This window comes from Glutamicibacter sp. HZAU (assembly GCF_004100365.1).
Classification (GTDB): domain Bacteria; phylum Actinomycetota; class Actinomycetes; order Actinomycetales; family Micrococcaceae; genus Glutamicibacter; species Glutamicibacter nicotianae.
This window is the reverse complement of record NZ_SCKZ01000007.1, coordinates 1-87,896: the sequence shown is the minus strand read 5'-3', so window position 1 is coordinate 87,896 and position 87,896 is coordinate 1. Positions and strand designations below refer to the sequence as shown.

Genomic DNA, 87,896 nt, shown 5'->3' with positions numbered 1-87,896 from the left:
CTGCTGCCCTTGGCGGGCAGCAGAACCCAGGTCCTTTGCGTTATGCGCACTTACAGGTTGGTGAAGGCCTTCTCCAGATCTTCGATCAGATCTGCCGGATCCTCGATGCCGACCGACAGGCGCAGCAGGTTCACTGGCACTGCCAGCTCGGTACCCTTCACCGAAGCGTGGGTCATCTCCGACGGATAGTTCATCAGCGACTCGATGCCGCCCAGGGATTCAGCCAGGGTGAACAGCTTGGTGCTCTCGGCAATCTTGCGGGCCGCCGATTCGCCGCCCTTGAACTGGACGGAGACCATGCCGCCGAAGCCGGACATCTGCTTCTTGGCAATCTCGTGGCCCGGGTGGTCTTCGAAGCCCGGGTAGAGCACGCGCTCGACCTCGCTGCGTTCACGCAACCACCCGGCAACCTGCGCGGCGTTCTCCGAGTGGGTGCGCATGCGCACGCCCAGGGTCTTCAGGCCGCGGGTGGTCAAGAACGCATCCATGGGACCGGAAACGGCGCCCACGGCGAACTGGATGAAGCCGATCTTCTCGGCCAGCTCGGCGTCCTTGACGATCACCGCGCCGCCCACCACGTCGGAGTGGCCACCGATGTACTTGGTGGTCGAGTGCACCACGATGTCGGCCCCCAGGGTCAGCGGCTGCTGCAGGAACGGGCTGGCGAAAGTGTTGTCCACGACCAGCAGTGCGCCGGCGGCGTGGGCAATCTGAGCGACCTTGGCGATGTCGGTGATCTTCATCATCGGGTTGGACGGGGTTTCCACCCACACCAGCTTCGCCTTGTTCTTCTCGATGGCAGCGGCCAGGGCCGCCTCGTCCCCCATGTCCACCGGGGTGTTGCCGATGCCCCATGCACCCAGGACGCGGTCAATCAGGCGGAAGGTTCCGCCGTAGGCGTCGTTGCCCAGCACAATGTGGTCGCCCGGGCGCAGGATGGCGCGGATCAGCGAATCCTCGGCGGCCAGGCCCGAGCTGAAGGAGAAAGCGTGGTTGCCGAATTCGGCGCCGGCCAGCTGCGCCTGCAGCGAGTCGCGGGTCGGGTTGGTGCCGCGGCCGTACTCGTAGCCGTTGCGCAGGCCGCCAATGCCGTCCTGCGCGTAGGTGGAGGAGAAGTGCAGCGGCGGAACTACCGCGCCGGTAACCGGTTCGAATTCCTGGCCCGCGTGGACAAAGCGGGTGTTTGCGCCCTGATGGTTTTCAGTCATCGATATCAATCCTTTGTGGTGAAGTCTCTAGCGGGTGGTGTAGGCCAGAAGGTCGGCTGCGGTGGCCGCGGCAATCACTTCGCCGCCCTTGGTCAGCAGCACGGCCGGGTGGCTCTTGAGCAAGTCTTGCGCATGCTCCGGGGTGTCTGCGGTGCCAATGAATGGCATTGCCAGGTCGCCCAGATCTGCCAGCGTGCTGGTTGGTTCTGCACCGGCCAGCAGCGCGTCGGTGATGTCGCTGGCACCGATTACGCCGCGGATCTCGCCGATTCGCGCAGGCAATGGTGCAGTGGCTACGACCAGCGCGTCATCGCCCTGCTCGCGCAGCGCCTTGGCCGCCTCGGCCAGGGTCGTGTCCAAGGGCACTGTCGCGGTGCCTTGCTTGGCCAGCGCCTCGCCGATGAAGTCCAGCGCGGAGTATTCATCGGTGGTGAAACCCTGGTCCAGCATCCACTGGTCGTTGAAGATCTTGGCCAGGTAGCCGCGGCCGCCATCCGGTGCGATCACGACCACCACGTCGTCTTCGCCCAGATCCTTGGCGGCGCGCAACGCGGCGACGACAGCCATGCCTGAGGAACCACCCAGCAGCAGGCCCTCTTCCTTTGCCAGACGGCGGGTCATCTCAAATGCTTCGGCGTCGGTGACCGGCTCCACGGCATCCGGCACGGAGGGGTCGTAGTTTCCCGGCCACATGTCTTCGCCGACGCCTTCGACAAAGTAGGGGCGTCCGGTACCGCCGGAGTAGACCGAGCCATCCGGGTCGGCGGCGATGATCTTCACCGGGCCGGAGGCGCGGTCAGCGGAGATCTGCTTGAGGTAGCGTCCGGTGCCGGTGATGGTGCCGCCGGTTCCTGCGCTGATGACCGCATGGGTCAGCTTGCCGTCGGTGTCATTCCAGATTTCCGGGCCGGTGGTCTCGAAGTGGCTGTCGGGAGCTCCCGGGTTGGAGAACTGGTCGGGCTTGTATGCGCCATCGATTTCGGTGACCAGGCGGTCGGATACGCCGTAGTAGGACTCGGGGGAATCCGGAGCCACCGCGGTTGGGGTAACTACTACCTTGGCACCGTAGGCGCGCAGCACGTCGCGCTTTTCCTCGCCCACCTTATCGGGGGTGACGAAAATGGTGTTGTAGCCCTTGAGCTGGCCTACCATCGCCAGGCCGACGCCGGTGTTGCCGCTGGTCGGTTCCACGATGGTTCCACCTGGCTTGAGCTGGCCGGATTCCTCGGCGCGCTCGACCATTTTCAATGCGATGCGGTCCTTGATAGAACCGCCCGGATTCAGGTACTCGAGCTTCACCAGTACGGTAGCTTTGATCCCGTCGGTGACTCGGTTGAGCTTCACCAAAGGGGTATTGCCGATCAGGTCTAGAACTGTGGACGCATACTTCATGTCAAGAACTTTACCGGCGGATGTCATACATGTCGTTCCGAGGCGTAGCGAAACGTCACGCAGTGGACGGATGCTTTTCCCTGGTGATAACGATGCTGGCCCCGGAATCCCGAGCACGAGGTTATAGGATGCGTTTCATGGAGAAGCCGTTGACCGCCAGCTACGATCCGCAGCGCCCCCTGGCCCTGCCCAAGACCTTGGGCATCTTGCGCCGCGGCCTGGGCGATCCGACGATCCGCCTGTCGCAGACCGAGGCGTGGCTGGCCTTTCCAACGCCGCTCGGGGATGCAACTTTGCATATCCATAAGCCCTCCCCCAGCTCGCCAGCCGCATTGCAGGCCTGGGGTCCTGGCGCCCAGTGGGCCATGGAATCGGCACCGAACTTGCTGGGTGCGAAAGATGACTGGACCGATTTCGACGCGGGAGTCAAAAAAGGCAAGTTCCCGGAGGTCGTCGCGCGTGCCCGCTTCGAGCATCCTGATTTCGTTCTGCCCAGCACTGGCAGGATCTTCGAGCACATGGCCGGTGCGGTCCTGGAACAGCGGGTCACCGGGATCGAAGCGAATTACGCGTGGCGCTGGCTGATCCGCAATCTGGGCCATCGGGCCCCTGGCCCGGCGCCCGAGGGCCTGATGATTTTCCCCGGTCCGCAGAAACTGGCAACGATGAAGCGGTGGGACTGGCAAGCAGCGCGTGTCGAGGGGCAGCGGGCCACCACGATGGCGCGTGTGGTGCGGGTTGCCAGCAGCTTGCAGTGGTGGGCAGATAAGCCGATCAACCAGCCAAAGCCCAAGGCAATGGCACCGGGAACCCTGGACGCGGCGATGGCGTCGGTGCCGGGCATCGGCCCGTGGAGCATTGCCGAGACACTGCAGCGTTCCCATGGGTCTGCCGACCATATTTCGGTGGGAGATTTCCATCTGGCAGATTTTGTTGGACAGGTGCTTGCCGGTTCAAGAATCAGCGATGCGCAGATGCTTGAGCTGCTGGCTCCCTATGCCCCGCATCGGCAACGCGTGGTCCGTCTGCTGCAGCTCTCCGGGCAGCGGAAACAAAGCTTCGGGCCCCGATACGCACCGCTGGATCACCGGCGGCGGTAAGGGAGCCCGAAGATTCTGGGAATTCCTAGGAGTCTGCCTGCGCGGCTTCCTCTGCGATCTGCTTATGCACTTCGCTCATGTCAATGCCCTTGACTGCAGTAACAAGGTCTTCGAGCTGAGTCTGGTTCAACGCACCAGCCTGCGAGAACACGAGGACGTTCTCGCGGAACGCCATGATGGTCGGAATCGAGGTGACGTTCGCAGCGCGGGCCAAGCCCTGTTCCGCTTCGGTATCCACCTTGGCAAACACTACATCGGGGAACTTCTCGGAAGTCTGCTCGTACACCGGCGCAAAATTGCGGCATGGACCGCACCAGGCAGCCCAGAAGTCCACCAGGACGATGTCGTTCTCATCAATCAGCTGCGCGAATTCGTCTTCGCTCACATTTTTCGTTGCCATGGTTATACGGTAGCCGATCCTTATTTGAAATACGTAGAAAGGTGATCTTGGTTGGACACGGGAATAAAACGAACCTGATGGCCGTGCAAGCTCGCCGGATGCAAAAAACTCCCGGATCCTGGGATCCGGGAGTTATTTTGTGGCAGATACTGGATTCGAACCAGTGAAGGCGTTGCCAGCTGATTTACAGTCAGCCCCCTTTGGCCACTCGGGTAATCTGCCGAGTACGTTCGCTCCAAGAACATTTGCTCTTGTCGGAACGAGAAATAACTCTACAGGAGTTTTCCGGAGTTGTGAAATCGAGAGGGGCATTTTTGCTGTAAGCCTGATCACACCCCGAATCTAGTGGTTAAAACCGGTAGGCTATGAAGCGAATCAGACCCGTTTCAACTAGGAGTATTCACATGGCTAGTGATTCCACATTCGACGTCGTCAGCAAGGTTGACAGCCAGGAAGTCGCCAACGCGATGAACCAGGCCCAGAAGGAAATCTCCCAGCGGTACGACTTCAAGGGCGTAGGCGCTGAAATTGACTTCAGCGGCGAGAAGATCCTGATGAAGGCCAACTCGGAAGAGCGCGTCAACGCTGTACTGGATGTTTTCCAGTCCAAACTGGTCAAGCGCGGCATTTCGCTGAAGTCGTTGGATGCCGGTGACCCTTTCGCTTCGGGCAAGGAATACCGCATCGAAGCGAGCATCAAGGAGGGCATCGCCCAGGATGTCGCCAAAAAGATCAACAAGTTGATCCGCGATGAGGCACCTAAGGGCGTCAAGTCCACGATCCAGGGCGATGAGCTGCGCGTTTCGTCCAAGTCCCGCGATGATCTTCAGGCCACCATGGCTCTGCTGCGCGACTTCGAAGAAGCAGACCTGCAGTTCGTGAACTTCCGGTAGGGCTCATCTCAGCCTGCTAGGCGTACTTCGCAAGAGCCGGGGGCTGGCACCCATCCGTGGTGGATGGGTGACGGCCCCCGGCTTTTTGCTGGATTACCGAAAACTCTCGTCCGACTGCTCAACGTGTCCGTTTGCCATCGCCTTTGCGTTTTTGCGCCTTGGCCTCGTCACGGGCCTTCTTCTTGTAGTACCTGTCGCGGGTCCTCTCCCTGGCACCACGCTTGGTCTCCTCCACATCGTCGGCAAAATGCTCCTTCGTCATCGCCGTGAATTCATCGATCGTGGCCTGCTCTTCCTCAGGAGTCGGCCCAGGAATCCAACTTTTCATCCAGAGCAGCTCTGCCAAATTGCAGATTGCCACTGCAGCCGTCACCACTGCACTGGCACTTATGGAACGGTGGAGAGCGTAAGAAGCAACAAAACTGATCACTATTGACGCCGTGAACGGCAGGAAAACGTAGGCAAACCCGCCTGGATTGGGCCTGCGATCGCGGAGCACGATGGGCCGCTCAATGACTGCGTCCGCAATCTCGGATAGGACAAACGCAAGAACTAGTGCGACCGCGATCCTGTCAAACGCCATGTCGACATCGATGAACAACGTAATGATCCACGCGAGCAGGAGGGCAACCGCTCCCTTCACCACACCTGTCGTCAACCGGCCAGCAATCGCATCACCCAGCGAAGGAAAACGGATTTCGCCGTCCGTCATTTTTCTTTCACCTCGTGGTCTGTTGATGAGGAGCATGCCGCGATCACGGTTCTGGGTTATCGCCTTTCAGGCTTCCCCCAGGGCTTCAACTTCCCGCAGACGCGAGTCTCCGATCGCCCATGGAGCGCTGCTATAACAGGTCGATCCGCAGGAGCGGTCACCTGCTCCAGCGCATTCGGCTTAGTACCCGCGGCCGCCGGCCATTGCTTCAAGCCGCGCGATGCGATCTTCCATCGGAGGGTGGGTGGAGAACATGCGCTTCAGGCGCGAACCGAAGGGGTTGGCGATCATGAGGTGCGAGCTGTTGACCAGCTTCTGGTCATTCGACGCCAGCGGAGCGTGGGAGATCCCCGATTCCAATTTGCGAAGCGCGCTGGCCAGCGCCAGGGGATCATTGGTCAGCTTGGCACCATCTTCGTCGGCGTCGTATTCGCGGGTGCGGCTCACAGCCATCTGGATGATGGACGCAGCCAATGGTGCCAGCAGCGACAAGGCAATCAAAGCGATCGGGTTCACCCCGCGGTTGTCGTTGCTGTTGCCGCCTCCGAAGAACATCAGGAACTGCGCCACCGAAGTGATCACGCCGGCAATGGCCGCGGCCACCGATGAGGTGAGGATGTCCCTGTTGTAGACGTGCATCAGTTCATGGCCCAGCACACCACGCAATTCTCGTTCGTTAAGCAGCTGCAAGATGCCTTCGGTGCAGCACACCGCCGAGTTCTGCGGGTTGCGGCCGGTAGCGAAGGCATTCGGCGAAGTGGTTGGGGAAACATACAGGCGCGGCATCGGCTGCTGCGCGTTCATCGAAAGCTCGCGCACGATGCGGTACATTTCCGGTTGTTCCGCTTCGCTGACCGGGTAGGCATGCATTGAGCGCAGGGCCAGCTTGTCGCTATTCCAATAGCTGTAGGCGGTACTTGCGAGGCCGATCAAGGCGAAGATCCATATGAACATCGAACGGCCGGTACCCGCGGAAATCAGCGAGCCGATGGCCAGCAGCAGGGCGAACATTCCACCCATCAAAAAGGCGGTTTTGAGTCCGTTGTTATGTCCATGCACGGCGATGCACTCCCTCAATGAAGCAAACCAAGTTGGTGTTCTCTAGTCTAGTCAACGACTGGAATTCCAAATATGTTCCGGTGAGAAGACCACATCGGCGCCCCGGGTGCAGGCACCCGCAGGGCAGGGGAATATACCGGGAGGCTGGACGTTGTAGTTTTAAGATGCGGTGCCACAGCTTATTTCCGGCTAGCCCGTTCCTCCGACCTATTGCGATTCTGAAAGTGTGCGCCCTGCATGTCCTTAAGTACTGCCAAACCGATCCGCTCGGAACATAGTTATGGGCTGATCCAAGGCACCTCCGCATACCTGATTTGGGGCATGCTCCCGGCCTACTTCCTACTGCTGCCTGCCATCTCGGCCCTCGAATTCGTTGGCGTCCGGGTAATCTTCTCGCTGGTTTTCTGCCTGCTTCTGCTAGCATTCACCCGCCAGTTCAAGCAGTTCCTGGCCATGTTCAGGGACGCCAAGGCCATGGGGCAGCTGGGACTGGCCAGTGTTCTGATCGCGGCCAACTGGACGCTCTACGCGCTGGCTGTCTTGACCGGGCATGTGCTGGAAGCATCGTTGGGCTACTTCATCAACCCGATCGTGGCGATCCTCCTGGGCGTCGTGGTCCTGAAGGAAAAATTGCGTCGCCTGCAGTGGATCGCCGTCGGCGTCGCCACTGTTGCCGTGGTTGTCCTGACCGTCGGACTGGGACGGGTTCCGTGGATTTCCCTCGGGCTGGCATTCTCCTTTGGCTTCTATGGTCTGGTGAAGAACAAGGTGGGCCAAAGCGGCACCGCCTTGGGATCCTTGACCATTGAAACCGTCTGGCTGACCCCGCTGGCCTTCGGCTATCTGATCTGGCTGGCTGCTGCCGATCAGTCGGCACTGTTCTCGGCTGACGTTCCGGGTCTCCTGCTCCTGGCCGGAAGCGGCATCATCACCGCTGTTCCACTATTGCTCTTCGGGGGTGCGGCTCGCCGCTTGCCATTGAGCACGCTGGGCTCACTCCAATTCCTCGCCCCGCTCTTGCAGTTCATCCTGGGGCTGCTGGTTTTCGGCGAGCACATGCCATTTGAACGCTGGGTTGGCTTCGCACTGGTCTGGGTTGCAGTCATCTTCGTACTCGTGGACATGATGCGAATTCCTCGCACTGGTTCCATGCCCGAACCGAAGAAGCTGGGCTGAGCACCGGTTGGCATGAGAACTGAGTAAGCGAAAGCCTCGAATCTCCGAAGGGAGATTCGAGGCTTTCGCCGTACTCGGCCTAGATCGCAGCTGCTTAGGCGATAGCCTTGCGGATGGCGTCTTCCAGGACGTTGAACGCATCTTCGAGCAGCTCGTCGCCAATGACCAGTGGCGGCAGCAGGCGCACCACGTTGCCGTAGGTGCCGCAGGTCAGGATCAGCACACCCTGGGCCAGGCATTCGTCGGCGATCGCCTTGGTCAGTGCGGCATCCGGCTCCTTGCCCCCGGCCTTGACGAATTCCATCGCGACCATGCCGCCACGGCCACGGATGTCGCCCAGTTCCTTAATCTCCTTCTGCAGCGCTCCGAAGCGGGTGAAGAACTTCTCTTCGATCTGCCGGGCGCGGCCCGCCAGGTCCTGCTCTTCCATGAACTTGATGGATTCCAGGGCTGCGGCCACTGCTACCGGGTTGCCGCCGTAGGTGCCGCCCAGTCCGCCGCCGTGCACCGAGTCCAGCAGTTCGGCGCGGCCGATGATGCCCGACAGCGGCATGCCACCGGCAATGCCCTTGGCCAGGGTGACGATATCAGGCTCGATGCCCTCGATATCCGACGCGAACCATGCGCCGGAGCGGGCAAAGCCTGCCTGGACTTCGTCGGCAATGAAGACGATGCCGTTTTCCTTGGCCCACTCGGCAATGCGCGGCAGGAAGCCTGTGGCTGGAACAATGAAGCCGCCCTCGCCCTGGATCGGTTCGATGATGATCGCCGCGATCTGGTCGCCACCGATCTGCTTCTCCATGGCCAGGATGGCGCGCTCGGCAGCTTCCTTGCCGGAGATGTTCGGGTTTTCCTCGCGGAACGGGTAGCTCATTGGCATGCGGTAGATCTCCGGTGCCAGCGGTCCGAAGCCGCGCTTGTATGGAGCTGCCTTGGCGGTCAGACCCATAGTGAGGTTAGTACGGCCATGGTAGGCGTGGTCGAAGGCGACCACTGCCTGGCGGCCGGTGGCAATGCGGGCGACCTTGATGGCGTTCTCTACCGCTTCGGCACCGGAGTTGAAGAAGACCGCACGCTTCTCGAAGTTGCCCGGGGTGATGGCAGCGAGCTTCTCGGCCAGCTCGATGTAGTTCTCGTACGGGGCGACCATGAAGCAGGTGTGCGTGAAGCGGGCTGCCTGCTCGGCGACGGCCTTGGCTACCGCTTGATTCGAAGCGCCAACGGTGGTCACCGCGATGCCGGATCCCAGGTCGATCAGCTGGTTGCCGTCGACATCGACAATGATGCCGCCATCCACCTCTGCGGCGTATACCGGCAGGCTGGAAGCCACGCCTGCGGCAACTGCCTTGGCTCGACGGGCGGTCAGCTCCTGCGACTTCGGGCCGGGGAACGGACCGTTGATCTTGCGCTTCTGATCAATGCGGTAGGTAACGTCCATGTGCTTGTCCTTCCAGAACTTGTTGGTGAGCTCGCTTGCCCAGTTTTCTCTATAACTAGAGAGTATTCTCCTGGCCACCACCGGACTACGCTGAATGGCACAACGCATTCCGTGTCGCCTAGTGCATTTGCACAAGAAAGAGGCCTCTGCGTTCCAAGCCGTAGCTTGAAGCGCAGAGGCCTCTAATCCTGATGCTGCGTGCAGGTTCTAGTTTCCTGCCGAGCCAGCTGGCTCAATCACATCGTCGTCCTGCTTTTCAGGATGACGACTCAGGTTGATCAGCGAGACGGCCAGGCCGCCCCAGATGGTGAGCATGGAGATAATCATGAAGACAATCGCGATGGCACTCATGGCTAGTACTCCTTTCCAGCGACTTCAGGAACTTCCTCGGCCTCGACATTCGCACGATGCTGGTCGAACTCGGGGTCATCGATCTTCGAGTTCTTGCTCCATGGAATCAGCGAGAGCACGATCGCGCCAACGATCAGCGCACCGGCCATGCCCCAGCCGAAGATGCCGTTGAACCAGACAGGGTAACCGCTGTAGGACTCGGCCATCTTGCTTTGCAATTCGTTGATCAGCATGTAGCCCAAGGCTGCTGGTCCGATGCCGCCAACGAGGACCTTCCAACCGGTTCCCAGCTTGATGGAACTATGGCGGTTCAGGTGCTTGGCCAGCTTCGGCAGCATGCCCAGGCCGGCACCGAAGACGATCACGAGTACCAAGGCGCAGGCCAGGATGCCGAACTGGTTGACGAAGGCATCCATGGTGTCCAGCAGGTACAGGCCAGTGGTGGTCGGGAACAGCACCAGCGAAATCACTGCAACCGGAATGCCCACGACCAGGGTCGCTGGGACGCGCTTCCAGCCCAGCTTGTCCTGGAATGCCGCCACGATCACCTCAAGAATGGAGATCAGCGAGGTCAGGCCTGCGAAGACCAGCGAGCCGAAGAACAGCACACCGATCAGCGAGCCCAGCGGCGCTTCGGACACGATGGTCGGGAAGGCAATGAAAGCCAAGCCGATGCCGGAGGTGGCAACCTCGTCCACGGAGCTGCCGGCGTTGTAGGCCATGAAGCCCAGAGCGGCGAAGACGCCGATGCCTGCCAGCAGTTCGAAGCTGGAGTTGGCGAAGGCGACAGCGTAGCCCGAACCGGTCAGATCGCTCTTGCGCTTCATGTAGGACGAGTAGGTCACCATGATGCCGAAGGCAACGGACAGCGAGAAGAAGATGTGCCCGAAGGCTGCAGCCCACACCGCTGGGTTGGACAGTGCCGCGAAGTCGGGGGTGAAGAATGCATTCAGGCCGTCGATGGCGCCTGGCAGGAAGACCGACTGGACGACCAGGATCAGGAACATCACGATGAGCAGCGGCATGAAGACCGCGTTGGCTCGGGAAATGCCCTTGTTCACGCCGGCGACCATGATCACGATGGTGACCAGCCAGACGAAGAACATCGGGATGAAGATGTTGCCCACGAAGTCGAACCCGACATTGACGTTGTCCGAGACCTTGAGGAAGTCGTTCATGAAGAAGCCGGAGGCGCCGTCTGCGTTCGTTTCCCATGCCTTGGTGATGGAGAACCAGCAGTACATGGCGGCCCAGGCAATGATGGCCGCGTAGTAGATGGCGATGATGAAGCAGATCAGTACCTGCCACCAACCCAGGACCTCAGCCTTGCGGTTAGCCCGGCGGTAAGCCAGCGGGGCGGAGCCGCGGTAGCGGTGGCCGATCGAGTAGTCGAGGAACAGCAGCGGGATGCCGGCGCAGAGAATTGCGACCAGATACGGGATCAAGAATGCGCCGCCGCCATTTTCGTAGGCGACATAGGGGAAACGCCAGATGTTTCCCAGACCAACGGCCGAACCAATCGCTGAGAGGATGAACAACTTTCGGGAGCTGAAAGTCTCACGCTTCTCTGTTGCGAGTGGAGCGCCCTGCGATGAAGATGGAGTGCTCATGTGTCTAAGCTACTGCAAAACTTTCACATTGTGGTCATTTCTAGAGCTTGCGTGTCCACATTTTGAGCATTTTGCTAAATCGGGAACTTTTCGCTCTCCCACTAGAATGACTATATGGCAATTAGTTTACGCGGTCTTCTGGAACATGACGAGCTCGATCTTCGGCCGCTAACTGAACACAGTCACCGCGATGGCATGGTCATCACCTGGGGTGCGGTGACCGAACTACTCGACCCTTCGCAGTTCTTGACCGGACGAGAAATTGTCTTGACCACTGGCGTTCGCCAGAAGACCAAAGCCGCGCAACGGCAGTTCGTCCATGTCCTTGCGGCCAATGATGCCGTAGCTTTGGGTTTTGGCACAGGACTGGAGCACGATTCGGTACCGCAGGCGACCGTTGACGCCGCCCGCGAAGTAGGACTTCCCGTCTTCGAGGTTCCCTATCAGATACCTTTTGCGGCGATCACCCGGCTGATTGCCGAAGCACTGAACTCCGATCATCTCAAGCGCGTTGAAAGCCTGCTGAAGTCCCACCAGAAGCTAGCCCAGACACTGCTCTCCTCGGATCTCGACAGCATGCTCGAGGAACTCGAACGCATGCTCGGCACCCAAGTGGCACTGACCCTGCACGGAGAAGTGATCAGCGGCGACTATGATCCGGCGCGTTCCTGGCATGAACGCCCGGTGGCCACCGGGCTGCGCGACAAGTGCACCTTGCATATTGCCGAGCCCTACGTCCACCAGCAAGTAGTCGACTACGCGCAGTCGCTGATCGGCCTGGAACTGGCGAACAAGTCCCGGCTGCGCGCTTCGCAGCGCCACGCCAACGGCCAAGTGCTCGAAGACCTCGCCGGCGGCGCCCTGGTCGGCGCCGATGCGGCTGGACGCCTGGGCGCTCTGGGCTTGAACACCCAGCGCGAGCACTCGGTCATCCTGGTCCAGGCTCCAAGCCAGATCGAGCGCTTGCAAACCCTGCCGCTGCCTTCCGATCTCTCCTCGCAGGTTTCGGCGATCATCGATGGCCGATTGGCAATCATCGTTGCGCACGGTAAGGTGCAGCTGTCCGTCAAGCACCTCGATGAGTATCTGCTCGCGGCCGGCATTCCGGCGCGCGTGGGCTACGGGGGACGCTACCCGAATACCACCGGCATCCGCTGGAGCTACTTCGAGGCCCTGGAGTCATTGCGCCACGGCGAACGGGTCAACGAGCCTACCAAGCTGTCACTCACCTCGCTCCTGCTCGCCGCCCACGATGTTCCCCTGCAGGATTTGGCCATCGAAGTGCTGGGGCCGCTGCAGGAGTTCGATGCCTCCCACGATTCCGACCTGTTGCTGACGTTGAGCGAGTATCTCAACCGCGATGGCTCGGTGGGCGCGGTGGCAGAGTCCATGGGCCTGCACCGCAACACGGTGCGCTACCGGATGCAGCAGATTTCAGACCTTTCCGGCTACGACCCGAATGTGACTAGCGACCGAGTCCAGCTCTGGATCGCGTTGAGCGCCCTTGAGCTGGGCTAATCTCGATAGGATAAAGACATGGCAGACATGTTTCTAGAGAAGTTCTGTTCCCTGGTTCCCAAGTACTTGGAAGACCAGTGGAACGAGGCCGATGGCCTGAGCGCCGAAGAATTGCGCGAAGGGCTGGCGCAGTCCGAGGTGCCGATTCCCTTCGTCCTTGAAGAGTTCTATCGTGCGCTGGGCAATAATGAAGATTTCATGGAGGCCTACCACTACTTCTTCGATCCGGAAGAACTGGAAATCGAAGACGGCTACCTCTTGTTCCTGGAAGACGAGGAAGAGAAGTTCGTCTGGGGCTTCAAGGCGTCCCAGCTCGATGTTCCTGATCCAATCGTCTACCGCCGCAACAATGCCAAGGGCAAATGGACCAGCGAGGAAGGCACCTTCAGCGAATTCACCCTGGACATGTTCGCCTGGGTCTTCGAAGAGCTGGCCGCTGAATTGGAGGACTAGTGCTCCACCGTTCCCATGAACCAGCCAATTACGCGTGCCCTTTCTGCGAGCTGGTTAACGACCTGCCCTTCAGCCAGGACAACTTGTGCGCGCCCACAGATCTGATCTATCAGACCGAACTGGTGGCAGCGATCATGGCTTGTGATGGGTTCGGGAACTACGGCGGTCATGTGATGATCATTCCTACCGCGCATCTGGAGGCGCTCTATGACCTCGATGAGGCCGCTGGTGCCGCGGTCATGCGCGAAACCAAGCGCGTCGCCTTGGCGATGAAGCTGGCCTGGGATCCGGAAGGCACGAGTACCCGGCAGCATAATGAGCCGGCGGGCAATCAGCACGTGTGGCATTATCACCAGCATGTTTTCCCGCGCTACGCCGATGACGAGCTTTATCGGCAGCTGCGCCACCGGGTTTCAATCCAGGAGCGGGCGAGCAAAGCGGAACAGCTGCGCCAGGCGCTCTTCTCCCCCGAGCATCCGCAGCCGCTGACTCGCGAGGATATCGTCAGATAAGCAGGAGCATGCACGTGGGCAGAAGCAGGCCCCGAGCACAAGGAAACCCCGGAAGGCTTTCGCAGTCTTCCGGGGTTTGCTTGTTCAATCCCGTCTAGGCTTCGCGGGTAACCACCGCATCGGCGAAGGAGATCAGCGCCTGCTTCACGGTGCCTTCTGGCAGCGGAGCCAGGACGGCAATCGCATCATCGGCCCACTTGCGCGCGGCCTTCCAGGCCTCGTGGATTGCCGGATGGGCGGTCACGGCTTCTACAGCGGCCGCCAGGGCTTCATCGCTGGTCAGGTCCGCATCGACCAGTTCGATAGCCTGCTGTGCTTGGGTGTCGCCGTCCGCAGCCGCCTGGCGAAGCAGCAGAATCGGCAGGGTCGGCACGCCTTCGCGCAAATCAGTGCCCGGAGTCTTGCCCGAATCTGCTTCCTTGGACGCCAGGTCAATCACGTCATCGGCGACCTGGAAGGCAATGCCAACCTTTTCGCCGTACTCGCGCAGCACCTCGATGTAGTCAGGGGCACCACCGAAACGCGCGCCGAAAGCGCCGGAAGTCGACAGCAGCGATGCGGTCTTGTCGCTAATCACCTGGATGTGGTGCTCGATGGCATCGTCGCCCTCGCGGGGGCCGATGGATTCATGCAGCTGTCCCAGGCACAGGCGTTCGAAAGTGCGCGACTGCCACATGACTGCTTCTGGACCCAGTTCGGAACCGAACACCGAAGCACGGGCGAAGATCAGGTCGCCGGCGAGAATGGCAACGGAGTTTCCCCACACTTCATGTGCGGTCGGTGCACCGCGGCGCATGGGAGCGGAGTCCATGACGTCATCGTGGTACAGGGTGGCCAGGTGGGTGAGTTCCACGACAGCCGCCGCCTTGATGACCTCATCGTTGACGCCCTCGCCGAGCAGGGAGGTCAGCAGCACCAGCAGCGGGCGTACGCGCTTGCCCCCGGCCTCGACAAGGTGGCGGCTGGATGCGTCGATCAAGGGGTCGGAGTTGGCCAGCGCATCGCGCAGCAGCTTCTCCACCTTTGCCATGCCCATGGAAATAGCCGGACCGAAGTCCGGATCCTCGGCCAGCAAAGCGAAGCCCGAGGGAAGATTGATGGCCGCAGCTAATGCAGCGGTTTCAGGATTCAGCTCAATCGAGTCGGAGACGTCATGTCCGGCTGCGGTCCAGTTGCTCTTCGAATCAGTCACTGTTCTACGGCTTACTTATCTTTCATCGGGTTGGCCATCGCGGTGTGCGAAGGCAATCTTGCCTGCAAGATGCACGCAAACATCTCTTCACTCTAGCCGATGCTTTCAACTGCACATTGCTGGCATGGCCGGAGCCGGGCCTACCGGTCTGGTACCAGCGACCTGAGAGGTCGATTTAGAGTTTACCGGGTTCCCCCTGCACTTCTCACCCGACCCGGCCGATCTCACAGGGGTGACCACGGACACCCGCAAGCCTTTTTCCCCGGCATTGCGCGGTAGGCTTAGCCTTATCATGTCTGCAGATTCGCCCGTTCTTAGCGCCAGCGCTCATCAGCCGTCGGCTCCTGTTCTCACCAGCATCACCTTCGAATACCTCGATGCCCCCGAAACACTGCTGGCCGACTCATTGCGTCACCGAAGCCTGGTATGGACCCGCAACGGCCACGGCTTGGTCGGCTTCGGCACTGCCGCCCGCCTGCACACGCACGGTGAAGAGCGCTTTGCGCGTGCACGCGCATGGTTCGCACAGGTCATCGAGCAGGCTCGAATCATCGACCCGATCTCCCGCCCGGGCAGCGGCCTGGTGTCTTTTGGCTCTTTCGCGTTTTCCTTCACCAGCGTTTTCGAATCGCGCATGGTCATCCCCCAGCTGGTTATCGGCCGCGATGAGGAGAAGTCATGGATCACCGTTACCGGCAGCGCCGAGGAAATTGACGGACTGACCTACCAGCAGGCCCTGGCACGCGCCGAATCAGCGATGGCAGATGCATCCTTGCCGGCAGCCGAACCCGGCAGCATCGAGCTGACCAGCGGACAGCTGACCGCCGGTTCCTATCTTGAAGCCGTGGACCATGCGCTCGGCTATTTCGAGGAACGCGGAATCTCCAAACTGGTGCTGGCCCGTGACGTGTTGGCGCATAGTTCCACCCCGATCAACTTGGCCCGCGTTGTCGATGCGCTGACCGAGCAGTATGGCAATTGCTGGACCTATTCTGTTGACGGCCTGGTGGGCGCTACCCCGGAGATGCTGGTGCGCGTGACCGGAGGCTTGGCCGAGGCCCGCGTCCTGGCCGGAACCCTGGACCGCGCTGCCGCTGGTGCCGAAGATCCCGACTTCGCGCACCGCAACCTCTTTGAGGATCCGAAGCAGCGCAATGAGCACCAGCTGGCCATCGATTCGCTCACCGCGTCCTTGAATCCCATTTCGCACGGCATGAATGCCCCGGAGGAACCATTTATTCTCCAGCTTCCCAATGTGTGGCATTTGGCCAGCGACGTCCGTGCCCAGTTGCGCGCAGATGCCGCCGGCACCCTGCCTACCGCACTGGATGTTGCCGAGATCTTCCATCCGACCGCAGCCGTATGCGGCACCCCGACCAAGAAGGCCGGCGTGCTCTTGCGCGAACTGGAAGGAATGGACCGCGGCCCGTACGCAGGTCCGGTCGGCTGGGTTGACAGCCGTGGAGATGGCGAATTCGGCATCGCCTTGCGCGGCGGAATCCTGGAAGACGAAAAGCTGATGCGCCTGTACGCCGGCTGCGGCATTGTCCCCGGCTCGGTGCCGGAAGATGAATTAGCCGAGTCGTGGGCCAAGATGCGTCCCATGCGCCAAGCCTTGGGCGCCGAGTAGGCCCAGTCCGCACAAGGGAAGACGGCCGGGTAGCACCCGGTTGAGCATAAACAATCCTTACTCTCGGCGCGTCATGTGTGAGGTGAATCTCAGCCTAGTGCTGGCGTGGTTATGATTATGGCTACGCAATGATCCACTCGCATTACCCGAAAGTAGGTTCTGATCCTATGCGTAGTCTCAAGAAGAAGTTCGCCTCCGCAGTTGCTGTCACTTCCGTTGCACTGCTGGCGCTCACCGCCTGCGGTTCCGGCTCCGGTTCTGAAGGTGAAGCCGAAGCTGGTTCATTCCCGCTGAACGAAGGCAAGCTCACCATTTGCTCAGATATTCCTTACGAGCCATTCGAGTTCGTCAAGGATGGCAAGAACGTCGGATTCGACATGGACATCGCAGCTGAGATTGCCAAGGATGCAGAACTGGATCTGAACGTCATCGACGCCAGCTTCGACTCCATCGAATCCGGCCTGTTCAACACCCAGTGCGATATAGCGATCTCCTCCGTCTCGATCACCGAAGAGCGTTCGGCCAAGATGGATTTCTCCACCCCGTACATGGATGACGACCTGGTGCTGATTTCGGCAGACGGTTCAGGCATCAAGGATCTTGAATCCGCCAAGGACAAGAAGGTCGGCGTCCAGCAGGCGACCACCGGTGAGAAGTACGCCAAGGAACAGGGCCTGACCAACATCGTAGGCTTCGAGGATGCCGGCTTGCAGACCCAGGCACTGCTGGCTGGCCAGGTCGACGCGCTGCTGGGCAACCAGTCGGTACTCGGCTACTCCATCAAGGACAAAGAAGGCTTCAGCGTTGTTGCCGACTTCAAGACCGGCGAGCAGCTGGGCGTTGCAGTTCCAAAGGACCAGCCAAAGACCTTGGAATTGGTCAACGGCACCCTCAAGCGCTTGACCGATGCAGGAACCATGGAAGAACTGACCGTGAAGTGGTTCGGCGAGAAGTAATTCTCGGGCATCATCTGATTTCAAGGCAAGCGGGGGCATCGGGCTGCGCCCACAGGTTGGCAGCCCTGCCTCCGCTTCCTGCATGAGAGGTAATCAAGCATGGCAATGACCACCCGTCAGCGCGCCCGCATGAGCAAGACCATCCAGATCGCCATCTTCATCATCGCGATCATCGCATTGGTCTTGGCAGTCGACTGGGACAAGGCAGTCTACGCCTTCTTCTCCTTCGACAAGCTGGGGCCAATGTTCCCAGGCATGATCCTGGTCGGCCTGAAGAACACCATCTTCTACACCATCATTTCCTTCGCCTTCGGCTTGGTCCTTGGCCTGCTTCTGGCACTGATGAAAATGGCGTCATTTGCGCCCTACCGCTGGTTCGCCACCGCATTCATTGAATTCTTCCGCGGCATCCCGGCAATCCTGGTGCTCTTGGCCTTCGGCTTCGGCTTGCCGCAGGCCTTTGGAACACAGTGGCCGCAGCCGGTCAACGTCATGTGCGCCCTGGGCTTGGTCTCGGCAGCATACATTGCAGAAACCCTGCGTGCAGGCTTGCAGGCAGTGCCCAAGGGGCAGACCGAAGCCGCTCGTTCACTGGGCATGCCAGCATGGCGCGCCATGGTCACCATCGTGATCCCGCAGGCCTTCAAGATCGTCTTGCCGCCGATGACCAACGAAATCATCCTGCTGACCAAGGACACCTCCTTGGCCTTCATCCTCGGTGCTTCGATGGCCCAGTACGAAATGACCAAGTTCGGCCGCGACGGCATCTCGCAAATCGATGCCGGCATCACCCCGCTGGTTGTCGCCGGCCTGTTCTACTTGGTGATCACCATCCCGCTGAGCTTGGTGGCCCGCAAGTTCGAATCCCGCGCCGCAAAGACCAAGCGATAGAGAGGACCTGGAAATGTCGAGCGACACCAATAAGCTTTCAGTCCATGCTTCGGGCGTGGAAATCACCGGACTGCGCAAGGCCTACGGCAGCAACGAAGTGCTCAAGGGCATTGACCTGAATGTTGCTCCGGGCGAGGTGGTCTGCCTGATCGGTCCTTCCGGCTCGGGAAAGTCCACCCTGCTGCGCTGCGTGAACCTGCTGGAGCAGCCAAATGGCGGCACCATCATGGTCGGCGGCTTCAACGCCACCGATCCCGATGTGAACCTGGACAAGATGCGCCAGCAAGTGGGCATGGTCTTCCAGCAGTTCAACCTGTTCCCGCACCTGACGGTGCTGGAAAACTGCACCGTTTCGCCTATCAAGGTGCTCAAGCGCAAGAAGGCCGAGGCGGAGAAAATCGCCTTGGGCCACCTGGAACGCGTAGGGCTGGGCGACTTCGGCGACCGCTACCCCGATCAGCTTTCCGGCGGCCAGCAGCAGCGCGTAGCCATCGCACGCGCGCTGTCCATGGAACCGACCCTGATGCTTTTCGATGAGCCAACCAGTGCGTTGGACCCGGAAACCGTAGGCGAGGTGCTGTCCATCATGAAGAACCTGGCCCAGGCGGGCATGACCATGCTCGTGGTCACCCACGAGATGGCATTCGCCAAGGAAGTTGCAGACCGGGTGTTCTTCATGGACGGCGGGGTCGTGGTGGAAGAAGGCAAGGCAGCGGATGTCATCGGCAATCCGCAGCAGCCGCGTACGCAGGACTTCCTGCGCCGCGTGCTCGATCCGACGCACGTCGACATCTAAGCACCACAGCGCATCAGGAATCCCCTGCGTTGCCAGTGAAATGGACTGGCAGCGCAGGGGATTCCTTTTTGCCTCGCAGCGGCCTTCAGGGGGTTGGCCAGGACAGCTGCCCGATCGCCTGGTTCAGCTCAAGCGTCTCGGCGCGCAGGTTGCTGCGCGAGGCCGGCACTTCAATCAGCCGCAGGTTCGCCGTGCGCCGTGCGGCCAGAACGGCGCCAAGCTCTTCCTTGGTTTCTGCTTTGGCGTACTGCCAGCCATAGGCTTCGGCGAGCGCAAGCAGGCTCAGCCGCTGCGGGGTGGCAAAGAGCCGTTCCACCGCATTGGCGTAGCGGCCCGAAGCGTCTACTTCACCGTGCTCCAAGGTGGAGAAGATTGCTCCTCCCCCATCGTTGTAGACCACGATGTCCACCACGGGCTGCTCTTCACCCGGAGTCCAGGACAGCGAGCTGGCATCATGCGCGAAGGTGATGTCCCCCATCACCGCCAGTGTCGGACGCTTGCTGCCCTGGGCCAGGCCCAGGGCGGTGGCGATGGTTCCATCGATTCCGGCCAGGCCGCGATTGGCATGCACTCTCATGGTCCGTACTGGTGCCGGGCGGGCCGCCAAGTCGAAATCGCGGACGATGTTCGAAGAGCCGAGCAGGAGCACTTCCGGCGAGTGTTCCCAAATAGCCTCGGCGACAGCTGGCCCATTGACAGACGATGCACGGCTAAGGCCCTGGCGCACTGCCAGCGCCTGCGCATCGAGCTGCTGCCACGCTTCCAGCCAGCCCGGTGCACCAGAGCCGGCGAATTGGCGCAGCTCGCTCCAGGAACTGACCGGGGTCTCGCGTCGCCGGCCCTGCTCATACCAGGCCACCGGCACCGGCTGCCAGATCGCTGATTCGATCGCCGGGTCGGCCAGCAGCTTGCCCACCGGGCGACTCAGGGTAGGGCGGCCGAAGAGCACCACGCGTTCAATGCGCTCAAGGCCCACGGTGATCAGCGGGCGGTAGTGGCCTATGGCATTGGCCGAGAAACGTGCGTTGGACGATGGCTCGGCGAACAACGGCAGCCCCAGTTCCTGGGCGAATTGCTGCGCCTCCTCGCCAGCTCCATGCCCGGCGACGACCACGCTCCGGCGAGGCTTGAGCTGCTGGACGGGCAGGGCCGACATATCCGGCTGGCGCGGTCCCGGCCATCGCCCGGGTTCAATCGCAGTCCAGCGTTGTTCCTCGATGCGCTCCTCCGGTGCTGGAATCAGCGGATCCCGGAACTGCAAATTCAACTGGACCGGGCCGGCCGGAACCTGCTGGTCGCCAGCCAAGGATGCTAAGACCTGCCGGACCTGGTCCTGCGGGTCTGCTCCGGCAGGAACATTGGCCGCCAGGCGCACGTGCTCGCCAAAGAGGTTTTTCTGGCGGGTGCTCTGGCTTGCCCCGGTGCCGTGCAATTCATCGGGGCGATCAGCAGAAAGAACCAGCAGCGGTGTCGCCGTGTGGTTGGCTTCCATCACCGCCGGCAGCATCTGCCCGACGGCAGAGCCGCTGGTGGCGGCCAGTGCTACCGGCCGCCCGGTGCCTTGGGCCAGGCCCAATGCCATGAACGCGGCAGAACGTTCATCGATGCGCACGTGGATATCCAGGATCCCGGCAGCGGCGGCCTCGGCCGCGGCGTAGGCCAATGGGGCGCTGCGTGAACCGGGAGAGATCACCAGATCCCTGATTCCCGCGCGGATCACTGCGGAGAGTACGTGGCGAGCGGTGGTGATGGCACGTTGCTCGTCAGGTTGCTGCATTCCCACCCGGCATGACTCCTTAGATTCCATAGCTGAAGGCAATTATCCAAGTCTATGCCTTGGGCTGCCGGAGTACCGATTTGGAATGCGCCAGGGCGCCGGCAAGATCCGCTGATGGATCCTGCCGGCGCCCTGGGGGCTCGGGCTGGCTGCGCCTACTTGTTGCGGCCCTTGCCCTTGCCCGGCTTCGCGTCTTCCGTGAAGACCTGGACTACCGATGGGCGTGGACCGTAGAACTGGCCCTTGCCTGCATCAGCGGCGTTCTTCACGAAATCCGGGAACAGCGAGGTAGGGCTGGCGAAGCTGCCGCCTTCGCCCGGGTGCTGCACGGCAACGAAGACCGAGTTGTCCTTGTCATGGATCAGCGGGCCGCAGGTCTCTGCGCCGGTTGGCACGGCCAGGAACTGCTCGACGCGGCCGCGGTCCTTGCCGGTCAGGGTGACCTTGTGCAGTGCATCGGAGTAGCCGATGGTGCCGGGGGCGCCGTCGGTGGAGATCCACAGGTTGCCCTTGGAGTCGAAGGCCAGGTTGTCCGGGCAGGAGATTGGCGAGACCTTGTCGGCTGGGTAGCCGGAGAAGTAGGTCGATCCGTTCACATTGGGGTCACCGGCCACCAGCAGGATGTTCCAGGTGAACTTCGCCGCGGTGGCGTCGTTTCCGGCCTCGGTGATTTCCAGTACGTGGCCGTCGCGGTTGCGGACGCGCGGGCTGACTTCGGTGGCGCCCTCCTTGCCTTCCTTGCCGCGGTCGGTGTTGTTGGTCAGCGCCACGTAGACCTTGCCGGAGACCGGGCTCGGCTCGACATCTTCCGGACGGTCCAGCTTGGTGGCCCCGACCTTGTCGGCTGCCTGGCGGGTGTAGACCAGCACCTCGTCGATGCTCATGCCATCGACTTTGGATTCGCCGTTCTTCACCAGCGGCAGCCAGGTGCCCATGCCGTCGAAGGCGCCATCGGACGGGACAGCGCCGCTGCCGTCGATTTCGCTTGCTGGCGAGTTGCCTTCGAACTTCGCAACGTACAGGTCGCCTTCGGAAAGCAAGCCCATGTTGTGCTTGCGATCGTGCTTGGAATAGGTGTTCTTCGAGACGAACTTGTACAGGTATTCGAAGCGCGAGTCGTCGCCGGAGTACGCAACGACCTTGCCGTTCTTGGCAATGCGCACGTTGGCGCCTTCGTGCTTGAAGCGGCCCAGGTTGGTGTGCTTGACCGGGGTGGAGGTTGGGTCCTGCGGATCGATTTCGACGACCCAGCCGAAGCGGTTGGCCTCGTTCTCGTAGCCGTCGTTGTGCAGGCCGAAGCGCGGGTCGATGTCTTCCCAGCCGCGGTCGGTCGCGCCGGTGCCGATGCCGTAGCGGGCTTCCTGAGCGGTGCCCTTGCCGCGGAAGTACTGGTCGAAGTTCTCTTCGCCGGAGAGCACGGTGCCCCACGGGGTGGTGCCGCCGGCGCAGTTGTTCAGGGTGCCAAGGACCTTGGTTCCGGTTGGGTCAGCAGCGGTCTTGAGCAGATCGCTGCCTGCCGCTGGGCCGTCGACCAGGAATTCGGTGCTGGCGGTGATGCGGCGGTTGCGCTCGCCACCCTGCACGTAGCTCCACTTCTTGTCGTTCTTCTTGCGCTTGACCTCGACGACCGAGAAGCCATGGGCGTTCATCGCGATCTTGCGGGCTTCGTCCTTGTTCGCTTCGAACCAGGCAGCGTCGAACATCATGTCTTCATTGGTGTATTCGTGGTTGGCCACCAGTACGCCGGTACGGCCCGAGTACTTGTCGACGATGATGTCCAGGTAGTCGCAGTTGTAGCCGAACTGCTCTGCCTGCTTGCGGGCCGACTGCTTGGAGGCGTCGAATGCCGGGGTGTTCTTGAAGAGCGGATCGCCCCAGCGGATGATGGCGTTCCAGTCATAGCCGTCAGGAACTGAAACGGTATCTACCGAACGCGACACCGGCTCAATGGCGTCGAACGAAAGGTGCCCGCCCTTGCCTGGCTTCATTGGCACCAGTGGCGCCGCGGTCGCGTCAGCAGCGCCGAAGAGCTGCGGGCCGATGACCAGTGCCGAGGCGCCGACGGCGCCCAGGCCCAGCATGCTGCGGCGGGACATCGACTTGTCGGCGATGTCCTTGAAGTAGCCATTGGACGAAGTGTTGCAATCCGGCTTGGTGCAGGCGTCAGCGCACTTGAAGTGGCAAGTAGCTGCAGAACGGCCGCCGCGGGTGTGGCCCAGCATTGGCAAAAGGGTACGGGTTGGATTCATGATCCGCTCACTTCCTCAGTATGTGGCTCATCGTCAGGGGAATGACTCGAACTGAGGTTTTCACTTGGAAGTGTTCTAAATGCAACGCAAAGGTGAACGGCAGGGAAACAGATTCCTGAGTAGTGCTATGCCCTAGCCAGTTCCGCATAGCAGGATTCCAGCCGCTGCCGCCACCAGCCTACGCGCGCCTCTTCTGGACGCAGGCGCTCCAGTTTCTGGTGATCTGGCTCAATGCGGCGCACCGGCAAATATCCGGCGGTAGCCAGCAACGGCTCGGCACAAACGTCTTTGGCGAATAAAGTGCCGGTAGACAGGCCGCAGGCATAGGGCAATGCTGGCAGTGCGCTGGCCAATGCCGCCGCTTGGGCCAGGCCTACCGAGGTATCCAGTGCGCTGGAGACGACGACATCCAGATCCGCGTGCTTGGCAATGTCCAGCACAGCGCTGATGCCGCCCAGCGGCTGGGCCTTGATGACCATCAGATCCGCCGCGCCCAACCGCGAGACTTCCAGGGGGTCGGTGTGCTTGCGTACCGCTTCATCTGCGGCGATCTTCAACGGGTTTCCGGCGTTGCGCAGTTGCTCGCGAACTTCCGCCAGCCCGGTAATGCCAGGCACCGGTTGCTCTGCGTATTGCAGGTCGTACTCGCTCAGTGCTTTCAGTGCGGGAACCGCCTGGGTGATATCCCACCCCATATTGGCGTCCACGCGCAGCGCTGCCTGCGGGTAAAGCCGCCGGGTTTCAGCCACGCGGGCCAGGTCTTCGTCGAGGCCTTGGCCCTGTTCTGCCACCTTGATCTTGATGGTGTGCGGCGCGTCGTAGCGTTCAAGAACCGCCCCTACATCCTTCGCCGCAACCGCTGGCAGGGTGGCGTTGACCGGGATGCTGGTGCGCAGCGGTTCGGGGAACGGCTGGTAGGCGGCCTCGATTCCGGCGGCCATCCATCGTGCGGCTTCCGCAGCTCCGTACTCGGTGAAGGCAGAGAATTCGCCCCAGCCTTCCGGCCCTTCGATCAGCAGGGCCTCGCGCTGGGTGACGCCACGGAATTTCACGCGCATCGGAAGGCGGACAACATGGGAATGCGCCAGCAATTCTTCAAGGGGCGGTAGTTCAAAGCTCATAGTCCAAGCCTAGCGAGCGTGGGCATGGTTACATGCCTGAACGGTGCCGTTCCGCCTGCCGGATATGACACCCTAGAGATATGCCACGCCATTCAGCCTCCACGCGCCCGCACCATATCAGGTGGTGGTGGGCCTTGCTGCTGCTGGTTGCGCTTTTCTGTCTTGAGTACATATTTTTCGTTCAGCAACGCAGTGGGCAATGGGCGGATCAGGCAGGATTCATCGCGTGGTCGCAATGGTGGCCCCGGACCGACTTGCTCAATCCGGTCCGCGAATTCCTGGATCTCTTGCCAGCAATTTGTGGCGCGATTGCTGCAGTATTCCTGCTGTATCGGGTGATTCGCGACCGCCATTTCCTTCGGGCCATCGTAGCTATCCTCGCGGCCGCAGCCGCAGCCGGCACCACGCAGCTTCTGAAGCACGAGGTCTTGACCCGCCCGGATTTCAATTTCGGCACTACAGGAAATTCCTTCCCCTCGGGGCATACCACCGCCGCCGCTGCCGCCATGGGACTGATGTATCTGGTGTCGCCACCGAAGCTGCGTCCAGTGGTGCAACCGATTGCCTGGTTATTCGCCACGGTGACGGGACTGGCCACCCTGATCTGCGGCTGGCACCGCCCAAGCGACATTGCCGCTGGTTTCGTGGTGGCAGGATTCTGGCTGGTTCTGGCTTCGGCAGTGCTCCAGCGCATCCAGCCGCTGAGCCACGAAGTTCCCAAGGGATCTTGGTCGAGGAATGTCGGAGCGGGCAGCTTGGTTCTCTGGGCTGCTGTCATCGGATTGTCCTTCGTCCTGCCGCACCCGCACATCCAGAAAATTCCGGAGTTCCTGCAATTGGCCTACGCTGCCTTGGGGATTATCCATGTCGTGGCCGCGTCGCTGGTATCCGGCTTAGTGCTGCGCTCGGTGGTTATCGGCCCCATGCGCACCTTGAAGAAATAGGGCACCGGCACAGGAATCAAGCAGGCTGCTGTTCCGCCTAGCCCATGCGGGCGTTGAGAACGTTCGCAGCCTGCCTTGAGTCCGGAATGGTCACGGCGAATCGCTTCTTGTTCTTGAGGTCGAAAACGAGGCCTTCGTGTTCTTTCATCACGATGGCCGAACCGCCTGGAATGATCCGCCAGCCCCAGCCTCCCCACATCATGGGATTGATCTTTTCACTGGTCACAGATTCAATGTCAGTGATCTTGATAGTTCGCATTGGGATCCCCAAGAGCGCGGAAGATACCCGGAAACGATCGCCGATGATGGATACGCGGATCCAGATCACACCTAGCATCAGCACGCAGACTGCGGCTGACAGGGCCACGGGAAGGATGACGCTCGCCAAGCTGCCGTCGTGGCTTCCACCGGCCAGAAAGGGCAGCACTACAGCAACGATCAGTGCCGCGAACAGCACGAGGCATAGCATCCACATCCACCATGGTGCGGCCATGGTTTGCTTGAACTCCGCTTGCCTGGATTCTGGCTGTGGCTCGGCGAATGCCTCCACCGCGTCAGTCCGCTGTACGCTTTGGGCTGCATCGATTCGTTGCTGGCGGTCCTCGTTGAATTGCCGTGTGTACTGCTGGTAGATGCCGCTGGCCCACAGCGGCGCTATGCCCAGCAACGCGCAGGCAATAAGCAAAACCATCATGCCGCCCAGCACTGCCGTTTCAGGTGTTTCGGCGAGCGCTGTCGCTGCCGCCGAGCTGACGAAAACGCCAGCTGCACTCCACGCGAGCAGGCCACCGGCAAAGAGCAGCATCATGAGCAAAGCCGGTTTGTTGCGCAGCATCAAGGAGAACATCCCGGTGATGGCACCAACGATGGTCAGCCCGATGCAGACCGGGACAAAGACGGCGGTTCGGGTGAACCCGTCCGGGTAGGTAGAGCTCCAGTGCGTGGCGGTCATTTCCGGCAGGTCGCCAGCAAGCAGCGCGTAGGTGGCACCCGAAAGGGCTGCCGGGAGAAGAAGCAGCAGGCAGGTCAGCGGCCGATTCCTGATTCCGGTCCCTGCGATTGCCATCCCAATCCCCTGCTTTCGCTGCTTTGTGCCGGTTGGCCCACTTTCCGAGCAAGCAGACGGGCGCAACTTATTTCCAGCACAGAAATGATTATCGATTTAACTCTACCAACTAGCGGTTGACATGGGAATGAATCGTCGGGCATTGACAGAATGCCAGCAAAAAGAATGATGCCCGCCGTTCCTCCTGAGGTTCGACGGGCACCATGCTCACTCGCAAGAGCGAGAACTGGGCAGTGTGGACGCTAGAGCGACGCCAGCGCGGCCTTTGGATCTGTCATCGCGTCAGCGACATAGCGCATGAAGCCGGCCGCGGTTCCGCCATCGCAAACCCGGTGGTCGAAGCTCAGTGTCATCTCGCAGATGGAGCGGACCTTGATCTTGCCATTGACCACCCACGGCTTCTCGACGATGCGTCCAAGCCCCAGGATGGCAGCTTCCGGGTAGTTGATGATGGCCGCGGAGCCGTCAACATTGAACACGCCATAGTTGTTGATTGTGAAGGTGCTGCCGGACAGGTCGGCAACGCCGGCCTTGCCCTCGCGCGCCACCGAAGCCAGCCGAGCGAACTCGGCGGACAGTTCCTTGACATTCAGCTTGTGGGCATCGCGCACATTGGGCACAACCAGGCCGCGGTCGGTCTGGGCGGCGAAGCCAAGGTTCACGCCCTCGAAGAGGGTATGGCGCAATCCACCATCAGCCTCAACGTCGATGCGGCTGTTCAGTTCCGGGAAACGCTGCAATCCGGCCACAGCGAAGCGCGCGACCAGCGCCATGACGCTCGGGGCCTGGCCGTCTGCCTCCTTGATCTTCGAACGCAGCTTCAGCAGCTTGGTGACGTCGACATCCACCCACACGGTCGCTTCGGGGATCTCCCGGCGCGACGTGCTCATCGCGTTGGCGATGGTCTTGCGCACGCCCGAAAGCACCTGTGAGGAAGCTACAGGCAGGCCGGTCTTCGCATCAGCTTCCCCAGTTTGGGCCACCGGCACCGCAACCGAGGCCGAAGCTGAGGCTGCGGGAGTTGGCATCGGCGCTGCAGGTGTTGCCGGTTCAGGCTGCACCGCATCAGCTGACAAGGCGGCTTCCACGTCTGCGCGCAGAATCAGCCCTTCTGGACCGGTGCCCTGAACCGTGGTGATGTCCAATGCGTTGTCACGAGCCAGCTTGCGTACCAGCGGGTTGATCACGCGCACCGCTTCAGCTGGTGCCTGGAGTGCGGCCGACGCGACCCCTGAGCGCGGCTTGCGCCGGCGGCTGGTCTTGCGCTGGGCAGAGGAGGTGCCGTAGCCAATGAGCACATTTCCGCTGCCTTCATCGGATTCTGCATCATCCTCGGCAGGAACCTGGGTGCCGGCGCGCTCTTCCTCGCGGTAGGACTGGGCACGTTCGGCTTCTTCGCCGGCAGGGACCGCAGCGTCTTCACCGCCGGTGTTCACCGAAATGAAAGGCTCGTCCACCAGCATCATCTGGCCGGCATCCCCATGCAAGGTGGAGACGACGCCTTCGAACGGGCAAGGGATTTCCACCAGCGACTTCGCGGTTTCCACCTCTGCAATGGGCTGGTCGACCGCAACGACGTCACCGGCAGCAACCATCCAGCGCACCAGCTCGGCTTCGGTCAGCCCTTCGCCAAGGTCTGGCAAGAGGAAAGTCTTGATGCTCATTTACGCCTCCCACTGAAGCTGGTCAACCGCGTCGAGAATTCGTTCGGCGCTTGGCAGATGGAACTTTTCCAGCGTTGGTGCCGGATAAGGAATATCGAATCCGGTCACGCGGAGCACCGGAGCCGCCAACGAGTGGAAGCAGCGTTCCTGCACCCGGGCTACGATTTCGCTGGCTACCGAGGCGAAGCCCTGGGCTTCGGCGACCACGATGGCCCGACCGGTCTTGCGGACCGATGCGCAGACGGTCTCGTCATCGAATGGCACAATGCTGCGGATGTCCACTACTTCCAGGCTGATGCCTTCCTCGGCTGCCAGCTTGGCGGCTTCCATTGCGGTGGAAACGCTTGGACCATAGGTGATCAGCGTGGCATCGCTGCCCGGGCGGGCGATGCGTGCCTGCCCCTCGGTCGTGGCGCTCTTCTTTGCCTCGTACTGTTCGGCCAGTTGCCCAAGGTCAACCTGTTCCTTGGACCAGTACAGCTTCTTCGGCTCGAAGAAGACCACCGGATCATCCGAATCGATGGCTTCGCGCAGCATCAGGTAGGCGTCCTCGACACACGAGGGGGTGAAGACCTTCAGGCCCGGGGTGTGCGCGTAGTAGGCTTCCGAGGAATCGCAGTGGTGCTCCACGCCGCCGACGCCGCCGGCGTAAGGAATGCGGATCACCATTGGCAGATTCAGCTTGCCCTGGGTGCGGTTGCGCATCTTGGCAACATGCGAAGCGATCTGCTCGAAGGCCGGGTAGGCGAACGCATCGAACTGCATCTCGATGACCGGTCGCATGCCGTTGATGGCCATGCCTACGGCCATGCCGACGATGCCGGATTCGGCCAGCGGAGTGTCGAAGCAGCGCTCGGAGCCGAAGCGTGCGGTCAGGCCATCGGTGATGCGGAAGACACCGCCGAGGGTTCCCACATCCTCTCCGAAGATCACTACCGAGTCATCGGCAACCAGCGCATCGGCCAAGGCGGTATTCAGCGCCTTGCCGAAGGTCACCGGCTGGTTCTCTTTGGCAGCCTTTGCCGCGGCCCGTGCGGTGGCAGCGCTGACGTTCGGGTTCACGCGCGAAGTAGTGGCAGTCATCCTAGGCTTCCTCACGGTCTAGTTCGTCGACAAGAATGGCTTGCTGTTCCGCAAGCTGCGGGCTCTTGGCCGAGTACACATGCTCGAACAGCTCGCGTGGATCGGTGTTAGCTTCCTGGTTCATGCCATCGCGCAGGGTCTTGGCAACGGCTTCGGCATCCGCAGTGATCTTGGCGACGGTCTCATCGGTCAACAGACCTGCATCATCCAGGTATGCCTTCATCCGGGTCACCGGATCCTTGGCGATCCATTCCTGGACTTCGGAGTCCTCGCGGTAGCGCTTGTCGTCATCGGCATTGGTGTGCGCCTGCATGCGGTAGGTGTGGGCCTCGATCAGCAGCGGGCCGTTGCCCTCGCGGGCCATGCGCACCGCGCGGGTCATGATGGCCATCAAGGCCATCAAGTCGTTGCCATCCACGCGCTCGCCGGCCATGCCGTAGCCGACAGCCTTGTGAGCCAAGGATGGGGCTGCGCTCTGCTGCGAGAGCGGAACCGAGATGGCGTACTTGTTGTTCTGCACGAAGAAGATCACCGGCAGGTTGAAGACCGCTGCGAAATTCAGCGCTTCGTGGAAGTCGCCCTCGCTCGTGGCGCCATCGCCGCACATCGCCACGACAACGGTGTCTTCGCCGCGCAGCTTGGCAGCGTGCGCAACACCCACTGCGTGCAGCAGCTGGGTGGTGAGCGGAGTGGACATCGGTGCGCAGTTATAGGCCTTCGGGTCATAACCGCAGTGCCATTCGCCGCGGAAACTGGTCATGACTTCCATCGGTGCAACGCCTTTGGTCAGCACCGCTACGGTGTCGCGATAGGTCGGGAAGAGCCAGTCGTTCTCGCCCAGGCACAATGCCGCCGCGATCTGGCAGGCTTCCTGTCCATGGCTGGAGGGATAGACCGCCATGCGGCCCTGGCGGACCAGCGCGGAGTTCTGGTCGTTGACGCGTCGGCCGGTGACCAGGGCAGCGTAGGCTTCGAGCAGCCGGGCCGGGCTCGGCAGCGGGTACTCGTGGCCCGGCTCAGTGCCTTGCTGATCCTCTGGGCGCAGGGTTCCGTCCGGGTTCAACAGGTTGATCATGTGGCGTGCTGGCAGCATGTAGTCTTCAGGGGTAATCCCGAATTTCTTGCTGACCTCAGAGATGCGATCCGCATGCGCTTCAGTGCTCATGTTCTCCCACCTTTCGTGGTTCTGGCTGGTCCATGAGCACAACAGCTTGTGACTCACTTCACCCAAACATCATTTGCAATCAATTATGGGTATGAGTGGCATTCTGTATCCAGTCCGACGGGGAATCGTGGAAAGTTGCGAATAGTATCCGTATACTCGTAGACGAAAAGTGTCAATAGATTGTGTTTGGAATAGAGACGTCCGGCACGTCAACAAGGAGAATCAATGGCCGCGGAAGCGGAGCTAAAACTCGATGATGTCGATCATGCGATCCTCGCGGAGCTGACCAGCGACGGACGCCAGTCGGTCACCACCGTGGCGCAAAAGGTGCACGTATCGCGGGCCCACGCCTACTCGCGTATCGCAAAGCTCCAGGATTCCGGGGTGATTACCCGGTATACGGCGGTGGTTGATCCGGTCAAGGCGGGACTCAAGGCCAGCGCCTACGTGACATTGAAACTCCGCCAGCATTCCTGGCGCGAGTTGCGTGACCATCTGGCATCGATTCCCGAGGTGCACCATGTGGGCTTGGTCGGCGGCAATTTCGACGTGATCCTGCTGGTGCGCGCCAAAGACAATCTGGACCTGCGCCGTGTGGTCTTTGAGCAATTGCAGTCATTGCCAACGGTTCTGGATACGCAGACCCTGCTGATTTTCGAAGACACCGACACCCGATAGCCGGCACGTTTAACGCACGAGAAGAGCACCTGGATGCCACCAGGTGCTCTTCTCGTATTTGCTGGGATACTACTTCTTGCCAGTGAACACCGGCTTGCGCTTCTCCTGGAAAGACTTGAATCCTTCGGCGTAATCAGCGGTGTCGCACAAGGCTGCCTGCGCGCGGTTTTCGGTGCGCATCGAGTTCCACAGGCCCACGCGCTGGTCGCGGATTTCAGCAACCAGCTGCTTGGACGCTACGAAAGCCTGGGTGGCCCCCTGGGCCACCTTGGCGATGATCTCCTCGCCGCGCTCGGCCAACTCCTCGGCCGGGAAAGCACGAGAGAACAGGCCCGAACGCACAGCTTCGGCACCGGAAATCAGCTCGGCGGTGTAGATCATGTCCAGCGTGCGGTGAGCCCCGAGGCGCTCGGTGAACAGCCAGTGCCCCCCGGAGTCCAGGGTCGCGCCCAGGTTGGCGAACGGCGAGCCGATCTTGGCGCTCTCCGCCACGTACACCACGTCGGTGGCCACAGCCAGGCCAAGGCCGACACCCAGGCAGGCGCCTTGCACCAGGGCGAAGGTGGGAGCCGGGAAGCTGGACATCTTCTCCAGCAGCGGCTGCACCTTGCCGTCGAGGTAACCGATGACGTCGTCATCTGCCGGGTTGACCCCTGAGATGTCGCGTCCGGCACAGAAGCCGCGGCCTTCGCCGGAAAGCACCAGGGCGCGGACCTCTCCGGTTTCCACGGCCGCCGCTGCCTTGTCATAGGCCTCGGACAATTCGGCCAACGCCGCCTCGTCCAGTGAATTCATCTTCTGCGGAGCATTGAGCACCACCCGTGCGATGGAATCGGCAATCGTCAGTTCGATCATGGATTCGTCCTGGCCTTTCTAGGCGTCGAAGTCGACGCTCAGCTTCTCGCTGGTCGGGTGCGACTGGCAGGTCAGCACGTAGCCGGCTTCGACTTCCTCTGGTTCCAGCGCGTAGTTCTCGGCCATGGTGACCGTGCCGCAGGTGACCTTGGCACGGCAGGTGCCGCACACGCCGCCGGCGCAGGCGAATGGAACGTCCGGCCGGACGCGCAGTGCGGCGTTCAGCACGGTCTCATTGGCGCGCACGGGCGACTTGACTTCGCCCTTCAGGCCATCGAGGTTGAAGCTGATCTCATAGCTTTCCTCGTTCTCGTCCACCTCGACCGGGCGGCCGATATGCCCCTGCGGCTTGGTCGGCTCACCGGTGGTGAACAGCTCGAAGCGGACCTTTTCCGCGGGAACGTCCAGGCTGGTTAGCTGGTCGCGGACCAGCTGGACGAGTTCGAATGGGCCGCAGAGGAACCATTCGTCCACGTTCGGCGCCTGGACCACGCTGGTCAGCAACGTGGTGAGCTTCTCTGCGTCGATGCGGCCGGAGAGCAGCGGCGAGATGCGCTGCTCGCGGCTGAGCACGTGATGCAGCGCCAGACGCGATGGGTAGCGGTCCTTCAGGTCAGCCAGTTCCTCAAGGAACATGACGTCCATGGCTGCCTTGTTCGCGTAGATCAGGTCAAAGCGCGTGTGGTCATTGGCTTCAAGGATCGTGCGGGCAATGGCCAGCACCGGGGTGATGCCCGAGCCGGCGGCAACTGCCACGAAGCGGTCCTGCGCTGTGGTGTCGATGCTCGATGGATCGTTGATCTCGGTGAGCTTGTGCTTGGAAATGAAAGCACCAGCGGGGCTCATCACGTCGATCTGGTCCCCCGCGGCCAGGGATTCGTTGGCCCAGGTGGAGAACAGGCCGCCGAGGTCGCGCTTGATCGCTACCTTGATCTCATCCCCGGTTGGAGCGGCGCAAATGGAGTAGGAACGGCGCAGCTCGACGAGTTCGCCTTCGGCGTTGGGAATTTCCTTGCGCAACGCCACGTACTGGCCTGCAACGTAGTCGTATTCCTCGCTCAGTTCTGCGGGAATGGCGAAAGTGACTTCAATTGAGTCCTTGGTCAGCCGGCGCACGTTCGAGACATTGAGCCGGTGGAAGGACGCCCGGCGTCGGGTGGGTGTGGTTTGTTCGGTCATGAGAGCACCTTGAAGTAGTCGAAGGGTTCCAAGCAGTCTTTGCAGGTGTAGAGCGCCTTGCAGGAAGTCGAGGCGAACCGGGCCAGCTCACGCGTGTTCAGCGAGTGGCACCGCGGGCACTTCACGCTCATGCCCAGGGTGACGCGGCCTGCATGGCCCTTGCCGGTGGGTGGAGCGATCCCGTACTCTTCGAGCTTGCTCTTCCCCTCCTCGGTCATCCAATCGGTTGACCACGCTGGGGTCAGCACCAGCTTGACGTCAACCTTTTCATATCCGGCATCGCCGAAAACGGCGTACAGGTCTTCATTGATGGCATCCATCGCCGGGCAACCTGAATAGGTTGGGGTGATGACCACCTGCACGGTTCCATCCTCGGCCATGTCCACTTCACGAAGGATTCCCAGGTCTGCAATGGACAGCACCGGGATTTCCGGGTCGGTCACCTTCGATGCGATAGCGAACAGGTCCTTGGCGTCAGCGATCGTTTTGCTCAAGACTGCTTCCCCCTTATTCGGGCAAAAGTTGCGTAATTACCAGCTGGCACCGGGGTGCTTGCGGGCGAGAACTTGCATCTCCGCCAACAGGTAGCCCAGGTGTTCGGAGTGCTCGCCACGGCGGCCGTAGGCCATGGCCTGACCGGTGGAAGGAATCTCCAAGCCGGCTGCATCCAGTACCGCGGTGATTTCTTCCTCCCACGCGGAGCGCAGGGTGGAAGGCAGCACGGCGATGCCCTCAAGGTTCTGGTGAACTTCTTCATCGCGGAACATCTCATCGACGTACGGCCACAGGATTTCCAGGGCGTGGCGCATCTTGGCGGCCGATTCCTCGGTGCCCTTGCCCAGGCGGATGGTCCACTGGATGGCGTGGTCGCGGTGGTAGTCGACTTCCTTGACTGCCTTGGCCGAGATGGCGGCCAGGGTTTCATCCTTGGATTCGGTCAGCTGCTTGTATAGCAGGTTCTGGAAGATCGAGACGATCAGCTGGCGGATGATGGTGACGCCGAAGTGGCCGTTGGGCTGCTCGACGATCCACAGCGAGGTGAATTCCTCTTCCTCGCGCCAGTAGGCTAGATCGTCCTCGGTCTTGTCCCACGCCAGCCCGGCGTAGGTAAGGAAGGAGCGGGCGTGGCCGAGGACGTCCAGTGCAATGTTGCCCAGGGCAACATCTTCTTCCAGCTCGGGAGCGCGGGAAATCCAGTGCGACATGCGCTGGGCCAGGATCAGGGCGTCATCGCCCAGGGTCAGTGCGTACTGCGCAACTTCTTCGCTCGGCTTGACGCCGCCCACAGCGATGTCTTCCGGTCGCAGGGCGTTGCCCGGGGTGACGCGGGTGGCCGAGGCCAGCGCATCGCCGAAGCTGTCGAGGGCTTCGTCGAGTTCTTCGTGCTTCACAGGTGCTTCACTCCCTCGCTGGCCTTGTAATAGGTCGCGTGGCGGTAGTCCTTGCCCTGAGGGGATTCGAAGAAGGCGTCCTTCTCATCAGGGTCGGAGCTGATGATGTCGGTGGACTTCACAACCCACAGGGACACGCCTTCGTTGCGTCGGGTGTACAGATCACGGGCGTTGCGCACGGCCATCTGGGCATCCGGTGCATGCAGGGATCCGGCGTGGACGTGCGAGAGTCCGCGGGATGAACGGACAAATACTTCCCACAGGGGCCAATTGCTCTGTTGGCTCATGCTAGGCAACCTCACTTTGTGCTTGTTTTGCTGCGTATGCTGCGGCGGCTTCACGGACCCAGGCGCCCTCGCGGTGCGCTTCGCGTCGGCGTTCCATGCGCTGCGCGTTCACTGGGCCGTTGCCCTTGATGACTGCCATGAATTCGTCCCAGTTCAGATCCTTGTGGATCCACTGCTTCTTTTCTTCATCGAAGTGCAGCTCGGGATCCGGCAGGGTCAGGCCGAGAACCTTGACCTGTTCGGCGATCATGCCGACGAAACGCTGGCGCAGTTCGTCGTTGGAGAAGCGCTTGATCTTCCAAGCCATGGACTGCTGGGAGTTCGGCGACTGCTCGTCTGGCGGGCCGAACATCATCAGGGCTGGCTCGTAGAAGCGGTTGATGGCATCCTGCGCCATCTTCTTCTGCGCATCGGTGCCGCGCGAGAGCGAGAGCAGGATCTCGAAGCCCTGGCGCTGGTGGAAGGATTCTTCCTTGCACACGCGGACCATGGCGCGACCGTAGGGGCCGTAGGAAGCACGGCACAGCGGAACCTGGTTGGCGATCGCCGCCCCATCGACCAGCCAGCCGATAGCGCCCATGTCCGCCCACGTGCGTGCGGGGTAGTTGAAGATCGAGGAGTACTTGGCCTTGCCGGAGAGCAGCTGCTCGTTGTACTCGTCGCGGGTGGTGCCCAAGGTCTCGGCGGCCGAATAGAGATAGAGGCCGTGACCGGCTTCGTCCTGCACCTTGGCCATCAGAATGGACTTGCGCTTCAGCGATGGAGCGCGGGTAATCCAGTTCGCTTCAGGCTGCATGCCGATGATTTCGGAGTGCGCGTGCTGCGAGATCTGGCGGCTGAGGGTCTTGCGGTACTTCTCAGGCATCCAGTCGCGTGGCTCGACGCGGGAGTCCTGATCGATCAAGGCGTCGAAACGCGCTTGGGACTGCTCTTCTTCGTAGCTCGGGACGGCACTCAGTCCCGGCTCCTGCGGTGTGGTCGGGGCCATGGGTTCACCTCATCGAAAACAAATTACATACTGACCGTTCGTTCAGTATGTCAGAGTGCGCTCGATCACGTCAACATGAACCCGCCTCCAGGCGCAACAAAACCCCGGGAAAGATTTCCCGGGGTTTGCGAAAGCTGGGACTTAGGCGTTGACGAGCACCTTGTCCGCCTTCTTGCCCTTGAAGATCAGCGCATCAAGCGAGATCCGTCCAGGGCCCACCAGAAGCAGCGCCAGTGCCCCGGCGGCCAGTGCCAAGACGAGCTCGAAGCCGCCATTTTCCACGAAGACTCCACCCGCAGCGTGAACCATGAACAGCGCGACGACCATCTGCACACCCAACAGGCCTGCGAATACGCGGGTCAGCAGGCCGAGGATAATAGCGGCACCGCCAGCGATCTCCAAGGTTGCAGCCACCGGGGCAAGCAGGCTGGCGGCAGGAACACCCATTTGGCCAAAGGCCGCGGTGGTTCCCTCGATGGTGAACTGGAAATACTTCTGCCAGCCGTGGGCCAGGAAGAGGAATCCGAAAGCCAAGCGAAGCAGGGTGCGGGCAGCAGCCTGCAGGCCTGCGTTATTTTCCAGAGCAGACATTAGTGAACTCCTAAAGATTGAAATGCAGGGACAAGTCCCATTCAGTTACTGCCTCAACCCTATTGGAAAATTAGTTGAAACTTCAATAATATGAAGGAATTTGCCGCGTACGCTTTGTCACGAAAAAACCGTGCTGCCCGCAACCAGGTTCAACTAGTTGCGGACAGCACGGTTTCCGGCTGGCTGCGCGGCTGCGGCCTAGAGGACCTTGGACAAGAAGTCCTGGGTGCGCGCCTGCTGCGGATTGCCGAATAGCTGTTCAGGCTCGCCCTGCTCGCAGACAACTCCGTCAGCCATGAAGACCACCCGGTCGGCTACTTCACGTGCGAAGCCCATCTCGTGCGTCACCAGAACCATGGTCATTCCGGTATCGGCCAGCTCCTTGATGACCTGCAGCACTTCGCCGACCATCTCGGGATCCAGAGCGCTGGTCGCTTCGTCGAAGAGCATGATGCCCGGAGCCATGGCCAGCGCGCGGGCGATTGCCACACGCTGCTTCTGGCCGCCGGAGAGCGAGGCCGGACGGGCGTTGGCCTTCTCGCGCAGGCCCACGCGTTCCAAAAGCTCCAGGGCACGCTCCCGGGCTTCGGCCTTGCCCATCTTCTTGAGCTCGACCGGTGCCAGCATGATGTTCTCTGCGACGCTCATATGAGGGAACAGGTTGAAGTGCTGGAACACCATGCCCACATGGCGGCGCACCTCGTTGATGTCCACCTTCGGATCGGTGACATCGAAGCCGTCGACAACCACCTTGCCTGAGGTAATGTCCTCGAGCTTGTTCAGGCAACGCAGCAAGGTGGACTTGCCGGACCCCGACGGTCCGATCACGCACACCACTTCGCCTTCGCGCACGTCCATGTCGATGCCCTTGAGCACATTGTTGGACCCGAAGGACTTGTGCAGGTCTTTGACCTGGATCTTCACGTTGTCGCTTTGCACGGTTGAGGTGCTCACTTGTTGAACCTCCGATCGGCATAATTTGCCAACTTGGTCAGCGCCATGATGGCGATGAAGTAGATGATGCCCACGATCAGCAGGGTTTCAGTGACACGGAAGTTCGCCGCGTAGATCTGCTGGCCCTGGTAGAGCAGCTCGGTGAAGCCGATAGCCAGCAGCAGCGAGGAGTCCTTCAGGCTGATGATCAGCTGGTTGATCAGCGACGGGGTCATCATCTTGAAGGCCTGCGGGATCACGACCTTCTGCATCGACTTTCCGTAGCCCAGGCCCAGCGAACGTGACGCTTCGAGCTGCCCCGGATCCACCGACTGGATACCGCCGCGAACAATTTCGGCGACATAGGCGCCGGCGTTCAGCGACAGCGTCAGCACACCAGCAGTCCAGACGCTGATCTCCCAGCCGGTCAGCTGCGGAAGACCGAAGTAGAACATGAATGCCCAGAGCAGCAGCGGGGTGCCGCGGAAGATGTTCACGAAGGTCGTGGCGATGCCGCGAAGCACGATGTTCCCGGAGATCTTCATGAATCCGAAGATCAGGCCCAACGCCATCGCGATGGCGAAGGAAATCGCTGTCACCAGCAGGGTGTGCCACAAACCGGTCATCAACGCCGGCATGGACTTGACCAGCAGATCGAAGAAGTTGCTCGGTTGCGCAACGGTCGGATCGGCAAGGTAGGAGTCCAGGATCTGCTGGTACTCTCCGCTGGCCTTCAGCTCGGCCAGCCCGTCATTGAAGGCCGCCAGCAGCGCGGTGTTCTCGCCCTTGTTCACGGCGAAGCCGTAGGAACCGCCAGGAACCTTGTCGGTGACGGTCTTCAGGCCATTGCCCTGGGCGATGCCGTACGCCAGCACCGGGTAGTCATCGAAAACGGCAACGGCGGAGCCGGCCTTGACCGATTCGTACATGGTGGCCGACTGGTCCAGGGACTTGACCTGGAAGCCGTATTCCTTGGCGATGGACTTGGCGTAGGTCTCGCCCTCGGCACCGGTCTTGGCGACAACGGTCTTGCCTTTCAAGTCCTCGTAGCTGGTGATCTCGTCATTGTTCGCTGCGACAGCCATCTGGACGCCGGACTCGAAGTAGGGCTCGGAGAAGTCGTAGATCTCCTTGCGCTCGTCGGTAATCGACATGCCGGCGATCACGCCGTCCACCTGGTTGGAGGAGAGGGCTGCCAAGGCGGCGTTGAAGCCCAAGGACCTGATTTCGACTTCAAATCCCTGGTCTTCGGCAATGGTGCGCAGCAGATCCATGTCGATACCGGTCAGCTCGCCGTTCTGGCGGAACTCGAACGGCGCGAACGTCGTATCCGTGCCGATGACATAGGTTTGGCCCTCGACGCTTTCGCTGCCTTGGGCCATGGCCGATGGTGCGCCAACGACCAGTGCCATCAAACCGATGGCAGCCGCGGCTATCCACCTGGCCAGGCGCCCGGCGGGGGCAGCTGTTCTTTTCTTTTCCACTGATGAATCGCTTTCTCGTGCTGAAGGGCGAATGGCCCAAGGTGCAGATGATACGTTCTGTCTGCAAGCCTAGGACGAATAAAGCCTAGCCGGTACCCCACGACTCGCCTGCACTTGCATCGTTACCGGTTTGAAACCGCGGTTCTGTCCGCGCTGAGCATAGCTGCTGCCGCAAGCATCGGCAGTGGGATTGAATAGGGGTATGACTCCTGAATCATTGACCGCAAATGCTCCGCGTGCCGCGAAGCTGCCCACCACCCGCAGCTTCCACGGCGACGACTTCATCGACAACTACGAATGGCTGCGCGAGAAATCCAACCCGGAGGTCATCGCCCACCTGACCGCGGAGAACGAGTACACCGACGCCATTACCGCTGGCCAGCAGCCGTTGCGCGATGCCTTGTTCAGCGAGATCAAGGGCCGCACCGTTGAAACCGACCTGTCGGTTCCGGTGCGCCGCCGCGGCTGGTGGTACTTCACCCGTTCAGCCGAAGGCAAGCCCTATACGATCCAGTGCCGTGTCAAGGCCGCGGACACCGGGGACCTGGTGGCCGACTGGACTCCCCCGGTCATCGACCCGGAAACCGCGCTGCCCGCCGAAGAGGTGCTGCTCGATGGCAACGCATTGGCCGATGGGCAGCCGTTCTTCTCGCTCGGAGGCATGGCCCTGAATGAAGCCGGCAACCTGCTCGCCTACTGCGTCGACAATGCCGGCGATGAACGGTTCACCCTGTTCATCAAGGACCTGGAAACCGGCAAGCTGCTGGCCGACACCATTGACGGGGTGTTCTACGGGCTGGCCTTCTCCCCCGATTCTTCAACGATCTTCTACACGGTAGTTGACGAGACCTGGCGCCCGCACCAGATCCGCGCCCACCGGCTGGGCACCCTTCCAGCGGACGACAAGATCATTTTCGAGGAGAATGATCCAGGCATGTGGCTCGGCTTCGATCTGAGCCCGGACCGCAAGACGCTGATGATCTCCAGCGGCAACTCCGAATACGCCGAAACCAGCATGCTGGACCTGCTCGATCCTTCGGCGGCAGTGGTCCTGCTCGTGCCGCGCAGCTTGCGCCTGCTGCACGGAATCGATCTGATGCCGGGCGCCGGCCAGGCATTGATCACCCACGACCATGAAGCTCCGAACAATATGGTGTCGCTGGCGTCCGTGGACCAGCTGGGCGAGAACACCGACCCCGCCAAGTGGCGCACCGTGGTGGCCCATGAGGACACGGTCAAGATCGAAGGCACGGCAGTAACCAGTTCGCATGTGGTGCTCTCGGTTCGCCGCGACACCTGCGAGCGGGTTCAGTTGCTGGCCTTGGATGGCCTGGGCACCTCAGCCCAGCAGGCGGCCATTGAACCGGACTTCGAGGATGAGCTGTTCACCGCCTCGGCGACCTTCGCCGAGATGGAGGCGCCGTTGATCCGCATCGGCTATACCGCAGACTTCACCCCGGCCCGCATCTACGACCTGTGGCTGGAAGACCAGTCGCTGGTGCTGCGCAAGCAGACTCCGGTGAACAACTTCGACCCGGCCAAGTACCTGTCCACGCGCGAGTGGGCCACGGCGGCCGATGGCACCAGGATTCCCTTGACCATCATGCGCCGGGCCGACCTGGACACCTCGGTTCCCCAGCCGGTGCTGATCTACGGCTACGGTTCCTATGAGGCTTCCATGGATCCTGGTTTCGGCATTCCCCGCTTGAGCGTGTTGGATCGCGGCGTGGTCTTTGTCATCGCGCATGTGCGCGGCGGCGGGGAGCTCGGCCGCAACTGGTACCTGCAGGGCAAGAAGATGCACAAGAAGAACACCTTCACCGACTTCATTGATTCCACCCGGTACCTGATCGATTCGGGTTGGGCCGATCCGCAGCGCATCGCCGCTCTGGGCGGTTCGGCCGGCGGACTGCTGATGGGTGCCATAGCGAATATGGCCCCGCAGCTGTATACGGCGATCATCGCCCAGGTGCCTTTCGTCGATGCGTTGACCTCCATCCTTGATCCCGAGCTGCCGCTGTCGGCCTTGGAATGGGAAGAATGGGGCAACCCAATCGAGAGCAAGGAGGTCTACGACTACATGAAGTCCTACACCCCTTACGAAAATGTCACTGCACAGGACTACCCGAAAATCGCTGCGGTCACCTCGCTGAACGACACCCGTGTACTGTACGTAGAACCAGCCAAATGGGTGGCCAAGCTGCGCGAAATCGGTACCGGGCAAGAACCGATTGTGCTGAAGACCGAGATGGATGGCGGGCACGGCGGCGCGTCGGGACGCTACGAGTCCTGGAAGTCCCGAGCGTGGGACTATTCCTTCGCCTTGGACGCCCTGGGCTGCACCGAAGAAATGTGACAACGTGAGGAACGGCGGCCATGCACCAGATCAAGATCAGCGACTACCGCAACGACCCCGCGGTACGCCGCTTGCTGGTGCTGGCCGCCGAACCTGCCAATGAGCAGGCGCTTGAAACGCTGCTCGATGAATGCGAAGGACTTGAGGTCCTTGCCAGCACGACTGCCTCAGGCGACGTCACGGCACTGGCTGCCTACCGGCACAGCGATAGCTACGCGATCTGCGTCGAATATCTTGCCGTCGATCCAGCACTGCAAGGACAGGGTCTGGGCTCCGCCTTGCTGGCTGGACTGCGCGACACCTATCAGAAGAACATCTGGGCCACCACCGATGATGATGCGGTGGGCTTCTACCGTGCGCTCGGTTGCCTCGTCTCGCCGTCGGCTGCCGACCCGCGCTGGCCGGAGGCCCAGCGGTACCTGTGCACCTTGCCCTGCTGCCCGCTGCTGACCAGCCAGCCGGAAGAAGATCCGGGATACGAGGCTGTCGGCGGCGAACTGATGCGCGGACTGATCGCGATTGCCGAACCGACCGAACAGTGGGCCAAGGACTTCCACCGCCTGCGCGATCAGATCGCCGATGCACTGGGTTCCACCGCGCTGGCCATTGAGCACACCGGTTCCACGTCTGTTCCCGGCCTTCCCGCCAAGCCGATCATCGACATCATCTTGCTGGTCCCCGATGCGAACCAGGAAGCGTCCTACGTCCCAGCGCTGGATTCCACCGGCATCATTCTCTGGCACCGCGAACCCGGGTGGTACGGCCACCGCATGCTCAAGCCGGCTGCCGGTTCACGGCTTCCCGAAGCCAATATCCATGTCTTCAGCGCAGGAAGCCCCGAGCACCTGCGGCACCTGATTTTCCGCGAACATCTGAAACACAACGAAACTGACCGCCTGGCATATGCCTCGGTCAAGCGGGAAGCTGCCCGTGCGCTGGCCGCGAGCGACGGAGAAAATGGACTGGTCATGGACTACAACAGGATCAAGGAGCCGTTCATCCTCGACGTGCACCAGCGAATTTTCACCCGCTAGTTCTCCTGTTTGCCCTCGCTGAAACAGTACCGCCAAAACGCTCGCCTAACTTGACTTACCTCACATAATGTTATTACCTAATGATCGTTCGGTAAATAATTCGGCGAAGGAAGATGATGAGCGAAACACAGGTAGAGAATTCGGTGCCGCACGCCATTCTTCACAATGACTACGCCACGCAGTGGATGGGAATCGAAGTTGTTGAGGTCTCCGACGGCCACGCTGTCATCACCATGACGCTCCGGCAGGAAATGCTCAACGGTTTCGGCATTGGCCACGGTGGAATGATCTTCGCTCTGGCCGACACTGCGTTCGCACTGAGCTGCAATCCGCAGGCAGGCTCGGATGAGACCATCACGGTCGCGTCCGGTGCCGACGTCAACTTCCTCAAGCCAGCCATTCCCGGACGAGTGCTGACTGCCACCGGCAACCGTGTCTCGCAGCAAGGCCGCAGCGGGATCTACGACATCAAGGTGACCCAGCCAGCGGCCGACGGCTCTATTGAAACCGTCGCAGAGTTCCGCGGACGTTCGCGCACCGTCCCGAAGCCCAAGAACCGCTAAGCACCCAGCCCACTCGACACGAAAGTTTCAGCATGTCCCAGAACACCGACCGCGACAGCCTTCCGAATCCGCTTGATCCAGAAGAAACCATGAGCCGTGAGCAGATCGAAGCGATCCAGCTGACCCGCTTGAAGGAAACTCTGCACCATGCCTACAACAACGTGCCGTACTACAAGGCAAAGTACGATGCCGCTGGTGTGCACCCTGATGACCTGAAGGAACTGAGCGACCTCGCTAAGTTCCCCTTCACCGACAAGGAAGATCTGCGCAAGAACTATCCATTCGGCATGTTTGCCGTTCCGCAGCATGAGGTCGCCCGCATCCATGCTTCCTCGGGCACCACCGGACAGCCCACCGTGGTTGGGTACACCAAGAAGGACCTGGAAGACTGGGCCAAGCTCGGCGCCCGTTGCCTGCGAATGGCCGGGGTCAAGCCAGGCTGGAAGGTCCACAACGCCTACGGCTACGGGCTGTTCACCGGCGGCCTGGGTGCGCATGCCGCAGCCGAGTACCTCGGCGCCACGGTCATCCCCATGTCCGGAGGCCAGACCGACAAGCAGATCTCGCTGATCCAGGACTTCGAGCCTGACGCGATCCTCTGCACTCCGACCTACCTGCTGACCATTGGCGATGCCATGCAGCGCAAGGGCCTTGATCCGCGATCCACCTCGCTGAAGGTGGCCGTGCTCGGCGCCGAGCCATGGACTGAAGAGATGCGCCACGAGCTGGAAGAGATGTTCAACATCACCGCCTGCGATATCTACGGCCTCTCCGAGGTCATGGGCCCTGGCGTGGCTGGCGAATCCGGAGAACGCAAGGATGGCAGCCACATCTGGGAAGACCACTTCCGCCCGGAAATCATAGATGCTTTCGACGAGACCAAGGTGCTGCCCGATGGCGAGCACGGCGAACTGGTCTTCACCTCGCTGACCAAGCAGGCCCTGCCGATCATCCGCTACCGGACCCATGACCTGACCCGGCTGATGCCTGGCACCAGCCGCCCGGGACACCGCCGCATGGGCCGTATCACCGGACGCAGCGATGACATGATCATCCTGCGCGGCGTGAACTTGTTCCCAAGCCAGATCGAGGAATTGATCCTGAAAGTGCCGACCCTGTCGCCGCACTTCCAGCTGATCCTGACCCGTCCGGATCGCATGGACCAGCTGGCAGTCAAGGTGGAGCGCCGCAGCGAGGCGTCCATCGAAGATGCAACCAACGGCGCCAATGAACTCGCCAAGCTGATCAAGATCCATGTCGGTTCTTCCTGCGCCATTGACGTCGTCGAGCCGGAATCGCTGGAACGCTCCATGGGCAAGCTCAAGCGCATCTTCGACATGCGCGCTAACTAGTCCCGACCGGGACATGGGATAATAACGTAATCATGGGACTTACCGATACTGCCAACCGTCCGGCCAAGCGTGGCCGCCCCGGTTACGATCAAGAAGCCGTTTTGCGTATTGCCGTCGAGGCATTCAACGAATACGGCTACGACGCGACCTCCATGGGCAAGCTCGCCGATCGCTTGGGTATCAGCAAATCCGCGATTTACCATCATGTCCCGTCAAAAGAGGACCTGTTGCGGCTGGCCTTGGACGAAGCGCTGATTCCCTTGGAAGCAGTGATCGCCGAGGTCCGCTCCCATGAGGGCACCGCAGATGAGCGCCTGGAATTCTTCCTGCGCGCAACGTTCCGGATCCTGCTGGACAAGCGCTCCTACGTGACCTTGCTGCTGCGCCTGCGCGGCAACACTGAACTGGAGCGCCAAGCACTGCAGCGCCGCCGCGCTATGGACCGCCAGCTGGCGGAACTGGTGACCGCCGCGCAGTCGGATGGCATGTTGCGTGCCGATTTGGAACCACGGGCTACGGCAAGGCTGCTTTTCGGCTTGATCAACTCGGTGGTGGATTGGTATCGCGCCGACGGGCCCATCAACGGAACCGAACTTGAAGACCAAGCCGTTTCCCTGCTCTTCAATGGCTTGCATACCGTGAACGCCTAGCTGCACGGCAAGGCTACGCGTTGGCTCCCGCCTTCCAGGTGGGAGCCAATGTCGTTAACCGGGTGCGGAGGCACCTGGATGTGGCGCATCCAACCTGGCAATCTTGCCATCCTCACAGAATTCACAGCTAGCATCGAAGGGGTGCTTCCAGCACCGGACATTCTCGATCAACTAAGTGAAGAGCGCTGTGGATTCCATCTTAGAAACCCTTTTCATGGCTACCGCCGACAGCAGTAGTTCCTTTGTCCAGATCCTGCTTTCTGCCGCGAGCATGCTGCTTGTCTTCGTCTCCGCGGCTCTGCTGGCGCACCGCAATGACCTGGGCTGGTGGACCCTGATTCTGGGCGTCTTCGTTGGCCCGGTCATTACCTCGATGCAGTTCGATCTGCTGGGACTGATCTACGCCGTTCCGCTGCTGCTGATCGCCATCTTCGGCCTGTGGCGCTTCTCCCGCTTCGAGCTCAAGGGCAAATTCACCCGCATGGTCACGAGCACCACCGTGACGACATGGTCCGCGCTCGGCCTGCTCGTGGGCTTGATCCTGCTGGTTGCCCTGCGCTTCGGCCCGTTCCTGTTCAATGGCGGATTCATGAGCGCAACCCCGGAAATCTGGGTCCTGTACTTCGCCGATGCGGCCATCTTCGCGTCATTCGTCATGGTTGCCCGCGGCGTGCGCGCCGGCTGGCTGGTGCTGGCCGTGGCTGCCGTTGCCGATCTGGTTGTCTACTTCCTGATCTCCCCGATGCTGGGCATGATGGGCTTGTTCGTCTTCATCGCCTTGGCCGCCGCGTACGGCTACTTCCTGTGGCGTGGCCTTCCTGCCCAGGCTGCCGAGCCGGTGCAGGTCGAGCTGGACGAGGAAGAGCTGGCCTTGCAAAAAGCCAAGCAGGCAACCTTCGACAAGCTGAATGCCAAAACCGAAAAGTAGCTGAACCTAGAATGATCCCGCCCCAGTGTGAACTGGGGCGGGATCATTTTTTGTGGCTAATTGCGCCAGCTGTCGTTCAGGTTCAGGGAACCGTCCGCATTCACGGTCGCGATGCGGTTGGCCCCTGATTCCCACGTGGCATTGCCGCTCTGGTCGTACTTGACGTACTTGTATTCGAACTGCGTTCCTGCCGGAAGGTCCACCGTTCCGCTCCAGCTCGGGTAGCTGGCAGCTGATAGCTGTGGCGCCTTGGCCGGATCCCAGCTGCCTAGTTCCGGCCGGTTGCCTACGATGCGGATGTTCTGCCCCATGACGGTTTGGGCGGTGACCGCGACGCTGACATCAGCGGTGTCTTCGACCGGATCCGGCGTTCCTGATCCGCCATCGGATACGGCACCGATGTGCAGGGCCATGGCACCGTAGGCAGGCAGTGTCGCGGTGAACTTGCCGTCGGCGCCCACAGTGATGGTCTTCGAGCAATCGCCTCCGGACACCACATCACAATAGGTGCCAGCGGCCAGCGAGCTGGTGTATTCGCGGGTGGTTGCCGCCGAGGTGTTGTTGATGGCTACGAAGCCCTTATTGCCGCGGCCGTATGCGATCTGGTTGCCGCCATCGTCCCACCAATTGCTGACAGCCGCGTCGCCGACGGCGTTGTTGAAGCCCACCATTCCGGTGATTTCATCTTGCCGCTGTTCGCAGGTCCAGGCGGAGGAGTCGCAGTCGGCATTGGGTACCGATGCGTCGCTGGCGCCCGGAGCCCCCGCATCCTTGTCGGTGAACGTGTATCCGGAATACACGGTGGGCGATCCGTAAGGCCAGGAGAGCATGAAAACATTGGCCAGCAGGTACTTGGCGCCCCACTTGTAGTTCATGGATTCGCCGTTGCGTTCGGTGTCGTGGTTGGTGACAAAAACCCCGGCCCGGTCGCTGGTGAGCTTGCCGTCGCCGATGAAGCGCAAGTTGGCGATTTGCGCGTCGAAATCATGCTTGAGCTGCCGCGAATAGTCGAATTCGTGCGAGTCGCCACTGCCGAGGTATTCGCTCTCCTGGATCGGTTCACCCGACGCCCCGATCACCTCGTGGACCCAGTACACGCCGGGGTTCTTCATCTTGGATTTGATGCCTTCGAGGTCCGTTGCGGGGATGTGCTTCGAGGCATCGATGCGGAATCCGGATACCCCAAGCGAGACGAGGTCATCGAGATAGTCGGCGATGTTTTGCTGGACGTAGCTGCTGGAGGTTTTCAGATCCTGCAAGCCCACAAGGCGGCAGTGCTGCACTTGCCAGCGGTCGGCATAGTTGGTGATGTTGGTGCGGCAATCGTTGAAGTCCTGGGCCGAATACTCTGGGAAGTTGTCATCGGAGAAAGCCGAGCCTGCGGTTCCAGTACCGGTCTGCCCGGCTCCGGTCATGTGATTGACCACGGCGTCTGCGATCACTTTCACGCCTGCATCGTTGCAGCTTTTGACCATGGCGGAGAATTCCTCGCGGTTGCCCAGTTTCGAGTCCACCTTGTAGCTCACCGGCTGGTACGAGGTCCACCATGCAGTGCCGCGCAGGTGCTCAGCTGGAGGCGAGACCTGGACGTAGCCATATCCTGCTGGACCGATGCTGGACTCGCATTCCTGGGCTACCGAATTCCAGTTCCATTGGAACAGGTTGAGGATGACATCCTTGCCGTCGTTGGATGGGGTGGCGGCTTGGGCGGGTGCCGCGAACAACGGTGCGGCGAGCAGGGCGAGCGAGACGCCGAGTGCTGCCACCGGCTTCACCGTTTTGGCTCCGTGCCGGCATTGTGTTGATTTGGCGCGTGATGGCAAAAGTCCCACAGAAAAACTCCTTTGTTGTGATGATCGGGCTGCGATAGCTCGACGCGACAGCGTCGGGATCGCTCAACCACACATTCCCCATCAACGCGTGGCCTGCGACACAACTGTAAGCGTTTTCTTAGCTCTCTCCAATAAGTAAATTTCTGTAAATACGTTAAACCCTCGAAACTGTCCGCGTAAATTGCCCTAAAATTTTTTCACTCCACGCCAAATCTTGCCAAAGTTGGAAACGCTTTCATAAATATCCGGCAAAGCTGTCCTGGCTCCGAGCACGCAAAAGGGTGGATGCCGTGGTTGACGGTATCCACCCTTGCTGAAGTTGCGTTTTAGCCTTCGAAGTTGGCGTAGGTGAGGTTTTCTTTCTCCACCAAGGTCAAGACATCGTAGGTCGCGACAATCTCATCATTCTGGTTGTGCAAGATCGCATCCCATGCGACCTCGCCATATTCATCGGTGACTCGCGGCGTGATTTTCTTGGCCGTCAGGGTCACGCGGATTGAATCTCCGGCAGCCACCGGGGTGATGAAGCGCAAGGATTCCAATCCGTAGTTGGCTAGCACTGGCCCCGGCGCTGGCTCTACGAACAGCCCCGCGGCCCAGGAAACCAGCAGGTAGCCATGGGCCACGATGCCGGGGAAGAACGGATTGGCTTCCGCGGCGGCCTGGTCGGTGTGCGCGTAGAAGGTGTCACCGGTTTCGTTGGCGAATTCGGTGATCTTCTCCAAGCTGACTTCGCGCAGGTCCGAAGCGAAACCGTCACCAATCTTCAGCTCGGCCAACGATTTGCGGAACGGGTGGACGTTCTCCGGCTTGCCGCCGAACTTCGGGCTGCCTGCCAGCGACTGCTGGGCGCCGGTATGCCAGACTCCGCTGAGCGCAGTGATCATGTTGGGCGAGCCCTGGACCGCGGTGCGCTGCATGTGGTGCTTGACCGAGCGGATGCCGCCGAGTTCTTCGCCGCCGCCGGCGCGGCCTGGGCCGCCGTGGACCAGGTGCGGAACCGGGGATCCGTGGCCGGTGGTGGACCGGGCGGTTTCGCGGTTCAGGATGTGCACGCGCCCGTGGTGGGCGGCGATGCCTAGGGACAGGGCACGCATGGATTCGGCGTCATTGGTGCACACGGTCGCGACCAGCGATCCGGCGCCCATGGCGGCGAGCTCCACTGCCTCCTCGACGCTGCCATAGCCGATGACTGAGCTGACCGGGCCGAACGCTTCGCGCGAGTGCACGATCGGGTTGCGCGCGTCGTTCCAGCGCAGCACCACAGGCGACATGAAGGCACCGGATTCCGCTACGGCATCGGTTTCCGGAGCCACTCGTACCGCCGGGGCATCCAGCCGGCCGTAGGCCAGCTCGCCGCCAGCAGCGATCATGTCCTCGACGGCCCCGCGCACGTCGGCCAGCTGCTCCAGCGAAGCCAAAGCGCCCATGGTGACGCCCTCAACACGCGGGTCGCCGATGACTACGCGTTCATCGATGCGCTTGCCGATGGCGGCGATGACCGCGTCAACCTGAGCGGCCGGCACGATGTTGCGGCGGATGGCGGTGCACTTCTGTCCGGCCTTCGACGTCATCTCATTGACGACAACCTTGACGAAAGCGTCGAATTCAGGGGTTCCTTCCACCGCGTCCGGGCCGAGGATGGCCGCATTCAGGGAATCGGTTTCTGCCGCGAAGCGGACACCCCCGTCGATGACGTTGCGGTGCGCCTTGAGCTTGCTGGCGGTGGATGCCGAGCCGGTGAATGCAAACATGTCCCGGTAGTCCAGGTGGTCCATGATGTCGCGGGCGGATCCGGAGAGCAGCTGCAGGGATCCTTCAGGAAGGATGCCCGAATCCAGCATCATGCGCACCGCCGCTTCGGTGAGGTAACCGGTGGGGGTCGCCGGCTTGACGATTGTTGGCACGCCGGCGATGAAGGCAGGAGCGAATTTCTCCAGCATGCCCCACACAGGGAAGTTGAATGCGTTGACCTGGACAACAACACCGGCCATCGCGGTGTAGATGTGGGTGCCGATGAACGAGCCGTCCTTGCTCAGGGGTTCGGTTGGCCCATCCAGGATCACGTTGGAGTTGGGCAGCTCGCGCCGGCCCTTGGAGGAGAAGGTGAACAGCACGCCGATGCCGCCGTCGATGTCCACCATCGAATCGATCTTGGTAGCACCGGTCTTGAAGGAGACCTCGTACAGGTCCTTGCGCCGCTCGTTCAGGTACAGCGCCAGTTCCTTGAGCTTGAGCGCGCGCTCATGCAGGGACAGCTTGGCAAGTTCCCGCTGGCCGGTCTCTCGGCCGTAGGCGACGGCGCCGGCGACATCAAGGGGTTCCTTGGTGACGGTGGCGAGCAGCTCGCCTGTGTTGGCGTCGAGGACTTCGGTACCTCCCTCGGCTGCTGGGGTCTGCCATTGGCCGGCAATGAAACTTGGTACTGCACCAATCTGGGCTGTCGTCATCGACGCAATTCCTTTCTGAACGGTCGGTCAGTAATAGTGTTAACCATATCAGCATTGGCGTGATCGACGACACCTGAATGACTGCGCAAGAGAACGAGGTGAAGCGCCAGCGCCGACAACCGGCCGAAGCTCGCTATCGGCTGGCCCAGACACCCAGCTCGTTGCCGGAGGGATCAGTGAAATGCAGCCGGCGACCGCCGGGGAACGGATAGGCCGGCTGGTCGAGCCATCCGCCAGCGGCCTCGATGGCGCGCGCCGTGGAATCCAGGTCGTCGGAATACAGCAGCACGAAGGGCCCGCCAACAGGCCGCGGCTTGTCGGACAGCAGCAGTCCCCCGGACTCTTCAGTGCTCGCTTCCGGCATGAGGATGCCAGCGTACTGGTCACCGTAGTCGATGAACTTCCAGCCGAAGGCGGCCGCGTAGAAATCCTTTGCCGCCTGCAGGTCGGTGACGGTCAGTTCAACATAGTTCAAGGCATGATGCCGCGGTATTCCATCCATTCCCCGAGCCTACAGCGCGGCTGCGGCACTGTCATGGGATATTGAGTCGAGCCAGCGCCTGGACAGCGGACAGGCTGTCCTCGCTCAGGCCTTGGCCGCGCAGGTAGTCCTCCGCAGAGCCGAGCCAGTCCAGGAACTTCTCCAATTCGGCGGCGCGGCTGCTGATGATAGCCTCCAGCTCACCGGCAGACTGGTGGGACTCATGGGGGTGCTTGCGCGGCGAGACCCGATGCCATTCATTGATGCCGCGCACCGCCGCTTCGTCCTGCGCCAGGATTTCGTCGCGGAGCCCGGCCAAATCCAGCAGCAGCGTCGCCACTAGGCCCGAGCGGTCCCTCCCGGCGGAGCAGTGGATCACCGCTCCGCTGCGGGTTGCCGCCAGATTCTCGAAGACCGCCACCAGCTGATCCCCGAATTCCTCGCAAACCAGCCGGTACATCCCGGTGTGGTTCATATACGGGACCGCGACCGCTTCGAAACGCTCGTTACCTGGGGATTCCAGCGGGAGATTGATCAGCTCGATACCCCGCATGCTCGGCTCGGCAACCACCGGGTCATGTTCGCGGCGCCTGATCTCGCTCGGGTTGCGCAGGTCGATGATCCGGTCAATGCCGTCATCCTGCAGCTGCCGCCACCCCTGGTCGGTCAGCCACTCGTGCCTGCCCATGCGGTAGAACGCCCCGCAGACATGCCGCGCATTGACGGCTCCGTTCCATTCCAGATCTCCGGCTTGCTTGCGGTAATTCAGGCTTTGGTTCATAGGCCCATTGCAACACATCGCTGGCATGTTGTAGAGTTTTAGTCATTGACAAACGTCAATCAGTCTAGCGAAGGAGGGGTAACGATGATTGCTTTCCGCCTGTACCCGTCACTCCCCACTACTTCCAAGGACTATTTCCAATGCATTACCCCGCTGGCCTCGCGGCCGCACATTCACCACTGATCGATGCCGGCTCCGCAGATGCCGATGAGCAACTGAAATTCAGCAAGCACAAGCCTGTCTGGAACGAATCCGATACCGGTGAACCGGATGACGGCCAACGGTACTCGACGTGGCCATTTATCGAAAAGGGGTTGCGCGGGCCGAAGCCGTATCCGCACTGGCTCATCGAAGACGCCGCCGCTATTGACACGGAGCTGGGAATCCTGAAAACCGGCAAGGAAGGCGATGTCTTCCTGCTGGAACGTGCCACCGAAGATCGCAGCAGCCTTCTGGCCGCAAAGCGCTACCGTTCACGTGAGCAAATGCAGTTCAGCCGTTCCCAGGCCTACAGCGATGGGCGCTCCGCACGACGTTCGCGTGATAACCGCGCCATCCGCAACAACTCCACCTACGGCAAGCAGGTGGCAGCGCTGCAGTGGGCCAACGCCGAATGGACCTACCTGTTGCGCTGCTACGAGGCGGGAATTCCGGTCCCCTATCCGGTGCAAATCGACGGCACCGAAATCCTGATGGAGTTCATCGCCGATCCCGAGGACCACCATGCGGCGGCTCCGAGGTTGCAGCAGCTCTCGCGCTTTGATCCGCGCCTGCCAGCGCTGTGGGACCAGCTCGTCGACGCGTTGGAGAGGTTTGCCGGACTCGGGGTCGCCCACGGCGACCTTTCGGCATACAACCTTCTCGTATCCGGCGAACGCCTGGTGGTGATCGATGTTCCGCAGTGCGTCGATCTCGCCGGCAACCCGAACGGTTTGGACTTCTTGCATCGCGATTGCGTGAATCTTTGCGAGTGGTTCGCTTCCAAGGGACTGCCCAATGACCCGGATGAGTTGTTTTCTTCGTTGCTGAGCCATCTGTTCTGAGCCGGCGCTTGCCGACCACCGGTTTGTACGCCCACTGGGCTCAGACGGGCAGCACCGCACGACGCCAGGTGGTGTTGTCGCCGATGGCAAAAGCCGTACCAGGCCAGGAGTGCGGTGATATCCGGCCCGGCCAGCCGCCGAGCTCGTGAATCAGCGTGCTTGCGCTGAAGGCTCCCATGGCCAGGCAAATGAAGGCGTCGGCCTCTCTGTCCTTTCGCCGCGTGAGCTCGAAGTGGATTCCCATCTGGCGCTGGTCCCGTGCAATGCCTTGATTGGCGCGCATATGGGCTTAGCCGAAAGCACCGTCACGAGCTATCTGGCGCCGGCGGCGCGGAAGCTGGTCGCCACGAATCGCTTCGATGAGGTGCTGCGTGCGCGCCACAGCGGCTTGATCGCCTGAAACACCTGCCGGAACGCGAAAAGGGCTGCATGCGCAGCCCTTTTCATCGATGTCCTACCAGGTATAGAAGCCCTGCCCGGTCTTGCGGCCCAGCTTGCCCTCGGCCACCAAGTCCTTCAGGATCTGCGGCGGAGCGAAGCGCTCCCCCAGCGTCTCATGCAGGTACTCTGCAATGCCCAGCCGCACGTCCAGACCGACAATGTCGGTGGTCTTCAGCGGGCCGGTGGGGTGCTTGTACCCGAGGACCATCGCATTGTCGATGTCTTCGGCGCTGGCGACGCCTTCCTCGACCATGCGCATCGCTTCCAGCGCGATTGCCACGCCCAAGCGGGATGATGCGAAGCCCGGAGCGTCATTAACCACGACCGCGGTCTTGCCCAAGCCTTCAACCCAACCGCGCGATGCACCCACCAGCGCTTGGTCGGTCTGCTTGCCGATCACGACCTCGATCAGGGTGGAAGCCGGGACCGGGTTGAAGAAGTGCAGGCCCAGGAAGTTCTGCGGACGCTGCAATTCCTCGGCCAGTCCGCTGACCGACAGCGACGAGGTGTTGGATGCGAGCACGGCATCGCTGCCCAAGGCCTGCTCCACCGCTTGCAGCGAGGAGACCTTCAGATCCCAGATTTCAGGGACTGCTTCAATCACCAGCTGCGCGCTGGCGAATTGCCCGTAATCGGTACTGGTGGAGAAACGAGCCAGCAGCTCTTCGCGGCTTTCGCTCACCCCGCCGCGGGCGATCGACTTGTCCACTGATGCCGCCACGCGCTCATAGGCGGCCTGCGCCGACTCGCTGTCGCGTTCGACAACAGTCACCGAGCTGCCGCTGATCAGGAACGCGTGGGCGATGCCGGCGCCCATGCGCCCTCCGCCGAGCACGCCCATCTGCTGCGGCAGTGCGCCGGAGGTGAAGCTGGTCTGTGCACTCATGCTTACTTCTTCTTTCGATCTAGGAATGCTTGCATGCGGTCGAATTTTGCCTGGGACTCGAACAGCATGCCCTGAGCCAAGGTGTCGATGACCGGGTGGACTTCGCGGGGAGTATGGAAGACCGACTTGGTGATCCGAACCGCCAGAGGATCCTGGGCTCCGATGCGGTCCGCCAAGGCGTCGGCCGCCGCATCCAGCTCGGCCGCCGGATGCAATTCGGTGACCAGGTTGGCGGCCAGGCACTGCTCGCCGGTGAGCACCTTGCCGGCCAGCAGGATTTCCTTGGCCAGCGGTTCGCCGACCAGCTCCTTCAGCCGCCAGGTGGCGCCGGCCGCGGCCATGATGCCCAGGTTCGTTTCAGGGTTGCCCATGCGCAGCTCGGGGGTGCCGATGCGGAAGTCCGCGGCATAGGCCAGCTCGGCACCGCCGCCCAGTGCGAAGCCGTCGAGGGCTGCAATCACCGGCATCGGCAGCTTGGCGATCCTGTCGAAAATGCCCGAGTTGATCCCGGCGAGCGCGTCATCGCGACGGCGTTCGCGCAGCTGGGCAATATCCGCGCCCGAAGCGAAGATGCCCTTGCGCCCCTTGGGGTTGGCTTCGCTCGGCGCTTCTGCGGGGGTGCCGGCGATGATCAGGATCTTGGGGTTCTTCTCCAGGTAGGCGCAGATGGCGTGCAGCTCGTCGACCATGGCCTGGTCGATGGCGTTGCGCACATCCGGCCGGTGCAGGCGCACCCAGAGCCGGTCATCGGTTTCCGACAGCTTGAGGGTGGTGAATTCGCTGTTCAAATCGCTCATGCCTAGACGCCTTCCAGCAGGATGGCGGTGCCCTGGCCAACGCCCACGCACATGGTGGCGATGCCCAGCTTGCGCTGCTCGGAAGCCAGTTCGCGTTCCATGCGGCCCAGCAGGGTGATGACAATGCGCGAACCGCTGGAACCCAGCGGGTGGCCCAGCGAAATGGCGCCGCCGTCGCGGTTGACGATTGAGGCGTCTACGCCCAGCTCGCGCATGCTGGCCAGGGACTGGCTGGCGAAGGCTTCGTTGATTTCCATGGCACCGATCTGCTCGATGCCCACGCCGGCGCGTTCGAGGACCTTGCGGGTCGCCGGGACCGGGCCCATGCCCATGATCTCCGGTTCCAGGCCCGCGGCCTGCCCGTCGACGATACGTGCGCGCGGGGTCAGGCCATACTTCTTGATGGCGCGTTCGGAGACCACGAGGATCGCCGAAGCGCCGTCGTTCAGCGTCGAGGCGTTGCCGGCGGTGACCACGCTGCCGCCCTTGACTACTGGGCGCAGTCCGGAAAGCACATCCATGGTGGTCCCAGGCCGTGGTCCTTCATCGGTGTCCACGATGGTGTCGCCCTTGCGGCTCTTGACGGTCACGGGAACGATTTCATCGCGGAAGCGCCCAGCTTCGATGGCGGCGATGGCCTTGGCGTGGGATTCGACGGCGAACTGGTCGCAGTCCTCGCGCGAGATGTTGTAGACCCGGGCGACTTCCTCGGCGGTTTCCGGCATGGAGAAGGTGGCCTTGCCATTGCGGGCGTACTCCCCGGAAAGGAATTGCGGGTTGGTGAAGCGCCAGCCGATGGAGGTGTCGAAGGTTGCCCCCGGCTTGGCGAAGGCCTTGGCCGGCTTTTCCATGACCCAGGGAGCCCGCGACATGGATTCGGTGCCGCCGGCGACGACGATGTCGGCGGCACCGGCCTTGATCATGTGGCTGGCCATGGTGATGGCACTCATGCCGGAGGCGCAGAGGCGGTTGACCGTGATGCCCGGAACAGTGATGGGCAAGCCTGCCAGCAGCGCGGCCATGCGGGCCACGTTGCGGTTCTCCTCGCCAGCGCCGTTGGCGTTTCCGTAGATGACTTCATCGATGTCTGCCGGGTCGATGCCTGCGTCGTCGATGACGCGGCGGATCGTCAGCGCAGCCAGGTCGTCCGGGCGCACAGCACTGAGCGCCCCTCCGTAGCGTCCTACCGGCGTGCGTGCTCCACCTACGAGAAATGCCTCGGTCATTTGTGCTCCTTATGCCGAAATGGTTAGTGACCCTCAACACCTAAACTTACCGACCATTCGTTCAATAATAAAGTCGCGGATCGCCGCTTTTTCACAATTGAACATTTTCAGGCCTGCTATTCCACGTGGCCAGCCCACAGGCCAACTACCGTTTTATCCGCGAACCCTCGGAACCAAATCCATGTCAGTGCTTGATCTTGCAGAATGATTCGAATAGCCTCTGGTATTTAACCGACTCCGGGAAACCCTCGGATCGTGGACCGCGGCCAAGGCGATGAATTTCTATCTGGCCCTTGGGCGATCGGTCGACGGAAAGCTGAAAACAACGGAGCAGCAATGCAACCGGAACATAGCCAGCCAAACGACAACTCGAATTCTCATAATTTCACACCCGACCTGGACCACGACATCGGCCCGGACATGAACACGCAGGAAGGCCGGCAAGAAGTTCGCAAGGCCACTGCCGCCTCGGCCATGGGCAACATGACCGAATGGTTCGACTACGGTGTCTACGCCGTAGCCGTCACCTACATCACCGCCCACTTCTTCCCCACCGAGGGCGGCACCTTCATGGCCCTGGCCACCTTCGCCCTCTCCTTCCTGGTCCGCCCGATTGGCGGCCTGGTCTGGGGCCCGCTGGGCGACAAGCTGGGCCGCAAGAAGATCCTGGCCTTGACGATCATCATGATGTCGCTGGCCACCTTCCTCATCGGTGTCCTGCCCACCTATGAAGCCATTGGCGTCGCAGCCCCGATCCTGCTGGTGCTGCTGCGCATGGTCCAGGGCTTCTCCACCGGTGGCGAATACGGCGGCGCGGCAACCTTCATGGCCGAGTACGCGCCGGACCGCAAGCGCGGCTTCTTCGGCTCCTTCCTGGAATTCGGCACCTTGGGCGGCTTCGCCCTCGGTACCGCGGTAATGCTGGCCCTCCAGCTGATGCTCGGCGAAGAGGCCATGATGGCCTATGGCTGGCGCATCCCGTTCTTCCTCGCCTTGCCCATGGGCCTGATCGGCCTGTACCTGCGTAGTAAGCTGGAGGACACCCCGGTCTTCCAGGAGATGGAAGAGGCCGGCGAGGCCCAGCAGGGCGGTTCGCTCAAGGAACTGGTCATGCAGTACTGGCGCCCGATGCTGACCATGTCCGGACTGGTCATCGCGCTGAACGTCGTGAACTACACGCTGCTCAGCTACATGCCGACCTACCTGGAAACCCAGCTGGGGCTGAGCTCCAGCGCATCGCTGGCCACCATCCTGATCGGCGAGGTTGCCATGATGGCGGTCATCCCGTTCGCCGGCTCGCTCTCCGACAAGGTGGGACGCCGTCCGATGTGGTACGCCTCGGTGATCGGACTGTTCGTGCTGGCACTGCCGATGTTCTGGCTGATGGGCCAGTCCTTCGCCTGGGCCATTGTCGGCTTCGCCGTGCTTGGCCTGTTGTACATCCCGCAGCTGGCGACCATCACCGCGACCTTCCCGGCGATGTTCCCCTCGCAGGTGCGCTTCGCGGGCTTCGCGATCACCTACAACATCGCCACCGCCATCTTCGGCGGTACCGCCGCGATGGTCAACGAAGCGGCAATCGATTCCACCGGCTTCCTGCTCTTCCCTGCGATCTACATGATGGCAGCCTGCGTCATCGGCGCGATCGCCATCAAGTTCATGCCGGAGACCGCCGGCGCCTCGCTGCGCGGCACGGAAATCCCCGACGCCCTGGACACCGGCATCCTGGCCACGGTGCAACAGGACGAAACCCGGACGTCCTGAGCCAGCGCAACAGCAAAGGGGGCGCATCTGCAGTGCAGATGCGCCCCCTTGGTGCTTGGTGCCGAAAGCCCGGCGGCTAGAAGTCGATGCTCGACCGGGCGTGCCTGCGGGCGAACCGCCAGCCGACCCACAGCAGCACCGCGAACAGCGGAATCGCGGCGATCGTGTACAGCCCTACCGGGAATACCTCGCCGTTCTCCCCGGTCAGCGTATCGAAGGAAATCAGGACGGTGATCACCAGCAGGGAAATCAAGCCGATCCAGCCGGTAATGGGCGAACCCGGCATGGGCAGCGAGGACACCGCGCCCTTTTTCTTGCGCAGCATCAGCTGGCATCCGAAAATCGAGGCCCAGGTGAACAGCACACCAATGGATGCGGTGTTCAAGGCAAGGTCGAAGGCGAAGGAATCGCCAAGCCAGATGTTCAGGATGACTCCGGCAAGATAGACCACGCCCACGGTGATGATGCCGGCTGAAGGCACAAAGTGCTTGTTCATCCTGGAAAGCCACTGCGGGGCATGCCCGTTGCCGCTCATGGTGCGCAGGATGCGGCCGATGGAGTACAAGCCCGAATTGCAGGAGGACAGCGCGGCGGTAATCACCACCAGGTTCATGACGCTTCCCACCCAGCCCAGGCCCATCTTCTCGAAGACCGTGACAAATGGGCTGACCCCGGATTCATACTCGTTCCAGGGCAGCACCATGGCCAGCAGGGACACGCTGCCGACATAGAAGACCAGGATGCGGACGACCACGGCGCGGATTGCCGAAGGAACTTCCTTTTCCGGGTGCTCCATCTCGCCGGCGGCAATGCCGACCAGTTCAATGGCGTTGTAGGCGAAGATCACCGAATTCAGGACCAGGATGCTTACGAAGAAGCCGCGCGGGAACATGCCGCCCTCGCCGTTCTCATCGCCGATAAACAGGTTGGCCACCGATGCGGTGTGCTCTCCGACCTGGGCGTTGGTCACCACCATGTAGGTGCCCACGGCCAGGAACAGCAGGATCGCGGCAACCTTGATGCAGGCCGCCCAGAACTCGAACTCCGCGAACGCCTTGGCGCTGAAGAGGTTGATGGCCACCAGCAACAGCAACGCGCAGAATGCGGACACAGTGACCGGGACATTCGGGAAGAAGTACTGGAAGTACAGGCCGATGGCGATCAATTCGGCGATGCCAGTCATGATCCAATTCAGCACGTACATCCATCCGGAGACGAAGGCGCCCTTCGGGCCGAAGAGCTCAGCGGCGTAGGAGACGAAGGAGCCTGAGGTCTGGCGGTACATGATCAATTCACCCAGGGCCCGCATCAGCAGGTAGGCCAGCGCACCGGCCACCAGATAGGACAGCACCAGTGCCGGCCCGGTCGAGGCCAGCCGCCCGCCGGACCCCATGAACAGCCCCACGCCGATGGCTCCGCCGATCGCGATCATCTGGACGTGGCGGCGGCTCAGGGATTTCTTGTAGCCCTCGGCACTGATTTCCGGGGCTGCCGGGGGATGCTGGGCAGATGGCATAGATGAACTCCTGACCTACGGAAGCGTTGAATGGATCCGTGCAAAATCGTGAAATGAATCCGGTGCGTCACTGGGTGGTCCAAGGCTTCGAGGCGGGGATTCCGTGCGCAACCGCGAGTCGGGCCGTGAAGAGTCTACTCCCCCTTTCTTAGAGTTCGGGACGAAACCGACTAGCATTCATAGGGTGAGTAGCCTGAATAATTCCGCATTGCCCGAGAAGGTCTCCGATGTCTTCGATCCAACGCGCTGGCGCGTGGTCGAGGGATTCGACTTCACCGACATCACCTACCATCGCCAGGTTGAGCGAACCGCTGATGGCAGCATCGTGCGCGACCTTCCCACCGTGCGCATCGCCTTCGACCGCCCCGAGGTGCGCAACGCCTTTCGCCCGCACACCGTGGACGAGCTGTACCGCGCCATGGACCATGCGCGCATGACCAGCGATGTGGCCACTGTGCTGCTGACCGGCAACGGACCATCGGAGAAGGACGGCGGGCACGCTTTCTGCTCCGGCGGCGACCAGCGCATCCGCGGCCGCGACGGCTACCGCTATGCCGAGGGCGAGACCCGCGAGTCCATCGACCCGGCACGTGCCGGACGCCTGCACATCCTGGAGGTCCAGCGCCTGATGCGCACCATGCCAAAGGTTGTGGTGTGCGTCGTCAACGGCTGGGCTGCCGGCGGCGGGCACTCGCTGCACGTTGTCTCGGATTTGACCATCGCCTCGAAGCAGAACGGCAAGTTCAAGCAGACCGATGCCACCGTCGGCTCCTTCGATGCCGGGTACGGTTCGGCTCTGCTCGCCCGCCAGGTCGGGCAGAAGACGGCCCGCGAAATCTTCTTCCTCGCCCGCGAGTACTCGGCCGATGACATGGTCCGCATGGGTGCGGTCAACGAGTCGGTGGATCACGAACGCCTCGAAGAGGTGGCGTTGGAGTATGCAGCCGATATCGCGCGCCAGTCCCCGCAGGCCATCCGCATGCTGAAGTTCGCTTTCAACCTGGCCGACGATGGCCTGGCCGGACAGCAGGTCTTCGCAGGCGAGGCCACCCGCATGGCCTACATGACCGACGAAGCAGTGGAGGGGCGCGACGCGTTCCTGGGCAAGCGCGACCCGGATTGGTCCAGCTACCCCTACTACTTCTAATCCAGCGCGGAGGAACGAGGACCGGATATGGACGCACAACTCGCTGAACTGCTCGCGGCCCTGGCCAAGGCGGCCAATGACGAGGGCCCGGCCGTTGAGGTGCTGCTCGATGAGCGCAGCCCGAACGGCTGGCGCATCGAGTACCTGGCCCCAACGGACCTGCCGGGTTTCGAGCAGCCCATGGCGGTAGTGCGGACCTCCGGTTCCACCGGCCGGGCCAAGCGCACGGTGCTCAGCGTTTCGGCGTTGGCATCCAGCGCGCAGGCCACGGCCGAGTTCCTCGGCTTCGAAGGCCAGTGGCTATTGGCCTTGCCGGTGCACTACGTGGCGGGCCTGAGCGTGTTGACCCGTTCCTTATTCGCCGGCACCAAGCCAGTGGCCATGGACACCAAGGGCAGCTTCTCGGCCACGGCTTTCACCGAAGCGGCCAATCAAATGGTCGAGTCACGCCGGATCACTTCGCTGGTGCCGACCCAGCTGGCCCGGCTGCTGGACAACCCGGCTCCGGAAACCCTGCAGGCGCTGAAGCGCTTCGATGCCATCCTCCTGGGCGGGGCACGAGCCAGCCGGGATCTGCTGACCCGCGCACGGCATCTCGGGCTGAAGATTTTCCAGACCTACGGCTCCTCGGAAACCTCCGGCGGCCTGGTCTACAACGGCACCGCGCTTCCCGGCGTGCAGCTGGCCGAGCATGAGGGACGCATCTGGGTTTCCGGCCCGATGCTGGCCGACGGATACGCCCACGCCCCCGAAGCCACGGCCGAGCACTTCGTTGAACGAGATGGTGCGCGCTGGTATGTCACCGATGACCTGGGCACCGTTGACGGACAGCGCTTGAAGATCATCGGACGCATCGACGACGTGATCAATTCCGGGGGCATCAAGCTTTCGGCATCGAAGATCGAAGGGCTGCTGGAGGAATTCTTCACGCAGGCAATCGTGGTTCCGGTGCCCGATGCGCAATGGGGCCAAAGCGTGGGACTGGCATATTCGGGGCCGACCAGCACCGCCGACGCCTTTGACGCGGTGCGCCGGACGCTGGGCAAGGAAGCTGTGCCCAAGCACGTGCGCCACTACCCCAACGGCTTGCCGCAGCTGCCCAACGGCAAGTTCAATCGCCGGTTGCTCATCGAGGAACTGGGCATTCGCGACTAGCCTCAATTCGCCTTGCACGGCTAATCGCGGGAAACTAGAGGGTACGAGTTTTCACTTGCCCTGAAAGGACAGGAAGTGGCCACACTTTCCCAGTGGGTTTCCGGTGCGCGCCTGCGCACCTTGCCCATCGTCATTGCCCCGGTCGTCATCGGCACCGCGGCCGCGCTCGGCGAAACCGGAACCATTCACTGGTTCCGTTTCATCTTGGCTCTGCTCGTGGGCCTGCTGCTCCAGGTGGGAGTGAACTACTCCAACGACTATTCGGATGGCATCCGCGGCACCGATGACGAACGCGTCGGCCCGCTGCGCCTGACCGGTTCCAAGCTCACCGAGCCGAAGAACGTGCGCAATGCCGCTTTCGGCTGCTTCGGTCTGGCCGCCGTCATCGGCCTGGTTCTGGTCATCCTTTCCTCGGCCTGGCCGCTGCTGCTGGTCGGCGTTGCCGCGATCTTCGCCGCCTGGGGCTACACCGGCGGCAAGAACCCCTACGGCTACCGCGGCCTGGGCGATATCTACGTCTTCATCTTCTTCGGCCTGGTTGCCACCCTGGGCACCACTTTCACCCAGATCAACCAGCTGACCATGGCTTCGCTGTGGGGTGCCATCGGCACCGGGCTGATTGGCTGCGCCCTGCTGATGGCCAATAACGTGCGCGACATTCCAACCGACAAAGAGGTGGGGAAGATTACCTTGGCGGTACGCCTTGGCGAACACAACGCCCGCCTGAGCTATGTGCTGATGCTGGCGATAGCCATCCTGCTGCCATTGCTGGCCACCGGCGACTTCCCGTGGATGTGGCTGATCCTGATTACCTTCATTCCCGCGGCAGCGCCATCGTTGCTGATGCTTCGCGAACAGCGGCTTCCCAAACTGGTGCTAGTGCTCAAGCAGACCGGCATTGTGAATATGGTCTACGCGGTGCTTTTCGCCCTGGCGATCGCCATCGAGGTTCTGGCCTAGGTTCCAGTAGTGACTGCATAAGACGATGGGCTGGCCGGATCATGCGATCCGGCCAGCCCATCTCGTTAATTGCCGTGCCGGCCAGGGTGGTTGGCTGGGCCTTGCAGTTCTTGATTGACCTGCGTAGCGGGAACTACTCGGCGTGAGGCGCCTGCTTGCGCTGCGATTCGTCGAATTCATCCTCGACAGCTTCGTCGTCCAGCTGCTTCTTGGTCTTGTTGGCCGAGGTCTTGTTGAAGGCGTTGCGGATATCTTCGTTCGCCCGTAGACGAAGTTTGTTGAAGAAAAGGTAGGCCACCGCGAAGGCCACGATGAGGCCAATAATTCCAGAAACGAAGATTGGCCACCTCAGACCCCACCAGAGGCCCAGGAAAACGGCGAGGAATACGCCTAGGCGGATAACGGTATATTTCACGAACTGCATAGTCTCAAGTCTACCGATGAACCTGTGAACAGGATTATCACTAGAATGGAAGCATGGTCCGCTTTTTAATTTTCGCCGCAGTGGTTTCGGTTGCTTTGACGATTTTCACCCTGATCGAATGCGCTCGTGCAGAACGCAGCCGCATCCGGTCATTGCCTAAGCCTGCGTGGTTCGCGGTCATCATCCTGCTTCCGCTCCTCGGAGCCGGTTTGTGGTTCCTCCTGGGGCGCCCTGCAGCATCTCATGATGCCCCGGCGCAGAAGTCCATGGCTCCGGACGATGACGAGGATTTCCTGCGCCAGCTGGAGATCTGGCGCCGCCAGCAGCAGCGTGAAGCCGACTTGAAGGCGCGTGAGCAAGACCTCACCAAACGCGAGGATGCGCAGAAGGCCGACGACGCGAAACCAGCCAAGCCGGAGGCCAAGGAGCCAAAGCCCAGCGCGGAGCACAAGAACAACCCAGAAGGCTCAGACAGCGCTTCGCCTGACTCCGAGTAGCCCTCTCGACCTGCCGGGGTTCCCGGCAACCAGCCCAGCACGCCTAGCCAGCGCAGCTGGGCTTTATTTGTGCCCTGGAGCCCCGGGCAACCGGGTGGCTGGATTATGCCCCGGACCGCTTCTCCGGGCTCCGGACGGGCTCAATGGGCCACTTGCAGGCTACTTGCGCCTCAGCTGGACACAGCGCCCTGCACTGCGCGGTTAAAACGCTGCGAGCGGCCTCCCATGAAAGGGAAACCGCTCGCAGTGCAGATTTCTTTTGGGTCTAGACTCCGGCGTAGGAGTGCAGGCCGTCGAAGAAGATGTTCACGATGGTGAAGTTGAAGACCACGCACAGGAAGCCGATGATGGACAACCAGGCCGAGCGTGGACCCGTCCAACCGCCGGTGGCGCGTGCGTGAAGGTAGCCTGCGTAGACCACCCAGATCACGAAGGACCAGACTTCCTTTGGATCCCAACCCCAGTAACGGCCCCAGGCGGCTTCAGCCCAGATCGCTCCGGCGATCACGGTGAAGGTCCACATCACGAAGGCGATGGTGTTGATGCGGTAGGCGAAGTTCTCCAGTGCGCCGGCGCCCGGCACCACGCGCATGAAGGGCAACTTGTCCTTCTGGCCAGCGGCCAGGCGGTTCATGCGGGCATGCTGGATCAGCTGCAGCACGTTCATGGCGAAGCTGATGGCGAACAGCGCCGAAGCCAGCACCGCGATGGAAACGTGGATGACGATCCATGGCGACTGCAAAGCGGGAACGAGGTGGCCCACCGGTGTGGGGAAGCCGATGGTGGCACCGCACAGCATCAAGGTCACCAGGCCGGAAATGAAGGATCCCATGAAGCGCAGGTCCTTGAAGATCAGCACCAGCAGGTACACCAGGGCCACCAGGAAAGCACCGGTCGACAGGAACTCGTACATGTTGCCCCACGGCACGCGGTGCGCTGCCATTGCCCGGGAAACCACTGCGCCGCCGTGCAGGACCGCTGCCAGCCACATCAGCACCACGGCAATGCGGGCCATCGGACGCTTGGATGACAGCTGGGTGTATTCCATCTTGTCGGTCACGATGTGCTCGCCGACGTTATCGGCACGCGCGGCGGCGCCCCTGCGGGCACGGGCCTTGGTGCCCACCGCGGCACTGCCGGCGCTGACCAGCAGTTCCTCGTCGCGCTTGAGCGCCTGGGAATCCATTTCGCTGATGGACTTGTTGGTTTTTGCCAGGTCCAAGGCGAAAATGATGAAGACGACCCCATAGACCATGGCGGCCAGCAGCATGAACAGCTGGCTGTATTCACCCAGCGTTTCATTAATAGGCGCTAATGCCCCTGCGTTATCCATTTACGGCTCCTTGGTTCTGCTCCTGGCTTGCCAATGGCCAAGCCTTGTCAAAGATCTTTTGTAGTTCTGCGGCTTCGCGTTCCAGACGCGGATCCTCGCCACGTGCCAGCAATGCGTATTCGATACTACGCTTGCCGTCCTCATTCTTCAGCTTCACCCAAACGCGGCGACGCGGGGTGAACAGCGAGATCGACAAGCCGATCAACGCCAGAGCCGAGGAGATGCCGATCGGCAGCTTGCCCGGGTCGTGGTTCACATCCAATGCCACATAGCGCTTGAGGTCGTCAAACGTGATCGAGCCCTTGCCGTCGGGCAGCTCGTAGGTTTGCCCGGCTTCGAGGATGATGCCGCCGGCATCCAGATCACGGCTGTTCAGCGGCTCCATCTTGTCGGTGTCCAGCACGAACACGTTCTGCGGGTTGCCGTCATCCAGTCCGAGATCGCCGAAGTACGAGTTCAGGTGCAGCTGCGGGTTGATGGCGTTGGGGTCGCCGGAAATGCCGAAGCCGTTCTCGTCCACCAGCGCGGTGGGCAGCAGGAAGCCTTGGAAGCCCAGCTGCGAAGGTTCTGCGTCCGGCACCTTCAGCACGAACATCGAGGTGTAGACCGAGTCCTGCGGGATGGAGACCGCCGGGCCGGAGTAGGCGACGTTGCCGTTGCCGTCCTTGACGGTAATCACCGGGGCGTAGCCGTTGCCGACCAGGTAGACGTCGGCGCCCTTGATGCGCAGCGGGTGGTTGACCTTCAGCTCCTGCTTCACAGGCTCCGCGTCTGCCGATTCGCGCACCTGCACGTGGGCGGTGAAGTCCAGCGGCTGGCCGAAGTGGGATTCTGATTCGCGGTCGAAGACAATATCGAACTGGTCCAGGGTCACCGCGTAGCCCGGGAGGTTATCGGCGTTGAAGTTCGTGCCAGGGGTGAAGGAATCATAGGCGACCAGCGAGTTCACGAAGGTTTCCCCTTCGACGACGACGCGCTGTCCGGTGTAGCCCAGGGAGCCGCCGATCGCCGCGGAAGCAAGGACGCCCACCAGCGAGATGTGGAAGAGCAGGTTGCCGATTTCGCGGGTGTACCCGCGCTCGGCGGCCACCGAGGCACCGATGGCATCCTCGCGGCGCTCGACGCGGTAGCCGCGCTTCTTCAGGATCCTGAACGCATCATCGATGACCTGCTGGTCGTCGGGCGTATCGGCTTCGCCTTCGAGAATTTCATGCGTGCTGTACTGGGGCAGGCGGTCCAGGCGCGCAGGGGTCCGCGGTGGCGGGGTGCGCAAGGCCTTGGCGTGCTTCTTCACACGCGGGAGGATGCAGCCGATCAGCGAGATGAACAGCAGGATGTAGATCGCGGAGAACCACACCGAGGAGTACACGTCGAACATCTGGAAGCGGTCCAGCCAGGGGCCGGCGGTGGTGTGCTGATCCAGGTACTGGGCGACAGATTCGGGGTTGGCATCGCGCTGCGGGAAAATAGAACCCGGCACGGCAGCGACAGCGAGCAGCAGCAGCAGGAACAGTGCTGTGGGCATCGATGTCAGCTGGGTCCAGATCCAGCGCATGGAACCCACGAATCCCAAGGCAGGCGCGTCGCCGGTTCCCTTGGACTTCCGTTGTTGTTTCGCCATTAAATTGGCAACCTCACTTCATTGGCAAACCAGTTTTGCAGTTCTGCTACCCATGTTCCCCAAAGCCCCGTCACCATGACCAGGCCCAAGGCAATGAGCAGTCCCCCGCCCAAACGCATGATGAGAACTTGGTGCTTGCGGAAAAACGCCAACGCCTGCATGCCGCGCTGCAGCCCCATTGCGATAAGGATGAAGGGCAGGCCCAATCCGAGGCAATAGAACACGGTCAGCAAGGTTCCGCGGCCCACGTTCGCGTCCACTCCGGTGGACATGATCAATACCGCGCTCAACGTCGGGCCGATGCACGGCGCCCAGCCCAGCCCGAAGGTCAGCCCCAGCACCGGGGCGCCCCACAAGCCGGCAGGCGGTTTCTTATGGATCTTGCGATCCCGCTGCATCCAGGAGAATCCGCCCATGAAGACGACGCCCATGAAGACCACGACCAACCCCAGCGCCTGGGTGACCCAGGACCCGTTGAACCGCAGCCACGCGGACGCCTGGCTGAAGAGCACGCCGGCGGCAATGAAGACCACGGAGAATCCCAGGACAAAGAGCAGCACGCCGGAGACGATCCGGCCGCGGCGGTGGTCCTTCAAATCTGCGCCGGTCAAACCGGTGACGTAGCCGAGATAGCCCGGCACAAGCGGGAGGACGCAAGGCGAGAGGAAGGAGACCAACCCAGCCAGCAGGGCCACGGGTGCGGCCAGGAGCAACGACCCGTCCAGGACGATGTCGGCAAAGGGATTAGAGGTCACTGATCAGCTCACAACTCTTCGGTCAGAGCGGTGCTGATCAATGATTTGAGGGTCCCCGGCTCCACGGCACCGATTACGCGGGCACGGACACGGCCCTTGCGGTCCAGCACCAGCGTGGATGGCACGGCTTGCAGCGGCACGTACTTGGTCATCGCCAGCTGGATCTCCCCGGTCGTATCCTGCACAGACTCGTAGGGAATATCGAAGGTGCGTTCAAAGGCCTTCGCGGCTTCGGCTTCGTCGCGTACGTTGACGCCGATGAATTCGACCTTCTCGCCGAACTCTTCGGCAATTTCCTTCAGATCCGGCGCTTCGATGCGGCACGGAGCGCAGGCGGCGTACCAGAAGTTCATGACTACCGGCTTGCCCTGCCACTGCGTGAAGTCGATGTCCGTGCCATGGTACGTTGTGGCCTTGATGGCCACCGGTTCGCTGCGCTTGGAGACTTCGTATTCTTCCACTGCACCGTCGCCGGCAATGTAGTTCTTGCCGTCGCCGCTGTTCGCTTGCGCGGTCAGCGCATCTTCGTTGCCGCTGCAGGCAGCCAGCGGCACCACAGCGGCGGCAACCATCAGCGAACGCAGCATGGTACGGCGGCTCAACGGGCGAGGATTAGGCACGGGATCAGTCATTTTGCTTTAGGCTCCAGGGATATTCGCCGCGCCGGCAAGCAGCTCGGGGCACGGTTCGGTGTAACGCACGGAGACCAAATCGTCTCCCTCAAAATCAAAGCTTGTGATGGATGCCAGCGTGCACTCTCGCTGGCGTGGATCGTGCCACAGACGCTTCTTCTCGGCGGCTCGACGCGTCACCCAGATCGGCAACTGGTGGCTGACGATGATGACCTCGGAGCCTTCGCCGTGATCGGCGACCGCTGCCTTGCGATGCTCGTCCATGGCCTGGCGCATGCGGGCTACCTGTTCGACGTAGGCTTCGCCCCATGAAGGCTTCAGCGGGTTGACCAGCAGCGGCCAATACTTCGGCTGGCGCAGGTGCTCGGCGACCTTGGACAGGCCTTCGAGCTTGTTGCCCGCTTCAATCACCCGTTCGTCGGTGTGGATCTGCAGGTCCAAGGCCTTCGAAGTCGGCGCGGCAGTCTGCTGGGCACGCAAGAGCGGGGAGGCTACCAACCGGACCACATTGCCGCCGTCTGCCTGGCGCTTGGCAAAATATTCGCCTGCCGCATCGGCCATCTGGAATCCCAATTCCGAGAGCCCGAAGCCGGGGATCCTGCCGTAGAGCATACGGTCAGGGTTGAAAACTTCCCCATGGCGCAACAAATGGACAGTCGATAAAGGCATGTTTCCAGTGTCTCAAATAATCGATGCAAATTAGCCATATTGTGGCCACCGTCAACTATTCACAGGACACGCATTGGAATCCCATATGGAAAAACCATCCTTTCGGAGGGGTTGCTCACAATCACCTGCCACTACGCTTGGTAAATAAGATAGTTCGACCCAGAAGGATGCATGATGAGCGACTACGATCCTAACCAGCCGGGCCAGCCCTACAACCCGAACACTTCGGGCCAGAGTCCATCGCAGAACCCTTACGGCGAAAACCCCTATGGCCAGCAGCCCTCGCCATATGGCCAGAACCCGTACGGCCAGAATCCGAATCCCTACGGGCAGCCGCAGGCTCCAGGCTACGACCAGTATGGCCAGCAGGGAGGCTACGCTGGCGTGCAGCCGCCGACCGAGCGTCCGCGGACCTTGGCTATCGCCTTCGGCTTGATCATGCTCGCCGGCATTTTCAGCGCCCTGGCCAGCTGGTTGATGGCCAGCTCCAACATGATGGCGAACATGATTGGCCAGCAGTGGTCCTTGGTCCAAGAAGAGTTCCAGAAGCAGATGCAGAGCACCCCTGGCATGGAACAGGATCCGATGGTCGAGCAGATGATGGCCAGCCCTGAAGCCTTCATGTCCCAGGTCAATTCCATGATGTCGAGTTTCGTGATTGTCGGCATGATCATCACCTTGGGCCTGTACTTCCTGGTGGGCTTCTTCGTTGGCCGCGGCGTCGGCGCCATGCGCATTATCGCCACGATCCTCGCTGCGATTTCGCTGCTGAACCTGGTGACGACTGTTCCAATGATCAGCATGTTCGCCGACACCCAAGCCGGAATCATCAACGCCGTCTACGTTGTGGGCATCTTGCTGGGCGTCGCCGGCGTGGTCTTCTCCTGGCTGCGCCCGTCTTCGCAATACATTGCGCAGCGCCGCCAGGCCCGCCTCGCGGGCTTCCGCTAAACCCTTGGCCTTGCAGTTCCGCTAGGCCCCGCAAGAACAATCAAGGCGTAGCCGCGTCATCCCATCGGAGGATGATGCGGCTACGCCTTTCTGCTTGCCGGAGTTTCAGCCTTGGACGGCGAGGTAGGCAAGGATCTGCAGTTCGGTGGACAGGTCGACGCGACGCAGATTCATTCCCGCTGGTACGCGCAGAGGCTTCGGCGCGAAGGAGAGCACCGAGCGGACCGATAGCTCGGCCAGTTCGTAGACCAGATCCTGCGCGGCTTCTCCGGGAACAGCCAGGACAGCAATGTTGATTTCCTCGCGTTCCACAACAGCAGCCAAGTCCGCGATGGCTTCCACATGCAGTTCGCCGACTGCGCTGCCCACCAGAGCTGGGTCGACATCCAGGATCGCCTTGACGTTGAAGCCACGGGTCCTGAACCCTGCATAGCCGCTGAGCGCGCGGCCGAGGTTGCCTGCGCCGAGAATGGCCACACGCCAGTCCTGGTTCAAGCCGAGGGTGCGGCTGATATGTTCTGCCAGCTCGCGGACCACATAGCCCACTCCGCGGGTTCCGTAGGATCCCAGCCAGGATAGGTCCTTGCGCAAGATGGAGGGGTTAACGCCGGCTTCCTTGGCCAGCACTCCGGAACTGGTGCGTTCCAGGCCTTGGGCTTCCAGGGCGTTCAGCGCGCGCAGGTATTGGGTCAGTCGAGCCAGCGTGGCCTCAGGCAGGACCCGGGCTTCAAGCTCTGACATCTTCGTTCTCCCGCACTTTTCGGTGCTCTGGACGAGCACAACGCATATTCATGATTTCCGCAGCGGCTAACTGCGCAGCAGCCGTTCGAGACGCTGTGCGTCGATGTGCCAGAAGTCGCGGACTGCTCCGTCGATGAGCAGCACCGGCACTTCTTCGTGGTGCTTTGCCAGCAGTTCAGGGTGCTGGTCGATATCGAGTTCGGAAAACTCCATATTCAGCCGTCCAGTCACCTCGGCCACGGTTGCGCGTGCCGCGTGGCACAGGTGGCAGCCTTCTCGAACCAATAGCTGGATCTGATGCAAAGTACTCACCTGCCTATAATCTCACGAGCCGTAACCACGCTTGAACTTGGCGATGAAATAAACTGGATCAAATGCCTTCCATCGATCCTCACCCCAGCCCGAATTCCGCCCTGGCTCCGGAAACGGTCGCCGCTTTTTTCGATGTCGACAACACGCTTGTGCGCGGCGCCTCGCTGTATCTGCTGGCGCGGAAGCTGCATGAGCGCCGTTTCTTCCAGTTCCGCGAAATCCTCTGGTTCGCGCTCAAGCAGCTGCGCTTCGCCGCCCGAGGCGAGCACCTCGGGGACATCCACCAGATCCGCGACCGTGCGTTGATGATGGTTCGCGGGATTCCGGTGTCCGAGATCGAGAAGATAGGCAACGAGATCTATGACGAATACATCGAACCGAAGCTGTGGTCCGGGACGGTAGCCATTGCCCGCCAGCATCGGACGGTGGGGCGCGAAGTCTGGCTGGTCACCGCCACTCCCCTGGAAGTGGCGAATGTCATCTCGGATCGCCTGGAACTGACCGGCGCATTGGGCACCGTAGTGGCCAGCGAAGACGGTTTCTACACCGGAGCGCTGGCCAGCCCGATCCTGCATGCCGCGGAAAAGGCCCAGGCTGTGCGTTCCTTGGCGAAGGCTCGCGGAATCTCGCTATCGAAGTCCTGGGCTTACTCGGATTCCTACAATGATGTTCCCCTGCTTGAAGCCGTGGGCCATCCGGTGTGCATCAATCCCGATGCACGCCTGCGCGCCTACGCCAAGCGCCGCGGCTGGCAGGTCTATGACTTCCGCACCGGCCAGCGGGCCGCCAAACTGGGCCTGAAGGCCGCTGGCGTCCTCGGCGCGCTCTGGGCTGCCCGGCGTTCGTTCCTGCGCCGTTCCGGCTCTTAGGCGGGCATTGAGCGGTTTCTTGGATAAAGCAATCGCCACCGTTCAGCAGTTTCACTGTGAAGCGGTGGCGATGATTGCCAAGCGGCAAATGCTCAGAAGCAGATTTACTTCTTGTTGCGACGCTGGTGGCGGGTCTTGCGAAGCAATTTGCGGTGCTTCTTCTTCGACATACGCTTGCGGCGCTTCTTGATAACAGAGCCCATAGTGGTTCCTCACAAACTAAATAAATGCGTCAACCCCAAACGCCTGCTTGCGCGCGAGCACAAGGACAAGGTTGACCGGACGTTAAACGTTCCTTAACAGATTACCCGCTTTTCGGCCATGCTCTGACCATCGCGCGGACTATCGACCGTAGGAACCGGTACCGTGCTGCGGATCAATGGCCGCGGCATTCAGATATGATTCCACGGCGTTTTCCGGAACGCGATAGGAGCGACCGAACTGAACAGCTGGCAGATCACCGGCGTGGATCAGCCGATAAACGGTCATTTTGGAAACACGCATCATGTCGGCGACTTCGGCCACAGTCATGAATCGGGCTCCGGCAAAATTCTGTTTATCCGTCATGCGGGATATTCTCCTGACGCTGATCTCTAATTCGTCGCGTTATTTTAGCGAAGATGAACTTACACGACTTTGGATCAACATCGGCGGTTCAGGTTCACGTTCGCTTTGTACTAGTCTAATCGCACTTTTGTAACTTTTGCATCACGAAACACACCGGTGACCGTCTGAATCACATATTTCGATGCCAGAACGAGACAATCCGCGTGGATTCACCGGGGTTCCGATGAATCCGCGCGGATTGCAACAAACTGAATTACTAGATGACGCCCTGTGCGAGCATGGCGTCAGCGACCTTCACGAAGCCTGCGATGTTGGCGCCGGCGACGTAGTTGCCTGGCATGCCGTACTCGTCTGCAGTCGCTGCGCAGCTGTCGTGGATGCCGACCATGATCTCAGTCAGGCGGCGCTCGGTGTGCTCGAAAGTCCATGCATCGCGGCTGGCATTCTGCTGCATCTCCAGGGCCGAGGTGGCAACACCACCAGCGTTGGCAGCCTTGCCCGGGCCGAAGAGCACTCCGGCATCCTGGAAGATCGACGTTGCCTCAGCGGTGGTAGGCATGTTGGCGCCTTCGGCGACGGCAATGGTGCCAGCGGCGACCATCTTCTTCGCAGCCTCGGCACCCAACTCGTTCTGGGTTGCGCAAGGCAGCGCCACGGTGCCTTCAACGTCCCAGACGCTGCCGCCTGCGACGTACTTGACCTTCTTGCTGCCACGGCGTTCGGCGTACTCGGAGATGCGCCCGCGCTCGACTTCCTTGATCTGGCGCAGCAGATCCAGGTCGATGCCACCTTCGTCAACGATGAAGCCGGCCGAATCGGAAGCGGTGACTACCTTGGCTCCCAGTGCCTGCGCCTTCTCGATGGCGTGGATTGCCACGTTGCCCGAACCGGAAACGACCACGCGCTGGCCATCGAAGGTCTGGCCGCGGGTCTTGAGCATTTCTTCGGTGAAGATCACTGCGCCGTAGCCGGTGGCCTCCGGGCGAACCAGGGAACCGCCCCAGCTCAAGCCCTTGCCGGTCAGCACGCCGGACTCGTAGCGGTTGGTGATGCGCTTGTACTGGCCGAAGAGGTAGCCGATTTCGCGGCCACCCACGCCGATATCGCCTGCCGGCACATCCGTGTACTCGCCAATGTGGCGGTAGAGCTCGGTCATGAAGGACTGGCAGAAGCGCATGACTTCGCCATCGGACTTGCCGCGGGGGTCGAAGTCCGAGCCGCCCTTGCCGCCGCCGATTGGCATGCCGGTCAGGGAGTTCTTGAAGATTTGCTCGAAGCCCAGGAACTTGACGATGCCAAGGTAGACCGATGGGTGGAAGCGCAGACCGCCCTTGTATGGGCCTAGTGCCGAGTTGAATTCAACGCGGAAGCCGCGGTTGATCTGCACGCGTCCTTCGTCGTCAACCCATGGCACGCGGAAGATGATCTGGCGTTCAGGTTCGCACAAACGCTGCAGGATTGCGGCTTCAGCGTATTCAGGGTGCTTGACCGATACGGCTTCAAGGCTCTCGAATACTTCTGTGACGGCCTGATGGAATTCTGCTTCGCCGGGATTGCGGCGGAAGACTTCGTCGCGAATCGTCGCTAAGTGCTTGTCCAAGTTCTTCTCCTCATCACTTGGGGCAGGCACAGGCGCACAAGGGGCCTCATAGCCGGCGTCACTGCCCCGCACACGAGAATGCCATGCTGGGCATTCTGAACAAAATTTTCTTGTTATAAAACAGGATTGCGCGCGTAACTTAAAAGATTGACCATTTTGCCCGGTTGCAACGTCGAAGACTGGACAACGCCTAGCGTCGGCGCCCGAACCGAGGAAGTTTCTCGAAGAATTCCTGCGCGCGTCCCGTAACTTGTTCCAAGCCTTGGCCCACGCGGCGGCCGATCTGCTGGGCAGTCGGATTCGATGCCACAGCCAGCTGCCCCTCGGTTCCGGTTTCGGCCGTTGCCGATTCCTGGCCCGCCGCTGGTGCAGGAACCAATTCGGTGCACCAATGCACGAGGTCCTCCAGCGCAGCGGTGTCAATGCTGTAGATGCGCCGCTGCCCGGCAGCGGCCATGCTGACAAGCTCAGCTTCGCGCAATACCTTCAGGTGCTTGGAAACCGTTGGCTGGGAAATCTCCAGTTCCGTGACCAAGGTGCCCACGGCTTTCGGCTCGGTCTTGAGCGCTTCTATGATCCTGCGTCGGGTCGGCTCAGCCAACGCCGAAAATACTTCATCAATTGCCACACTCATAACCCTAACGGCATATGAACGAATGGCAATCGATTTCCTTGTCGAAAAAGCTGTGAAGTCTTGTTGCTGCGCCCAGTGGTCGCATCGACCCGAGGCTAGTCAAACCAGGGATCAAGGCCAAAGAGCGGGAAAACTTCCTTGCGGGTAGCGATGATGGTCCTGTCCACCGGATCGGCCGGATCATAGCCAACTTCCCAATTGCGCCACCACAACTGGGCATCGTCACCCATGAGATAAGGCATGGCACGCCCGTACTTCTCCAGGACATAACGGCGGAAAGTCTCGGGGACATAGGTGCGCAACGGCACCGGCTTGCCGGCAACAATCGCGGTCAGATGCGTCCAGGTACGCGGAACGACGGCAGTGACGTTATACCCCCCGCCTCCGGTAGCCAGCCAACGGCCTTCGCACAGTTCGTCCGCCAGCTGGGAAATATCCAAGGCGGCCTGGCGTTGGGCATCGACCGACAGCTTCAAATTGGTCATGTCGTCATCACGGTGCGCATCGCATCCATGCTGGGAGACAATGATTTCCGGCTTGAAGGCGCGCACCAGCTGGGGAACGATCGCATGGAAAGCACGCATCCACCCGGAGTCCCCGGTCATGGCCGGAAGAGCGACATTGACTGCGCTGCCTTGGGCATCCTTGCCGCCGATTTCATTGGCGAATCCGGTTCCCGGAAAAAGCGACAATCCCGATTCATGGATTGAAATTGTCAGCACACGTTCGTCATCCCAGAAGATCGATTCGGTGCCATCCCCATGATGCGCGTCGACATCGATGTAGACTACGCGCTTCGCGCCGTGTTCCAGCATGCGATGGATCGCGGCGGCAGCGTCGTTGTAGATGCAGAAACCGCTGGCCTTGCTCTTCGCTGCATGGTGCATGCCGCCGGCGAAATTCACTGCACGGACAACATCTTCATCCATGATGGCTTGGGCCGCCATCACCGAGCCTCCCACGATGCGTCCGGCTGCTTCATGCATCCCGGCGAATACCGGGTCGTCTTCAGTGCCCAAGCCGAATTCTTCGGCAACCAGTGCCGGATCCTGGCTGACCCGCCGCACCTGGTCGATATAGGTCTGGTCGTGAACCGTGCCGATAACCGCGTCCTCGGCAACTTCTGGCGCCTGGATCGAGACGTTCTGCGCATCGAAAACATCCAGCTCGTCGCTGAGCCGATAGGTCAGCTCTAGCCGCGAAGGGTGCATCGGATGCCAGTCGCTGAATTTGTACTTCAGATACTGTTCATCCCACATCACCATGGTGGGCCGTGGGGCATGCTGCGGATCTAACACGATTTCAGGCTACCCGATAGTGATCCAACTCATGAATTTATGGCAGAATGCGAGGCTAGTCGGGTCTTCAGGCGGGCAACGCAAGCGTTTAGCGGTGGAAACGCGTAAATTACTAGGAGGACTTCAACTCCGCATGGCAAAGAACTGTTCCCAAGGAAACGGCGAGAAATAAATGAGCACAGCCAGTGCACCGGGACCCAGTGCCCGGGCAGCTGAAATGCGTGAACGGCGACGCAAGAAATGGCTGGCGGTTCGCATCGCAGTCGCCGACTTCACCGTGCGCTCCCCTGCGCGCTTGACTCTTGGCGCTTTCCTCTTGGCCATCACGCTGTTCACTTCCCTGCTGGCCGCACCGTTTTCCTCGGCAACCGGCGAAGCCACCGCGCTGCATGACGCTTTGTTCACGGCCGTGTCGGCCGTGTGCGTTACAGGCCTCACAACCGTCTCCACCGCGGTGCATTGGTCATTTGCCGGCCAGCTGATCATGCTGGTCGCGACGTTCATGGGCGGGTTGGGCATTTTGACCTTGGCCTCCATCATGTCCCTGGCGGTATCGCGCAAGCTGGGCGTGCGAGCCAAGCTGATGGCCCAGAACTCCATGAACAGTTCTGGAGCCTCTGCGCTAGGCGAGGTCAGCTCGCTGCTGCGCATCGTGATTCTCACGGCGATCAGCCTGCAGGCGGTGATCGCGCTGTTCTTGATCCCGCGCTTCTACATACTGGGTGAAAGCGTGCTGTCCTCCATCTGGCACGGAATTTTCTATGCCGTCTCGGCTTTCAACAATGCAGGCTTCACCCCGCACTCCGATGGCTTGGTTCCCTATGAAACCGACCTGTGGATCCTGGGCCCCTTGATGGCCGGCGTTTTCACCGGTTCCTTGGGGTTCCCGGTCATCATGGTGCTCTTGGCGCACAAGTTCAACATCAAGAAATGGAACCTGCATACCAAGCTGACCATGCTCACCACCACGATCCTGCTCTTTGCCGGATCCTTCCTGTGGCTGGTATTCGAATGGGCCAATCCCAAGACCATTGGGGGCCTGTCCTTGAGCGACAAGATCATTCATGGATTCTTCGCCTCCACCATGACCCGTTCCGGTGGATTCAATCTGGTGGACCAGAACGACATCCACCAGGTGACCGTCCTGCTGACCGACGCATTGATGTTTGCCGGTGGCGGTTCAGCTTCCACCGCAGGCGGCATCAAGGTCACCACCATTGCCGTGATGTTCTTGGCCATTCTGGCCGAGGTCCGCGGCGATACGGATGCGAAGGCCTTCGGCCGGCAGATTCCGCAGGGCACCATGCGCGTGGCCATCTCAGTGGTCACCATGGGCGCTTCGCTGGTGATGGTCGCTACCGGAGCGCTGGTGACCATTGACGAATCGGTGGGCTTCTCGCGTGCCCTGTTCGAGTCGATCTCGGCCTTTGCTACCGTGGGGCTGAGCACCGGCGTATCGCAAGAGCTGCCGCCGGCTGGCAAATACGTGCTCAGTGCGTTGATGTTTGCCGGACGCATCGGCAGCATTACACTCGCCAGCGCATTGACCATGCGCCACCGCAACACGTTGTTCAGACTTCCAGAAGAAAGGCCGCTCATTGGCTGACAAGAACATGGACCACAATGCCCCGGTACTGGTGATCGGCTTGGGCCGCTTCGGTGCCTCTGTCGCCGAGACGCTGGTCAAGCAGGGCCGCGAAGTGCTGGCCATCGAGCGCAACCCGGAGCTCGTCCAGCAGTGGGCCAGCACCCTGACCCACGTTGTCGCGGCCGACGCAACAAACATCGATGCGTTGCGCCAGCTCGGCGCCCAGGAATTCTCCTCTGCTGTCGTTGGCGTCGGCACTTCCATCGAATCTTCGGTGCTGATCACCGTCAACCTGGTGGATCTGGGCATCGAGCACCTGTGGGTCAAGGCGATCACTCCGTCCCATGGCAAGATCCTTACGCGCATCGGCGCCAACCATGTCATCTATCCGGAAGCCGATGCCGGGGTGCGTGCCGCGCACCTGGTCGGCGGTCGCATGCTCGACTTCATCGAATTCGATGACGGCTTCGCCATCGTGAAGATGTACCCGCCCAAGGAGACCCAGGGCTTCACCTTGGCCCAGTCCCAGGTCCGCTCCAAGTACGGGGTGACCATTGTCGGAGTGAAGTCCCCTGGTGAGGATTTCACTTACGCCATCCCCGATACCATGGTGACGCGTCGAGATGTCCTGATCGTCTCGGGGCACGTGGATCTGCTGGAGCGTTTCGCGGCACGCCCCTAGGGTCAAGGGATTCGAAAACGGCGGTGGCCGGCAACCATTTGGTTGCCGGCCACCGCCGTTTCACGTGTTGGCATCTAGCCGAGCTCGTCGCTCAATTGGGCCGCACGGGCCGCTGCCGCTTGGGTTCCGGCAGCAATGATCTTTGGAATGCCGTGCTCATCGAAGGTGGCGATGGCCTGCTCGGTGGTGCCCTTCGGACTGGTCACTGCCTTGCGCAGGGCCGCCGGATCCGCATCAGGGTCCGAGAGCATCTTGCCTGCACCAGCCACGGTGGCACGGGCCAGCGCGATGGACAGCTTCTCGTCCAAGCCCATGGCCACACCGGCGTTGGCCATGGCTTCAGCCAGGTAGAAGGCATAGGCAGGACCCGAACCGGAAATTGCCGAGAGCGCGTTTTGCTGATCCTCGCCGATGACGTGCACATCGCCGGAACCGGAGAGCAGGTCGGTGACCAGCTGGGTCTGCTCTTCGCTGACGCTTTCAGCCGGGCTGATGCCCACAACGCCTGCACCGACCATCAACGGGGTGTTCGGCATGGAGCGAATCACCGGCTGGCCCTGCGGCAGATGTGCCTGCATGCTGCTCAGGGTGATTGCGGCGGCCACGGAAACAACGACCTTCTGCGCGTCCAGGGATCCGGAAATCTCTTCGCACAGGTCGGTGATGCCGACCGGCTTCACTCCCAGGAAGATGATGTCTGCACTGGCCGCGGCCTTGCGGTTGGATTCTGGGTCGTCCTCGCTGACCAGGACGTTGATGCCCAGGTCACGCAGTTCCGCAGCGCGCTTGCCGCTGCGGACGGTGGCGGTGATGAGCTTCGGATCATGGCCAGATCCGATGATGCCACGCAGGATGGCGCCGTTCATGGAGCCAGCACCGAGGAAGGACAGGGACAGATTCTTTGTTGCTTCACTCATATGGCTATTGTGTCATTGGCTTGGGGTCACTGCCGACTGTTAAGTGCTGGCGGGCAAATTCTAGGGTCTTTCCCAACCATTCTTCCTTTTGCCCCGCATTGCGCGCCTTGCGGGTGGACACCTCGACGGCTATGGTTCCGCCCCAATTGGCATCGCGCAGGTATTGCAGAGTTTCGGCCACCGGTTGGGTTCCCAGGCCTGGCACCAGGTGCTCGTCCTTGCCGTTGTCCAGGCCATCGCACAGGTGCACGTGCGCCAGCCGCTGGCCCAGATCCTCGACTGCTTGGCGTGAATCCATATTGGCGATGGCGGCATGAGAGAAATCCCAGGTTACATTCTGGTAGTGCTGCGGGACGGGGTTCCAGTGCGGAAGATACATCTTAGCTTCTCGGCCCCGGGCACGCCACGGATACATGTTCTCCACGGCGATCTTCATCCCAGTGGTGTCAGTAAGCCGCTGCACGCCTTCGGCAAATTCCTCGGCGTAGGAACCTTGCCACCTGAAAGGCGGGTGGGCGACAACCACGCTGGCGCCGACGGCCTGAGCCAGGATGACCGAGCGTTCAATCTTTGCCCAGGCAGAGCCCCACACCTGCTGGGTGAGCAGCAATGTCGGAGCATGAATGGCCAGGATCGGCAGTTGGTACTTGTCCATCAAGGCTTTGAGCGCGGTGGCAGATTGGCTGGCCGCATTGCCGGTAATCAGCACTTCCAGCCCGTCGTATCCCACGTCTTTGGCCATAGCGAAGGCATCATGGACGGTCAGCGGATAAACTGACGCGCTAGAGAGGGTGACTGGCACCTTCATTGTGCTCTTCTGGTCTTCCATGCCTTGCCTCCTGTTACCGTGCCCACTTTGCAGGCACCGTTTAGCCAAGAAGGTTAGCTGCTGGGTTTGGCGAGAAACTTGTACTTCTCGTTGTCCAGCGCTACTTCCCCAACTCCCACGCTACTACTGAGCGGTGTCGCAGAGTCAAACATCACGTGATCAAATCGTCTCAGCATCAAGCCTTCACGGATAGCCCAAGGGCAAATTCGCACAGATTTCAGCTTCAGGGCACTCATCGCCTCGTGGGCTACGATCGCGCCAGCGAGCAATTGCGGGGCGCGGATCTCTGAAACGCCGGGCAATTCTGCACGTTCTGCCCAGCTCATCGCCGTCAAGCGGTTGGTCCATAATTTCAGTGCATCCCGATGGAGCACACGCTTGACGTAAGGACCCTCCGTGCTCGGCGCGGCGCCGGTGATGCGCGCCAGGGAACGGAAAGTCTTGGAAGTCGCGGTGGCCAAGGTGGGCTTGCCGTACTGGCGCAGTTCAGTGGTCGGGTCGGCGAGGACATCGCGAACGTATGTACGCAGTTCCTTGACTTCCTTCATCGACGGCAGATCGTTGGGAAGCCATTCGCGGGTCAGCCTGCCGGCGCCCAGTGGCACGGAGAATGCGGTTTGGGGGAACTCGTCAACCCCCAGGGCCAGTTCCAGCGAGCCACCGCCCATGTCCAGGTTCAAGATGGATTCAGATGACCAGCCGAACCAACGGCGTACCGAGTAGAAGGTCATGCCGGCTTCTTCCTCGCCGGTCAGTTCCATCAGGCTCACGCCCGTCTCGGCTTCGACGCGTTCCAGCACGACAGCGCCGTTGGAGGATTCGCGGATCGCCGAGGTGCAGAAAGCCATGAAGTCCTCGACCTGGTGGTTTTCGGCAAACTGCGCAGCTTCCTTGATGAAGGAGATCAGCTCGAGCTGGCCTTCCTCGGTTATGGCGCCATACTCATTGAGGTAGCGCACCAGGGACAGGGGTCGCTTGTGCGAGGCATAGGGAACCGGGCGTGCGCCCGGATATGCGTCGACGAGCAAGAGGTGAACGGTATTCGAACCGATATCCAATACACCGAGTCTCATGGTGCGCTCCTCGTTAGGCCTGGCAAGAAAGACTAGTCAGTCTTTTTTGCGGTGGTCTTCTTGGCCGTTGCCTTCTTCGCCGGGGCCTTCTTGGCTGCCGGCTTCTTGGCCGGCGCCTTCTTTGCCGTGCGCTTCACCGGTCCGCGGGCACGCTTGTCCGCCAGCAGTTCAATAGCCTGCTCGCGGGTCAGCTCCTCCAGCGAGGTTCCGCGCGGCACGGTGATGTTCGTGACGCCGTCGGTGATGTACGGGCCGAAGCGGCCGTCCTTGACCACGATGTTCTTCTCGCTGGTCGGGTCGACGCCGAACTCGGCCAATGGCGGCACCGCGGCACGCCGGCCGCGTTGCTTCGGCTGCGCGTAGATCGCCAGCGCTTCGTCCAAGGTGATCGTGAAGATCTGCTCCTCGCTCTCGATGGAGCGCGAATCGCTGCCCTTCTTCAGGTACGGGCCGAAGCGGCCGTTCTGCACGGTGATCTCTTCGCCTTCGGCGTCAGCACCCAGCACACGTGGCAGGCTCATCAGCTTCAGGGCTTCTTCCAGGGTCACCGATTCCACGGTCATTGACTTGAACAGCGACGCGGTGCGCGGCTTGACCTTGGTTGGCTTCTTCGGCGGCTTGGGCTTGCCATTCTTGTAGTACTCGACCGGCAGCGCCGCCAACTCCTCTGCGGTTGGCTCCGGGATGATCTCCGTGACGTAGGCGCCGTAGCGGCCATCCTTGGCCACAATCCTGCGACCGGTTTCCGGATCATTGCCCAGATCCTTTTCCGATACCTGCGAATTGGCGAAGAGCTCCTCGGCCTTTTCGGCAGTCAGCTCATCCGGCGCCAGGTCCTCAGGCACGTTGGCGCGCTGCGGCTCGGTGCCTTCCTCGGCACCTTCCGGGATGGCGCGCTCCAGATACGGGCCGAACTTGCCCACACGCAAGGTGATGTCGTCGGTGACCTTGATCGAGTTGATCGCCCGGGCGTCGATATCGCCCAGGTTGTCGACCACATGCTTCAGGCCCTCGGTCTCGGCATCAGCGCCCTTGCCGAAGTAGAACAGGTTCAGCCAGTCCGTGCGGGCACGCTGGCCGTTGGCGATCTCATCGAGATCATCTTCCAGCCGGGCGGTGAAATCGTAGTCCACGTACTTCGCGAAGTGCTCTTCGAGCAGGCGGATCACCGAGAACGCGATCCAGCTCGGCACCAAGGCGCCGCCACGCTTGGTGACGTAGCCGCGGTCCATGATGGTGGAGATGGTTGGCGCATAGGTCGACGGGCGGCCGATCTCGCGCTTTTCCAGCTCAGCCACGATCGACGCTTCGGTGTAACGAGCTGGAGGTGTGGTCTCGTGGCCCAGGGCGGTCAGCTCGTCGCCAGCCAGCTGCTGGCCCACGGCCAGCTGCGGCAGGCGCGCTTCGGCATTCTCTGCCGCGGCTTCCACAGCCTGCTCGTCCTTGCCTTCCTCGTAGGCGGAAAGGAAACCGCGGAAGGTGATGACGGTGCCGGATGCCGAGAACTCGGCCACCCGCTGATCGCTGGCGGTGCCCTGCAGCTTGATGGTGGCGGTGAAGCCCTTGGCATCGGCCATCTGCGAGGCGACGGTGCGCTTCCAGATCAGCTCGTAGAGCGCGTATTCGTCCTTGGACAGTGAGGAGCGCACGTCCTTCGGGCGGCGGAACATGTCGCCGGCTGGGCGGATCGCTTCGTGGGCTTCCTGCGCCGCATCGCTCTTCGCCTTGTAGACGCGCGGCTTGGCTGGAACGGAATCTGCTCCGTACAGCTCGGTGGCCTGCTTGCGCGCGGCAGTCACAGCCTCGCCCGAGAGGAAGACCGAGTCGGTACGCATATAGGTGATGTAGCCGTTTTCATACAGGCGCTGTGCGATCTGCATGGTGATCTTGGAACTCCAGCGCAGCTTGCGGGATGCTTCCTGCTGCAGCGTGGAGGTGGTGAACGGCGCTGCCGGACGACGGGTGTACGGCTTGTCCTCGACAGAGGTCACCTCGAAGTCGGTCTTCGACAGGTTGGCCACCAGCGACTGGGCCGATTCCTGGTCAAGGTGAGCCAGCTTGTTGCGGGTGGTCTTTAGCTGGCCGCGGTCATCGAAATCGCGGCCGGAGGCGACACGGGCGCCGTCTACTGCCGACAGCTTTGCCGCAAAAGCTTCGCCGTCAGTGGTAGCGAAGTTGCCCTTCACGTCCCAGTATCCGGCGGGGATGAAGGCCATGCGTTCGCGTTCGCGCTCAACGACCAGACGGGTTGCCACGGACTGCACACGGCCTGCGGACAGGCCTCGGGCCACCTTGCGCCAGAGCACCGGCGAAATTTCGTAACCGTAGAGGCGGTCCAGGACACGGCGGGTTTCCTGGGCGTCGACGAGGTCGGTATCCAGTTCGCGCATGTTCTCCAGTGCGCGGGCGATGCCTTCCTTGGTGATTTCGGTAAAGGCCAGGCGGCGTACCGGAACCTTTGGCTTCAGGACCTGCAACAGGTGCCACGCGATGGCTTCGCCCTCGCGGTCCGCATCGGTTGCGAGGTAGAGTTCGTCAGCTTCCTTGAGCTTCGCTTTCAGTTCGGAAACGCGCTTCTTCTTGTCCGGGTAGACCATGTAGTACGGCTCGAAGTCGTTGTCCAGGTCGACAGCGAACTTGCCTACCGAGGTTTTCTTCAGCTCGGTTGGCAGTTCCGAGGGCTGCGGAAGGTCGCGGATATGGCCCACAGAGGCATCCACGTCAAAGCCTTCGCCCAAATACTTGGCGATCGACTTCACCTTGGCAGGAGACTCCACGATTACGAGTTTCTTACCAGTCTTTTCCTTGGCCTTGGGGGGCACAGCACTCCTTTAGACAACACGGACCTTCGGCGCCCATTCCGGGGCATTGCTCGATCCGCCATCGCGGCTTCGTTCTTCATGCCTACTCTATAAGCACATTTCTCGATGATCTTACACCGAAGGATCTGCGCTCCCTGAGCCGGGCATGCTTATGATGTCGCCTCCCCCATGCTCTGGTATTCGGGAAGCAATGAGATTAAGTAGAACATACGCCGCGAGTCAATACTGCGTTCCTCGGCTGTTGCCTGCGCCTCGTATTCGTACACGAGATCCAGCATCCGGCGGTTGAACTCGCGCTGTTTGGCCTCCGAGAGGAATACCAAACCGCTAGTCAGCATCGGCGGGCGGTCAGGCTCCGGAGCGATTCCGGCCTTCGCTTCTGCTTCGCGGCGCTGGACTTCGGCATTAAGCCGCGTGCGGAATGCGTTCAACTGCACGTTCAAGTACGCGGTCTTGGCGTTGGCCGAGTCGATCTGCGTGTTCAGCTCAAGCCGTTCACCGGCCGCACGCCAGCGGCGCTCGCGGGCGTCTCCCTCGCTGGCTGCACGTATCACGTATCCGTACTTCTCCAGCGCCCGAAGGTGATAGCTCATTGCGCTGGGGGTCAACGCGCACAGCGATGCAAGTTCCGTAGCGGTGCGAGTGGTCTGCGAAGCAAAGAGCTCATCCAGGACGATCAGTCGAGCGTCGTGCGCCAACGCTCGAATCGCTTGGGGGTCAGTGATCGAGACAACTTGTGGTATTTTCGCCGCATCTTGCGAGGCGGCTCCACCTTGTTCCTCAATTGTGTTCCGTGTCATAGGGAAAAACTTTAGCGCTTGTTTCACATTTTCTGAAGCAGGCCATGTCGCAAGAGCCGCTTCACTGCTTCATAAAGCACATCGGAGAAGTCTTCCTGCCCCTCGCCTATCAGCGGTTCCAGCGCGTTGACTAGTTGCGATACAGATAAATCGCCATCGCAGGCGGAAACAAATCCAGCCTGCGCAGTATCAAGCAATTCAGTTCGGCGCAGGCCAGCCCCCTGGCGCAGCAAGATCACGCCCGGGTGCTCTGCTCCCGGACGCTGGTGGCGTTCCTCGGTGACATCCTCAGGCACCAGCAGGTGCCAATCCTTGAACCCTTCGCCGGCCGCTGCCAGCTGGTCAGCCATCGCGATATCCCGCTGCAATGTCGGGGCCAGCGGCTGTTCCACCTGATGCGAGATCTGCTCGTAGCGTTGCAGGACAGGGCGGCCTGCAACCGGGCGGCGGAAGTACACCAAGCCGAAGCCGATGGCCCCCACGCCGCGGGACTCGAAGTCATCGAGGTACGCGTTGTAGGCGGAGACATACGAGCTGCTGTCTTCGGTCTGCGAAGAGTCGCGCAACCAGGTTTCGGCGTAGCCGCTTGGGGTCGTCTGCTCGCGCTCAATCACCCACACGTCCAGCTTGTCGCCGAACCACTGGCGCACCCGGGCATCCCATGTTTGGTTCGATTCATCGTCTAGAAGAGGAATCTCCCAGTTTGAAAGCATTTGCATGGAACCACCCGGCTCCAAGAATTCGGGAGCCTGCTCGATCAGGGTGCTCACCAAGGTGTCGCCAGCCATTCCCCCATCACGGTAGGTGAAACGGTCCTTGGCCCGTTCGTTGCTGCTTCGCGGAGTGATCACGAACGGCGGATTGCTTGCGATCAAGTTGAACGCGGATCCGGCCACCGGCTCGAACAGGCTTCCCTGGAGCAAGGTGACCCGGGAATCCAGATTCCCCGGATCCAGCGCCAAGGCCTCGTGGTTGAGCATCAAGTTGAACCGGGTAAATCCCAAGGCGCGGGCCGACAGATCGGTGGCGGTGACGTGTTCCGCATGCGAGAGCAGATGGAAGAGCTGGATACCGCAGCCGGTGCCCAAGTCCAGGGCGCGCTCGACCTTTTCGCGGATGGTGATCTGCGCCAGGGTCAGCGAAGCCTGGCCAATGCCGAGCACATGGTCCGTGCGCAGCACGCCGGGTCGCTGGTGTGCGCCCAAGTCGTGGGCCACCCACAATTCGCCATCGGCATCAGATGAATGCAGTGCCAATGCGATCTTGGCACGGTAACCGCTGGCCCAGGACTCGACCAGCCCCAGCTTGAGCAGGCCGTCGGTCTTCAGCGTCGGGAAGGCGGCATTGATAGCAGCCTCTTCCTGGGTCTGGCCCAATTGGAAGAGGCGAACTACGCAAGCCAGAGAGGTATCCTCCCCGCGCCGATCCAGATTGCGCAATGCCGGGTGCAGCTGGTCGCGCGCAAATGCCGCGGCAGCTTCCTCGCCCAGCAGCCCCTCGACATTTTCATAGTTGTACCCGACATCAGTCAGGTCTTTGGCCAGCGAGTCGATGAGCAGTTGATTATGGCTCTGCGGAGCGTCATCAATGGAAGAAAATTCAGCAGCATTCACATCGCCAAGTCTACCGAGTAACGCAACCGGCGGGAGCTAGGCTAGTCAACTTGGCCCGACCTATGATGTGGGCATGACCCAAGTAACCGTGACCTATCTGCAACAGCTCAATCCTGCAGAGGTCAATTCTTCGTCCAAATCCCTGCCCGAGGATGCCCGGATTGAACTGGCCGAGGAGATCACCCCGGAATTTTCGCGGTTCCTCTACCAAAGCGTCGGAAGCGAGTTGAACTGGGCTGATCGCCTGGATTCCACCCGCGAACAGTGGGACGAAGTGCTCCGGCGTCCCGGCTCTGAAACGTGGGTGCTCTACCAACAGGGTGCGCCCAAGGGGTACGTGGAGCTCGTCACGGAAGTCGTGGAAGCCGGCAGCGAAGTCGAGATCTTCTACTTCGGGCTCTTTCCTGAAGCTACCGGTCGCGGCCTCGGCGGAGTGCTGCTCAGCGAAGCGCTGCGACAGGCTTGGACCCTGGGCTCACGCTGGACGCAGCTGCCTGCGGTCAGCCGGGTGTGGTTGCATACGTGCTCATTGGACGGCCCGGCGGCGCTGCCGAATTACCAAGCACGCGGGCTGAAGGTTTACCGGACCGAGGTGGAAGAGACCGATGTCAAGGACGCCTCGACTGGCTTGTGGCCGGCGGCGGCAAGATAGGACTGCGGCCCGGACTTCGAAAGTCCGGGCCGCAGTTGGTCCATGCGGTGATCAGGCGTCCACGGTGCTGCACTCTGGGCAGCGGCGCAGTTCTTCATCCTTCGCGCAGTCCTCGCAGAACAGGCGCAGATTGCGGCAGGAAGGGTTCGAGCAGTTCTCGAACTTGTTCGTCGGGCCTTGGCAGCCCACGCATTCGCCGATGGTCACCGCGTCTTCGGTGAATTCGGTGTGCATGCGCTTGTCGAAGACGTACAGCGAACCTTCCCAGAGGCCTGCATCGCCGTACTTCTCTCCATAGCGGACGATGCCGCCCTGCATCTGGTACACCTCTTGGAAACCGCGCTTGACCATCAAGGCCGAGAGCACCTCGCAGCGGATGCCGCCGGTGCAGTAGGTGACCACCGGCTGGTCCTTCAGGTGGTCGTACTTGCCCGAATCCAGTTCTGCAACGAAGTCACGGGTGGTCTCCACGTCAGGAACAATGGCGTCCTTGAACTTGCCGATCTGCGCTTCGAAGGCGTTGCGGCCATCGAAGAAGTGCACCTTCTCGCCGGCCTGCTTCTTGCTGTCAACCAGTTCGTGCAGCTCTTCGGGGCGCAGGTGGGTGCCGCCACCAACCACGCCATTCTCGTCGACTTCGAGTTCGCCAGGGGCGCCGAAGGTGACGATCTCGTCGCGAACCTTGACGGAGATACGCGGGAAGTCCTCAGCCGAGCCTTCAGACCACTTGATATCCATCTTCTTGAATGCGGGAAGTTCCCGGGTGGCCTTGACGTAGGCCTTGACTGCGGAGATCTCGCCACCCACGGTGCCGTTGATGCCGTCTTTGGAGATGATGATGCGTCCGCGCAGGCCCCAGCGCTCCAGCAGAGAGCGCTGCCAAAGGCGGATTGCCTCCGGATCTGGGAGCGGAGTAAATGCGTAATACAGAACTATGCGATGAATGGCCACCCTACAATGTTAGTAGCTTCGGGCCGCGAAACGCCGAGGAAAAGAGCAATGTCACATTGATCTTTCCCGGGAATATCGGGCTCTCGGCCAGTGCGATAGTTTCAAGTAGGCAACGATTAGTTCAATGTCAGCTAATTCCTAGGAAAGACAAGGTAGGGTCAAATTATGGCATCAAACGCAAGCGATGAACTGATTGGCACCTGGGTAGCAGGCTGGGCTGGGGCTCGTGGTTATGAAACTCGTAACGAAGGACGAGTCCACGCTGCGCTGCGCCACGACACCACAGAAGACTGGGAATACGTCATCTATGGCCCTTCCAAAGAGGAACTCGCCGCAGTCGCCGAGACCTTGGCGAAGCACCCAAACCGCCGCCTGACGGCATTCGACGACTCCGCCGAGAATCTGGTCGCAATGGCGACCGAAGTTGGGCTGCAGGTCACCGCCGACGACGAAGCGCTGATGGTCACAGAATTAGCCGTGCACGACGTCGAGGTCCCGCTGCCTGCAGACGGCTTCGTTTTCCAGATTGAACGCGATGGCACGCATGCCTATGTGTCGCTGCATCCTGAAGACAACCAGGAAGTAGTTGCCGCCTCCGGCCACGTATCGGCAGTCGACGGATATGCGATCTTCGACCGCATCATCACCGGCGCCGATTTCCGCCGCAAGGGACTAGGCACATTGATCATGCGTGCGCTGGCGTCGCTGGCCCAGGAACACGACGTGGATGAAGGCCTGCTCATCGCTTCGGTCGATGGCCAGCAGCTTTATGCTTCACTTGGCTGGACTTCGCTGGGCAAGGTTGTCATGTTCAAGGCCTAGATGTGATGTCCAGGGACGTTGTTGAATCGGTCGAAGGGTACGCCGCCAATCGCAGAGTGGTGTCGGTGGTGGTTGTAGAAGTGGAGCCAGCCGGGCAGCGCCAGGCGTCGTTCGGCCTCTGAACCGTAAAACCTGGCATA

84 protein-coding genes and 1 tRNA gene are annotated in these 87,896 nt (G+C 61.3%); 31 read left to right on the top strand and 54 right to left on the bottom strand.

Annotated features, from left to right (window positions below; all coding sequences use genetic code 11):
* Positions 1-50 precede the first annotated feature (50 nt).
* A complete protein-coding gene (locus EKH49_RS12355; protein WP_128471092.1) occupies positions 51-1,208 on the bottom strand; it encodes a cystathionine gamma-synthase in 1,158 nt (385 codons plus the stop codon).
* A gap of 27 nt (positions 1,209-1,235) precedes the next feature.
* Positions 1,236-2,600, bottom strand: coding sequence for a pyridoxal-phosphate dependent enzyme (locus tag EKH49_RS12350; protein ID WP_038992244.1), 1,365 nt, complete (start codon positions 2,598-2,600; stop codon positions 1,236-1,238).
* A gap of 137 nt (positions 2,601-2,737) precedes the next feature.
* On the opposite strand from EKH49_RS12350, the gene EKH49_RS12345 reads away from it, so the two are divergent.
* Positions 2,738-3,700 (top strand): DNA-3-methyladenine glycosylase family protein, encoded by a 963-nt coding sequence (locus EKH49_RS12345; protein WP_128471091.1) that lies wholly within the window; start codon positions 2,738-2,740, stop codon positions 3,698-3,700.
* A 25-nt stretch (positions 3,701-3,725) separates the two neighbouring features.
* Here EKH49_RS12345 and trxA read toward each other — a convergent pair whose 3' ends face one another.
* Together trxA and EKH49_RS12335 are read right to left on the bottom strand one after the other, a co-directional pair.
* Positions 3,726-4,100, bottom strand: a complete 375-nt coding sequence (gene trxA, locus EKH49_RS12340) for a thioredoxin (protein ID WP_038992246.1) — start codon at positions 4,098-4,100, stop codon at positions 3,726-3,728.
* 140 nt (positions 4,101-4,240) lie between these two features.
* Positions 4,241-4,322: transfer RNA gene (locus EKH49_RS12335), tRNA-Tyr, on the bottom strand.
* A 182-nt stretch (positions 4,323-4,504) separates the two neighbouring features.
* On the opposite strand from EKH49_RS12335, the gene EKH49_RS12330 reads away from it, so the two are divergent.
* On the top strand, positions 4,505-4,993 hold the full coding sequence (locus EKH49_RS12330) for a YajQ family cyclic di-GMP-binding protein (RefSeq protein WP_128471090.1): 489 nt from the start codon (positions 4,505-4,507) through the stop codon (positions 4,991-4,993).
* A 118-nt stretch (positions 4,994-5,111) separates the two neighbouring features.
* Here the strand turns inward: EKH49_RS12330 and EKH49_RS12325 are convergent, their stop codons facing one another.
* Both EKH49_RS12325 and htpX read right to left on the bottom strand, forming a co-directional pair.
* Positions 5,112-5,705: a hypothetical protein gene (locus tag EKH49_RS12325; RefSeq protein ID WP_128471089.1), complete on the bottom strand. Its 594-nt coding sequence runs from the start codon at positions 5,703-5,705 to the stop codon at positions 5,112-5,114.
* A gap of 180 nt (positions 5,706-5,885) precedes the next feature.
* Complete coding sequence (gene htpX / locus EKH49_RS12320) at positions 5,886-6,764, bottom strand: zinc metalloprotease HtpX (RefSeq protein ID WP_066140830.1); 879 nt, start codon at positions 6,762-6,764, stop codon at positions 5,886-5,888.
* Between the two features lie 237 nt (positions 6,765-7,001).
* Between htpX and rarD the strand changes: the two genes are divergently transcribed.
* Positions 7,002-7,940: an EamA family transporter RarD gene (rarD, locus tag EKH49_RS12315; RefSeq protein WP_128471088.1), complete on the top strand. Its 939-nt coding sequence runs from the start codon at positions 7,002-7,004 to the stop codon at positions 7,938-7,940.
* A gap of 94 nt (positions 7,941-8,034) precedes the next feature.
* Here rarD and gabT read toward each other — a convergent pair whose 3' ends face one another.
* The 3 genes from gabT to EKH49_RS12300 form a co-directional block, all read right to left on the bottom strand.
* Positions 8,035-9,378 (bottom strand): 4-aminobutyrate--2-oxoglutarate transaminase, encoded by a 1,344-nt coding sequence (gene gabT, locus EKH49_RS12310; RefSeq protein WP_128471087.1) that lies wholly within the window; start codon positions 9,376-9,378, stop codon positions 8,035-8,037.
* Positions 9,379-9,585: 207 nt separating this feature from the next.
* Entirely contained in the window at positions 9,586-9,729 is a 144-nt protein-coding gene (locus EKH49_RS12305; protein WP_073705872.1) for a methionine/alanine import family NSS transporter small subunit, read from the bottom strand.
* Positions 9,730-9,731: 2 nt separating this feature from the next.
* Positions 9,732-11,339, bottom strand: a complete 1,608-nt coding sequence (locus EKH49_RS12300) for a sodium-dependent transporter (protein WP_128471086.1) — start codon at positions 11,337-11,339, stop codon at positions 9,732-9,734.
* A gap of 114 nt (positions 11,340-11,453) precedes the next feature.
* Here EKH49_RS12300 and EKH49_RS12295 point away from each other — a divergent pair, with 114 nt between their 5' ends.
* From EKH49_RS12295 to EKH49_RS12285, 3 genes are read left to right on the top strand one after another with little or no spacing between them, the layout of a single operon-like run.
* Entirely contained in the window at positions 11,454-12,857 is a 1,404-nt protein-coding gene (locus tag EKH49_RS12295) for a PucR family transcriptional regulator (RefSeq protein ID WP_128471085.1), read from the top strand.
* Between the two features lie 18 nt (positions 12,858-12,875).
* On the top strand, positions 12,876-13,310 hold the full coding sequence (locus tag EKH49_RS12290; protein WP_038992256.1) for a hypothetical protein: 435 nt from the start codon (positions 12,876-12,878) through the stop codon (positions 13,308-13,310).
* Positions 13,310-13,822, top strand: a complete 513-nt coding sequence (locus EKH49_RS12285; RefSeq protein ID WP_128471084.1) for an HIT family protein — start codon at positions 13,310-13,312, stop codon at positions 13,820-13,822. Before EKH49_RS12290 ends, EKH49_RS12285 begins: the two co-directional genes overlap by 1 nt.
* A gap of 94 nt (positions 13,823-13,916) precedes the next feature.
* On the opposite strand, the gene EKH49_RS12280 is transcribed toward EKH49_RS12285, so the two are convergent.
* Positions 13,917-15,014, bottom strand: coding sequence for a polyprenyl synthetase family protein (locus tag EKH49_RS12280; RefSeq protein ID WP_128471083.1), 1,098 nt, complete (start codon positions 15,012-15,014; stop codon positions 13,917-13,919).
* 292 nt (positions 15,015-15,306) lie between these two features.
* Between EKH49_RS12280 and EKH49_RS12275 the strand changes: the two genes are divergently transcribed.
* The 4 genes from EKH49_RS12275 to EKH49_RS12260 all read left to right on the top strand — a co-directional run bounded on the left by EKH49_RS12275 (position 15,307) and on the right by EKH49_RS12260 (position 19,287).
* Positions 15,307-16,644 (top strand): isochorismate synthase, encoded by a 1,338-nt coding sequence (locus tag EKH49_RS12275; protein ID WP_128471082.1) that lies wholly within the window; start codon positions 15,307-15,309, stop codon positions 16,642-16,644.
* 167 nt (positions 16,645-16,811) lie between these two features.
* The gene (locus EKH49_RS12270) at positions 16,812-17,600 is read left to right on the top strand and encodes an ABC transporter substrate-binding protein (RefSeq protein WP_128471081.1); all 789 of its coding nucleotides are present in this window, start codon (positions 16,812-16,814) and stop codon (positions 17,598-17,600) included.
* Positions 17,601-17,699: 99 nt separating this feature from the next.
* The gene (locus EKH49_RS12265) at positions 17,700-18,491 is read left to right on the top strand and encodes an amino acid ABC transporter permease (RefSeq protein ID WP_038992263.1); all 792 of its coding nucleotides are present in this window, start codon (positions 17,700-17,702) and stop codon (positions 18,489-18,491) included.
* Positions 18,492-18,504: 13 nt separating this feature from the next.
* The gene (locus EKH49_RS12260; protein WP_066140860.1) at positions 18,505-19,287 is read left to right on the top strand and encodes an amino acid ABC transporter ATP-binding protein; all 783 of its coding nucleotides are present in this window, start codon (positions 18,505-18,507) and stop codon (positions 19,285-19,287) included.
* 85 nt (positions 19,288-19,372) lie between these two features.
* Here the strand turns inward: EKH49_RS12260 and menD are convergent, their stop codons facing one another.
* The 3 genes from menD to EKH49_RS12245 all read right to left on the bottom strand — a co-directional run bounded on the left by menD (position 19,373) and on the right by EKH49_RS12245 (position 24,434).
* Complete coding sequence (gene menD, locus EKH49_RS12255; protein WP_236641152.1) at positions 19,373-21,064, bottom strand: 2-succinyl-5-enolpyruvyl-6-hydroxy-3-cyclohexene-1-carboxylic-acid synthase; 1,692 nt, start codon at positions 21,062-21,064, stop codon at positions 19,373-19,375.
* Between the two features lie 155 nt (positions 21,065-21,219).
* Positions 21,220-23,313, bottom strand: a complete 2,094-nt coding sequence (locus EKH49_RS12250; RefSeq protein ID WP_128471079.1) for a PhoX family protein — start codon at positions 23,311-23,313, stop codon at positions 21,220-21,222.
* Between the two features lie 125 nt (positions 23,314-23,438).
* Positions 23,439-24,434 (bottom strand): o-succinylbenzoate synthase, encoded by a 996-nt coding sequence (locus EKH49_RS12245; protein WP_128471078.1) that lies wholly within the window; start codon positions 24,432-24,434, stop codon positions 23,439-23,441.
* Positions 24,435-24,688: 254 nt separating this feature from the next.
* On the opposite strand from EKH49_RS12245, the gene EKH49_RS12240 reads away from it, so the two are divergent.
* Positions 24,689-25,378 (top strand): phosphatase PAP2 family protein, encoded by a 690-nt coding sequence (locus tag EKH49_RS12240; RefSeq protein WP_066140870.1) that lies wholly within the window; start codon positions 24,689-24,691, stop codon positions 25,376-25,378.
* Positions 25,379-25,415: 37 nt separating this feature from the next.
* Here EKH49_RS12240 and EKH49_RS12235 read toward each other — a convergent pair whose 3' ends face one another.
* From EKH49_RS12235 to pdhA, 4 genes are all read right to left on the bottom strand, one after another.
* On the bottom strand, positions 25,416-26,444 hold the full coding sequence (locus EKH49_RS12235; RefSeq protein WP_128471077.1) for a hypothetical protein: 1,029 nt from the start codon (positions 26,442-26,444) through the stop codon (positions 25,416-25,418).
* 242 nt (positions 26,445-26,686) lie between these two features.
* A complete protein-coding gene (locus EKH49_RS12230; protein ID WP_128471076.1) occupies positions 26,687-28,108 on the bottom strand; it encodes a dihydrolipoamide acetyltransferase family protein in 1,422 nt (473 codons plus the stop codon).
* Positions 28,109-29,191: an alpha-ketoacid dehydrogenase subunit beta gene (locus EKH49_RS12225; protein WP_128471075.1), complete on the bottom strand. Its 1,083-nt coding sequence runs from the start codon at positions 29,189-29,191 to the stop codon at positions 28,109-28,111. It abuts the gene before it with no gap.
* A gap of 1 nt (position 29,192) precedes the next feature.
* A complete protein-coding gene (pdhA, locus tag EKH49_RS12220) occupies positions 29,193-30,356 on the bottom strand; it encodes a pyruvate dehydrogenase (acetyl-transferring) E1 component subunit alpha (RefSeq protein WP_052253880.1) in 1,164 nt (387 codons plus the stop codon).
* A gap of 225 nt (positions 30,357-30,581) precedes the next feature.
* On the opposite strand from pdhA, the gene EKH49_RS12215 reads away from it, so the two are divergent.
* Entirely contained in the window at positions 30,582-31,034 is a 453-nt protein-coding gene (locus tag EKH49_RS12215; protein ID WP_128471074.1) for an Lrp/AsnC family transcriptional regulator, read from the top strand.
* 69 nt (positions 31,035-31,103) lie between these two features.
* Here the strand turns inward: EKH49_RS12215 and EKH49_RS12210 are convergent, their stop codons facing one another.
* The 9 genes from EKH49_RS12210 to EKH49_RS12170 form a co-directional block, all read right to left on the bottom strand.
* The gene (locus EKH49_RS12210) at positions 31,104-31,889 is read right to left on the bottom strand and encodes an enoyl-CoA hydratase/isomerase family protein (RefSeq protein ID WP_128471073.1); all 786 of its coding nucleotides are present in this window, start codon (positions 31,887-31,889) and stop codon (positions 31,104-31,106) included.
* An 18-nt stretch (positions 31,890-31,907) separates the two neighbouring features.
* The gene (paaE, locus tag EKH49_RS12205) at positions 31,908-33,068 is read right to left on the bottom strand and encodes a 1,2-phenylacetyl-CoA epoxidase subunit PaaE (protein ID WP_128471072.1); all 1,161 of its coding nucleotides are present in this window, start codon (positions 33,066-33,068) and stop codon (positions 31,908-31,910) included.
* Positions 33,065-33,562 carry a 1,2-phenylacetyl-CoA epoxidase subunit PaaD gene (paaD, locus tag EKH49_RS12200; RefSeq protein WP_128471071.1) on the bottom strand — a complete coding sequence of 166 codons (498 nt, stop codon included), beginning with the start codon at positions 33,560-33,562 and terminating at the stop codon, positions 33,065-33,067. The genes paaE and paaD overlap by 4 nt, the downstream gene beginning before the upstream one ends.
* Positions 33,563-33,598: 36 nt before the next feature.
* Positions 33,599-34,459, bottom strand: coding sequence for a 1,2-phenylacetyl-CoA epoxidase subunit PaaC (gene paaC / locus EKH49_RS12195; protein WP_128471070.1), 861 nt, complete (start codon positions 34,457-34,459; stop codon positions 33,599-33,601).
* On the bottom strand, positions 34,456-34,746 hold the full coding sequence (paaB, locus tag EKH49_RS12190) for a 1,2-phenylacetyl-CoA epoxidase subunit PaaB (protein WP_038992280.1): 291 nt from the start codon (positions 34,744-34,746) through the stop codon (positions 34,456-34,458). Before paaB ends, paaC begins: the two co-directional genes overlap by 4 nt.
* Position 34,747: 1 nt before the next feature.
* Positions 34,748-35,734, bottom strand: a complete 987-nt coding sequence (gene paaA / locus EKH49_RS12185) for a 1,2-phenylacetyl-CoA epoxidase subunit PaaA (RefSeq protein WP_128471069.1) — start codon at positions 35,732-35,734, stop codon at positions 34,748-34,750.
* Between the two features lie 141 nt (positions 35,735-35,875).
* Complete coding sequence (locus EKH49_RS12180) at positions 35,876-36,325, bottom strand: DoxX family protein (protein WP_128471068.1); 450 nt, start codon at positions 36,323-36,325, stop codon at positions 35,876-35,878.
* A gap of 198 nt (positions 36,326-36,523) precedes the next feature.
* Positions 36,524-37,279 carry an amino acid ABC transporter ATP-binding protein gene (locus EKH49_RS12175; RefSeq protein ID WP_038992283.1) on the bottom strand — a complete coding sequence of 252 codons (756 nt, stop codon included), beginning with the start codon at positions 37,277-37,279 and terminating at the stop codon, positions 36,524-36,526.
* Positions 37,276-38,742, bottom strand: coding sequence for an amino acid ABC transporter substrate-binding protein/permease (locus EKH49_RS12170; protein WP_128471067.1), 1,467 nt, complete (start codon positions 38,740-38,742; stop codon positions 37,276-37,278). Before EKH49_RS12170 ends, EKH49_RS12175 begins: the two co-directional genes overlap by 4 nt.
* Before the next feature lie 202 nt (positions 38,743-38,944).
* Here EKH49_RS12170 and EKH49_RS12165 point away from each other — a divergent pair, with 202 nt between their 5' ends.
* The 6 genes from EKH49_RS12165 to EKH49_RS12140 all read left to right on the top strand — a co-directional run bounded on the left by EKH49_RS12165 (position 38,945) and on the right by EKH49_RS12140 (position 45,625).
* Positions 38,945-41,098 carry a S9 family peptidase gene (locus EKH49_RS12165; protein ID WP_128471066.1) on the top strand — a complete coding sequence of 718 codons (2,154 nt, stop codon included), beginning with the start codon at positions 38,945-38,947 and terminating at the stop codon, positions 41,096-41,098.
* 20 nt (positions 41,099-41,118) lie between these two features.
* Positions 41,119-42,132 (top strand): GNAT family N-acetyltransferase, encoded by a 1,014-nt coding sequence (locus EKH49_RS12160; RefSeq protein ID WP_128471065.1) that lies wholly within the window; start codon positions 41,119-41,121, stop codon positions 42,130-42,132.
* 116 nt (positions 42,133-42,248) lie between these two features.
* Positions 42,249-42,695: a hydroxyphenylacetyl-CoA thioesterase PaaI gene (paaI, locus tag EKH49_RS12155; protein ID WP_128471064.1), complete on the top strand. Its 447-nt coding sequence runs from the start codon at positions 42,249-42,251 to the stop codon at positions 42,693-42,695.
* 32 nt (positions 42,696-42,727) lie between these two features.
* Complete coding sequence (paaK, locus tag EKH49_RS12150) at positions 42,728-44,047, top strand: phenylacetate--CoA ligase PaaK (protein WP_128471063.1); 1,320 nt, start codon at positions 42,728-42,730, stop codon at positions 44,045-44,047.
* A 32-nt stretch (positions 44,048-44,079) separates the two neighbouring features.
* Positions 44,080-44,697, top strand: coding sequence for a TetR/AcrR family transcriptional regulator (locus tag EKH49_RS12145; RefSeq protein WP_128471062.1), 618 nt, complete (start codon positions 44,080-44,082; stop codon positions 44,695-44,697).
* Between the two features lie 214 nt (positions 44,698-44,911).
* On the top strand, positions 44,912-45,625 hold the full coding sequence (locus EKH49_RS12140; protein ID WP_128471061.1) for a nicotinamide mononucleotide transporter: 714 nt from the start codon (positions 44,912-44,914) through the stop codon (positions 45,623-45,625).
* 56 nt (positions 45,626-45,681) lie between these two features.
* Here the strand turns inward: EKH49_RS12140 and EKH49_RS12135 are convergent, their stop codons facing one another.
* From EKH49_RS12135 to EKH49_RS12120, 4 genes are all read right to left on the bottom strand, one after another.
* The gene (locus EKH49_RS12135; protein WP_128471060.1) at positions 45,682-47,391 is read right to left on the bottom strand and encodes a carbohydrate-binding module family 20 domain-containing protein; all 1,710 of its coding nucleotides are present in this window, start codon (positions 47,389-47,391) and stop codon (positions 45,682-45,684) included.
* Between the two features lie 392 nt (positions 47,392-47,783).
* Positions 47,784-49,907 (bottom strand): phenylacetic acid degradation bifunctional protein PaaZ, encoded by a 2,124-nt coding sequence (paaZ, locus tag EKH49_RS12130; RefSeq protein ID WP_121867160.1) that lies wholly within the window; start codon positions 49,905-49,907, stop codon positions 47,784-47,786.
* Positions 49,908-50,040: 133 nt separating this feature from the next.
* A complete protein-coding gene (locus EKH49_RS12125) occupies positions 50,041-50,409 on the bottom strand; it encodes a VOC family protein (RefSeq protein WP_038992293.1) in 369 nt (122 codons plus the stop codon).
* Positions 50,410-50,440: 31 nt separating this feature from the next.
* A complete protein-coding gene (locus EKH49_RS12120; RefSeq protein WP_223308760.1) occupies positions 50,441-51,169 on the bottom strand; it encodes a tyrosine-protein phosphatase in 729 nt (242 codons plus the stop codon).
* A 140-nt stretch (positions 51,170-51,309) separates the two neighbouring features.
* Here EKH49_RS12120 and EKH49_RS12115 point away from each other — a divergent pair, with 140 nt between their 5' ends.
* Both EKH49_RS12115 and EKH49_RS12110 read left to right on the top strand, forming a co-directional pair.
* Positions 51,310-52,212: a serine protein kinase RIO gene (locus EKH49_RS12115; protein WP_128471059.1), complete on the top strand. Its 903-nt coding sequence runs from the start codon at positions 51,310-51,312 to the stop codon at positions 52,210-52,212.
* Positions 52,213-52,357: 145 nt separating this feature from the next.
* Positions 52,358-52,612, top strand: a complete 255-nt coding sequence (locus tag EKH49_RS12110; RefSeq protein WP_128471058.1) for a LuxR C-terminal-related transcriptional regulator — start codon at positions 52,358-52,360, stop codon at positions 52,610-52,612.
* A gap of 54 nt (positions 52,613-52,666) precedes the next feature.
* Here the strand turns inward: EKH49_RS12110 and EKH49_RS12105 are convergent, their stop codons facing one another.
* From EKH49_RS12105 to EKH49_RS12095, 3 genes are read right to left on the bottom strand one after another with little or no spacing between them, the layout of a single operon-like run.
* The gene (locus tag EKH49_RS12105; RefSeq protein WP_038992296.1) at positions 52,667-53,539 is read right to left on the bottom strand and encodes a 3-hydroxyacyl-CoA dehydrogenase family protein; all 873 of its coding nucleotides are present in this window, start codon (positions 53,537-53,539) and stop codon (positions 52,667-52,669) included.
* 2 nt (positions 53,540-53,541) lie between these two features.
* Positions 53,542-54,336: an enoyl-CoA hydratase/isomerase family protein gene (locus EKH49_RS12100; RefSeq protein ID WP_128471057.1), complete on the bottom strand. Its 795-nt coding sequence runs from the start codon at positions 54,334-54,336 to the stop codon at positions 53,542-53,544.
* A 2-nt stretch (positions 54,337-54,338) separates the two neighbouring features.
* Complete coding sequence (locus EKH49_RS12095; RefSeq protein WP_128471056.1) at positions 54,339-55,562, bottom strand: thiolase family protein; 1,224 nt, start codon at positions 55,560-55,562, stop codon at positions 54,339-54,341.
* Between the two features lie 336 nt (positions 55,563-55,898).
* Between EKH49_RS12095 and EKH49_RS12090 the strand changes: the two genes are divergently transcribed.
* Complete coding sequence (locus tag EKH49_RS12090) at positions 55,899-57,326, top strand: MFS transporter (protein WP_201739610.1); 1,428 nt, start codon at positions 55,899-55,901, stop codon at positions 57,324-57,326.
* Between the two features lie 76 nt (positions 57,327-57,402).
* Here EKH49_RS12090 and EKH49_RS12085 read toward each other — a convergent pair whose 3' ends face one another.
* Positions 57,403-58,842, bottom strand: a complete 1,440-nt coding sequence (locus EKH49_RS12085) for an amino acid permease (RefSeq protein WP_128471055.1) — start codon at positions 58,840-58,842, stop codon at positions 57,403-57,405.
* 184 nt (positions 58,843-59,026) lie between these two features.
* On the opposite strand from EKH49_RS12085, the gene EKH49_RS12080 reads away from it, so the two are divergent.
* The 3 genes from EKH49_RS12080 to EKH49_RS12070 all read left to right on the top strand — a co-directional run bounded on the left by EKH49_RS12080 (position 59,027) and on the right by EKH49_RS12070 (position 62,104).
* Complete coding sequence (locus tag EKH49_RS12080; protein ID WP_201739609.1) at positions 59,027-59,989, top strand: 1,4-dihydroxy-2-naphthoyl-CoA synthase; 963 nt, start codon at positions 59,027-59,029, stop codon at positions 59,987-59,989.
* Positions 59,990-60,016: 27 nt separating this feature from the next.
* Positions 60,017-61,144, top strand: coding sequence for an AMP-binding protein (locus EKH49_RS12075; RefSeq protein ID WP_128471054.1), 1,128 nt, complete (start codon positions 60,017-60,019; stop codon positions 61,142-61,144).
* A 75-nt stretch (positions 61,145-61,219) separates the two neighbouring features.
* The gene (locus EKH49_RS12070) at positions 61,220-62,104 is read left to right on the top strand and encodes a 1,4-dihydroxy-2-naphthoate polyprenyltransferase (RefSeq protein ID WP_128471053.1); all 885 of its coding nucleotides are present in this window, start codon (positions 61,220-61,222) and stop codon (positions 62,102-62,104) included.
* 133 nt (positions 62,105-62,237) lie between these two features.
* Here the strand turns inward: EKH49_RS12070 and EKH49_RS12065 are convergent, their stop codons facing one another.
* Entirely contained in the window at positions 62,238-62,528 is a 291-nt protein-coding gene (locus EKH49_RS12065; protein ID WP_128471052.1) for a DUF4229 domain-containing protein, read from the bottom strand.
* 53 nt (positions 62,529-62,581) lie between these two features.
* Here EKH49_RS12065 and EKH49_RS12060 point away from each other — a divergent pair, with 53 nt between their 5' ends.
* A complete protein-coding gene (locus EKH49_RS12060) occupies positions 62,582-63,025 on the top strand; it encodes a PLD nuclease N-terminal domain-containing protein (protein WP_128471051.1) in 444 nt (147 codons plus the stop codon).
* A 265-nt stretch (positions 63,026-63,290) separates the two neighbouring features.
* Here the strand turns inward: EKH49_RS12060 and ccsB are convergent, their stop codons facing one another.
* The 5 genes from ccsB to EKH49_RS12035 are packed head-to-tail and all read right to left on the bottom strand — an operon-like array spanning position 63,291 to position 68,035.
* A complete protein-coding gene (gene ccsB / locus EKH49_RS12055; RefSeq protein ID WP_128471050.1) occupies positions 63,291-64,358 on the bottom strand; it encodes a c-type cytochrome biogenesis protein CcsB in 1,068 nt (355 codons plus the stop codon).
* Entirely contained in the window at positions 64,351-65,979 is a 1,629-nt protein-coding gene (gene resB, locus EKH49_RS12050; protein ID WP_128471049.1) for a cytochrome c biogenesis protein ResB, read from the bottom strand. Before resB ends, ccsB begins: the two co-directional genes overlap by 8 nt.
* Positions 65,979-66,734, bottom strand: a complete 756-nt coding sequence (locus EKH49_RS12045; RefSeq protein ID WP_128471048.1) for a cytochrome c biogenesis CcdA family protein — start codon at positions 66,732-66,734, stop codon at positions 65,979-65,981. The genes resB and EKH49_RS12045 overlap by 1 nt, the downstream gene beginning before the upstream one ends.
* An 8-nt stretch (positions 66,735-66,742) precedes the next feature.
* Positions 66,743-67,366 (bottom strand): TlpA family protein disulfide reductase, encoded by a 624-nt coding sequence (locus tag EKH49_RS12040; RefSeq protein WP_128471047.1) that lies wholly within the window; start codon positions 67,364-67,366, stop codon positions 66,743-66,745.
* Positions 67,367-67,372: 6 nt separating this feature from the next.
* Positions 67,373-68,035, bottom strand: coding sequence for a histidine phosphatase family protein (locus EKH49_RS12035; protein WP_128471046.1), 663 nt, complete (start codon positions 68,033-68,035; stop codon positions 67,373-67,375).
* 174 nt (positions 68,036-68,209) lie between these two features.
* On the opposite strand from EKH49_RS12035, the gene EKH49_RS12030 reads away from it, so the two are divergent.
* Positions 68,210-68,986, top strand: coding sequence for a hypothetical protein (locus EKH49_RS12030; protein WP_128471045.1), 777 nt, complete (start codon positions 68,210-68,212; stop codon positions 68,984-68,986).
* A gap of 105 nt (positions 68,987-69,091) precedes the next feature.
* Here the strand turns inward: EKH49_RS12030 and EKH49_RS12025 are convergent, their stop codons facing one another.
* A complete protein-coding gene (locus EKH49_RS12025) occupies positions 69,092-69,766 on the bottom strand; it encodes a redox-sensing transcriptional repressor Rex (protein ID WP_255209569.1) in 675 nt (224 codons plus the stop codon).
* A gap of 27 nt (positions 69,767-69,793) precedes the next feature.
* Positions 69,794-70,039 carry a glutaredoxin family protein gene (locus EKH49_RS12020; RefSeq protein WP_307723203.1) on the bottom strand — a complete coding sequence of 82 codons (246 nt, stop codon included), beginning with the start codon at positions 70,037-70,039 and terminating at the stop codon, positions 69,794-69,796.
* Between the two features lie 62 nt (positions 70,040-70,101).
* Here EKH49_RS12020 and EKH49_RS12015 point away from each other — a divergent pair, with 62 nt between their 5' ends.
* Complete coding sequence (locus tag EKH49_RS12015; RefSeq protein WP_128471044.1) at positions 70,102-70,908, top strand: HAD family hydrolase; 807 nt, start codon at positions 70,102-70,104, stop codon at positions 70,906-70,908.
* Between the two features lie 104 nt (positions 70,909-71,012).
* Here EKH49_RS12015 and EKH49_RS12010 read toward each other — a convergent pair whose 3' ends face one another.
* From EKH49_RS12010 to EKH49_RS11990, 5 genes are all read right to left on the bottom strand, one after another.
* Positions 71,013-71,111: a 30S ribosomal protein bS22 gene (locus EKH49_RS12010; RefSeq protein ID WP_005504750.1), complete on the bottom strand. Its 99-nt coding sequence runs from the start codon at positions 71,109-71,111 to the stop codon at positions 71,013-71,015.
* A gap of 139 nt (positions 71,112-71,250) precedes the next feature.
* Positions 71,251-71,475 (bottom strand): helix-turn-helix domain-containing protein, encoded by a 225-nt coding sequence (locus EKH49_RS12005; RefSeq protein WP_013349804.1) that lies wholly within the window; start codon positions 71,473-71,475, stop codon positions 71,251-71,253.
* A gap of 256 nt (positions 71,476-71,731) precedes the next feature.
* On the bottom strand, positions 71,732-73,075 hold the full coding sequence (gene gdhA / locus EKH49_RS12000; RefSeq protein WP_038992317.1) for an NADP-specific glutamate dehydrogenase: 1,344 nt from the start codon (positions 73,073-73,075) through the stop codon (positions 71,732-71,734).
* A 190-nt stretch (positions 73,076-73,265) separates the two neighbouring features.
* Positions 73,266-73,703 (bottom strand): ArsR/SmtB family transcription factor, encoded by a 438-nt coding sequence (locus tag EKH49_RS11995; protein ID WP_128471043.1) that lies wholly within the window; start codon positions 73,701-73,703, stop codon positions 73,266-73,268.
* Positions 73,704-73,804: 101 nt separating this feature from the next.
* On the bottom strand, positions 73,805-74,974 hold the full coding sequence (locus EKH49_RS11990) for an acetoin utilization protein AcuC (RefSeq protein ID WP_128471165.1): 1,170 nt from the start codon (positions 74,972-74,974) through the stop codon (positions 73,805-73,807).
* A gap of 205 nt (positions 74,975-75,179) precedes the next feature.
* Here EKH49_RS11990 and EKH49_RS11985 point away from each other — a divergent pair, with 205 nt between their 5' ends.
* Together EKH49_RS11985 and EKH49_RS11980 are read left to right on the top strand one after the other, a co-directional pair.
* Positions 75,180-76,613, top strand: coding sequence for a TrkH family potassium uptake protein (locus EKH49_RS11985; RefSeq protein WP_128471042.1), 1,434 nt, complete (start codon positions 75,180-75,182; stop codon positions 76,611-76,613).
* Between the two features lie 7 nt (positions 76,614-76,620).
* Positions 76,621-77,277: a potassium channel family protein gene (locus tag EKH49_RS11980; RefSeq protein ID WP_128471164.1), complete on the top strand. Its 657-nt coding sequence runs from the start codon at positions 76,621-76,623 to the stop codon at positions 77,275-77,277.
* A 74-nt stretch (positions 77,278-77,351) separates the two neighbouring features.
* On the opposite strand, the gene proC is transcribed toward EKH49_RS11980, so the two are convergent.
* The 6 genes from proC to EKH49_RS11950 all read right to left on the bottom strand — a co-directional run bounded on the left by proC (position 77,352) and on the right by EKH49_RS11950 (position 85,331).
* The gene (proC, locus tag EKH49_RS11975; RefSeq protein WP_128471041.1) at positions 77,352-78,194 is read right to left on the bottom strand and encodes a pyrroline-5-carboxylate reductase; all 843 of its coding nucleotides are present in this window, start codon (positions 78,192-78,194) and stop codon (positions 77,352-77,354) included.
* Between the two features lie 4 nt (positions 78,195-78,198).
* Positions 78,199-79,023, bottom strand: a complete 825-nt coding sequence (locus EKH49_RS11970; RefSeq protein WP_128471040.1) for a sugar phosphate isomerase/epimerase family protein — start codon at positions 79,021-79,023, stop codon at positions 78,199-78,201.
* 53 nt (positions 79,024-79,076) lie between these two features.
* Entirely contained in the window at positions 79,077-80,096 is a 1,020-nt protein-coding gene (locus EKH49_RS11965) for a Ppx/GppA phosphatase family protein (protein ID WP_128471039.1), read from the bottom strand.
* Positions 80,097-80,128: 32 nt separating this feature from the next.
* Positions 80,129-82,918 carry a type I DNA topoisomerase gene (gene topA / locus EKH49_RS11960; protein WP_128471038.1) on the bottom strand — a complete coding sequence of 930 codons (2,790 nt, stop codon included), beginning with the start codon at positions 82,916-82,918 and terminating at the stop codon, positions 80,129-80,131.
* A 149-nt stretch (positions 82,919-83,067) separates the two neighbouring features.
* Entirely contained in the window at positions 83,068-83,718 is a 651-nt protein-coding gene (locus EKH49_RS11955; protein ID WP_038991753.1) for an ArsR/SmtB family transcription factor, read from the bottom strand.
* A 23-nt stretch (positions 83,719-83,741) separates the two neighbouring features.
* Positions 83,742-85,331, bottom strand: coding sequence for a DUF7059 domain-containing protein (locus EKH49_RS11950; protein ID WP_128471037.1), 1,590 nt, complete (start codon positions 85,329-85,331; stop codon positions 83,742-83,744).
* 73 nt (positions 85,332-85,404) lie between these two features.
* Here EKH49_RS11950 and EKH49_RS11945 point away from each other — a divergent pair, with 73 nt between their 5' ends.
* Complete coding sequence (locus EKH49_RS11945) at positions 85,405-85,983, top strand: GNAT family N-acetyltransferase (protein WP_128471036.1); 579 nt, start codon at positions 85,405-85,407, stop codon at positions 85,981-85,983.
* A gap of 51 nt (positions 85,984-86,034) precedes the next feature.
* Here EKH49_RS11945 and trhO read toward each other — a convergent pair whose 3' ends face one another.
* Positions 86,035-86,934: an oxygen-dependent tRNA uridine(34) hydroxylase TrhO gene (gene trhO / locus EKH49_RS11940; RefSeq protein WP_128471035.1), complete on the bottom strand. Its 900-nt coding sequence runs from the start codon at positions 86,932-86,934 to the stop codon at positions 86,035-86,037.
* A 165-nt stretch (positions 86,935-87,099) separates the two neighbouring features.
* Between trhO and EKH49_RS11935 the strand changes: the two genes are divergently transcribed.
* Positions 87,100-87,756, top strand: a complete 657-nt coding sequence (locus tag EKH49_RS11935) for a GNAT family N-acetyltransferase (protein WP_128471034.1) — start codon at positions 87,100-87,102, stop codon at positions 87,754-87,756.
* The last annotated feature ends 140 nt before the right edge of the window (positions 87,757-87,896 follow it).

What these genes read in the sequence shown, in the direction of transcription:
- EKH49_RS12355 (WP_128471092.1), bottom strand. Translation starts at nt 1,208, where the DNA reads ATGACTGAAAACCATCAGGGCGCAAACACCCGCTTTGTCCACGCGGGC.
- EKH49_RS12350 (WP_038992244.1), bottom strand. Translation starts at nt 2,600, where the DNA reads ATGAAGTATGCGTCCACAGTTCTAGACCTGATCGGCAATACCCCTTTG.
- EKH49_RS12345 (WP_128471091.1), top strand. Translation starts at nt 2,738, where the DNA reads ATGGAGAAGCCGTTGACCGCCAGCTACGATCCGCAGCGCCCCCTGGCC.
- trxA (WP_038992246.1), bottom strand. Translation starts at nt 4,100, where the DNA reads ATGGCAACGAAAAATGTGAGCGAAGACGAATTCGCGCAGCTGATTGAT.
- EKH49_RS12330 (WP_128471090.1), top strand. Translation starts at nt 4,505, where the DNA reads ATGGCTAGTGATTCCACATTCGACGTCGTCAGCAAGGTTGACAGCCAG.
- EKH49_RS12325 (WP_128471089.1), bottom strand. Translation starts at nt 5,705, where the DNA reads ATGACGGACGGCGAAATCCGTTTTCCTTCGCTGGGTGATGCGATTGCT.
- rarD (WP_128471088.1), top strand. Translation starts at nt 7,002, where the DNA reads ATGTCCTTAAGTACTGCCAAACCGATCCGCTCGGAACATAGTTATGGG.
- gabT (WP_128471087.1), bottom strand. Translation starts at nt 9,378, where the DNA reads ATGGACGTTACCTACCGCATTGATCAGAAGCGCAAGATCAACGGTCCG.
- EKH49_RS12305 (WP_073705872.1), bottom strand. Translation starts at nt 9,729, where the DNA reads ATGAGTGCCATCGCGATTGTCTTCATGATTATCTCCATGCTCACCATC.
- EKH49_RS12300 (WP_128471086.1), bottom strand. Translation starts at nt 11,339, where the DNA reads ATGAGCACTCCATCTTCATCGCAGGGCGCTCCACTCGCAACAGAGAAG.
- EKH49_RS12295 (WP_128471085.1), top strand. Translation starts at nt 11,454, where the DNA reads ATGGCAATTAGTTTACGCGGTCTTCTGGAACATGACGAGCTCGATCTT.
- EKH49_RS12290 (WP_038992256.1), top strand. Translation starts at nt 12,876, where the DNA reads ATGGCAGACATGTTTCTAGAGAAGTTCTGTTCCCTGGTTCCCAAGTAC.
- EKH49_RS12275 (WP_128471082.1), top strand. Translation starts at nt 15,307, where the DNA reads ATGTCTGCAGATTCGCCCGTTCTTAGCGCCAGCGCTCATCAGCCGTCG.
- EKH49_RS12270 (WP_128471081.1), top strand. Translation starts at nt 16,812, where the DNA reads ATGCGTAGTCTCAAGAAGAAGTTCGCCTCCGCAGTTGCTGTCACTTCC.
- EKH49_RS12265 (WP_038992263.1), top strand. Translation starts at nt 17,700, where the DNA reads ATGGCAATGACCACCCGTCAGCGCGCCCGCATGAGCAAGACCATCCAG.
- EKH49_RS12260 (WP_066140860.1), top strand. Translation starts at nt 18,505, where the DNA reads ATGTCGAGCGACACCAATAAGCTTTCAGTCCATGCTTCGGGCGTGGAA.
- menD (WP_236641152.1), bottom strand. Translation starts at nt 21,064, where the DNA reads ATGCAGCAACCTGACGAGCAACGTGCCATCACCACCGCTCGCCACGTA.
- EKH49_RS12250 (WP_128471079.1), bottom strand. Translation starts at nt 23,313, where the DNA reads ATGAATCCAACCCGTACCCTTTTGCCAATGCTGGGCCACACCCGCGGC.
- EKH49_RS12245 (WP_128471078.1), bottom strand. Translation starts at nt 24,434, where the DNA reads ATGAGCTTTGAACTACCGCCCCTTGAAGAATTGCTGGCGCATTCCCAT.
- EKH49_RS12235 (WP_128471077.1), bottom strand. Translation starts at nt 26,444, where the DNA reads ATGGCAATCGCAGGGACCGGAATCAGGAATCGGCCGCTGACCTGCCTG.
- EKH49_RS12230 (WP_128471076.1), bottom strand. Translation starts at nt 28,108, where the DNA reads ATGAGCATCAAGACTTTCCTCTTGCCAGACCTTGGCGAAGGGCTGACC.
- EKH49_RS12225 (WP_128471075.1), bottom strand. Translation starts at nt 29,191, where the DNA reads ATGACTGCCACTACTTCGCGCGTGAACCCGAACGTCAGCGCTGCCACC.
- pdhA (WP_052253880.1), bottom strand. Translation starts at nt 30,356, where the DNA reads ATGAGCACTGAAGCGCATGCGGATCGCATCTCTGAGGTCAGCAAGAAA.
- EKH49_RS12215 (WP_128471074.1), top strand. Translation starts at nt 30,582, where the DNA reads ATGGCCGCGGAAGCGGAGCTAAAACTCGATGATGTCGATCATGCGATC.
- EKH49_RS12210 (WP_128471073.1), bottom strand. Translation starts at nt 31,889, where the DNA reads ATGATCGAACTGACGATTGCCGATTCCATCGCACGGGTGGTGCTCAAT.
- paaE (WP_128471072.1), bottom strand. Translation starts at nt 33,068, where the DNA reads ATGACCGAACAAACCACACCCACCCGACGCCGGGCGTCCTTCCACCGG.
- paaB (WP_038992280.1), bottom strand. Translation starts at nt 34,746, where the DNA reads ATGAGCCAACAGAGCAATTGGCCCCTGTGGGAAGTATTTGTCCGTTCA.
- paaA (WP_128471069.1), bottom strand. Translation starts at nt 35,734, where the DNA reads ATGGCCCCGACCACACCGCAGGAGCCGGGACTGAGTGCCGTCCCGAGC.
- EKH49_RS12180 (WP_128471068.1), bottom strand. Translation starts at nt 36,325, where the DNA reads ATGTCTGCTCTGGAAAATAACGCAGGCCTGCAGGCTGCTGCCCGCACC.
- EKH49_RS12165 (WP_128471066.1), top strand. Translation starts at nt 38,945, where the DNA reads ATGACTCCTGAATCATTGACCGCAAATGCTCCGCGTGCCGCGAAGCTG.
- EKH49_RS12160 (WP_128471065.1), top strand. Translation starts at nt 41,119, where the DNA reads ATGCACCAGATCAAGATCAGCGACTACCGCAACGACCCCGCGGTACGC.
- paaI (WP_128471064.1), top strand. Translation starts at nt 42,249, where the DNA reads ATGAGCGAAACACAGGTAGAGAATTCGGTGCCGCACGCCATTCTTCAC.
- paaK (WP_128471063.1), top strand. Translation starts at nt 42,728, where the DNA reads ATGTCCCAGAACACCGACCGCGACAGCCTTCCGAATCCGCTTGATCCA.
- EKH49_RS12145 (WP_128471062.1), top strand. Translation starts at nt 44,080, where the DNA reads ATGGGACTTACCGATACTGCCAACCGTCCGGCCAAGCGTGGCCGCCCC.
- EKH49_RS12140 (WP_128471061.1), top strand. Translation starts at nt 44,912, where the DNA reads ATGGCTACCGCCGACAGCAGTAGTTCCTTTGTCCAGATCCTGCTTTCT.
- paaZ (WP_121867160.1), bottom strand. Translation starts at nt 49,907, where the DNA reads ATGACGACAGCCCAGATTGGTGCAGTACCAAGTTTCATTGCCGGCCAA.
- EKH49_RS12125 (WP_038992293.1), bottom strand. Translation starts at nt 50,409, where the DNA reads ATGGATGGAATACCGCGGCATCATGCCTTGAACTATGTTGAACTGACC.
- EKH49_RS12120 (WP_223308760.1), bottom strand. Translation starts at nt 51,169, where the DNA reads ATGAACCAAAGCCTGAATTACCGCAAGCAAGCCGGAGATCTGGAATGG.
- EKH49_RS12115 (WP_128471059.1), top strand. Translation starts at nt 51,310, where the DNA reads ATGCATTACCCCGCTGGCCTCGCGGCCGCACATTCACCACTGATCGAT.
- EKH49_RS12105 (WP_038992296.1), bottom strand. Translation starts at nt 53,539, where the DNA reads ATGAGTGCACAGACCAGCTTCACCTCCGGCGCACTGCCGCAGCAGATG.
- EKH49_RS12100 (WP_128471057.1), bottom strand. Translation starts at nt 54,336, where the DNA reads ATGAGCGATTTGAACAGCGAATTCACCACCCTCAAGCTGTCGGAAACC.
- EKH49_RS12095 (WP_128471056.1), bottom strand. Translation starts at nt 55,562, where the DNA reads ATGACCGAGGCATTTCTCGTAGGTGGAGCACGCACGCCGGTAGGACGC.
- EKH49_RS12090 (WP_201739610.1), top strand. Translation starts at nt 55,899, where the DNA reads ATGCAACCGGAACATAGCCAGCCAAACGACAACTCGAATTCTCATAAT.
- EKH49_RS12085 (WP_128471055.1), bottom strand. Translation starts at nt 58,842, where the DNA reads ATGCCATCTGCCCAGCATCCCCCGGCAGCCCCGGAAATCAGTGCCGAG.
- EKH49_RS12075 (WP_128471054.1), top strand. Translation starts at nt 60,017, where the DNA reads ATGGACGCACAACTCGCTGAACTGCTCGCGGCCCTGGCCAAGGCGGCC.
- EKH49_RS12065 (WP_128471052.1), bottom strand. Translation starts at nt 62,528, where the DNA reads ATGCAGTTCGTGAAATATACCGTTATCCGCCTAGGCGTATTCCTCGCC.
- EKH49_RS12060 (WP_128471051.1), top strand. Translation starts at nt 62,582, where the DNA reads ATGGTCCGCTTTTTAATTTTCGCCGCAGTGGTTTCGGTTGCTTTGACG.
- ccsB (WP_128471050.1), bottom strand. Translation starts at nt 64,358, where the DNA reads ATGGATAACGCAGGGGCATTAGCGCCTATTAATGAAACGCTGGGTGAA.
- resB (WP_128471049.1), bottom strand. Translation starts at nt 65,979, where the DNA reads ATGGCGAAACAACAACGGAAGTCCAAGGGAACCGGCGACGCGCCTGCC.
- EKH49_RS12040 (WP_128471047.1), bottom strand. Translation starts at nt 67,366, where the DNA reads ATGACTGATCCCGTGCCTAATCCTCGCCCGTTGAGCCGCCGTACCATG.
- EKH49_RS12035 (WP_128471046.1), bottom strand. Translation starts at nt 68,035, where the DNA reads ATGCCTTTATCGACTGTCCATTTGTTGCGCCATGGGGAAGTTTTCAAC.
- EKH49_RS12030 (WP_128471045.1), top strand. Translation starts at nt 68,210, where the DNA reads ATGAGCGACTACGATCCTAACCAGCCGGGCCAGCCCTACAACCCGAAC.
- EKH49_RS12015 (WP_128471044.1), top strand. Translation starts at nt 70,102, where the DNA reads ATGCCTTCCATCGATCCTCACCCCAGCCCGAATTCCGCCCTGGCTCCG.
- EKH49_RS12010 (WP_005504750.1), bottom strand. Translation starts at nt 71,111, where the DNA reads ATGGGCTCTGTTATCAAGAAGCGCCGCAAGCGTATGTCGAAGAAGAAG.
- EKH49_RS12005 (WP_013349804.1), bottom strand. Translation starts at nt 71,475, where the DNA reads ATGACGGATAAACAGAATTTTGCCGGAGCCCGATTCATGACTGTGGCC.
- EKH49_RS11990 (WP_128471165.1), bottom strand. Translation starts at nt 74,974, where the DNA reads ATGGTGATGTGGGATGAACAGTATCTGAAGTACAAATTCAGCGACTGG.
- EKH49_RS11985 (WP_128471042.1), top strand. Translation starts at nt 75,180, where the DNA reads ATGAGCACAGCCAGTGCACCGGGACCCAGTGCCCGGGCAGCTGAAATG.
- EKH49_RS11980 (WP_128471164.1), top strand. Translation starts at nt 76,621, where the DNA reads ATGGACCACAATGCCCCGGTACTGGTGATCGGCTTGGGCCGCTTCGGT.
- proC (WP_128471041.1), bottom strand. Translation starts at nt 78,194, where the DNA reads ATGAGTGAAGCAACAAAGAATCTGTCCCTGTCCTTCCTCGGTGCTGGC.
- EKH49_RS11970 (WP_128471040.1), bottom strand. Translation starts at nt 79,023, where the DNA reads ATGGAAGACCAGAAGAGCACAATGAAGGTGCCAGTCACCCTCTCTAGC.
- EKH49_RS11965 (WP_128471039.1), bottom strand. Translation starts at nt 80,096, where the DNA reads ATGAGACTCGGTGTATTGGATATCGGTTCGAATACCGTTCACCTCTTG.
- EKH49_RS11955 (WP_038991753.1), bottom strand. Translation starts at nt 83,718, where the DNA reads ATGACACGGAACACAATTGAGGAACAAGGTGGAGCCGCCTCGCAAGAT.
- EKH49_RS11945 (WP_128471036.1), top strand. Translation starts at nt 85,405, where the DNA reads ATGACCCAAGTAACCGTGACCTATCTGCAACAGCTCAATCCTGCAGAG.
- EKH49_RS11935 (WP_128471034.1), top strand. Translation starts at nt 87,100, where the DNA reads ATGGCATCAAACGCAAGCGATGAACTGATTGGCACCTGGGTAGCAGGC.